Annotated in this window: 93 protein-coding genes, 1 tRNA gene and 1 pseudogene (2 of these 95 running past the window's edge); 57 read left to right on the top strand and 38 right to left on the bottom strand. The window is 63.8% G+C overall.

Annotated features, from left to right (window positions below; all coding sequences use genetic code 11):
- The 32 genes and pseudogenes from mltG to gyrA all read left to right on the top strand — a co-directional run.
- On the top strand, window positions 1-19 hold the final stretch of the coding sequence (gene mltG / locus EAH75_RS05755; RefSeq protein WP_140804727.1) for an endolytic transglycosylase MltG. Its footprint begins 1016 nt before the window's first position; 19 of the gene's 1035 nt are visible here — the last part of the coding sequence; its start codon lies beyond the left edge, outside the window; the stop codon is at window positions 17-19.
- A complete protein-coding gene (gene tmk, locus EAH75_RS05750; protein ID WP_140650912.1) occupies window positions 16-657 on the top strand; it encodes a dTMP kinase in 642 nt (213 codons plus the stop codon). Before mltG ends, tmk begins: the two co-directional genes overlap by 4 nt.
- Window positions 654-1589: a DNA polymerase III subunit delta' gene (holB, locus tag EAH75_RS05745; RefSeq protein WP_140804725.1), complete on the top strand. Its 936-nt coding sequence runs from the start codon at window positions 654-656 to the stop codon at window positions 1587-1589. The genes tmk and holB overlap by 4 nt, the downstream gene beginning before the upstream one ends.
- Window positions 1580-2548 (top strand): PIG-L deacetylase family protein, encoded by a 969-nt coding sequence (locus tag EAH75_RS05740; protein WP_428993492.1) that lies wholly within the window; start codon window positions 1580-1582, stop codon window positions 2546-2548. Before holB ends, EAH75_RS05740 begins: the two co-directional genes overlap by 10 nt.
- 206 nt (window positions 2549-2754) lie before the next feature.
- Window positions 2755-5616 (top strand): bifunctional diguanylate cyclase/phosphodiesterase, encoded by a 2862-nt coding sequence (locus tag EAH75_RS05735; RefSeq protein ID WP_241668895.1) that lies wholly within the window; start codon window positions 2755-2757, stop codon window positions 5614-5616.
- Between the two features lie 85 nt (window positions 5617-5701).
- Window positions 5702-6058 (top strand): annotated as a pseudogene (locus tag EAH75_RS05730) (PilZ domain-containing protein); the annotation flags it as partial.
- Between the two features lie 273 nt (window positions 6059-6331).
- Window positions 6332-6688 (top strand): NADH-quinone oxidoreductase subunit A, encoded by a 357-nt coding sequence (locus EAH75_RS05725; protein ID WP_140650924.1) that lies wholly within the window; start codon window positions 6332-6334, stop codon window positions 6686-6688.
- Window positions 6679-7236: a NuoB/complex I 20 kDa subunit family protein gene (locus tag EAH75_RS05720; protein ID WP_140650928.1), complete on the top strand. Its 558-nt coding sequence runs from the start codon at window positions 6679-6681 to the stop codon at window positions 7234-7236. Before EAH75_RS05725 ends, EAH75_RS05720 begins: the two co-directional genes overlap by 10 nt.
- A 25-nt stretch (window positions 7237-7261) precedes the next feature.
- Window positions 7262-7990 carry an NADH-quinone oxidoreductase subunit C gene (locus EAH75_RS05715; RefSeq protein WP_140650931.1) on the top strand — a complete coding sequence of 243 codons (729 nt, stop codon included), beginning with the start codon at window positions 7262-7264 and terminating at the stop codon, window positions 7988-7990.
- Between the two features lie 2 nt (window positions 7991-7992).
- Window positions 7993-9246 (top strand): NADH-quinone oxidoreductase subunit D, encoded by a 1254-nt coding sequence (locus EAH75_RS05710; RefSeq protein WP_140650934.1) that lies wholly within the window; start codon window positions 7993-7995, stop codon window positions 9244-9246.
- 18 nt (window positions 9247-9264) lie between these two features.
- Window positions 9265-9837: an NADH-quinone oxidoreductase subunit NuoE gene (gene nuoE, locus EAH75_RS05705; protein WP_140650937.1), complete on the top strand. Its 573-nt coding sequence runs from the start codon at window positions 9265-9267 to the stop codon at window positions 9835-9837.
- Window positions 9837-11177 (top strand): NADH-quinone oxidoreductase subunit NuoF, encoded by a 1341-nt coding sequence (gene nuoF, locus EAH75_RS05700; protein ID WP_140804721.1) that lies wholly within the window; start codon window positions 9837-9839, stop codon window positions 11175-11177. Before nuoE ends, nuoF begins: the two co-directional genes overlap by 1 nt.
- A complete protein-coding gene (nuoG, locus tag EAH75_RS05695) occupies window positions 11174-13501 on the top strand; it encodes an NADH-quinone oxidoreductase subunit NuoG (protein WP_140650943.1) in 2328 nt (775 codons plus the stop codon). Before nuoF ends, nuoG begins: the two co-directional genes overlap by 4 nt.
- A gap of 5 nt (window positions 13502-13506) precedes the next feature.
- Complete coding sequence (gene nuoH, locus EAH75_RS05690) at window positions 13507-14559, top strand: NADH-quinone oxidoreductase subunit NuoH (protein ID WP_140650946.1); 1053 nt, start codon at window positions 13507-13509, stop codon at window positions 14557-14559.
- Between the two features lie 3 nt (window positions 14560-14562).
- Complete coding sequence (nuoI, locus tag EAH75_RS05685; protein WP_140650949.1) at window positions 14563-15054, top strand: NADH-quinone oxidoreductase subunit NuoI; 492 nt, start codon at window positions 14563-14565, stop codon at window positions 15052-15054.
- A gap of 8 nt (window positions 15055-15062) precedes the next feature.
- Window positions 15063-15713 carry an NADH-quinone oxidoreductase subunit J gene (locus tag EAH75_RS05680; RefSeq protein WP_140650952.1) on the top strand — a complete coding sequence of 217 codons (651 nt, stop codon included), beginning with the start codon at window positions 15063-15065 and terminating at the stop codon, window positions 15711-15713.
- On the top strand, window positions 15710-16015 hold the full coding sequence (nuoK, locus tag EAH75_RS05675; RefSeq protein WP_072760924.1) for an NADH-quinone oxidoreductase subunit NuoK: 306 nt from the start codon (window positions 15710-15712) through the stop codon (window positions 16013-16015). The genes EAH75_RS05680 and nuoK overlap by 4 nt, the downstream gene beginning before the upstream one ends.
- Before the next feature lie 4 nt (window positions 16016-16019).
- Complete coding sequence (gene nuoL / locus EAH75_RS05670; protein ID WP_140650955.1) at window positions 16020-18080, top strand: NADH-quinone oxidoreductase subunit L; 2061 nt, start codon at window positions 16020-16022, stop codon at window positions 18078-18080.
- Window positions 18081-18095: 15 nt separating this feature from the next.
- Window positions 18096-19604, top strand: a complete 1509-nt coding sequence (locus EAH75_RS05665) for an NADH-quinone oxidoreductase subunit M (RefSeq protein WP_140650958.1) — start codon at window positions 18096-18098, stop codon at window positions 19602-19604.
- 12 nt (window positions 19605-19616) lie between these two features.
- Entirely contained in the window at window positions 19617-21071 is a 1455-nt protein-coding gene (gene nuoN / locus EAH75_RS05660) for an NADH-quinone oxidoreductase subunit NuoN (protein WP_140650961.1), read from the top strand.
- 112 nt (window positions 21072-21183) lie between these two features.
- Window positions 21184-21260 (top strand) — tRNA-Met (locus EAH75_RS05655).
- 195 nt (window positions 21261-21455) lie between these two features.
- Window positions 21456-21998 (top strand): ribosome maturation factor RimP, encoded by a 543-nt coding sequence (gene rimP, locus EAH75_RS05650; RefSeq protein ID WP_140650964.1) that lies wholly within the window; start codon window positions 21456-21458, stop codon window positions 21996-21998.
- A 61-nt stretch (window positions 21999-22059) separates the two neighbouring features.
- A complete protein-coding gene (gene nusA / locus EAH75_RS05645; RefSeq protein WP_140650967.1) occupies window positions 22060-23565 on the top strand; it encodes a transcription termination factor NusA in 1506 nt (501 codons plus the stop codon).
- 130 nt (window positions 23566-23695) lie between these two features.
- Complete coding sequence (gene infB, locus EAH75_RS05640; RefSeq protein ID WP_140650970.1) at window positions 23696-26536, top strand: translation initiation factor IF-2; 2841 nt, start codon at window positions 23696-23698, stop codon at window positions 26534-26536.
- A 145-nt stretch (window positions 26537-26681) separates the two neighbouring features.
- Window positions 26682-27065: a 30S ribosome-binding factor RbfA gene (rbfA, locus tag EAH75_RS05635; RefSeq protein ID WP_140650973.1), complete on the top strand. Its 384-nt coding sequence runs from the start codon at window positions 26682-26684 to the stop codon at window positions 27063-27065.
- 27 nt (window positions 27066-27092) lie between these two features.
- Complete coding sequence (gene truB, locus EAH75_RS05630) at window positions 27093-28019, top strand: tRNA pseudouridine(55) synthase TruB (RefSeq protein WP_140650976.1); 927 nt, start codon at window positions 27093-27095, stop codon at window positions 28017-28019.
- Between the two features lie 168 nt (window positions 28020-28187).
- Complete coding sequence (gene rpsO / locus EAH75_RS05625; protein ID WP_140650979.1) at window positions 28188-28457, top strand: 30S ribosomal protein S15; 270 nt, start codon at window positions 28188-28190, stop codon at window positions 28455-28457.
- A gap of 25 nt (window positions 28458-28482) precedes the next feature.
- On the top strand, window positions 28483-30597 hold the full coding sequence (gene pnp / locus EAH75_RS05620; protein ID WP_140650982.1) for a polyribonucleotide nucleotidyltransferase: 2115 nt from the start codon (window positions 28483-28485) through the stop codon (window positions 30595-30597).
- A gap of 123 nt (window positions 30598-30720) precedes the next feature.
- A complete protein-coding gene (locus tag EAH75_RS05615; RefSeq protein WP_140650985.1) occupies window positions 30721-31794 on the top strand; it encodes a poly(R)-hydroxyalkanoic acid synthase subunit PhaE in 1074 nt (357 codons plus the stop codon).
- Window positions 31795-31806: 12 nt separating this feature from the next.
- Window positions 31807-32874, top strand: a complete 1068-nt coding sequence (locus tag EAH75_RS05610) for a class III poly(R)-hydroxyalkanoic acid synthase subunit PhaC (protein ID WP_140804719.1) — start codon at window positions 31807-31809, stop codon at window positions 32872-32874.
- Window positions 32875-32937: 63 nt separating this feature from the next.
- Complete coding sequence (gene mtnA, locus EAH75_RS05605; protein ID WP_140804717.1) at window positions 32938-33957, top strand: S-methyl-5-thioribose-1-phosphate isomerase; 1020 nt, start codon at window positions 32938-32940, stop codon at window positions 33955-33957.
- 393 nt (window positions 33958-34350) lie between these two features.
- The gene (gyrA, locus tag EAH75_RS05600) at window positions 34351-36966 is read left to right on the top strand and encodes a DNA gyrase subunit A (RefSeq protein WP_140804715.1); all 2616 of its coding nucleotides are present in this window, start codon (window positions 34351-34353) and stop codon (window positions 36964-36966) included.
- 80 nt (window positions 36967-37046) lie between these two features.
- Here the strand turns inward: gyrA and EAH75_RS20145 are convergent, their stop codons facing one another.
- Window positions 37047-37274, bottom strand: coding sequence for an ATP-binding cassette domain-containing protein (locus tag EAH75_RS20145; RefSeq protein ID WP_275669865.1), 228 nt, complete (start codon window positions 37272-37274; stop codon window positions 37047-37049).
- A gap of 55 nt (window positions 37275-37329) precedes the next feature.
- Window positions 37330-37818, bottom strand: a complete 489-nt coding sequence (locus EAH75_RS05590) for a peroxiredoxin (RefSeq protein WP_140651001.1) — start codon at window positions 37816-37818, stop codon at window positions 37330-37332.
- A 135-nt stretch (window positions 37819-37953) separates the two neighbouring features.
- On the opposite strand from EAH75_RS05590, the gene EAH75_RS05585 reads away from it, so the two are divergent.
- Together EAH75_RS05585 and EAH75_RS05580 are read left to right on the top strand one after the other, a co-directional pair.
- Entirely contained in the window at window positions 37954-38406 is a 453-nt protein-coding gene (locus EAH75_RS05585; RefSeq protein ID WP_140651004.1) for an Hsp20/alpha crystallin family protein, read from the top strand.
- A gap of 74 nt (window positions 38407-38480) precedes the next feature.
- Window positions 38481-39374, top strand: a complete 894-nt coding sequence (locus EAH75_RS05580; RefSeq protein ID WP_140651007.1) for a DnaJ C-terminal domain-containing protein — start codon at window positions 38481-38483, stop codon at window positions 39372-39374.
- Window positions 39375-39449: 75 nt separating this feature from the next.
- Here EAH75_RS05580 and EAH75_RS05575 read toward each other — a convergent pair whose 3' ends face one another.
- The 8 genes from EAH75_RS05575 to EAH75_RS05540 all read right to left on the bottom strand — a co-directional run bounded on the left by EAH75_RS05575 (window position 39450) and on the right by EAH75_RS05540 (window position 49805).
- Entirely contained in the window at window positions 39450-39815 is a 366-nt protein-coding gene (locus tag EAH75_RS05575) for a response regulator (protein WP_140651010.1), read from the bottom strand.
- A gap of 69 nt (window positions 39816-39884) precedes the next feature.
- Window positions 39885-40883 (bottom strand): YhdH/YhfP family quinone oxidoreductase, encoded by a 999-nt coding sequence (locus tag EAH75_RS05570; protein WP_140651013.1) that lies wholly within the window; start codon window positions 40881-40883, stop codon window positions 39885-39887.
- A 23-nt stretch (window positions 40884-40906) separates the two neighbouring features.
- Window positions 40907-41503 (bottom strand): TIGR00730 family Rossman fold protein, encoded by a 597-nt coding sequence (locus EAH75_RS05565; RefSeq protein ID WP_140651017.1) that lies wholly within the window; start codon window positions 41501-41503, stop codon window positions 40907-40909.
- A 144-nt stretch (window positions 41504-41647) separates the two neighbouring features.
- Window positions 41648-43072, bottom strand: a complete 1425-nt coding sequence (gene lpdA / locus EAH75_RS05560) for a dihydrolipoyl dehydrogenase (RefSeq protein WP_140651020.1) — start codon at window positions 43070-43072, stop codon at window positions 41648-41650.
- A 163-nt stretch (window positions 43073-43235) separates the two neighbouring features.
- Window positions 43236-44438 (bottom strand): 2-oxoglutarate dehydrogenase complex dihydrolipoyllysine-residue succinyltransferase, encoded by a 1203-nt coding sequence (odhB, locus tag EAH75_RS05555; protein ID WP_140651023.1) that lies wholly within the window; start codon window positions 44436-44438, stop codon window positions 43236-43238.
- Window positions 44439-44511: 73 nt separating this feature from the next.
- Window positions 44512-47352, bottom strand: coding sequence for a 2-oxoglutarate dehydrogenase E1 component (locus EAH75_RS05550; RefSeq protein ID WP_140651026.1), 2841 nt, complete (start codon window positions 47350-47352; stop codon window positions 44512-44514).
- A gap of 312 nt (window positions 47353-47664) precedes the next feature.
- Window positions 47665-48615 (bottom strand): GNAT family N-acetyltransferase, encoded by a 951-nt coding sequence (locus tag EAH75_RS05545; RefSeq protein WP_140651029.1) that lies wholly within the window; start codon window positions 48613-48615, stop codon window positions 47665-47667.
- Window positions 48612-49805 carry a cupin domain-containing protein gene (locus tag EAH75_RS05540; RefSeq protein WP_140651032.1) on the bottom strand — a complete coding sequence of 398 codons (1194 nt, stop codon included), beginning with the start codon at window positions 49803-49805 and terminating at the stop codon, window positions 48612-48614. Before EAH75_RS05540 ends, EAH75_RS05545 begins: the two co-directional genes overlap by 4 nt.
- A gap of 227 nt (window positions 49806-50032) precedes the next feature.
- Between EAH75_RS05540 and EAH75_RS05535 the strand changes: the two genes are divergently transcribed.
- From EAH75_RS05535 to EAH75_RS05520, 4 genes are read left to right on the top strand one after another with little or no spacing between them, the layout of a single operon-like run.
- Window positions 50033-51838: an assimilatory sulfite reductase (NADPH) flavoprotein subunit gene (locus tag EAH75_RS05535; RefSeq protein ID WP_140651035.1), complete on the top strand. Its 1806-nt coding sequence runs from the start codon at window positions 50033-50035 to the stop codon at window positions 51836-51838.
- Window position 51839: 1 nt separating this feature from the next.
- Window positions 51840-53546, top strand: a complete 1707-nt coding sequence (gene cysI / locus EAH75_RS05530) for an assimilatory sulfite reductase (NADPH) hemoprotein subunit (RefSeq protein WP_140804713.1) — start codon at window positions 51840-51842, stop codon at window positions 53544-53546.
- Complete coding sequence (locus tag EAH75_RS05525; protein ID WP_140804710.1) at window positions 53543-54265, top strand: phosphoadenylyl-sulfate reductase; 723 nt, start codon at window positions 53543-53545, stop codon at window positions 54263-54265. Before cysI ends, EAH75_RS05525 begins: the two co-directional genes overlap by 4 nt.
- 55 nt (window positions 54266-54320) lie before the next feature.
- On the top strand, window positions 54321-56078 hold the full coding sequence (locus tag EAH75_RS05520) for a bifunctional sulfate adenylyltransferase/adenylylsulfate kinase (RefSeq protein ID WP_140804708.1): 1758 nt from the start codon (window positions 54321-54323) through the stop codon (window positions 56076-56078).
- Between the two features lie 256 nt (window positions 56079-56334).
- Here the strand turns inward: EAH75_RS05520 and EAH75_RS05515 are convergent, their stop codons facing one another.
- Entirely contained in the window at window positions 56335-57330 is a 996-nt protein-coding gene (locus tag EAH75_RS05515; RefSeq protein WP_140651047.1) for a LysR substrate-binding domain-containing protein, read from the bottom strand.
- 322 nt (window positions 57331-57652) lie between these two features.
- Between EAH75_RS05515 and cysG the strand changes: the two genes are divergently transcribed.
- Together cysG and cysK are read left to right on the top strand one after the other, a co-directional pair.
- Complete coding sequence (gene cysG, locus EAH75_RS05510) at window positions 57653-59122, top strand: siroheme synthase CysG (RefSeq protein WP_140651050.1); 1470 nt, start codon at window positions 57653-57655, stop codon at window positions 59120-59122.
- Between the two features lie 66 nt (window positions 59123-59188).
- Window positions 59189-60127 (top strand): cysteine synthase A, encoded by a 939-nt coding sequence (gene cysK / locus EAH75_RS05505; protein WP_140804706.1) that lies wholly within the window; start codon window positions 59189-59191, stop codon window positions 60125-60127.
- Between the two features lie 6 nt (window positions 60128-60133).
- Here the strand turns inward: cysK and EAH75_RS05500 are convergent, their stop codons facing one another.
- On the bottom strand, window positions 60134-60532 hold the full coding sequence (locus EAH75_RS05500) for a winged helix-turn-helix transcriptional regulator (RefSeq protein WP_140804704.1): 399 nt from the start codon (window positions 60530-60532) through the stop codon (window positions 60134-60136).
- 186 nt (window positions 60533-60718) lie between these two features.
- Between EAH75_RS05500 and gstA the strand changes: the two genes are divergently transcribed.
- Window positions 60719-61336 (top strand): glutathione transferase GstA, encoded by a 618-nt coding sequence (gstA, locus tag EAH75_RS05495; RefSeq protein WP_140804702.1) that lies wholly within the window; start codon window positions 60719-60721, stop codon window positions 61334-61336.
- Between the two features lie 186 nt (window positions 61337-61522).
- Here the strand turns inward: gstA and EAH75_RS05490 are convergent, their stop codons facing one another.
- The 3 genes from EAH75_RS05490 to purB all read right to left on the bottom strand — a co-directional run bounded on the left by EAH75_RS05490 (window position 61523) and on the right by purB (window position 66743).
- Window positions 61523-63838 carry an HAD-IC family P-type ATPase gene (locus tag EAH75_RS05490; protein WP_140804700.1) on the bottom strand — a complete coding sequence of 772 codons (2316 nt, stop codon included), beginning with the start codon at window positions 63836-63838 and terminating at the stop codon, window positions 61523-61525.
- 175 nt (window positions 63839-64013) lie between these two features.
- Window positions 64014-64430: a universal stress protein gene (locus EAH75_RS05485; protein WP_140804698.1), complete on the bottom strand. Its 417-nt coding sequence runs from the start codon at window positions 64428-64430 to the stop codon at window positions 64014-64016.
- 945 nt (window positions 64431-65375) lie between these two features.
- Window positions 65376-66743 (bottom strand): adenylosuccinate lyase, encoded by a 1368-nt coding sequence (gene purB, locus EAH75_RS05475; RefSeq protein WP_140804696.1) that lies wholly within the window; start codon window positions 66741-66743, stop codon window positions 65376-65378.
- Between the two features lie 130 nt (window positions 66744-66873).
- On the opposite strand from purB, the gene EAH75_RS05470 reads away from it, so the two are divergent.
- Window positions 66874-68259, top strand: a complete 1386-nt coding sequence (locus tag EAH75_RS05470; protein ID WP_140804694.1) for a class II fumarate hydratase — start codon at window positions 66874-66876, stop codon at window positions 68257-68259.
- Window positions 68260-68398: 139 nt separating this feature from the next.
- Here the strand turns inward: EAH75_RS05470 and EAH75_RS05465 are convergent, their stop codons facing one another.
- The 8 genes from EAH75_RS05465 to EAH75_RS05430 form a co-directional block, all read right to left on the bottom strand.
- Window positions 68399-69631 (bottom strand): serine hydrolase domain-containing protein, encoded by a 1233-nt coding sequence (locus EAH75_RS05465; RefSeq protein ID WP_140804692.1) that lies wholly within the window; start codon window positions 69629-69631, stop codon window positions 68399-68401.
- Window positions 69632-69673: 42 nt separating this feature from the next.
- Window positions 69674-70369: a hypothetical protein gene (locus EAH75_RS05460; protein ID WP_140651074.1), complete on the bottom strand. Its 696-nt coding sequence runs from the start codon at window positions 70367-70369 to the stop codon at window positions 69674-69676.
- Between the two features lie 34 nt (window positions 70370-70403).
- Window positions 70404-71372: a hypothetical protein gene (locus tag EAH75_RS05455; protein WP_140651077.1), complete on the bottom strand. Its 969-nt coding sequence runs from the start codon at window positions 71370-71372 to the stop codon at window positions 70404-70406.
- Window positions 71369-72226 carry an ABC transporter ATP-binding protein gene (locus EAH75_RS05450; protein ID WP_140651080.1) on the bottom strand — a complete coding sequence of 286 codons (858 nt, stop codon included), beginning with the start codon at window positions 72224-72226 and terminating at the stop codon, window positions 71369-71371. The genes EAH75_RS05455 and EAH75_RS05450 overlap by 4 nt, the downstream gene beginning before the upstream one ends.
- Window positions 72223-72597 (bottom strand): GntR family transcriptional regulator, encoded by a 375-nt coding sequence (locus EAH75_RS05445; protein WP_140651084.1) that lies wholly within the window; start codon window positions 72595-72597, stop codon window positions 72223-72225. Before EAH75_RS05445 ends, EAH75_RS05450 begins: the two co-directional genes overlap by 4 nt.
- 3 nt (window positions 72598-72600) lie before the next feature.
- The gene (locus tag EAH75_RS05440) at window positions 72601-72942 is read right to left on the bottom strand and encodes a hypothetical protein (protein ID WP_140651087.1); all 342 of its coding nucleotides are present in this window, start codon (window positions 72940-72942) and stop codon (window positions 72601-72603) included.
- 474 nt (window positions 72943-73416) lie between these two features.
- Complete coding sequence (locus EAH75_RS05435; RefSeq protein ID WP_140651091.1) at window positions 73417-75084, bottom strand: amidohydrolase; 1668 nt, start codon at window positions 75082-75084, stop codon at window positions 73417-73419.
- A gap of 163 nt (window positions 75085-75247) precedes the next feature.
- Window positions 75248-75832, bottom strand: a complete 585-nt coding sequence (locus EAH75_RS05430; protein WP_140651094.1) for an FMN-dependent NADH-azoreductase — start codon at window positions 75830-75832, stop codon at window positions 75248-75250.
- A 112-nt stretch (window positions 75833-75944) separates the two neighbouring features.
- Here EAH75_RS05430 and EAH75_RS05425 point away from each other — a divergent pair, with 112 nt between their 5' ends.
- The 3 genes from EAH75_RS05425 to EAH75_RS05415 all read left to right on the top strand — a co-directional run bounded on the left by EAH75_RS05425 (window position 75945) and on the right by EAH75_RS05415 (window position 78943).
- Entirely contained in the window at window positions 75945-76919 is a 975-nt protein-coding gene (locus EAH75_RS05425; RefSeq protein ID WP_140651097.1) for a LysR substrate-binding domain-containing protein, read from the top strand.
- Between the two features lie 78 nt (window positions 76920-76997).
- On the top strand, window positions 76998-78140 hold the full coding sequence (locus EAH75_RS05420) for a pyridoxal phosphate-dependent aminotransferase (protein WP_140805054.1): 1143 nt from the start codon (window positions 76998-77000) through the stop codon (window positions 78138-78140).
- 2 nt (window positions 78141-78142) lie between these two features.
- Complete coding sequence (locus tag EAH75_RS05415; RefSeq protein ID WP_140804690.1) at window positions 78143-78943, top strand: amidohydrolase; 801 nt, start codon at window positions 78143-78145, stop codon at window positions 78941-78943.
- A gap of 67 nt (window positions 78944-79010) precedes the next feature.
- On the opposite strand, the gene arsC is transcribed toward EAH75_RS05415, so the two are convergent.
- The 4 genes from arsC to EAH75_RS05395 are packed head-to-tail and all read right to left on the bottom strand — an operon-like array spanning window position 79011 to window position 82819.
- A complete protein-coding gene (gene arsC / locus EAH75_RS05410) occupies window positions 79011-79355 on the bottom strand; it encodes an arsenate reductase (glutaredoxin) (protein ID WP_140804688.1) in 345 nt (114 codons plus the stop codon).
- A gap of 37 nt (window positions 79356-79392) precedes the next feature.
- Window positions 79393-80979, bottom strand: a complete 1587-nt coding sequence (locus tag EAH75_RS05405; protein WP_140804686.1) for a pseudouridine synthase — start codon at window positions 80977-80979, stop codon at window positions 79393-79395.
- Window positions 80976-81851 (bottom strand): SMC-Scp complex subunit ScpB, encoded by an 876-nt coding sequence (scpB, locus tag EAH75_RS05400; protein WP_140804684.1) that lies wholly within the window; start codon window positions 81849-81851, stop codon window positions 80976-80978. The genes EAH75_RS05405 and scpB overlap by 4 nt, the downstream gene beginning before the upstream one ends.
- 35 nt (window positions 81852-81886) lie before the next feature.
- Window positions 81887-82819 carry a segregation and condensation protein A gene (locus EAH75_RS05395; protein WP_140651113.1) on the bottom strand — a complete coding sequence of 311 codons (933 nt, stop codon included), beginning with the start codon at window positions 82817-82819 and terminating at the stop codon, window positions 81887-81889.
- Window positions 82820-83748: 929 nt separating this feature from the next.
- On the opposite strand from EAH75_RS05395, the gene EAH75_RS05390 reads away from it, so the two are divergent.
- Window positions 83749-84117: a PilZ domain-containing protein gene (locus EAH75_RS05390; protein ID WP_140651116.1), complete on the top strand. Its 369-nt coding sequence runs from the start codon at window positions 83749-83751 to the stop codon at window positions 84115-84117.
- Between the two features lie 67 nt (window positions 84118-84184).
- Here EAH75_RS05390 and EAH75_RS05385 read toward each other — a convergent pair whose 3' ends face one another.
- On the bottom strand, window positions 84185-85867 hold the full coding sequence (locus EAH75_RS05385) for an AMP-binding protein (RefSeq protein WP_140651119.1): 1683 nt from the start codon (window positions 85865-85867) through the stop codon (window positions 84185-84187).
- Between the two features lie 142 nt (window positions 85868-86009).
- Here EAH75_RS05385 and EAH75_RS05380 point away from each other — a divergent pair, with 142 nt between their 5' ends.
- Window positions 86010-86456, top strand: a complete 447-nt coding sequence (locus EAH75_RS05380) for a hypothetical protein (protein WP_140651122.1) — start codon at window positions 86010-86012, stop codon at window positions 86454-86456.
- Window positions 86457-86534: 78 nt separating this feature from the next.
- Here EAH75_RS05380 and acnA read toward each other — a convergent pair whose 3' ends face one another.
- Window positions 86535-89276: an aconitate hydratase AcnA gene (acnA, locus tag EAH75_RS05375; RefSeq protein ID WP_140651125.1), complete on the bottom strand. Its 2742-nt coding sequence runs from the start codon at window positions 89274-89276 to the stop codon at window positions 86535-86537.
- A 267-nt stretch (window positions 89277-89543) separates the two neighbouring features.
- On the opposite strand from acnA, the gene EAH75_RS05370 reads away from it, so the two are divergent.
- Window positions 89544-90494: a LysR family transcriptional regulator gene (locus EAH75_RS05370; protein WP_140651129.1), complete on the top strand. Its 951-nt coding sequence runs from the start codon at window positions 89544-89546 to the stop codon at window positions 90492-90494.
- 60 nt (window positions 90495-90554) lie between these two features.
- On the opposite strand, the gene typA is transcribed toward EAH75_RS05370, so the two are convergent.
- The 3 genes from typA to EAH75_RS05355 form a co-directional block, all read right to left on the bottom strand.
- Window positions 90555-92381, bottom strand: coding sequence for a translational GTPase TypA (gene typA, locus EAH75_RS05365; protein WP_140651132.1), 1827 nt, complete (start codon window positions 92379-92381; stop codon window positions 90555-90557).
- Between the two features lie 280 nt (window positions 92382-92661).
- Window positions 92662-93360: a lipase gene (locus tag EAH75_RS05360; RefSeq protein WP_140651135.1), complete on the bottom strand. Its 699-nt coding sequence runs from the start codon at window positions 93358-93360 to the stop codon at window positions 92662-92664.
- Between the two features lie 298 nt (window positions 93361-93658).
- The gene (locus EAH75_RS05355) at window positions 93659-95056 is read right to left on the bottom strand and encodes a GntP family permease (RefSeq protein WP_140651138.1); all 1398 of its coding nucleotides are present in this window, start codon (window positions 95054-95056) and stop codon (window positions 93659-93661) included.
- Between the two features lie 172 nt (window positions 95057-95228).
- Here EAH75_RS05355 and EAH75_RS05350 point away from each other — a divergent pair, with 172 nt between their 5' ends.
- The 3 genes from EAH75_RS05350 (at window position 95229) to EAH75_RS05340 (ending at window position 102007) form a co-directional block, all read left to right on the top strand.
- Complete coding sequence (locus tag EAH75_RS05350) at window positions 95229-97457, top strand: TonB-dependent receptor (protein ID WP_140651141.1); 2229 nt, start codon at window positions 95229-95231, stop codon at window positions 97455-97457.
- Between the two features lie 181 nt (window positions 97458-97638).
- Complete coding sequence (locus EAH75_RS05345; RefSeq protein WP_140651144.1) at window positions 97639-98676, top strand: extracellular catalytic domain type 2 short-chain-length polyhydroxyalkanoate depolymerase; 1038 nt, start codon at window positions 97639-97641, stop codon at window positions 98674-98676.
- A gap of 22 nt (window positions 98677-98698) precedes the next feature.
- Window positions 98699-102007: a PAS-domain containing protein gene (locus EAH75_RS05340; protein ID WP_140651146.1), complete on the top strand. Its 3309-nt coding sequence runs from the start codon at window positions 98699-98701 to the stop codon at window positions 102005-102007.
- A gap of 239 nt (window positions 102008-102246) precedes the next feature.
- Here the strand turns inward: EAH75_RS05340 and EAH75_RS05335 are convergent, their stop codons facing one another.
- The gene (locus tag EAH75_RS05335) at window positions 102247-102906 is read right to left on the bottom strand and encodes a response regulator transcription factor (protein WP_140651149.1); all 660 of its coding nucleotides are present in this window, start codon (window positions 102904-102906) and stop codon (window positions 102247-102249) included.
- A 218-nt stretch (window positions 102907-103124) separates the two neighbouring features.
- Between EAH75_RS05335 and EAH75_RS05330 the strand changes: the two genes are divergently transcribed.
- The 3 genes from EAH75_RS05330 (at window position 103125) to EAH75_RS05320 (ending at window position 106145) form a co-directional block, all read left to right on the top strand.
- Window positions 103125-104873: a 3-hydroxybutyrate oligomer hydrolase family protein gene (locus EAH75_RS05330; RefSeq protein WP_140804681.1), complete on the top strand. Its 1749-nt coding sequence runs from the start codon at window positions 103125-103127 to the stop codon at window positions 104871-104873.
- 187 nt (window positions 104874-105060) lie between these two features.
- Complete coding sequence (locus tag EAH75_RS05325) at window positions 105061-105570, top strand: peptidylprolyl isomerase (RefSeq protein WP_140651154.1); 510 nt, start codon at window positions 105061-105063, stop codon at window positions 105568-105570.
- Window positions 105571-105710: 140 nt separating this feature from the next.
- Complete coding sequence (locus EAH75_RS05320) at window positions 105711-106145, top strand: YidB family protein (protein ID WP_140651156.1); 435 nt, start codon at window positions 105711-105713, stop codon at window positions 106143-106145.
- 52 nt (window positions 106146-106197) lie between these two features.
- Here EAH75_RS05320 and EAH75_RS20140 read toward each other — a convergent pair whose 3' ends face one another.
- The gene (locus EAH75_RS20140; protein WP_428993491.1) at window positions 106198-106614 is read right to left on the bottom strand and encodes a GlsB/YeaQ/YmgE family stress response membrane protein; all 417 of its coding nucleotides are present in this window, start codon (window positions 106612-106614) and stop codon (window positions 106198-106200) included.
- Here EAH75_RS20140 and EAH75_RS05310 point away from each other — a divergent pair.
- Together EAH75_RS05310 and EAH75_RS05305 are read left to right on the top strand one after the other, a co-directional pair.
- Window positions 106613-107812, top strand: coding sequence for a pyridoxal phosphate-dependent aminotransferase (locus EAH75_RS05310; RefSeq protein ID WP_140651158.1), 1200 nt, complete (start codon window positions 106613-106615; stop codon window positions 107810-107812). The genes EAH75_RS20140 and EAH75_RS05310 overlap by 2 nt on opposite strands.
- A 117-nt stretch (window positions 107813-107929) precedes the next feature.
- Window positions 107930-108916, top strand: coding sequence for a malate dehydrogenase (locus tag EAH75_RS05305; RefSeq protein WP_140651160.1), 987 nt, complete (start codon window positions 107930-107932; stop codon window positions 108914-108916).
- Between the two features lie 81 nt (window positions 108917-108997).
- Here EAH75_RS05305 and EAH75_RS05300 read toward each other — a convergent pair whose 3' ends face one another.
- Window positions 108998-110026: a MerR family transcriptional regulator gene (locus EAH75_RS05300; protein ID WP_140651163.1), complete on the bottom strand. Its 1029-nt coding sequence runs from the start codon at window positions 110024-110026 to the stop codon at window positions 108998-109000.
- Window positions 110027-110193: 167 nt separating this feature from the next.
- On the opposite strand from EAH75_RS05300, the gene prpE reads away from it, so the two are divergent.
- Window positions 110194-112089, top strand: coding sequence for a propionate--CoA ligase (gene prpE, locus EAH75_RS05295; protein WP_140651166.1), 1896 nt, complete (start codon window positions 110194-110196; stop codon window positions 112087-112089).
- Between the two features lie 57 nt (window positions 112090-112146).
- Here the strand turns inward: prpE and ahpF are convergent, their stop codons facing one another.
- From ahpF to EAH75_RS20035, 3 genes are all read right to left on the bottom strand, one after another.
- Window positions 112147-113757, bottom strand: a complete 1611-nt coding sequence (gene ahpF, locus EAH75_RS05290) for an alkyl hydroperoxide reductase subunit F (RefSeq protein WP_140651168.1) — start codon at window positions 113755-113757, stop codon at window positions 112147-112149.
- A 134-nt stretch (window positions 113758-113891) separates the two neighbouring features.
- Window positions 113892-114455 carry an alkyl hydroperoxide reductase subunit C gene (ahpC, locus tag EAH75_RS05285; RefSeq protein WP_161596197.1) on the bottom strand — a complete coding sequence of 188 codons (564 nt, stop codon included), beginning with the start codon at window positions 114453-114455 and terminating at the stop codon, window positions 113892-113894.
- 162 nt (window positions 114456-114617) lie between these two features.
- Window positions 114618-115343 carry the 3' portion of a dicarboxylate/amino acid:cation symporter gene (locus EAH75_RS20035; protein WP_277752528.1) on the bottom strand. Its footprint extends 99 nt past the window's final position, so 726 of the gene's 825 nt are visible here — the last part of the coding sequence; its start codon lies beyond the right edge, outside the window; the stop codon is at window positions 114618-114620.

The following is a 115343-nucleotide window of genomic DNA, read 5'->3' as shown; positions in this document are numbered from 1 at the left end:
GCGGAAACATTGCCAATGAGTGCGGCCCGCGGAAAGTTCATCAGCCTCGAAGGTGGCGAAGGTGCCGGCAAGAGCACCTTGCTGGCCGGCCTGCGCGAGTGCATCGAGCAGCGCGGCATCGCACTGGTGCAGACGCGCGAACCTGGCGGCACCAGTGTCGGTGAAGCCGTGCGTGCCATCGTGCTCGATCCGGGCCAGCGTGGGCTGGCGGCCGAGACGGAATTGCTGCTGATGTTCGCCTCGCGTGCGCAACTGGTGCGTGAGGTGATCGAGCCGGCACTGCGCGCCGGGCAATGGGTGCTGTGCGATCGTTATGCCGATGCCAGCTACGCCTATCAGGGCGGTGGCCGCGGTCAGCCGGTATCGCGCATAGCCGAACTGGAACGCTGGGCGTGTGCCGGTGTGACGCCCGACCTGACGTTGCTGCTTGATCTGCCGGTAGCGATCGGACGCGCTCGCGCAGCAGGCCGCAGCGACGCCGACCGGATCGAGGTCGAAGCCGATGCATTCTTCGAGCGTGTGCGTGTGGCGTATCGCGAACGCGCCGCGACGGAGCCGGACCGCTTCCGGGTCATCGATGCCAGCCAGTCGCCGACCGCGGTGCTGCAGGCGGCCACACTGGCGCTGGGCGCGTTGATCGGGAAATCGAAACCATGAACCAGTTGCCCTGGCATGCCGAACACTGGGCGCGGCTGCAGGCACGTCGCCAGCGCGATGCGCTGCCACACGCCTTGTTGCTGTGCGGGGCAGCAGGTCTGGGCAAACGCGCATTTGCCGAGCGCTTCATGCAGGGACTGTTGTGCAAGGCCCCTGCAGGGGGCGATCCCTGTGGCCATTGCCGCAGTTGCCTGCTGGTTGCCGCAGGCACACATCCCGACGTGATTTCGCTGAGCTTCGGCTTGCGCAAGGATGGCGTGCAGCGCAGCGAGATCGTGGTCGATCAGATTCGCGAGCTGTCGGCACGACTGGCCATGAGCAGCCAGTTTGGCGGTTGGCAGGTGGCCACCATCGATCCGGCCGACGCGATGAATCCGGCCGCCGCCAACGCCTTGCTGAAAACGCTGGAAGAGCCGTCTGCACAGACCATGCTGCTCCTGCTGGCCGATGCACCCTGGCGCCTGCCGCAGACCATCCGCAGCCGCTGCCAGCGAATCGAGTTTCATTTGCCCGCTGCCGTCGACGCACTCGCGTGGCTGCAGGCCGAAGGCGTGCGCGATGCGGCAGCCGCGCTCACTGCCGCCGGCGGCAATCCCGGGCTGGCTCGCGCGTGGGCGCTGGAAGGGGCGCTCGACCGGCGGCTGGAGGTACGCAAGGATCTGGCCGCGTTGGCGGCGGGCCGAGGTCAGCCGGTGGACGTGGTCAAGCGCTGGCTGGACAACGAACCGGCACAGCGGCTGTGGTTTGCCGCCCAGGCCGTTGCCGACGAGGTCAAGGCGCGCTCGGGGGAAAGCACCGGGCCGCTGGCCAGTGCGATGGATGTCGAGGGGCTCGGACATTGGTACAGCGCGGTCAATCGCACTCGTGAGAGTCTGCGTGGACCGTTGCGCGGAGACCTGCTGCTGCTGGAACTATTGGCGCAGTGGCGTTGAACGGGAACGCCGCGAGCCTGCTGTCGACAGCGCCGCCAGGCGAATTGCCGGGGCTTTCCGCGCAGACCCGTCTGATGGTCGTGGCGCCGCATCCAGACGACGAAACCATCGCTACGGGCATGCTGATCCAGCAGGTTCGGGCGGTCGGCGGGGAGGTACGAGTCCTGCTGCTGACAGCCGGCGACAACAATCCATGGCCCCAACGCTGGCTGGAGCGACGCGCGTGGATCAAGACCGCCGATCGGCAGCGCTGGGGTCGTCGCCGGCACGCGGAAATGCTGCAGGCGCTGCAATGCCTCGGGGTGCCGACACAAGCCCTGCAGTCTCTGGGCTGGCCGGACATGGGCGTCACCGATGGCCTGTTGCAGTCGAGTGATACGGCAGTGGCCGAGCTGGCCGCGGCGGTCGCTCAGTTTCGCCCCAGCCTGATCGCGATGCCTGCGTTGGGGGATCGTCACCCCGACCATGGCTCGGCGCACGTACTTGTGCGGCTGGCTCTGGCCGAACAGCTGGATCCGCCGCACCAACTGGCTTATCTGGTGCACGGGCATGCGCCGGACAGCGGGGTCATCGAGATCGCGGGCACCGCCGCGCAGGCGACGAACAAGCGCGCGGCACTAGCGGCACACCGCAGCCAGATGGCCTTGAGCGGCCCCCGCATGCGTCGCCTGGCGGAAAGACCCGAGCGTTATGTCGACGTGGCAGTCACACCGGCTGGGTCGCCATCGCCCCTGCCATGGCAACCGCCCGCATGGTTGTGGCCATGGCTGCGACTGAGTGTGGTCAGCTCGACAGGAACGCAGAGCTGGCGCTGGCGGGACGCCCCGCTTCAACGCGACAGCCAGGGCGCCTACCAGCTGTCTTTGCCGGCTGTGGCGGCGGGCCCGCGGTTTGCCAGACTGGCGTCGAATCTGCCTTCGCTGTGGATATTCGATCACTGGGGCTGGTGCGAACTCTGAACCGGGTTTCGCCGATGCTGCTGCTCTTGCATAGATCGGTTGACAGGGCTAGCTTCTGACTGGGGGAAAGATGATGTGGTCGCGGCCGCGGGGTTATGCCATCCGTGTAACACCATCGAAGCCGGTTGCCGATCCAGTCTCGTGTTATCGAAGCAAGCTGCCGACACCGGTTGGTCAACTGAATGCAAAATCCGGATCTGAACTCGTTGGATGTCAATGCGGCGCCGGCGCCGGCGCCGGCGTCCAGCGAGCATTTCTACGCCGCACTTTTCGACATCGGCCAATTGCTGGTTCGCTCGCTCGACCCGCCCGCTCTCTACGAAGCGGTGATCGAGGTTCTTGAGCGCCGCATCGGGGCGTTGAGGGTGATGATCGGCGAGGTGGATCACACCACCGGATGGTTTCGCCGAATTGCTCCGGCCCGTGTCGCCGCAGGCATGGAGGATATCTTTCCGGACCGGCTGCCGTTTTCAGTCGCGCGCCTGCCGTTCTGGGAGGGCACGCCGCAGCTGGAAAGTGATATCCGCCATGCGCCGGGTTTCGAGATGTTCCACCAGGCCTATGTGCGCCATGGCATAGCTTCCGCCGTTGCGGTGCCAGTGATGAAGTTTGGCGAAGTGCGAGCAGGGCTGGTTGTACGGTCATCGCACATCAGTTTCTTTTCTCCCCGGATGATCGAGTTGCTGCAACAGGCCGCGGCAAGCATCGGGCTGGGACTGGAAGCGCACGAGCAGCGCATGCTTCTGCTGCAATCGGTGCGCGAGGAAGCTTGCCAGCGACGTGCACTGCGTCTGCTCAGCGAGATGGTCAAGGTCGTCACGCACAGCCCCGATGAGCAGACGTTGTTGGCCGATGCCTGCCGTGTGGCGCGGCGAATGGGTGGCTATCTGGTGACCTGGCTCGCGCTGCTGGACGGCTGCGACGGGCAGACACTGCGCTTGTGCGCACACGATGGCCTTGCCGACGGATTCGAAACCAGCCCCAGGCTCAGCCTGGGCGATGCCGCGCATCGCCACAATCCAGCCGTCATCGCCATGCTGACCGGCCAACCCCAGGTCAGACATCCACCGTCACCCGGTCACCCCGACTGGCCGCTTGCCGGCGATCTGCCGCACCCACGTGCCTTGTTGGCTCTTCCTTTGTTGGTCGAAGGAGCCATGGTGGGTGTCTTTGTCATGGCGGCACCCGATGCCGAGGCCTTCGCGCTGAGCGAGGTTCAGGTCTTTTCGGAAATGGCGGTCGAGTTGGGGCTGGGTATCCAGATGCAGCGGGCACAAGCCGCACGTGTTGCCGCCGAGCAGAATCTGCGGTTCAACCTGCAGCATTTCCGCACGGTTCTGTCGAACCAGTACTCCGGCATCCTGGTGATGTCCGAAGACAACCGGGTGAAGTTCGTCAACGAGGCTTTCTGCACGCTGTACGGGCTACCCGAGGCACCCTCCGAACTGGAGAATCTGGCCTCGTCGGCGATTTACGAACGCTTGAAAAAAGCACTCGAGGATCCGGAACGCGAGTGGCAGCGGGTGCAGGACATTCTGGCCAGAAACGAAACAGTCAAGGGCGACGAAGTCTCCATCAAGGGTGGCCGCACCTTCCTGCGCGATTTCACGCCGATCACCATCGATGGTGTGTCGCGAGGCCAGCTGTGGCACCAGCGCGACATCACCGAACAGAAAATGCACGAAGCGCGGGTCGAACGGCTGGCCTTCTACGATGTGGTCACCGGCCTGCCGAATCGTCGCCTGCTGTTCCAGTTGCTGGAAAAGACGCGGACGCGGGCCATGGAACAGCGCTCTTTGATGGCCGTTGGCGTGCTCGACCTCGACCGCTTCAAAAGCGTCAATGACACGATCGGCCACGGTGGCGGCGACCACGTGTTGCTGGAAGCCTCGACACGGATTCTCGGCATATTGCGCGAGGAGGACGTTTTGGCTCGTTTTGGCGGCGATGAGTTCGCCCTGGTGATCTCCGGTTTCGATAGCCGGGAGCAGCTCGATGTCATCAGTCGCTGCATCCTGCAGGCATTGCGGGCGCCGTTCCATGTGATGGGCGAACAGTTATATCTGTCTGCCAGCATTGGCTGGACCTTGTTTCCGCTGGACGAGTCCGATGCTGAAGGTCTGATCCGGCATGCCGATCTGGCGATGTATGCAGCCAAGGAGGAGGGCAAGGATCGGGGGGCTCTGTATGAGCCGGCGATGGAGCTGGAGCAACTGCGCCTGCAGGCCATGCGCGAGCGAATCGCGCAGGCACTGCAGCAATCCCGTCTGCAGCTGTTGTTCCAGCCGATCGTGTACATCGACGGTTTGCCCGGCCTGCATGGAGTGGCTGGCATGGAGGCGCTGTTGCGCCTGGATGACACCGGACAGGGACTGATCGAGCCGGCGCGGTTCATGCACGTGCTGGACGATCCCCAGCTGGCACGGCCGATCGGCCGCTATGTGCTGGATGAGGCGTTGAAGCGATGCCAGTCCTGGATGCAGGAGGGCATATCGATTCCGGTCTCGATCAACATCAGTACCCGCCATCTGCTGCATCCGGCGTTTTTCACCGACATCGACGCCGCGCTGGAAATGTATCCGGGCGTGATGGACGTGGGCTTCGGCATCGAGGTGACCGAAACCGGCCCGTCGATGGATCACGCCCGCGCGAAGGTGGTCATCGAGGAGTGTCGCCGGCGCGGCATCCGGGTCGGGCTGGACGACTTCGGTACCGGCAGTGCCTCGCTGAGCCACATCCAGCAGCTGGATATCGAACACATCAAGCTCGATCAGAGTTTCGTGCGCGACATCCTCAACGACGAACGTAACATGGCGATCGCGGCGGGCGTCATCACCACCGCACGCATGCTGGCCAAGACGGTGATCGCCGAAGGTGTCGAGACATCGGCGCAAGGCGACCTGCTGGCCTCGCTGGGATGTCACCAATTGCAGGGTTTCTCGATCTCGCGGCCGATGCCCGCCGAGGCGGTGGCGGGCTGGGTCGCCGGATGGGTGCCCCCCTCGACATGGGGAACCCTCGTCAACGAACGCCAGTCCCTCCTGGCCGGACAGCCCGACGGCGGATGAGGATGCCGCCAGAGTGGTGCTGTTGCGACACAGCAACTAAGATCAGCGTCAACGATCGGGCGCTTCGGGCGCTCGGCAGGAGCCCCGCATGAAACCCACGGTTGCCCGTCAAGGCATCATTTCACTGAAAATCAAGGACGCGGCCTCCCTGTACAACGCGTACATGCCGTTCCTGAAGCACGGCGGCCTGTTTGCAGCGACCGCGCAGACGTACTCGCTCGGTGACGAAGTGGTGCTGCTGGTGACCCTGGCCGAGGAAACCGAACGATTGTCCGTGGTCGGCAAGGTGGTCTGGATCAGCCCGGTCGGCGCGCAGGGCAATCGCACTGCCGGCATCGGCATCCATTTCAACGAATCGGGTGACGCGGAGGCCGCCCGTAGCCGGATCGAGAACATCCTCGCCGGCACGCTGACCTCGGAACGGGCCACTCACACCATGTGAACCTGTTCGCTGTGGCGTCACGGTGATGGCGGGTGTCGCTATTGCGCATCGTATCGGCCGTCAAGGCTTGTTGTACCCACATGCACTGATACAATGCCGCGATTCGCGAACTCATCTCGCGAAACATCGGGCGCTTGCGGTTTCAGACTTGCGAGCGTGGGCGAGCAGCCCATGGCCATATCGGCCTGCCGAATCGAAGTCGCCGGACCGTGAGTTACTGGATCATTCCCCGCGGTCACTGATGCGCCTGATGGCGCGGAGGTATGTTGCATCGTGCTTGCCGAATACTGGCCTGTTCTGTTGTTCATCGGCGTTGCCACCGGCCTCGGCCTGGTGTTGCTGGCCGTCGGCCTGCTGGCCGGCCCGCGCCGTCCCGAGGCGGAAAAACTTGCGCCCTACGAGTGCGGTTTCGAGGCGTTCGAAGATGCCCGCATGCGCTTCGATGTGCGCTACTACCTGCTTGCCATCCTGTTCATCATTTTCGATCTGGAAATCGCCTTCCTGTTTCCGTGGGCGGTGGTATTCCAGCAGATCGGCATGATCGCGCTGATCGAGATGGCGCTGTTCCTGTTGCTGCTGGTCATCGGTTTTGCCTACGTGTGGAAAAAGGGAGCGCTCGAATGGGAGTGATGACCAGCATCGACAAGGTGATGCATAACCCGCAGCCCTTGAACCTTGTCGACGATATCCTGCGTCCGGCCGGCGACAACCCGGTGGTGCAGCGCGGTTTCGCCACCACCAGCGTCGATGCGCTGATGAACTGGGCGCGCACCGGCTCGATGTGGCCGATGACGTTCGGTCTGGCCTGCTGCGCGGTCGAGATGATGCATGCCGGCGCGGCGCGGCTGGATCTGGATCGCTACGGCGTGATCTTCCGTCCCAGCCCGCGCCAGTCCGACGTGATGATCGTGGCCGGCACCCTGGTCAACAAGATGGCCCCGGCGCTGCGCAAGGTCTATGACCAGATGCCCGAGCCGAAATGGGTGATCTCGATGGGCAGTTGCGCCAACGGCGGTGGTTATTACCACTACTCCTATTCGGTGGTGCGCGGTTGCGATCGCATCGTGCCGGTGGACATCTACGTGCCGGGCTGTCCGCCCACGGCCGAGGCGTTGATCCACGGCATCCTGCAGTTGCAGAAGAAAATCCGCCGCACCAGCACCATCGCGCGCTCTTGAACGGCACACTCTGAAGGCGCAGCCCATGACTGACACGCAAAAGACCTCGCTGGCCGGGCAGCTCGCCGCGCGATTCGGCGACATGCTGACCATCAGCACGGTGCGCAACGAGACCACCGCCGAGCTGGCTGCTGCCGATCTGATCGCGGTGGCTACGGCGTTGCGCGACGAACCGGCGTTCCGCTTCAGTGAGCTGATCGATCTGTGTGGCATCGATTACCTCGGCTACGGCCAGACCGAGTGGGATACCGAGACCATTTCCGGTACCGGGTTCTCGCGTGGTGTGGAAGGTGAGGCGATGGGTCGCTTCGACTGGGCCGGACGCCCACGTGGGGCGAATGAGCCGCGCCGGTTCGCTGCGGTGATCCAGCTGCTGTCGATCGAGCACAACCGTCGCCTGCGCTTGCGTGTGTTCTGCGCCGACGACAGCATGCCGGTGGTGCCGTCGCTGACCCTGGTGTGGCCGGGCGTGAACTGGTTCGAGCGCGAGGCGTTCGATCTGTACGGAATCATCTTCGATGGTCATCCCGATCTGCGCCGCATCCTCACCGATTACGGTTTCGTCGGCCATCCGTTCCGCAAGGATTTTCCGCTGATCGGCAACGTCGAGGTGCGCTACGACCCCGAGCAGAAGCGTGTGATCTATGAACCGGTGTCGATCGAGCCGCGCGTGCTGGTACCGCGCACCATCCGCGACGACGCCGACCTGATGCAGGCCAAGGCCGAGGCCGCCGACCACTGGCGGGAGAATTGAGCATGCAGGAAATCCGCAATTACACGATGAACTTCGGCCCGCAGCATCCGGCTGCGCACGGCGTGCTGCGCCTGATCATGGAGATGGACGGCGAGACCATCGTGCGCGCCGATCCGCACATCGGCCTGCTGCACCGTGGCACCGAGAAGCTGGCCGAGTCCAAGCCGTTCAACCAGTCGATCGGCTACATGGACCGGCTCGATTACGTCTCGATGATGTGCAACGAGCACGCCTACGTGAAAGCGATCGAGACCCTGCTGGGCATCGAGGCGCCGGAGCGCGCGCAGTACATCCGCACCATGTTCGACGAGATCACCCGCATTCTGAACCACCTGATGTGGATCGGCTCGAACGCACTCGATCTCGGTGCGATGGCAGTGTTCCTGTACGCGTTCCGCGAGCGCGAAGAGCTGATGGACGTCTACGAGGCAGTGTCGGGTGCGCGCATGCACGCGACCTATTACCGTCCCGGCGGCGTCTACCGCGATCTGCCGGCGCAGATGTCGCAGTACCGCGAGTCGCCGTGGCACAAGGGCAAGGACCTGAAGCGCATCAACAGCTGGCGCGAAGGTTCGATGCTGGATTACCTCGAAGCGTTCGCCGCCGATTTTCCGTCGAAGGTGGACGAGTACGAGGATCTGCTCACCACCAACCGCATCTGGAAACAGCGTACCGTCGGCATCGGCGTGATCTCGCCGGAAATGGCCCAGCAGTGGGGCATGACCGGTGTGATGCTGCGCGGCTCGGGCATCGCCTGGGATCTGCGCAAGAAGCAGCCGTACGCTAAGTACGCCGAGATGGATTTCGACATCCCGGTCGGTGTTGGCGGCGACTGCTACGACCGTTACCTGGTGCGCGTGGAAGAAATGCGCCAGTCAAACCGGATCATCCAGCAGTGCGTGAAGTGGCTGAAGGCCAATCCCGGCCCGGTGATGGTGCAGAACTTCAAGGTCGCGCCACCATCGCGGGTCGAGATGAAGGAGGACATGGAAGCCATGATCCATCACTTCAAGTTGTTCACCGAAGGCTACTGCGTGCCGGCCGGCGAGACCTATTGTGCGGTCGAGGCGCCGAAGGGCGAGTTCGGCTGCTACCTGGTTTCCGACGGCGCCAACAAGCCGTTCCGCGTGCATCTGCGCGCACCGGGCTTTGCCCACCTGTCATCCATGGACACCATCGTGCGCGGCCACATGCTCGCCGACGTGGTGGCCATGATCGGTACTTATGACCTCGTGTTCGGCGAAGTCGATCGCTGAGCCCGGAGCAAAAACACCATGAAAGCCACCGGACATTTCGAGCAGGTCAGGCACGTCGATCCGCTCACCGTACTCACCGACCATACCCGCCATCACATCGATGAGTGGGTGGCCAAGTTTCCCCCTGATCGCAAGCGCTCGGCGCTGATCCAGGCGCTGTTCGGCGCGCAGGAGCAGAACCGGGGTTTCCTCACCGACGAGCTGATCACGGCGGTGGCGAAGTATCTCGACCTGCCTTCGGTATGGGCGTACGAGGTGGCCAGCTTCTATTCGATGCTGGAAACCAAGCCGGTCGGGCGCAACAACGTGGCGATCTGCACCAACATCTCGTGCTGGCTCAACGGCGCCGAAGGCCTGGTGCGCCACTGCGAGAAGAAGCTCGGCATCAAGCTCGGCGAAAGCACGCCGGATGGCCGCATCTATCTGAAGCAGGAAGAGGAGTGCATCGCCGCCTGCGTATATGCGCCGGCGATGACGGTGAATGGGCATTATCACGAGCATCTCACCACCGAGAAACTCGATGCGATCCTCGACGGACTGACCCTCGACGGTCCAGTCGCGCACGACCATGATGCCGGGGAGAGCCACTGATGGCCGTCGGACCCGCCCCGCTGGAACACCAGGTCGTCTACACCACGCTGCATTTCGACAAGCCGTGGGCGATGGACAGCTATGTGCAAATGGACGGCTACAAGGCATGGAGAAAAATCCTCGCCGAGAAGCCCGATCCAGCCTCGTTGATCGAGGAAATCAAGAAGAGCAGTCTGCGCGGTCGTGGCGGCGCGGGCTTCCCGACCGGCCTGAAGTGGTCGTTCATGCCGAAAGGCAACATGCAGAAATACATCCTGTGCAACTCGGACGAGTCCGAGCCGGGTACGGCGAAGGACCGCGACATCCTGCGCTACAACCCGCATGCGGTGATCGAAGGCCTGGCCATAGCGTGCTATTGCACCGGCTCCACCGTGGCCTACAACTACCTGCGCGGCGAGTTTCACCACGAGCCGTTCGAGCACCTGGAAGAGGCGCTGAAGGAAGCCTACGCGGCTGGCCTGCTGGGCAAGAACGTGCAGGGCAGCGGTATCGATGTGGACATCTACAATGCGCTGGGCGCCGGTGCCTACATCTGCGGTGAGGAAACCGCGCTGATGGAATCGCTGGAAGGCAAGAAGGGCCAGCCGCGCTTCAAGCCGCCGTTCCCGGCCGGTTTCGGCCTGTATGGCAAGCCGACCACGATCAACAACACCGAAACCTATGCTTCGGTACCGGCGATCCTGCGCAACGGCGCGGACTGGTTCCTCAGCCTGGGCAAGCCGAACAACGGTGGCCCGAAGATCTTCTCAGTTTCCGGTCACGTCAACAAACCGGGCAACTTCGAGATCCGCCTGGGTACTCCGTTCAAGGACCTGCTGGAGATGGCCGGTGGCGTGCGCAACGGCCACAAGCTGAAGGCAGTGATCCCGGGCGGCTCTTCGATGAAGGTGCTGCCGGCTGACATCATGCTCGACAGCACGATGGACTACGACTGCCTGCAGAAGGCCGGCTCGGGCCTGGGCTCCGGCGCGGTCATCGTGATGGACGAGACCACCTGCATGGTCAAGGTCTGCCATCGCATCTCGCGCTTCTACATGGCCGAGTCCTGCGGTCAGTGCACGCCGTGCCGCGAAGGCACCGGCTGGATGTATCGCGTGCTGTCGCGCATCGTCGAGGGCAAGGGCACCGAGGAAGACCTGCACCGCCTGAAGGCGATTGCCGGCCAGATCGAGGGTCACACCATCTGCGCGTTCGGCGAAGCCGCGGCGTGGCCGGTGCAGGGTTTCCTCGCGCGTTTCTGGAACGAGTTCGAATACTTCGTGCAGCACGGCCGTTCGATGGTCGATGACCAGCTGGCCGAATCCCATCCCGATTCAAATCAGCGGGGAGTTGCCGCATGAGTGCGCAGCCCAGCAACAACGCCGCGCCGGACCTGATCAACATCGAGGTCGACGGCAAGCCTACGCAGATCCGCAAGGGCGCGATGATCATCGAAGCGGCTGACGCAATCGGCGTCGCGATCCCGCGTTTCTGCTACCACCGCAAGTTGCCGATCGCCGCGAACTGTCGCATGTGCCTGGTCGACGTGGAGATGGGCGGCAAGCTGATGCCCAAGCCGCAGCCGGCCTGTGCCACGCCGGTGGCCGAGGGCATGAAGGTGATGACGCGTTCGGACAAGGCGCTGAAATTCCAGAAAGACGTGATGGAGTTTTTGCTGATCAACCACCCACTGGACTGCCCGATCTGCGATCAGGGCGGCGAGTGCGAACTGCAGGATGTGGCGTTGGGCTATGGCCGCAGCGTGTCACGCTTTACCGAGCGCAAGCGCACCGTGGCTGACGAGAACATCGGCCCGCTGGTCGCCACCGAGATGACCCGCTGCATCCAGTGCACGCGCTGCGTGCGTTTCACCAGCGAGATCGCCGGCACCCACGAACTGGGTGGCATGAACCGTGGTGAGAACCTGCAGATCGGCACCTACATCGGCAAGACGGTCGAGACCGAACTGTCCGGCAACATCATCGATGTCTGCCCGGTCGGCGCACTGACCAACAAGCCGTTCCAGTTCAAGGCCCGTGCATGGGAACTGATCGCCAAGCCGTCGATCGGTTATCACGATGCGCTCGGCTCCAATCTGTGGCTGCATACGCGCCGCGGTGAGGTGCTGCGCACGGTGCCGCGCGACAACGAAACGATCAACGAGTGCTGGCTGTCCGATCGTGATCGCTACAGCCACCAGGGCCTGTACGCGGCCGATCGCATCGGCACGCCGGAAGTGAAGCGCAACGGCCAGTGGCAGGTGACCACCTGGGAAGATGCGCTGCAGTTTGCCGGTGAGGCATTGAAGAAGGCGCCGGGCAGCGAGCTGGGCATCCTGGTGCATCCGGCCAGCTCGAACGAGGAGGGCGACCTGCTTATGCGTCTGGCCCGCGGTCTGGGCAGCGCACATGTCGATCATCGTTTGCGTCAGCTCGATTTTGCCGACAACGCTGCGGCCGCCAGTTTCGCGCTGCCGGTAGCCGACGTGGATCAGGTCAAGGCCGCGTTGCTGGTCGGCTCCGACCTGCGCCATGAGATGCCGTTGCTCAACCACCGTTTGCATCAGGCGGTGAAGAAGGGCGCGAAGGTGTACACGGTCAATCCGGCCAGCTTCGATTTCAATTACGGCCTCGCCGGAGAATCGATTGCCGCACCGCAGGCGCTGGTCGATGCGCTGCTGGCACTGGCCAGGGCTGCGGTCGCGGCTGGGACAAGTGCGCCGGCTGCGCTGGCCGATGCGATCAACGGCGTACACAGTGATCAGGGTGACAGCGATGCGATCGCTGCATTGAAGTCGGGTAGCGCAGTGGTGATTCTCGGCGAAGCCGCGGTCACTCACCCGCAAGCCTCGTGGCTGCGCGCGATTGCGCGTTTCATCGCCGATGCCACCGGCGCCAGCTACAACGAGCTGCCGGTGGGTGCGAATGCCGTCGGCCTGGCCAGGCTTGGCGTGCTGCCCGGCAATGGTGGACTGGATGCGCAGGCGATGCTGGCGCAGCCGCGCAAGAGCTACGTGTTGTATGGCGTGGAGCCGCCGCATGATTTCGCCGATGGCAGCGCGGCGCTGGAAGCGTTGCGCGGTGCGGAGCAGGTGGTGGCATTCAGCGCCTACGCCAGCGCCGCGTTGCGCGAAGTTGCCGATGTGATTCTGCCAATCGGATTGCTGCCGGAGATCGACGCCACCCTGGTCAATGTTGATGGTCTGGCGCAGGGCGTTTCTGCCGGCGCCAAGGCACCCGGTCAGACACGTCCTGGCTGGAAGGTGTTGCGTGCGCTGGGCGGTGCCATCCAGCTGGCCGGCTTCGAGTTCGACGACCTTGCCGGCTTGCGCGATGGGATCAGCGAACGCGCCGCGGCACCGCGCAGCGGTCTGGCCACGCGTGCGGCTGTCAGTGACCTGACCCGCCTCGCCACCTGGCCGATCTATCGGGGCGATGCCGTGCTGCGGCGCGCTACCGCGCTGAATGCGCATCCGCTCAATCGTGCGCCGGCGGTACGCCTGAATGCGACTGAGGCCCGGCGGCTCGGTCTCGCTGATATTGCGCAAGTGCACCTGGGCGACGTGGTTCTGCCGCTGGTGATCGATGTGGCTGTGCCCGATGGCTCGGCATGGATCGAGGCTGCCCAGGATCTCACTGCCACGCTGCCGCCGTATGGCGCGGCCATCACCTTGAGCAAGGCATAAGCATCATGGCTGATCAACTTATCAACCAGCTCGTGTGGCCGATCATCTTCATCCTGTGCATCACGGTGCCGCTGATCATCGCGGTGGCGATGTTCGTGTACTGGGAGCGCAAGGTCATCGGCTGGATGCACGTGCGCCTGGGGCCGAGCAAGATCGGCCCGTTCGGCCTGCTGCAGGCATTCGCCGACGTGGTCAAGCTGCTGATCAAGGAAGTGATCCTGCCGACCAAGGCGAACCGCTTCCTGTATTTCATGGCGCCGTTGCTGGCGCTGATCCCAGCGCTGGCGGCGTGGGCGGTGATTCCGTTCAGCAGCAAGATGGTGCTGTCGAACGCGAATGCCGGTGTTCTCTACCTGCTGGCGATGACCTCGCTCGGTGTGTACGGCATCATCATCGCCGGCTGGGCGTCCAACTCGCGTTACGCGTTGCTTGGTGCGATGCGTTCGGCCGCGCAGGTGATCTCCTACGAGCTGGCGATGGGCCTGTGCCTGGTCTGCGTGCTGGTACTGGCGGGCAGTCTCAATCTCACCGACATCGTCAATGCGCAGGCCGGCGGCAAGGGCTTGTTCGACTGGTTCTGGCTGCCGCTGCTGCCGGTGTTCGTGATCTATTTCATCTCCGGTGTGGCCGAGACCAACCGCGCACCGTTCGACGTGGCGGAGGGTGAATCGGAAATCGTCGCCGGTTTTCACGTGGAATATTCGGGCTCGGCCTTCGCGATCTTCTTCCTGGCCGAATACGCCAACATGATCCTGGTCAGCTTCCTGGCCTCGATCCTGTTCCTGGGTGGCTGGCTCAGTCCGCTGCAGGGCTGGATCCATGCCGATGCACCAGGCTGGATCAACTGGATCTGGACCGGCAGCTGGGTCTGGCTGTTCATCAAGGCGTTCGTGATGAGCTTCCTGTTCCTGTGGTTCCGCGCCACGTTCCCGCGCTATCGCTATGACCAGATCATGCGGCTGGGCTGGAAGGTGCTTATCCCGATCGCCATCGTCTGGGTGATGGTTGCCGGCTGCATGAAATTTTTCGGCTGGGTCAGCATCGGCGTGGGGGCCTGACCAATGAAACGCATTACCGGTTATTTCAAGAGTCTGTTGCTGATCGAGCTGTTCCAGGGCATGGGGTTGACCATGCGCTACATGTTCAAGCCGAAGTACACCGTGCGCTACCCGATGGAGCACATTCCGAAGTCGAACCGCTTCCGTGGTCTGCATGCGCTGCGTCGCTACGCGAACGGCGAAGAGCGCTGCATCGCGTGCAAGCTGTGCGAGGCGGTGTGCCCGGCGCTGGCGATCACGATCGACTCCGCACCGCGCGAGAGCGACGGTCAGCGTCGTACCACGCGCTACGACATCGACCTGTTCAAGTGCATCTTCTGCGGCTTCTGCGAGGAGAGCTGCCCGGTCGATTCGATCGTCGAGACGTCGATCCACGAATATCACTTCGAACACCGTGGCGAAAACGTGGTGACCAAGCAGCAACTGCTGGCCATCGGTGATCGCTTCGAGCAGCAGATTGCCGCCGATCGCGCCCAAGACGCGGCGTACCGCTGAGGCCAACGATGAATCCCCAACTGTTCCAACTCATCTGTTTCTACGCCTTCGGCTTCGTCACCGTAGCCGCTGCGCTGTCGGTGATCACTTTGAAGAACACGGTGCATGCGGTGCTGGCGTTGGTGCTGACGTTCTTCAGTGCCGCCTGCCTGTGGATGCTCATCGATGCCGAGTTCCTGGCGCTGGCGCTGATCGTGGTCTATGTCGGTGCGGTGATGGTGCTGTTCCTGTTCGTGGTGATGATGCTCGACATCGATCAGGAAAAGATGCGCGAGGGCTTCGTGAAATTCCTGCCGGTCGGCCTGATCGTGGCGGCGGCGATGCTGGTGGAGATGCTGGGCCTGATCGGCGTGCGCGCGATGCATGCGCAGGTCATGGGCGCCAACCCGGCCACCGCCGCCGGCCTGTCCAACACGGCGTGGCTGGGGCAGGCGTTGTACACGAAATTCCTGCTGCCGTTCGAGATCGCCGCGCTGATTCTTACCGTAGGTGTGGTCGCAGCGGTGGCGCTGACCCTGCGCGAGCGCGGCGATGCGCGCTACGAGTCGGCCAGCCAGCAGGTCAAGGTCAACCCGCGTGACCGCGTCCGCATCGTGAAGATGGCGGCCGAGCGCCCCGTCGACGAAACGCCGGCACCACCGCAGGAGTCCACCCCATGATCACGCTGTCGCATTACATCGTGCTCGGCGCGGTGCTGTTCTGCATCGCCGTCGCCGGTCTGTTCATCAACCGCAAGAACGTGATCGTGCTGCTGATGTCGATCGAGTTGATGCTGCTCGCGGTGAACATGAACTTCGTGGCGTTCTCGCGTTTTCTCGGCGATGTGTCGGGGCAGGTATTCGTGTTCTTCATCCTCACCGTGGCCGCGGCAGAAGCTGCCATCGGCCTGGCGATCCTGGTGCTGCTGTTCCGCAATCGCAGCACGATCAATATCGCCGACATCGACAGCATGAAGGGTTGACCCGATGCAGCTTTCGACATCCATTCTGCTGACGATCGCGCTGGCGCCCCTGGTTGGTTGCCTGCTGGCCGGTTTCCTCGGCAAGTTCCTCGGCCGCGCCGGTTCGCATACCGTCACCATCCTCGGCGTGGCGATCTCCTGCGCACTGTCGTTCCATGTGCTCTACCAGCTCACCCTGGGTGGCGCCGAAACGTACAACCAGAACATCTACACCTGGTTCCAGATCGGCCATTTCAACGCCAGCGTCGGGTTCCTGGTCGACCGCCTGACCGCGATGATGCTGGTGGTGGTGAGCTTCGTGTCGCTGCTGGTGCACGTCTACACCATCGGCTACATGGCCGACGACGAGGGTTACAAGCGCTTCTTCAGCTACATCTCGCTGTTCACCTTCTCGATGTTCATGCTGGTGATGAGCAACAACTTCATGCAGCTGTTCTTCGGCTGGGAAGCGGTGGGCCTGGTGTCGTACCTGCTGATCGGCTTCTGGTACAAGCGGCCGACCGCGATCTTCGCGAACCTGAAGGCATTCCTGGTCAACCGCGTGGGTGATTTCGGCTTCCTGCTCGGCATCGCGGCGGTGCTTTATTTCCTCGGTACGCTGGATTACGCCACCGCGTTCGGTTCGGCGCCGTCGCTGATCGGCAAGACCCTGCAGATCACCGCGGGCACACAGTGGGATGCCGCCACGGTGATCTGCATCTGCCTGTTCATCGGCGCGATGGGCAAGTCGGCGCAGGTGCCGCTGCACGTGTGGCTCCCCGACTCGATGGAAGGCCCGACCCCGATCTCCGCGCTGATCCATGCGGCGACGATGGTGACCGCCGGCATCTTCATGGTGGCGCGCATGTCACCGCTGTTCGAGCTGTCCTCGACCGCGCTCAGCTTCGTGCTGGTGATCGGTGCCACCACGGCGCTGTTCACCGGCTTGATCGGTATCGTGCAGAACGACATCAAGCGGGTGATCGCGTACTCGACGCTGTCGCAGCTGGGCTACATGACGGTGGCGCTGGGTGTGTCGATGTACAGCGGCGCGGTGTTCCACCTGATGACGCATGCGTTCTTCAAGGCGCTGCTGTTCCTCGGCGCCGGCTCGGTGATCATCGCGATGCATCATGAGCAGGACATGCGTTACATGGGTGGCCTGCGCAAGTACATGCCGATCACCTGGATCACCATGTGGATCGGTTCGCTGGCGCTGGTGGCGGTGCCGTTCACCTCGGGCTTTTACTCGAAGGACGCGATCATCGAGGCGGTCGGCGAATCGCATCGCTGGGGCGCGCACTACGCCTACTTCTGCGTGATGGTCGGTGCACTGGTGACCGGGCTGTACACGTTCCGCCAGATGTATCTGACCTTCCATGGCAAGGAGCGCTTCACCATCGTCGCGCATCATGGACACGGCCATCACGATGACCACCACGATCATGGTCACCATGAGCCAGGCGTGCTGGAACATGCGCCGAAGGAATCGCCGTGGGTGGTGACGCTCCCGCTGGTGCTGCTGGCGATCCCATCGCTGCTGGTCGGTTTCTTCACGGTCGGGCCGGTGCTGTTCGGCAACTGGTTCGGCAGTGCGATCCATGTGGACGAGGCGAACAACGTGCTGGCCGAACTGGGCCAGGAGTTCCACGGCTCGCTGGCGATGGCGCTGCATGGGTTCACCCAGCTGCCGTTCTTCCTGGTGCTGACGGCATTCGTGATCACCACCTACATCTATCTGTTCAACCCGGCCATGGCCGGCAAGATCAAGTCGGCGTTGAAGCCGTTGTGGACCGTGCTCGACCGCAAATACTGGGTCGACGACGTCTACTTCGCCGTGTTTGCCCGCGGCGGCGTCAAGCTCGGCCGCCTGTTCTGGAAGGCCGGTGACACGGCGGTGATCGACGACGCGATGGTCAACGGCTCGGTGAGCATGATTCACCGTATCGCTGCCACGATGCGCCGCTTGCAGTCGGGTTATCTCTATCACTACGCCTTCGCGATGATTCTTGGCCTGATCCTGCTGCTAGGCGGGTACTGGTTCTTTGGTTCTGGGCTGATCGGTCCCGGACTGGCCGGGCAATAAGGGAAGCAAGCACACATGTTCAATCACTTGCTCAGCCTGCTGATCTGGCTCCCCGTCGCCGGTGCGATTCCGGTGCTGCTTGCCGGCTCCGCCCGACCCAACCTGGCCCGCTGGCTGTCGCTGCTGGTGGCGGTGCTCACCTTCGTGGTCAGCCTGTTCCTGTTGGTGCAATACCACCCCGATGCGGGTGGCATGCAGTTGACCGAAAGCTATTTGTGGATCGCCTCGTGGGGTGTCCATTACGGCTTGGCCGTCGATGGCATCTCGGTGGCACTGATCCTGATGACCAGCTTCGTCGGCATCCTGGTGATCGCCGGCGCGTGGGAAGTCATCCAGGACAAGCCGCACCAGTACATGGCCGCGATGCTGATGCTGGAAGGCCTGCTGATCGGCGTGTTCTGTGCCACCGACGCGCTGCTGTTCTACGCGCTGTTCGAGGCGATCCTGATTCCGATGTTCATCCTGATCGGCATCTGGGGTGGACCACGGCGGGTGTATGCGACGCTGAAGTTCTTCATCTACACGTTCTTCGGCTCGGTCTTCATGCTGATCGCGCTGTTGTACCTGTACCAGAAGGCGCACACGTTCGATCTCGCCACGCTGGCCGCGCTGCCGCTGACGATGAAGGAGCAGAGCTGGATCTTCTTCGCGTTCCTGATCGCATTTGCGATCAAGGTGCCGATGGTGCCGGTGCACACCTGGCTGCCGGACGCCCACGTCGAGGCGCCGACCGGCGGCTCGGTGGTGCTGGCGGCGGTGATGCTGAAGGTCGGTACTTACGGAATGCTGCGCTTCATCCTGCCGATCGTGCCGGACGCGGGTGCGCATTACGCCTGGCTGATCATCGTGATGAGCCTGATCGCGATCGTCTACATCGGCTATGTCGCGCTGGTGCAGGAGGACATGAAGAAGCTGGTGGCATATTCGTCCGTGGCGCACATGGGCTTCGTCACGCTGGGTATCTTCATCGCGTTCCTGCTGGTGCGCGAGTCGGGCAATACCGACATGGCGCTGCTCGGCATGCAGGGCGCGATGGTGCAGATGATCTCGCACGGCTTTGTGTCCGGCGCGATGTTTACCTGCATCGGCGTGATGTACGACCGCACGCATACGCGCCAGATCAAGGATTATGGCGGCGTCATCAACGTGATGCCGTGGTTCGGTTTCTTCTACGTGCTGTTCGCGATGGCCAACTGCGGTCTGCCGGGCACCAGCGGATTCGTGGGCGAGTTCATGGTGATCCTGGCCAGCTTCGCGGCCAATCCGTGGATCGCGTTGTTTGCCGCGTTCACCCTGATCATCGGTGCGGCCTACACGCTGTGGCTCGTCAAGCGCGTGCTGTGGGGTGAGATCACCAATCCCCATGTGGCCGAGATGAAGGAGATCAATGGTCGCGAGACGTTCGTGCTGGTCGCCTTCGCCGCCTCGGTGCTGGCGCTGGGCATCTGGCCGCAGCCGTTGGTCCACTTGATGGACAGCTCGGTATCGCAGCTGGTGCAGCAGCTCGCCATTCACAAGATTTGAGCAGGATCGACCATGCCGACTTTCAATGACATCCTGATCCTGCTACCGGAATTCTATCTGGTGGCGGCAGCGTGCCTGCTGTTGCTGCTGGACGCCTTCATGAAGCCAGCGCAGCGCCCGCTGTTGCACTGGATCTCCATCGTTGTGCTGCTGGTGGCCATCTATCTGGTGGTTGCTGGCCAGCCGGAGCAGGCGGTCACCGCGTTCGGCGGCATGTTCGTGCGCGACGACGTGGCGGAGATCCTCAAGGTCTTCGCGCTGGGTACCACTGCGATGGTGTTCGTCTATGCACGGCCCTATCTGATCGACCGCAAGCTGCTCAGCGGCGAGTTCTACACGCTGATGATCTTCGCGGTGATCGGCATCATGCTGCTGGTCTCGGCCGGCAACCTGATCACCGTGTACCTGGGACTGGAGTTGCTGTCGCTGTCGTCGTACGCGCTGGTCGCGCTGAACCGGGACGCCAAGCTGCCACCGGAAGCGGCAATCAAGTATTTTGTGTTGGGTGCGCTGGCCTCGGGCATGCTGCTGTACGGCATGTCGATGGTCTACGGTGCCTCCGGCATGGGCGGCACGCCAAGCCTGGATCTGGCGCAACTGCACAACGTGATGAGCTACACCACGGCGCCGACCCTGCTGCTGTTCGGTCTGATCTTCATGATCGTCGGCATCGGCTTCAAGCTGGGTGCCGCGCCGTTCCACATGTGGATCCCCGACGTCTACCAGGGTGCACCGACTCCGGTCACCACCTTTATCGCGTCGGGTTCCAAGCTCGCTGCATTCGGTATGGCCTACCGCCTGCTCGATGCGGGCATGGGCGACTTGTCGCATCATTGGCAGCTGATGCTGGCGGTACTGGCGGTGCTGTCGCTGGCGATCGGCAACCTGGTCGCGATCGTACAGACCAATCTCAAGCGCATGCTGGCGTATTCCACCATCTCGCACATGGGTTACCTGTTGCTGGGCCTTGCCGCCGCCGGCCCGGAAGGCTATGCCGCCGCGATGTTCTACGCGATCTGCTATGCGTTGATGGGCGTGGCCGCGTTCGGCGTGATGCTGGCGCTGACCCGCGCCGGCTTCGAGTGCGAGGAAATCGCCGATCTGAAGGGGCTCAACCAGAAGTCGCCGTGGATGGCATTCCTCATGCTGTTGGCGATGTTCTCGCTGGCTGGCGTGCCGCCGCTGTTCGGATTCTGGGCCAAGGTGCTGGTGCTGGAGGCGGCGATCCACGCGAACATGCTGTGGCTGGCCATCGTCGGTATCGTGTTCGCCATCATCGGCCTGTACTACTACTTGTACGTGATCAAGGTGATGTATTTCGACAAGCCGGCCGAGGGCAGCACGCTGCAGGTGCAGTCGGACAAGCCGTTGCGCGTGGTGTTGTCGTTGAATGCATTGTCATTGCTGGTGCTGGGCCTGTACTGGGGCCCGCTGCTTGGCTGGTGCCGTCGCGCGTTCGGGCTTTGATCTTTGTGCCGACGCACGGGTTCTGATGCGGGCGTCGATCAACTTTATGCGGGATTGTGAATGTTGATGCTTGCAAGAAACCGGCCACCCCGCTAAACTCTTCGGACTCTGATGCGGGGTGGAGCAGTCTGGCAGCTCGTCGGGCTCATAACCCGAAGGTCGCAGGTTCGAATCCTGCCCCCGCTACCAGATCTTTCTTGGTGCAAGAAAGCCTCCTCGTGAGGCTTTTTTGTTGGGCGCAAGGATGCGTCACGCCAGATCGCGGTTTGGTTCTGGCGGCAGAAGGATCTGTACGGAGAGGTACATCGGCGAGATAAGGAAATGGGCCGTTGGAGCCCTTTTTTTGTTTCCGCTGTTCTGAAAACGATCCGGGAAGGCGAACCCATGGATACACAGGTACTGGCGCAACGCTTCACCGAGGTACTGGCCGATCTGGGTCTGGAATGCCTTGGCGTGGAGTTCAACCCTTCGCAAGGGCAGAGTACCCTGCGTATTTACCTGGACTTGCTGGACAAGACCGGACCTGACGGCGAGCGTCGTGAGGTCGGCATCGAGGATTGCGAGACTGCCAGTCGCGAGTTGTCCGCATTGCTGGATGTCGAGGATCCGATCCCCGGCAATTATGTGCTGGAGGTTTCTTCGCCGGGCATCGATCGACCGCTGTTCACTGCCGCACAGTTTGCGAAGGTCAGCGGACAGGAAGTGAAGTTGCTGCTGAAGGCGCCGCTGGAAGGGCGTCGTCGCCTGCGCGGCAAGCTGGTTTCGGTGGAAGGCGAGCAGATCGTGCTGGAAGCTGAAGGCAAGACATTCGAATTCGATCATGCGTTGGTGGAAAGTGCGCGTGTGGTGCCGGATTGGGAGGCACTCGGTTATGCGCCGCAGCCCAAGCGCGGTGGCAAGACAGCGGCTCCCAAGGCCCCGAAGTAATCAGTACGGATAATTCATCAAGATCGATTGGCCGCCGATGGGCGCCTATGGAGTTGCTGCAATGAGCAAAGAACTTTTGCTGGTCGTCGACGCGGTTGCCAATGAAAAAGGCGTGCCGCTGGAAGTGATTTTCGAAGCGATGGAGGCTGCACTGGCCTCGGCCGCCAAGAAGCGCTACCCGGAAGAGGAACCCGACATCCGCGTGTCGATCGATCAGGATACCGGCGAATACCAGACGTTCCGCCGCTGGGAAGTCATTGCCGACGATGGCGAGATGGAATCGCCGTCCTACCAGTTGCGCCTGATGGACGCGCTGGACGAGCGCGCCGACGCCGAAGTGGGCCAGTACATCGAGCAGCAGGTCGAGAATGCCGAATTCGGCCGCATCGCGGCGCAGGCCGCCAAGCAGGTGATCGTGCAGCGCGTACGCGAAGCCGAGCGCCAGCAGGTGGTGGATGCGTTCGCCGATCGCATCGGCGAACTTGTCACCGGTATCGTCAAGCGCGTCGAACGCGGCAACATCTATCTGGATCTGGGCAGCAATGCCGAGGCGTTCATTCCGCGCGACAAGACGATTCCGCGTGAATCGGCCCGCGTCGGCGACCGCGTGCGTGGGTACCTTTATGAAGTGCGCTCCGAGGCCCGTGGCCCGCAGTTGTTCGTGTCGCGTGCCGCGCCGGAATTCATGATCGAGCTGTTCAAGCTGGAAGTGCCGGAAGTCGGCCAGGGCCTGGTCGAGATCAAGGGCTGTGCCCGCGATCCGGGTGATCGCGCCAAGATCGCCGTGCTGGCGCATGACAGCCGCACCGATCCGATCGGTGCCTGCATCGGCATGCGCGGTTCGCGCGTGCAGGCGGTCTCCAACGATCTCAACGGCGAGCGCGTCGACATCATCCTGTGGCACGAGAACCAGGCACAGTTCGTCATCAACGCGATGGCGCCGGCCGAAGTGCAGTCGATCATCATGGACGAGGAAAAGCACTCGATGGACATCGCGGTGGCCGAGGACAAGTTGTCCCAGGCGATCGGTCGCGGTGGCCAGAACGTGCGTCTGGCCAGCAAGCTGACCGGCTGGCAGCTCAACGTGATGACCCAGGACCAGGTCACCGCCAAAAGCGAGTCCGAGCAGGAGGCCGCGCGCCAGCTGTTCATGGACAAGCTCGAAGTGGATCAGGAGATCGCGGTCATCCTGGTGCAGGAGGGCTTTTCCAGCGTCGAGGAAATTGCCTACGTGCCCAGCGCCGAGCTACTCGCGGTGGAGGGTTTCGACGAGGATATCGTCGAGGAACTGCGCGCCCGCGCCCGCGATGCGCTGCTGACCGAGGCACTGGCGGTGGAGGAGGGCGTCGACGAACATCAGCCGTCCGGCGAACTGCTGGCGCTGGAAGGCATGGATGAGACGACGGCCTTCGCATTGGCCGCTCGTGAAGTGAACACGGTCGACGATCTGGCGGATCTTGCGGTGGATGACCTGATCGATATCGAAGGGATGAACGAGGAACGCGCTGCAGCACTGATCATGGCGGCACGTGCGCCGATGATCGCGCGGCTGGAGAAAGGCGGCTAACCGCGGACGGCGGCACCCTGGACGGGTGTGCCGAGAAAGGCTTTAAGAAGCCTTTCACCATGGATGGAGGTGGCGGCATGGATAATGTCGCACTGACGATAAGCGCGGGAACGGCGGAGCAAAGAACACGATGTCGGACGTCACGATCAAACAACTCGCCCAGGTACTGGGCATGCCGGTCGACCGGCTGCTTACGCAGCTGGGCGAGGCAGGCATGAAATTCTCCGATCAGGAGCAAGTCATCAGCAGCACCGAAAAGGTGAAGTTGCTGGGCTTCCTGCGGCGCACGCACGGCAAGAGCGAAGCCGCCGCGGAGGTCGACGACAGTGCGCCACGCCAGATCACCCTCAAGCGCCGCACGGTCGGCGAGCTGAAGGTGGCCACGCCAGGCGCGCGCGGTGCTGCAGGTACGGCCAAGACGGTCAACGTCGAGGTTCGTGCCAAGCGCACTTACGTCAAGCGCAGCGTGATCGCCGAGGAAGCCAGCGTCGAGCCCGAGCGCGAGGACGCCGTGCGCAAGCTGCATGAATCGCAGCAGCAGCGCGAGCAGGAAGAACAGGATCGTCTCGACGCTGAGCATCGCCGTCAGGAGGAAGCGCAGCAACGCGCCCTTGACGAGAAACAGCGGCAGGACGAAAAAGAACAGCGTCAGACCGAGGCAGTCAGTGCAGCCGAGCCGATGGCCGGCAGTCACGTCGAGGTGGCGCCGGTGCCGGCAGCCGAGACGGCGTCCCCGGACGTCGGCGAAGACGCAGCGGGATCCGTCCAGCGCATGGATCAGCGTGACCTGGGCATGATCCTGCCGCGGATCCATGAGCCGCGCAAACGCGAGAAACTGGTCAAGCCGGTGCCCGCACCTGCGCCCGCGCCGGTGGTGGCTGCGGCAAAGCCTGCCGTTCGCGCCGCCGCGACCGATGCTGCCGCATCGCCGACGGCTGCCGGCGATGCCAGCCGCAACAAACCCAAGCATCCCCGCGAGCGTAACGACAATGCGGGTAGTGGGGCGGGCAGCAAGGAAGGTCGGGACAGCACCGGCAAGCGTTTCGCCGGTGGCCAGATGCACCTGAGCGAAGCCGATCGTGCCCGCCGCTCCTCCTCAAGCAACAAGCGCGGCAAGCCGGGTCGCAGCAGCGGTCGCGAAATGATGTCCCGCGGCAACAGCAATCCGCCCAGTGGCCCGCATGGTTTCTCGCGACCCACTGCCCCGGTGGTGCGCGAAGTGGTCGTTGGCGACACCAATGTCGTCGCCGAGCTGGCGCAGAAGATGGCGGTCAAGGGTTCCGAGGTGGTCAAGGCGCTGTTCAAGATGGGCGTGATGGCGACCATCAACCAGACCATCGATCACGACACCGCGGTGTTGGTGGTGGAGGAACTCGGCCATGTACCGGTTGCCGACAACCAGAACAACGCCGAGGACACGCTGGCGGCGCACACCCAGAACGTCGAACTGGAAGGCGAGAAGATCACGCGCCCGCCGGTGGTGACGATCATGGGCCATGTCGATCACGGCAAGACCTCGCTGCTGGATTACATCCGCCGCACCAAGGTCGCTTCCGGCGAAGCCGGCGGCATCACCCAGCACATCGGCGCGTATCACGTGGAAACGTCCAAGGGCGTGATCACGTTCCTGGATACGCCCGGCCATGCCGCGTTCACCTCGATGCGTGCCCGTGGCGCGCAGTCGACCGACATCGTGATCCTGGTGGTGGCAGCCGATGACGGCGTGATGCCGCAGACGGTGGAAGCGGTGAAGCATGCGCGCGCCGCCAAGGTGCCGCTGATCGTCGCGGTCAACAAGATGGACAAGGATGGCGCCAACCCGGACAACGTCAAGCAGGGTCTGGTGCAGTACGAAGTGGTGCCGGAAGACTGGGGCGGCGACGTCCAGTTCATACCGGTGTCGGCCAAGACCGGCGCTGGCATCGAGGATCTGCTCGACGCCATCTCGGTGCAGGCCGAAGTGATGGAGCTGAAGGCGGTGGCCGATGGTCGTGCCTCTGGCGTGGTGATCGAATCCAGCCTGGATCGTGGTCGTGGCCCTGTGGCGACGGTGCTGGTGCAGCAGGGCACGTTGCGCAAGGGCGATTTCATCGTCTGCGGCATCGAATACGGTCGCATGCGTGCACTGATCGATGAAAACGGCAAGCAGGTGCAGGAAGCCGGTCCATCGATTCCGGTGCAGGTGCTTGGTCTGTCCGGCGTGCCGGAAACCGGCGACGATTTCGTCTGCGTCGAGGACGAGCGCCTGGCCCGCGAGGTTGCGCAGGAACGTGAGCTCAAGCGCCGCGAAACGCGCATGGTCAGCAAGAGCAACCGGCTTGAGGACATCATTGCCAAGATGGGTCAGGGCGTGGAGCAGCAGACGCTCAACATCCTGGTCAAGGGTGACGTGCAGGGTTCGGTCGAAGCATTGCGTGAATCGCTGACCCAGATCGGCAACGAGCGGGTTCGGGTCAACGTGGTCTCGTCCGGCGTCGGTGGCATCAACGAATCCGATGCCACCCTGGCGGCGGCCTCGAAGGCGCTGGTCATCGGCTTCAACGTGCGTGCCGATGCATCGGCACGCAAGGTGATCGAGACTGCGGGTCTGGACGTGCGCTACTTCTCGATCATCTATGACGTGATCGATCAGGTCACCCAGGCGGCCACCGGCCTGCTCGGCATGGAAGTGCGCGAGGACATCATCGGCACCGCCGAGGTCCGCGACGTGTTCCGCAGCTCCAAGTTCGGCGCCGTGGCCGGCTGCATGGTCACCGAAGGTACGGTCAAGCGCAGCAAGCCGATCCGCGTGCTGCGCGACAACGTGGTGATCTTCGAAGGCGAGCTGGAATCGCTGCGTCGCTTCAAGGAGCTGGTCGACGAAGTGCGCAACGGCATGGAGTGCGGCATCGCCGTGAAGCAGTACAACGACGTCAAGCCGGGCGACCAGATCGAGTGCTTCGAACGCACCGAAGTGGCGCGCACGCTTTGACCTTGAGCCCCTCTCCCCTTTGGGAGAGGGTTGGGGTGAGGATTCACGACTTGCGTGAGATTCATGCAGAGTCGCGAACCCTCATCCGCCCCTTGCAGGGCACCGTCTCCCGTGGGGAGAAGGGAAATTGTCCTCGGAGTTCTTTATGCCATCCCGTGACTTCAAACGTACCGACCGCATCGGTGCCGAACTGCGCCGCGAGCTTGGCTTGCTGGTGCATGCGGCTGTGCGCGATCACGGTTTGCCGTCGGTCAGTGTGTCGGATGTGGAAATTACCCGCGATCTGGATTGGGCCACGGTATGGGTTACCGCACTGATGCCCGAGCAGGGGCTGCCTGCGGTGAAGGCACTGAACGAGATCGGTCACGAGATCCGCCATTCACTGGCGCACAGCGGCATGCGCATGCGTCGGGTGCCGGAACTGAAGTTCAAGTACGACGACTCGGTCGACAAGGGCGAGCGCATTGAATCGCTGCTGCGTGAGCAGGCGCGTGACCTCGCTCCACCACCTGGCGACAAGCAGGATTGAACCGCAACATTGGGCATTGCTGAACCGATGAGCCGCCTGCCGCGTATCCAGCACCGTGACCTGCATGGCATCGTATTGCTGGACAAGCCGTTGGGCCTGAGTTCCAACCAGGCGCTGCAATCCGTGCGACGCCTGCTGCGCGCGGCCAAGGGCGGCCATACCGGCGCGCTCGATCCCCTGGCTACTGGCCTGCTGCCGCTGTGTTTCGGCGAGGCGACCAAGCTCGCGGGCAGCTTGCTCGGTGCGCGCAAGGCGTATCTCGCCGAGTGCCGGCTCGGCATCACCACCGATACTGCCGACAGCGAAGGCGAGATCGTGCAGCAACGCGTGGTACCAGAACTGGATGAAGTCACCATCGAAACGGCGCTGGCCAGACTGCGCGGCCATATCCTGCAGGTACCACCGATGTACTCGGCGCTGAAACAGGACGGCGAGCGGTTGTACGCGAAGGCGCGTCGCGGCGAAATCGTCGAGGTGGCGCCGCGCGAAGTGGACGTGTACCGACTCGACTTGCTGGCGCGCAACAGCGATACGCTGAAGTTGCTGGTGGAGTGCGGCTCCGGTACTTACGTGCGCTCGCTGGCGGTGGACCTGGGCGAGGATCTGGGTTGCGGCGCGCATCTGACCGCGCTGCGCCGGATCTGGGTCGAGCCGTTCCGTGAGCCGCGTATGGTGACGCTTGAGCAGTTGGAGCAGGCCGCGGAACAGGGCGACGAGGCGCTGCTGGCATGGTTGCTGCCGGTGGCGGCGGGTTTGTCCGATCTGCCGGAAGTACAACTCGACGAGTCGCAGAGCATGGCCATTTCGCGTGGCCAGCCGATCCAGTTGGATCCGCCACCGCCGGCGGGCCGCTGCGCGGCTTTTGCCAGCGACGGCGCGCTGCTGGCACTGCTGGAACTCGATGCAGAAGGGCGTACGCGCATCCTGCGCGGCTTCAACCTGCCGCCGGACTGAAGAAAATGTGCCTGATAACCCGCTTCGCACTTGTTGTAACACCACTCCCATCAGTAGAATAGACAAGTTATTTCAACGCTTTCATTCATCTAGGCGAAGCTTGCGCTTGCGTCATCGCGATGATGCAAGCGCAAGCTTCGCATCGCCTTTCCAAGGAAACGTATACCCATGTCTCTTAACGCAGAACAGACCGGCAAGATCATTGCTGATTTCGGCCGCGTGCCGAACGACACCGGTTCGACCGAAGTCCAGGTGGCCCTGTTGTCCGCCCGCATCGACCACCTCACCGGCCACTTCAAGGAACACAAGCAGGATCATCATTCCCGCCGTGGTCTGTTGAAGCTGGTCAACCAGCGCAAGCGCCTGCTCAGCTATCTGAAGGATCGCGATCTTGCGCGCTACCAGACCCTGATTGAACGCCTCGGCCTGCGCCGTTAATCCACCGGACGAGGAGTAGAACAAAGTGGCAAAAGTAACCAAGTCATTCCAGTACGGTAGTCACGAAGTCACGCTGGAGACGGGCGAAATTGCCCGCCAGGCGTCCGGCGCGGTCATGGCCAGCATGGGCGGCACCGTGGTGCTGGTCACCGCGGTAGCTGCGACCAAGCAGAAGGAAGGGCAGGATTTCTTCCCGCTCACCGTCGATTACGTCGAAAAGTTCTACTCCGCCGGCCGCATCCCGGGCGGCTTCTTCAAGCGTGAAGGCCGTCCGACCGAGAAGGAAACGCTGACCTCGCGTCTGATCGATCGTCCGGTGCGCCCGCTGTTCCCGGAAGACTTCAAGAACGAAGTGCAGGTCATCGCGCAGGTCGTCTCGCTGAACCCGGAAGTTGACGGCGATATCGTCGCGCTGCTTGGCGCCTCCGCTGCATTGTCGCTGGCCGGTATCCCGTTCAAGGGCCCGATCGGCGCTGCCCGTGTCGGTTACGCGAACGGCAAGTACCTGCTGAACCCGTCGGCCACCGAGTTGAAGACCTCCGAGCTGGATCTGGTCGTCGCCGGTACCGCTGGCGCGGTGCTGATGGTGGAATCCGAAGCGAAGCTGCTGTCCGAAGATGTGATGCTCGGTGCGGTGATGTTCGGTCACCAGCAGATGCAGGTCGCGATCCGTGCGATCGCCGAACTGGCTACCGAAGCCGGCAAGCCGTCGTGGGACTGGCAGGCACCGACCCGCAGCGAATCGCTGGTTGCTGCCCTCAAGGGCGCCGTCGGCAGCAAGCTGGACGAAGCGTTCCAGGTGCGCGACAAACTGCAGCGTCGCGACGCGATTTCCGCGATCAAGGCTGACGTGCTGGCTGAGCTGAAGGCGCAGGCCGAAGCGAACGGCTGGGCGTCTGCCGAGCTGTCGAAGGAATTCGGCGAGCTCGAATACCACACCATGCGCGACAGCGTATTGAAGACCAAGGTGCGCATCGACGGCCGTCAGCTCGACGATGTGCGCGCGATCACCGCCCGCGTCGGCGTGCTGCCGCGGACTCACGGCTCGGCCCTGTTCACCCGTGGCGAGACGCAGGCCCTCGTCGTCATCACGCTGGGCACCACGCGCGACGCGCAGATCATCGATGCGCCGGGTGGCGAGTCGAAGGATCCGTTCCTGTTCCATTACAACTTTCCTCCGTTCTCGGTGGGTGAGGCCGGTCGTTTCGGCGCGCCGAAGCGTCGCGAGATCGGCCACGGCCGTCTCGCCAAGCGTGGCGTGCAGGCGGTCAAGCCGACGATCGAGGAATTCCCGTACGTGGTGCGCGTGGTCTCGGAAATCACCGAGTCCAACGGTTCCTCGTCGATGGCCTCGGTGTGCGGTTCCTCGCTGGCGATGATGGACGCGGGCGTGCCGCTGAAGGCGCCGGTGGCCGGTATCGCGATGGGTCTGGTCAAGGAAGGCAGCGACTTCGTGGTGCTGTCCGACATCCTTGGCGACGAGGATCACCTCGGCGACATGGATTTCAAGGTGGCCGGTAGCGCCGACGGCATCTCCGCTCTGCAGATGGACATCAAGATCGACGGCATCACCGAAGAGATCATGAAGGTGGCGCTGGAGCAGGCCAAGCGTGGTCGTCTGCACATCCTCGGCGAGATGGCCAAGGCGCTCACCACCGCCCGCTCGGAAATGAGCGAGTACGCGCCGCGCCTGATCACCATCAAGATCCACCCGGACAAGATCCGCGAAGTGATCGGCAAGGGCGGCGCCACGATCCGTTCGATCACCGAAGAGACCGGCACCACGATCGACATCAGTGACGACGGCACCATCATCGTTGGCTCCGTCAATCGCGAGGCAGGTGAAGCGGCACGCAAGCGTATCGAGCAGATCGTCTCTGACGTCGAGCCGGGCCGCATCTACGAGGGCAAGGTCGCCAAGCTGATGGACTTCGGTGCATTCGTGACGATCATGCCGGGCAAGGATGGTCTGGTGCACGTGTCGCAGATCTCCGATGAGCGGGTCGAGAAGGTCTCCGACAAGCTCAAGGAAGGCGACATCGTCAAGGTCAAGGTGCTGGAAGTGGACAAGCAGGGCCGCATCCGCCTGTCGATGAAGGCAGTCACCGAAGACGAGCGCGCCGGCGGCGCCACCGCCTGAGTTTCAAGATAAGGTAATCCCGCAAGGCCCGGCTCATGTCGGGCCTTGCGCGTTTTGGTGTTGATGATTTTGTGCAACAGGCTTTTGCTAGGATGCTCAGGAACCTTGGGCGAGGATGCATCGATGGCTGATCCGGCAAATGATTTCATCAGGGATTATCAGGCTCTGGCACAGCAGTCCTGGGACGCCTGGACGCGCCAGCTGCAACAGCAGCAACAGCCGGCCACCAATTCGTTCTTCACGCCACCACCGACAGCTGTTTCCGGCAACGACACGCTTGAGCGCACGCTGTCCGGCCTGAAGGGATATTTCGACTGGATACAGGCAGCAGCTGCGGGTGGTGCGGCGCCCCAGTCCGGCGACTGGCGCCAGCAGTTGCAGCAGATGTTCGGCGGAGCCAGCCAGCCGTTTGCGCAGGCATTTGGCGGTATCGACAGCGCCGGCGCGGAAGGCTTTACGCGGCAATGGCAATCCTGGATGCAGGCGGCGCAGCACAGCGGCTTCGGCGATCTGCCGGGTGCGCATGGGCCGATGCCGGCCTTTGGCCAGAATCGCGAGCAGCAGATGCAGCAGCAGGCCATAACTGCTGCCGTGCTGGAATCGTTGCAGGCTTCGGCTCGCTATCAGGGCTTGATCCAGCGTGCCAATGCTCAGGGCATGCAACGTTTGCAGGACAAGCTGGCCGAGCATGCCGAGCCGGGTCGCCAGATCGATTCGCTCAAGGCGTTGTACGACCTGTGGGTGGACGCCGCCGAAGAGGCTTATGCCGAGATCGCATTGTCCGACGAGTTCCGCGAGGTCTACGGCGAGATGGTCAATACCCAGATGCGCGTGCGCCAGATGCAGCAGCAGCAAACCGAGCAGATGTGCCAGCAGCTTGGTATGCCCACGCGCAGCGAGGTATCGAGTCTGGGCGAACGGCTGCAGGCCTTGCGTCGCGAGTTTCGTGCCAGCCAGACGTCATCGTCCGAAGGCCATGCCGATGAGATCATGGCGTTGCGCCGTGAGCTGGTCGCATTGAAACGTCAAGTTGCCGGTGGCGCGGCACCGGTTTCTTCAACGAGAAAGGTTGCTGCCGCCAGAACGGCCGTCGCGGAGAAGGCTCCGGCAAAGCCGACGCGCAAGGCGGCTGTCGGCAAGGCCAAGGTCACCGCTGCATCCAGATCCCGCCCCAGTCCGCCGCGCAAGCGCAAGTAAGGAGACGTCGCCATGTACACGCCATTGCGCATCGACCCGACCAAAGCCCTGGGCGATATCGCCACGTTCCAGCGCAAGCTCGCCGCCGGCATGGGCCACTTGCGCGGCATGCGTGAACCCGAGTACGCGAATACCCCGCGCGAGCTGGTCTACAGCGAAGACAAACTGAAGGTGTGGCATTTCACCGGCCACGGCAAGGCCACCTCGAAGACGCCATTGCTGATCGTCTACGCGCTGGTCAACACGGTGTGGATGACCGACCTGCAGGCCGACCGTTCGATGGTGCGCAACCTGCTAGAGCAGGGCGAGGACGTCTACCTGATCGACTGGGGTTATCCCGATGGTGCCGATCGCTGGTTGACCCTGGACGATTACATCAACGGCTATCTCGACCGCTGCGTCGACGCGGTTCGAAAACGGCACGATCTCGATGCGATCAACCTGCTCGGCATCTGCCAGGGCGGCGCGTTCTCGCTGTGCTACACCGCACTGCACGCGGACAAGGTGAAGAACCTGATCACCATGGTCACGCCGGTGGATTTCCACACGCCGGACAACATGCTGTCGAGCTGGTGCCGCAGCATGGACGTGGACCTGTTCGTCGACACCATGGGCAACATCCCCGCCGGGCTGATGAACTACGTCTACCTCACGCTGAAGCCGGTACGGCTGAACCAGCAGAAATACATCGGCATGGTCGACATCCTCGACAACCCGACCGAGCTGGAAAATTTCCTGCGCATGGAGCGCTGGATCTTCGATTCGCCGGATCAGGCTGGCGAGGCATTCCGCCAGTTCATCAAGGATTTCTACCAGGGCAACAAGCTGGTCAAGGGTACGCTGGAGATCGGCGGCAAACCGGTGGATCTGGGCATGGTGACCCAGCCGGTGCTGAACATCTTCGCCGAGCAGGATCACCTCGTGCCGCCGGATGCATCGCGCGCGCTGGGCAAGCATGTCGGCACCACCGACTACACCCAGCTCGCGTTCAAGGGTGGCCATATCGGTATCTATGTGTCCGGCCGCGCGCAGCGCGAGGTGCCACCGGCGATCCATCAATGGTTGCAGCAGCGCGCGTGATTGGCGGCTCGTGCAGCATCGCCAGTCGTGCGCAATCCGCGTGCGGCAGGCGATAATGCACCGATGATCACGCCCAACGAAACCCACGATTCCATTCGCGCCGTGCAGTGGCAAGGCGACCATCTCCGCCTGCTCGATCAGCGCCGGCTGCCGGGCGAAGAGTGCTGGATCGATTGCCGCGATGCCGCGCAAGTGACGCAGGCCATCCGCGATCTGGCCGTCCGCGGTGCGCCGGCGATCGGCATCGCCGCAGCATGGGGTGTGGCGATGGCGGCACAGCAGCACGTGCCGCTCGAACCGGTGCTGGCATCGCTGCGTGCCACCCGGCCCACCGCAGTCAACCTGATGTGGGCGCTGGACCGTATGAAGAAACGCATCGCGGCCGGCGCTGATGCCACTGCGCTGGTACGCGAAGCGCAGGCGATCCAGGATGAGGATCTGGCTGCCAACCGGCACATGGGCCAGTTCGGTGCCTCGCTGATCACGCCAGGGTCGGGCGTGCTGACCCATTGCAACACCGGTTCACTGGCTACCGCCGGTTACGGCACCGCGCTGGGCGTGATCCGCGCTGGCGTGGCCGCGGGCCGGATTGCGCGGGTATACGCTGGCGAAACCCGGCCCTGGCAGCAGGGCGCACGGCTGACCATGTGGGAGCTGGTGCGTGATGGCATCTCCGCACAATTGATTGCTGACTCGGCCGCGGCGCATTTGATGAAGTCCGGCGCGGTGCAATGGGTGATCGTGGGCGCCGACCGCATCGCCGCGAATGGCGATACGGCGAACAAGATCGGCACCTACCAGTTGGCCATCGCGGCGAAATACCACGGCGTGAAATTCATGGTGGTGGCACCGTCCTCGACAGTCGACATGGCCACTGGTACGGGCGAGGAGATCGAGATCGAGCTGCGCGACCCTGCCGAATTGCTGTGCACCGCCGGGAGGCGCACCGTGATCGAGGGTGCGCAGGCATGGAATCCGGTATTCGACGTGGCACCGGCGGAACTGATCGACGCCATCGTGACCGAGCGCGGCGTGATCGAACGGCCCAACAGTATCGCGATGCAGGCGATGTTCGGGTGGTGACGCGTTTGCGTGGTATCGCCCCCTAGCCTTCATCGTGGGCCCGTTTGCGCGGCTGACCGGTGAGGCAGCAGGACATTGCCTCGAGGCTCCGTTGCCGCAGTCCGGTTCGCGTGCTATCGCGCTACTTCTGATGGATTCCGGAGGCCTGCACCGGCCTCCGATCCAGGCTGTTGCCGACTGTTCGACGCAGCTATGTCGGTCAATTTTTCGACAACGTGCGGGATGCTTTTCACATACTCCCGGGCGGCGCTGTAAGTTATTGATTATCAATAGATAAATACTGTAGTTTTGAGGCCGTTCGTGCTACACTCCGCGGGTTGATTTCGGGTCGCTCGCGCATGCGCTGGAGGCGCGGCGCCAGCGTCCTTTTTTTGTTATCAAGGAAGCCGATTCATGGCAGAACTCGCCAAAGAAATCATTCGCGTCAACATCGAAGACGAGATGCGCCAGAGCTACCTCGATTACGCCATGAGCGTGATCGTGGGTCGCGCGCTCCCGGATGTCCGCGATGGTCTGAAACCCGTGCATCGCCGCGTGCTGTTCGCGATGAATGAACTGGGCAACGTCTGGAACAAACCGTACAAAAAGTCGGCCCGCGTGGTCGGCGACGTGATCGGTAAATACCATCCACATGGCGACCAATCGGTCTACGATGCCATCGTGCGCATGGCGCAGCCATTTTCGCTGCGCTACATGCTGGTCGACGGCCAGGGCAACTTCGGCTCGGTTGACGGCGATAACGCCGCGGCCATGCGATACACCGAAGTGCGCATGTCGCGGCTCACGCATGAATTGCTCGCGGACATCGACAAGGATACCGTCGATTTCGGCTTCAACTATGACGAGAGCGAGCGCGAACCGCTGGTGCTGCCGGCGCGCGTACCGAGCCTGCTGATCAATGGCTCGGCCGGCATCGCCGTCGGCATGGCGACCAATATTCCGCCGCACAACCTCAACGAGGTGATCGCGGCAACGATGGCGCTGATCGACGATCCGTCGCTCGGCATCGACGAGTTGATGCACCATATCCCGGGGCCGGATTTCCCGACCTACGGCATCATCAACGGTTCGTCAGGCATCATCGAAGCGTATCGCACCGGTCGCGGCCGCATCCTGGTGCGTTCCAGGGCCGAAGTGGAAACCGAGGCGAACGGTCGCGAGACGATCATCGTCCACGAACTGCCCTATCAGGTGAACAAGGCGCGGCTGATCGAGAAGATCGCCGAGCTGGTCAAGGAAAAGAAACTCGAAGGCATCAGCGAACTGCGCGATGAGTCCGACAAGGACGGCATGCGCATCGTGATCGAGATCCGTCGCGATGCGATGGGCGATGTGGTTCTGAATAACCTGTTCCAGCAGACCCAGATGCAGGTGACGTTTGGCATCAACATGGTTGCGCTGCTGGATGGTCAGCCGAAACTGCTGAACCTCAAGGACATCCTCGAGGCGTTCATCCGCCATCGCCGTGAGGTGGTCACCCGCCGCACGATCTTCGAGTTGCGCAAGGCCCGTGCCCGCGCGCACATCCTCGAAGGCCTGACCGTTGCGCTGGCCAACATCGACGACATGATCGAGCTGATCAAGACCTCGGCTTCGCCGGCAGAAGCGCGCGAGCGCATGGTCTCGCGGCGTTGGGAAGCCGGCCTGGTACGTGCACTGCTTTCGGCCACGGGCGCCGAGGCGTCGCGGCCCGAAGAGATGGATCCGCGCGATGGCCTGAAGGACGACGGCTACCAGTTGTCCGAGGCGCAGGCGCTGGAAATCCTGGCGATGCGCCTGCATCGCCTGACTGGCCTGGAGCAGGAAAAGCTTTCCGACGAATACAGGCAGATTCTGGAAACCATCCGCGGCCTGATCGAGATCCTCGAAAATCCCGAGCGTCTGCTCGAGGTGATTCGCGGCGAACTCGAAGCGGTCAAGGAAGAATTCGGCGACGCCCGTCGCACCGAGATCCAGCATTCGCAGGAAGACCTCAACGTACTCGATCTGATTGCGTCGGAAGACATGGTGGTGACCTTGTCGCATACCGGTTATATCAAGCGTCAGCCGGCCAGCACCTATCGCGCGCAGAAGCGCGGCGGCAAGGGGCGTTCGGCATCGGCACTGAAGGACGAGGATGTCGTCGAGCAGTTGTGGGTGGTCAACACGCACGACACCTTGCTGACCTTCACCAGCACAGGTCGTGTGTACTGGCTCAAGGTCTACCAGATACCCGAGGCAGGTCCGGGTGCACGTGGCAAGCCGATCATCAACCTGCTGCCGCTGGGCGAGGGCGAGAAAGTCCAGGCGGTGTTGCCGATCCGCGAGTACAGCGAGGACAGCTTTGTGTTCTTCGCGACGAAACACGGCACGGTGAAGAAGACTCCGCTGACCGAGTTCGCGTTCCAGCTGCAGAAGGGCAAGCTGGCGATCAAGCTGCATGACGGCGATGCGCTGGTCAATGTCGAAATGACTGACGGCAACAGCGACATCCTGTTGTTCGCTTCCAACGGCAAGGTGAACCGTTTCGACGAGAACACCGTGCGTTCGATGGGCCGCACTGCGGCGGGCGTGCGCGGCATGAAACTGGCCAAGGACGCACATGTTGTTTCTCTGATCGTGGCAGCAGAGGGCGACATCCTCACTGCAACGGAACGCGGCTACGGCAAACGTACCCAACTGGTCGAGTTCACCAAGAAAGGTCGCGGCACCCAGGGCGTGATCGGTATCCAGTGCTCCGAGCGCAATGGCGCGTTGGTCGGTGCGGTACAGGTCACCGAGGCGCACGAGCTGATGCTGATCTCCAACCAGGGCACGCTAGTGCGTACCCGTGTGGCGGAAGTCTCGCAGCTCGGCCGCAACACCCAGGGCGTCACCCTGATCCGCCTGCCTGCCGATGAAACGCTGGTCAGCGTAATGCGGCTGGAAGCGGAAGAGGACAACGGCGAGGACGCAGAGAACGTCGATGCCAATGCGCCGACAGGCGACGCCGGTTCTGCTGCTACCGAGTCGGCAGCTGGCGAGGAATGAACCCGGCCTGAGGATGGTTGAATGAAAAACCCCGGTCATGCCGGGGTTTTTTCTTGCTGCCTTGAAGGCGTTTCGACCAGTCAGTGATGCTCACGACGGGTGAAGTTCCATATGTCCAGCGTGGCAATCACACCGAAGCACTCGATGCTGATCGTGACCGCAGGTATCAGCTTCACTTGACCGAGCAGTTCGATACAGCCGTGCTGTGGGCGCAACAGTCCCAGCAGAAGCCTGATCGTGGTGGTCTTGCCAGCGCCGTTGGAGCCGAGGAAACCGTAGACGCTGCCACGCGGCACCTGCAGCGACACATTCTGGATGCCTATGTCTGTGTTTTTGTCGAAACGTCGCGTGCCGTGACAGCGGCTAATGCTGACGGCTGATGGCAGCCAGCATCGCCTCGGCGGTGGAGACGCGCAGTTCGCCGGGCGCTTCGACCTGCACCAGGCGCGCCATCCCATTTTCCGCATACAGCGCGAAGCGGCGCGTGCGCAGACCCATGCCGAACGCGCTGCCGTCCAGTTCCAGTCCGAGCGCGCGGGTGAAACTGGCATTGCCGTCGGCCAACATCAGCAACCCCGCTGGCACTTCCTGCGACGCGGCCCAGGCTTGCATCACATAACCATCGTTGACCGCCAGGCACATCACGCTGATGCCTAGCCGCTGGAATTCGGCGAAGTGCGCCGAGTAGCCGGGCAGGTGTTTGTTCGAACAGGTTGGAGTGAATGCACCGGGTACGCCGAACAGCAGCGCCTTTCGTCCGGCGAACAACGTGGCGGTCTGGCATGGTTGCAGGTCGCCATCGATGAGTTGAATGGTGGCGTCGGGAATCGTGTCGCCGGGCTGAATGGACATGCGGATCTCGGGCTGGGAAAGGGGCTGCGTCATGCTAAATCGCCCGGTGCAGGTCTGTCGCCTTGAATCGCTCCTGACAGCACCTATTTTCCTGGTCAGGCGGTAATTCACCGCAAACCTCTGAGGAGACACACGATGAATCTGGGTCGTCATGGCATCTGGAACGCAGGCAACGGGCTGCCCGAGGGAATCCGGCAGGCGTTCGACCGCTTTCTGCAACCGGAGGACAGCGATGCCTCCAACGTCGTCACCAGCCAGTGGGCGCCGCGGGTCGACATACGCGAGGACGAGCAGCGCTTCGTGATCCTGGCCGATATTCCAGGCATGGATCCAGCGCAGATCGACGTGAGCATGGACAAAGGCATCCTCACCATCAAGGGTGAGCGCGACGCCGGCAGCAGCGCGCAGGGTGGCAAGTTCACCCGGGTCGAGCGCGCGCGCGGAGCCTTCCACCGCCGCTTTGCGTTGCCGGACAGCGCCGATGCCGAGGGCATTACCGCGAACGGCAAGTTCGGCGTGCTGGAAATCGTGATACCGAAGAAGGCGCAGGCAACGCCGCGACGCATTACCATCAACGCCAGCCACTGAGGCAAGGCAGGTTGTGGAATATCCCGTGGCGGAGTCGATCCGCCGCGGGTTTTGTGTGAGTCGGGGAGTGGCGAGTGGAATTCAAAGACTATTACGAGATCCTGGGTGTGAAGCCCGACGCGAGCGAGGCCGAGATCAAGGCGGCATATCGCAAGCTGGCGCGCAAATTCCATCCGGACAAGAACAAGGAAGCTGGCGCCGAGGAGAAGTTCAAGGCGGTCAACGAGGCCAATGAGGTGCTCAAGGACGCCGAGAAACGGCGCTCCTACGATCAGCTGCGCGCCGGCGGTTATCGGCAGGGCGAGCAGTTCCGTCCACCGCCAGGTTGGCATGGCCAAGGCCAGGGTGATGGCGGCGACGGCGACTTCAGTGACTTCTTCGAGAGCCTGTTCGGCCGGGGCGCGGCGGGTGGTCAGCGCGGCCAGCCACGTCCACGGCGCGGGCGCGATGTGCAGGCGTCCGTGCAGATCGAACTGCAGACAGCGTTCGACGGAGGTCGCACACGACTGGCGATGCAGGACCCGGCTGGCGGCGAGCGCGTGCTGGAAGTGAAGATTCCTGCCGGCATCCAGCCGGGGCAGGTGATCCGGCTGTCCGGTCAGGGTCAGGCCGGCATGGCCGGCGGACCGAACGGGGATCTGCTGCTGGAAGTGGGCATACGCGATGACGCACGTTTCCGACTGGACGGCCGCAATGTCGTGCACGTGCTGCCGATCACCCCGTGGGAAGCCGCGCTCGGCGCCACCGTACCGGTGCCGACCCTGGCTGGCACGGTCGATCTGCGCATACCGGCCGGTTCGCAATCGGGCCGCAAGCTGCGCCTGAAGGGGCGTGGCATGCCTGGTGCGCATCCGGGCGACCAATTGGTGGAATTGTCGATCCGCGTACCAGTGCTAGACGATGACGAGCAGCGCGCGGCCTTCAAGGCGCTGCAGGAGCAATTCGCCGACTATGATCCGCGCCGTTGAGGGGCGAAGGCGGTTCACGAATGAAAACGGCGCCCGAAGGCGCCGTTTTCATTCGTGAACCCGGAAAGAAACGGTTCAGCTCGGCAGGAACTCGTTCAATGCCTTGACCAGTTCCTCTTCCTTGATCGGCTTGGTCACATAGGCCTTGGCACCCTGGCGCATGCCCCACACCTTGTCGGTTTCCTGATCCTTGGTGGTCACCAGAATGATCGGGATGTGTGCCGTTTCGGCATTCTTGCTGATCGTGCGGGTGGCCTGGAAACCGTTGAGATTAGGCATCACCACGTCCATCAGGATCAGGTCGGGCAGTTCCTGCTTGGCCACCTCTACGCCGGCGGCACCGTCTTCCGCAGTAAGGGTTTCATGCCCGAGTTTTTCGACGATCCGCTTGATGCCCAGTAACTGTGACGGGGAGTCGTCGACGATCAGGATGCGTGCCATAAAGTAAAAGTCCCCTGCGAGTTTCGTTGATTCTAAGCCGTGGTGATCGTACTTCCAAGCGCGGTTTCGTCAAACCGTGTTGTCGATGCGCACCAGCGTACGCCCGAACGAGTCGCCTGCGAGCATGCGTGTGAATATTCCGGACAGCCCGTCGAGGCCGATTTCGCGAGTGGCGATGCGATCCAGGTGCCGCGGTTTCCAATCATTCGCCAGATGTCGCCAGATGCGGTCACGCAGGTCGCGCGCGGTACCGGCCGAGGCGATCCCGAGCAGGCTGGCGCCGCGGATGATGAAGGGCATCACGGTGCTGTCGAAGGCGACACCGCCGGCGTTGCCGCAGAGCGCCACGTTGCCGTATGGATGAATCAGCGGCAGCAGGCCACTCAGCATGGCGCCGCCGACGTTGTCCAGCGCGCCGCCGAAACGGGCCGTATCCATCGGCTTGCCGCTGAAGACGAGCTGGTGGCGGTCGATGCACTCACTGGCGCCGAGGCCGCGCAGGAAATCGAAGTGATCGGCCTTGCCGCTGATCGCATGCACCTCGTAGCCGGCGCGGCTGAAAATGTCGATCGCCAGCATGCCGACGCCGCCGCTGGCGCCGTTTACCGCGATCGGCCCCAGTGCCGGCCTCTGTCGGTTGTCCTGCATGCGCAGCAGGGCCAACGCGGCGGTGAATCCGGCGGTGCCGATGATCATGCTCTCACGCAGGCTCAGGCCTGCCGGCAGCGGGATCGTCCAGCGCGCGTCGAGGCGCGCGTATTCGCCGTAGCCGCCGTCACGCGTTTCGGACAGGCCGCTGCCAGTGCACAGCACTGCATCGCCTTCCCTGAATGCGGGATCGGTCGAGGCGACCACGTGACCGGCCACGTCGATGCCGCCGTTGAGCGGGTAGGTGCGCAGGATCCGGCCCTTGCCGGTGCCGGCCAGCGCGTCCTTGTAGTTGACCGAGGAATACGCAACCTTGACCAGCACTTCGCCGGACGACAGCGCACCGGTTTCCATGCTTTCGATGCCAGCGCGGTGGCCGGCGTCGTCATGGTGGATGCGGAAGGCACGAAAGGCGGTCATCTCGGTGTCCTTTGGCAAGTGTTTCAGGCGCTGACGCTGCTGGTGTCGATCCACTTGGGAATGTAGCTTCCCTGGTAGACCTCCATCCAGTCGAACAGGGCAGTCATGTCCTCGCCGAACCAGATATTGTCGCGCTGCTCGGGACGCACGAAGCTCTCATCGACCATGTGCTCCATCATCGTGCGCAGGTCGCGGTAATAGCCGCGTACGTCGAGGAAGGCGCAGGGATAGCGGTGCAGGCCCAGTTGCGCCCAAGTCAGCATCTCGAACATCTCGTCCATCGTGCCGAAGCCACCGGGCAGGGCGACGAAGGCGTCGGACAGTTCGTACATGCGCGTCTTGCGCTGGTGCATGGTATCCACCACCACCAGTTCGCTCAGGCCGGGGTGGGCCACCTCAAGCTCCACCAGCTGACGTGGAATCACGCCGATGACTTTGCCGTCGCCTGCCAGCACGGCATCCGCCACGGTACCCATCAGGCCAACTTTGCCGCCGCCGTAGACCAGCGCGATGCCTCGTTTGGCCATTTCGGTGCCAAAGGCACGCGCCTGTTCGGCGTATTCGGGATGCCTGCCGCTGCTGGAACCGCAGTAGACACAAAGGGCGCTGGGTTGGGGCATGGGCTTACCTGAGTGGAGAGTGGATAGGGGTGAGAATCCAGAGCGCGCTGTGGTCCACTCTTTATCACTATTCTCCACTCGTTTTTGAACGGAAAGGCCCGCCCATGTCGCCACGAGCGGGCCATTGTGGATCGGTCTGATCGATCAATTGCCCTTGTGGATGGCGCGCTTGTCGACTGCCAGCGCAGCCTCGTGCACGGCCTCGGAGAGGGTCGGGTGAGCGTGGACGATCCGCGCGAGATCCTCGGATGAGCCCTTGAATTCCATCGCCACCACGCACTCGGCGATCAGCTCGGATACGCCCGGGCCGACCATGTGCACGCCGAGGATGCGGTCGGTTTCGGCGTGGGCAATCATCTTCACCTGGCCGATGGCTTCGTTCATCGCGACGGCGCGACCGATCGCGGCGAACGGAAAGCTGCCGGTCTTGTATGGCACGCCTTCGTCCTTCAGCTGCTTTTCGGTCTTGCCGGCCCAGGCGATTTCCGGTTCGGTATAGATCACCCACGGAATCGTGTCGTAGTTGACGTGGCCTGCCTTGCCGGCAATCCACTCGGCTACCGCCATGCCTTCCTCGAAGCCCTTGTGGGCGAGCATCGGGCCACGTACGGCATCACCGACGGCCCAGACGCCGTCCACGCCGGTATGGCAATGCTCGTCGACGATGATGCGGCCGCGGTCGTCCAGCTTCACGCCAGTGTCGTCGGCCAGCAGGCCATCGGTGTAGGCACGACGACCCACCGCGACCAGCAGCTTGTCGACCACCAGCTTCTGCTCGCCGTCCTTGTCGGTGTAGACCAGGTGCACGCCGTCCTTCTTCACCTCGGCCTTGCCGAGCTTGGCGCCGAGCTTGATGTCCAGGCCCTGCTTCTTGAACTCACGCTGGGCGACCTTGGCGATGTCGGCGTCGGCGGTGCCGAGGAAATCGGGCAGCGCTTCGAGGATCGTCACCTGGGCGCCGAGCCGGTTCCAGACGCTGCCCAGTTCGAGGCCGATCACACCGGCGCCGATCACGCCCAGCGTTTTCGGTACCTTGTCGATGTCCAGCGCGCCGGCGTTGTCGATGATGTTCTTGCCGTCGAACTTGGCGAACGGCAACTCGATCGGTACGGAACCGGAAGCCAGGATCACGTTGGTGGCGGAAATGGTCTGTTTCTTTCCATCGTTGCCGGTGATCTCGACCTCATTGCCCTTGAGGAGTTTGCCCTTGCCGAAGAAGCTGACGATCTTGTTGACCTTGAACAACTGATCGACGCCGCCGGTGAACTGCTTGACGATCTTGTCCTTGCGGCCGATGAAGGTCGTCATGTCGACCTTGGCATTCTCCACACTGATGCCGTGTGCCGGCAGGTTGTGCGACAGGTTGAAGAACTGCTTGGACGAATCGAGCAGCGCCTTGGACGGGATGCAACCCACGTTGAGGCAGGTGCCACCCAGCGCGGCCTTGCCATCCTTGCCGATGAACGCGTCGACCACGGCACTCTTCAGGCCCAGCTGCGCGGCGCGAATCGCGGCGTGATAACCGGCCGGGCCGCCGCCGATGACGATGACATCGAATTTGTCGCTCATGAAAGTCTTCCTTTTCGGCGAGTCAGTTCACTCGCGGATGTAGCGGAGATGGGCATCAAGATTGAAGACGCAACACTTGAAAACGGCGCGTAGCAAGATTCAGATACCAGAACTTCGTTATCGATTTGCTTTGATCGCCGAGGCGATCAAAGCGGGACGGCGATCAAAGACCAAGAAGCATGCGCTGCGGATTTTCCAGCTGGTTCTTGATGTCGACCAGGAACAGCACCGCATCCTTGCCGTCGATGATGCGGTGGTCGTAGGAGATCGCGATGTACATCATCGGCGCGGCGATGATCTGGCCGTTCTCGACGATGGCGCGGTCCTTGATCGTGTGCATGCCGAGGATCGCGCTCTGCGGCGGGTTGACGATCGGCGTGGACAGCAGCGAGCCGAACGTGCCGCCATTGGTGATGGTGAAGGTTCCACCTTGCAGGTCGTCCAGCGACAGCTTGTTCGCGCGCGCCTTGGTGGCGTAGTCAGCGATGCCCTTCTCGACGTCGGCGAAGCTCATGTCCTGCACGTCGCGCAGCACCGGCGTGACCAGGCCCTTGTCGGTGGACACCGCGATCGAGATGTCCTGGTAGCCGTGGTAGATCACGTCGTTGCCGTCGACTGACGCGTTGACGTACGGGTAGCGCTTCAGCGCCTCGGCGGCGGCCTTGACGAAGAAGCTCATGAAGCCGAGCTTGACGCCGTGTTCCTTCTGGAACGCGTCGCCAAGCGCCTTGCGCATCTTTACCACTTCGCTCAGGTTCACTTCGTTGAACGAGGTGAGCATGGCGATCGAGTTCTTCGACTGCATCAGGCGCTCGGCAATGCGCGCACGCATGCGCGTCATCGGCACGCGTTCTTCCGGACGCGCGCCCGGGGTCGGCTTCGCGGCCGGTGCGGCGGCGGCCGGGGTGCTGCCACCCTTGCCGTAGTTGACCAGGTCTTCCTTGGTCACGCGGCCGTCGCGGCCGGTGCCGGCGACCTTGGACGGGTCGATCTTCTCCTCGGTGGCGACGCGCAGGCCGGCCGGGGACAGCTCTTCAGTACTTTTGGCGGATGCCGTCGGCGCGACCGGTGCCGGAGCGGCGACAGGCGCAGGCGCGGCAGCAGCAGGTGCCGGCACAGCCGCCGCGGCGCCTTCCTCGATGATCGCGATGATCTGCTCGCTGTTCACCGTGTCACCGACCTGGTGGCGGATTTCCTTCAGCACGCCATCGACCGGCGCGGGCACTTCCAGTACCACCTTGTCGGTTTCGAGATCGACCAGGTTCTCGTCACGCTTCACTGCGTCACCGGCTTTCTTGTGCCAGGTGGCGATGGTGGCGTCGGAGACGGACTCGGGCAGGACGGGGACTTTGAGTTCGATGGACATGCTGTTTCCTTCGGTGAGGCGCTCATCCATGAGCGCGAAGATCGAGCGGTCATCCTGACCGCACTCATCAATATTATTCCGCGGATTGGTCGGTGCCGACCGGTGCAGCCAGCGCCTGTTCGACCAGTGCTGCCTGTTCGGCGACATGCGTATTGTGATGACCTGCTGCCGGCGCCGGCGAGCGCGCGCGCCCGGCATACGAGAGGCTGTGGCTGGTTCCCGCGCAGGCCTGCAGGTGGTGACGGATCTGGAACCAGGCACCCTGGTTCATGGGCTCTTCCTGGCACCAGATCACTTCCTTCGCGGAAGGGTACTTGTCCAGTTCGGCGGTGACTTCGGCGCGCGGGAAGGGATACAGCTGCTCGACACGCACGATCGCCACATCCTTCAGCCCGCGCTTGTCGGCTTCCTCCAGCAGGTCGTAATAGACCTTGCCCGAGCACAGCACGACGCGCTTGACCTTCTTCGGCGGCAGCGCGCGATGCTCGCCAATCACCAGCTGGAAGCTGCCGCTGGCCAGCTCGTCCAACGTGGACACGGCCAGCTTGTGGCGCAGCAGCGACTTCGGCGTCATCACGATCAGTGGCTTGCGTGCGGCACGCAGCATCTGCCGGCGGATCATGTGGAAATCCTGCGCCGGTGTGGTTGGCACGCAGACCTGCATGTTGTCGAACGCGCACAGCTGCAGAAAGCGCTCGAGGCGCGCGGAGGAATGCTCCGGGCCCTGGCCTTCGTAGCCGTGCGGCAGCAGCAGCACCAAGCCGCACAGACGATTCCACTTTGCTTCACCGGAGCTGATGAACTGGTCGATCACCACCTGCGCGCCGTTGGCGAAATCGCCGAACTGGGCCTCCCAGATGTTGAGCGTGTCCGGATCGGTGGTGGAGTGGCCGTACTCGAATGCCATCACTGCTTCCTCGCTGAGCAACGAGTCGATCACTTCGACATCGGCGCCCGCGCGGACGGTCGCCAGCGGCAGATAGGTGTGGCCGTCCTTCTGGTCATGCAGCACGGCATGGCGATGGAAGAACGTACCGCGCCCGGAATCCTGGCCAACCAGGCGCATGTCGTAACCGGCGTCGATCACCGTGGCGTAGGCCAGGTTCTCGGCGAAGCCCCAGTCGGCCGGCAGTTCGCCGGAGGCCATCTTGCGCCGATCGTCGTAGATCTTCGCCACGCGCGCCTGCAGTGTGATATCGGCGGGCAGGGTGAGGAGGTTGCTGGCCAGTTCCTGCAGCTTCTGTTTCGGCACGCTGGTGTCGGTGGGCGTCGACAGCTTGCCGCCGATGAAGCGTGCCCAGTCGACATGGCCATCGCGTACGGGCGAAGCATCCAGCTCGGTCATCGGTGCACCGGCTTCGAGCCGGTCGCGGTACGCCTCGAACTGCTTCTGCGCGTCGCCCTCGGCCAGCACGCCTTCCTTGACCAGCTGCTGCTGGTACAGGTCGCGGGCGGTCGGGCGCTTGCGGATGATCTGGTACATCACCGGCTGCGTGGCGGCGGGCTCGTCGGCTTCGTTGTGGCCGTGGCGGCGGTAGCAGACCAGGTCGATCACCACGTCACGGCGGAACTGCTTGCGGAAATCGTAGGCAAGCCGGGTCACCGCGATCACCGCTTCCGGGTCATCACCATTCACGTGCAGCACCGGCGCGTTGACCATCTTGGCCAGGTCGGTGCAGTACATCGTGGAACGGGCGTCCTGCGGATTGGAGGTGGTAAAGCCGACCTGGTTGTTGATGACGATGTGCAGGCTGCCGCCGATCTTGAAGCCGCGGGCCTGCGACATGTTCAGCAGTTCCATGTTCACGCCCTGGCCGGCGAACGCGGCGTCGCCATGGATCAGCACGGCCATCGACTGCGTGTGCATGGTGTCGCGGCGACGGGTCTGGCGAGCATGCACCGAACCGCACACCACCGGGTTGACGATCTCCAGATGCGACGGGTTGAACGCCAGCGCCACGTGCACGCCGCCCTTGGGCGTCCTGACGTCGGCAGAGAAACCCATGTGGTACTTCACATCACCCGAATGCGCCGGGTCGTCCGGATGCTCGAACTTGCCCTCGAACTCGTCGAACAGGGTCTTCGGCGGCTTGCCCAGGATATTGACCAGCACGTTGAGGCGGCCGCGATGGGCCATGCCGATCACCAGCTCCTTGATGCCGTTGTCGCCGGCTTCGCGCACGACATCGTCGAGCATCGGGATCAGGCTGTCGCCGCCCTCCAGCGAGAAGCGCTTCTGGCCCACGTATTTCGTGTGCAGGTAGCGCTCCAGTCCCTCGGCGGCGGTGAGGCCATCCAGCACGCGCTGCTTGCCGGTCTTGTCCAGGCCGCTCTGGCCGGCCTGCTGTTCGAGGCGGCTGTAGAGCCAGTTGCGCTGCTCGTGGTTGCTGATATGCATGAACTCGGCGCCGATCGTGCTGGCGTAGGTCTTCTGCAATCGGGCCAGCAGTTCGCGCAGCTTCAGGCGCTGGCCGCCGCCGGCGTAGTTGCCGGTGTCGAATTCGGTGTCGAGATCGGCATCGTTCAAGCCGTGGAACACGAGGCCCAGATCCGGTGCGGCCATCTTCTCGGTCAGGCCGAGCGGGTCGAGATCGGCGGCGAGGTGGCCGCGCGAGCGGTAGGCAGTCAACAGGCGCAGCACACCCGCCTGCTTGCGCGCGTGCTCGTCGCTCATCGGAACGGTCGCGACACCGGCGTGACGCTGCTTTTGTGCGGCCTCGATACGAGCGATGGCCGGAACATGGGAGACATCCCCCGATTCGCGGCCCTTGAAGGTTTCGAAATAGCTGGCCCATTCGGCGGACACTGACGAAGTGTCGGCCAACCAGGCATCGTAGAGCGATTCGACGTAGTCGGCGTTGCCGCCAGCGAGTTGGGAAGATTCGGAGAACTCGCGGATCAGGTTTGTAGTCACGTCACCACCGGCAGGGAAAGGATGCTTGCAGCCATCCGTGTGACCAAGGAAGTCGCGGTTTTCCATCGGTTTTCAAGCCCGACAGGCCGCATGAACGGATGACTGGGGAGAATCCCGACAATTATAGCCTTTGGCTGCTGCAACGCGGCAACCCGCACGCTGCCGGAAACGGGCCGTCGGTACGCATTTGCGACGATGGTCTAACGGGTCTCCCGCCACGGGCAGCGGTTTCATGCGATTTGTCGTGGCCGTCGGCGAATCGTCATGGCCGGTCACAGGCCAGCCGGTGTTCAGCCGTGGCCGACGCAGTGCTCAGATATCCAGCTTCTGCAACACGCTGGCGCGCTCGGCACGTTCCCACACCGCGTCGAAATGCTGTTGCAAGGGTGCCTGCGATGCGCGGTCGTGCAGAGCTGCACGGCCCTGCGGTTGGTCCGCTTCGGGCAGGAACAGGTAGCCGCCGGCGTCGTTGAGCAGATAGGCCGAGATATAGGCCAGGTCGGCCTCTTCCACCGGCATGCGGATCTGGATAGCGCTTGGCAGGCGCTGCGCCAGCGCGATCAGCCGATGGTCGTTGCGCAAGGCTGCGGCCGGGTCGTGCAGCAGGATGCGGATCTGTGCACCGCGACCGGAGATCGCGATGCGTCGCAACTGGGCGAGCTCTTCCGCGCTGGCATAGGCGTCGTTGCCCAGCAGCGGCATGTGGATGGATAGCCGATGGCGCGTATCGGCCAGTAGCTGCAGGCGCGCATCGGTGGTCTCGGCGCGCGTACCTGTAGGCAGCACACCGGTGTCACGCAGCGGAGGCTGTTCCTCAGTGTTCGCGGGCAGGGCCAGGCGCATGGCCCGGTGCGCCAGGCCGGCGTCCTCGAACTCCTCGCCGTACGCGACGAAGCCCTCGCGCTCGTAAAAGCCTATGGCGCTGACCTGGGCGTCCAGCGCCACTTCCGGCCAGCCCTGTGCATGGGCGCGGGCGACCAGCTCACGCAACAGCGCCAAACCGACACCGTGGCCGCGCCACTCCTGCAGCACCGCCATGCGGCCGATCTTGTGTGCCGGCGTGAGTCGGCCGCAACCGATCGGCTGGCCGGCGTCGTCGCGTGCCAGCACATGCCAGCAATCGACATCCAGGCCGTCGCGTTCGCGTTGTTCGGGTATGCCCTGTTCCTGAATGAATACGACGTCGCGCAGGTCGAGCAGGGCCGCGCGTTGATCTTCGCGCGACCATTCGGCGATCTCGACGTGGAAGTTCTGCAGCTTCATCGGCGACGGGATTTTCTCGGTAACAGGTGACCGTCGTTGACCAGCGCCAGCAGCAACGCGCGCTCGGAGGCGGTCGGTTTGCGGGAAAGGCTGAGCGCGCGCTGTTCGCACAACTGCTGCGCCAGTGCAGGCGTGGCCGGGTAGGCTTGACCGCTGACATATAGCGTACAACTGGATTTGCCGCGACTCCAGGCCAGCCGCGACCAGGGGTGGCGCAGCAGTTGCGCGCCGGCATCGAGCTGCTTCGCCAACGCGGCGTCGGTCAGCGGCTTTTCCAGCGGTGCCGGCACCTGCGCGTTGCGGTAGCGGGTGATGAAGCAGCCAAACCAGTCGCGCAGCATGTCATCGCTCAATGCGGCGGCAAATGGCAACGCGGTCTTCAGGCGATCGATCGCGGCACGGTCGATCTCGCCGGCAGCCTTGGCCGGCTTCAGGTCCGGGTCGGCGTAGCGCAGTTCTTCCGGCAGGTGCTCGGCGATATGGTCGGCCAGATCGCCGGTCAGTTCGGCCTGCGACGGTGCGCGCATGCCGATCGAGAACGTCATGCATGGGCCGCCGAATGCGACGCCATCGTGCGGCACGCCCGGCGGCAGGTACAGCATGTCGCCCGCTTCCAGCAGCCACTCGTGGGTCGGCTCGAAACGGGTGAGTTGCTTCAGTTCGACATCGTGACGAAATTCCTTCGGTGCCATCAGGTCATCGCTGATCGCCCAATGGCGCTGGCCCAGGCCCTGCAGCAGGAAGACGTCGTACTGGTCGACATGTGCGCCGACGCCGCCGCCCGGCTCGGCGTAGGAGACCATCACGTCATCCACGCGCCAGCTCGGCAGGAAATCGAAATGCTGCAGCAGTGCGGCGACGTCCGCATCCCACTTGTCCACATCCTGCACCAACAGGGTCCAGTTGGTGCTGGGCGTTCTCGCGAAATCGGCCTCGCTCAACGGGCCGGGATTGACGTTCCAGCGGTCGCGCTTCTCGTCATGCACGATCAGCCGGGCCAGGACTCCTTCCTCGCAGGCCAGCCCGGCCAGGTCGTCCGGTTGCAGCGGGGGCTGGAAATCGGCGAACGCATGGCGGATCAGCAATGGTCGCTTCTGCCAGTAGTCGCGCAGGAATCGGGCGGGCGACATGCCCAGCGGCTGGACGGCAGAGCCGCGGACTTCGATCGGAAAGGAGGCAGATTTGGTCATTCGCGCATTGTAGCGGCGACTATGGCGGGAAGGTGAGGGATTCGGAGGATGACGGCAGGGGTGGGAGGGGTGCGTCTGCGGCGCGGAAGGTGTTCCAGGTGTCGAAGGCCATTCTGCACCTGGAAATAAGGCCTCGGCATAAGCACATGCCGACACATCCTTTCCCCTTCGCAGCGTTAAAAAATAATTTGGACGTCGAGAAGTATAGACGTCCAAATGGAGTAGCCGTGAATTCTGTCGTAGTGCCGAACCTTTCCGCGGCCAGCCTGGATGCGGAAAAACTTGCCCTGCTGGCACGGGGCATGGAAGGCCTTTCTGCAGCGCAGCTGTACTGGGTGGCCGCATGGAGCGCTGAACAGGCAGTGCAGGCGCAGCGCAGTGGTTCGGCCGTTGTCGCCGTGGCGGGCAAGACGCCCGATCGAATGACCATTGTCTACGGCAGCCAGACCGGTAACGCGAAGCGCATCGCCGAGCAGCTGGCCAGGCGCAGCGAGGCTGCCGGTTTGCCGGTGCGGTTGCTGCGTGCCGATGCCTATCCGCAGCGCGAGCTGGCGCTGGAGCGTCATCTGGTCATCGTAATCAGCACCCAGGGCGACGGCGAGCCACCGGACGATGCCCGCGGCCTGTTCGAGTTCATCGCCGGCAAGCGCGCGCCGAAGCTGCCGGCCTTGCGGTTTGCCGTGCTGGGGCTGGGCGATTCGAGCTACCCGCAGTTCTGCGTGATCGGTCGCCAGCTCGATGCGCGGCTGGCCGAGCTGGGCGGCAGCCGTTTCGCCGCACTGGGCGAAGCGGACGTGGAGGTCGAGGCGGTGGCCACGCCCTGGGCGGAACAGACGCTAGAACAGGTGCGCGAATTGCTGAAGCAGGCCGGCACGCCCGCGCGGGTCACTCCGCTGCACGCGGTGCCAAGCCGCAGCAGTCAATCGCGCGAGCAGCCGTTCATGGCCACAGTGCTGGCCAACCAGCGCATCGTGGCACGCGACAGCGAACGCGACGTGCGCCATATCGAGTTGTCGCTGGAAGGTTCCGGGCTGCGTTACGAGCCCGGTGACGCGCTGGGCGTGTGGCCGCGCAATCCGCCGGCGCTGGTGGAGCAATGGCTGGATGCGTTGCGATTCGATGGCGCGCTTAAGGTCACACACCAGGACCGCACGCTGGCGTTGCGGCAATGGCTGGGACAGGAACGCGAGATCACCCGGCTCAATCGCCCCTTCATCGCGGCGCTGGCCGCCGCAAGCGGCGACGGCGGCCTGACGCGCGTGCTGCAACCGGAACACGCCGCAGAGTTCGCGGCGCTGCTGGCTGTCGACCAGCCGATCGACCTGCTGCATCGCCACCCGGCGACGTGGCAGCCGGAAATGCTGGTGGCAGCATTGCGACCGTTGGCGCCGCGGCTGTACTCGATCGCCTCCAGTCCGAAGGCGGTGGGCGAGGAAGTGCACCTCACGGTCGCGGTGGTCGATTACGAAGCGCACGGCAGCGCACATTGGGGAGCGGCATCCGACCTGCTCGCCGCGACCGACGAGGACGGCAGGTTGCCTGTCTTCATCGAGCCGAACGAACGCTTCCGCCTGCCCGCCGATGGCTCGCGCGACATCATCATGATCGGCCCGGGCACCGGCGTGGCGCCGTTCCGCGCCTTCGTGCAGGAACGCCGGGAGAGCGGCGCCAGCGGCCGCAACTGGCTGTTCTTCGGCAACCGCCATTTCACCAGTGACTTCCTCTATCAGGTCGAGTGGCAGCAGGCGCTGAAGGACGGTTCGCTGCACCGGCTGGATCTGGCGTTCTCGCGCGATTCCACCGATAAGACTTATGTCCAGCAACGCCTGCGCGAACAGGGCGCCGAGTTGCATGCGTGGCTGAAAGCCGGCGCGAATATCTACGTCTGCGGTGATTCCAGCCACATGGCTCGCGATGTCCATGCGGCGCTGATCGACGTGATCGCCACCTACGGCAGCCAATCGCCCGACGTGGCGAAGGCCTGGCTCGGCGAACTCCTGCAACAGGGCCGCTACGCTCGCGACGTGTACTGACATGACCACGAAACTTTCCGATCTGGAACATATCAAGGCCGCCAGTCGTTTCCTGCGTGGCGGCATCGTCGAAGGCTTGGCCGACCCGGTCACCGGTGCGATCGGCGAGGACGACAACAAGCTGCTGAAATTTCACGGCAGCTACCTGCAGGACGACCGCGACCTGCGCGAGGAGCGCCGCCGGCAGAAGCTTGAACCGGCCTACGCCTTCATGCTGCGCGCGCGGCTGCCCAGCGGCGTGGTGACGCCGGCGCAATGGCTGGTGTTCGACCGCATCGCGCGCGACTACGCCAACGGTTCGCTGCGCATCACCACGCGGCAGACGTTCCAGTGGCACGGCATCATCAAGCACAAGCTCAAGCCGACCATCGCGGCGATCCATGATGCGCTGGCGACCACCATCGCCGCCTGCGGCGACGTGGTGCGCAACGTGGTGAGCACGGCCAATCCTATCGAATCGTCTGCGCATGCCGAGGCCTATGCCTGGGCCACGCGGTTGTCCACCGAACTGGCACCGAAGACGCGGGCGTACCATGAGATCTGGCTGGATGGTGAGCAGCTCGTGGGCGAAGACCATCCCGTTGAGGAGCGGGAGCCGCTGTACGGGGCCACCTATCTGCCGCGCAAGTTCAAGATCGGACTGGCGATTCCGCCGCTCAACGACATCGACGTGTTCGCGCAGGACCTGGGTCTGATCGCCATCGTCGAGCAGGGCGTGCTGTGCGGCTTCAATATCGCCATTGGCGGCGGCATGGGGGCCAGCCATGGCGATGCCGACACCTATCCGCGGCTGGCCAGCGTGATCGGCTTCGTCACGCCGGAGCAGCTGTTCGGCGTGGCCGAGGCGGTGATCGGCGTGCAGCGCGACTGGGGCGACCGCGTCGAGCGCAAGCATGCGCGATTGAAATACACGCTCGACCATCGCGGCCTGGATGTGTTCAAGGTGGAGCTGGAGTCGCGCCTCGGCTACACGCTGGCGCCCGCGCGCGACTACCGCTTCGAACACAATGGCGACCGCTACGGCTGGGTCGAGGGTCACGACGGCCACTGGCATCTTACCTTGCATATCGAGTCCGGCCGGCTGGCCGACGTGGGCGAGCGACGCTGGCTCAGCGGCTTGCGCGAGCTGGCGCAAGTGCACACTGGCGACTTCCGGCTGACCTGCAACCAGAACGTGATCGCGGCGAACGTCGCTGCACACGAGCGCGCCCGCATCGACGCCATCGTTCGCGCGCACGGTCTGGACGTCTATGAGAAGCAGAGTGGCATCCGCCGTCACGCGATCGCCTGCGTCGCGCTGCCGACCTGCGGCCTGGCCATGGCCGAGAGCGAACGCTACCTGCCGACGCTGCTGCCGAAGCTGGAGGCGCTGCTCGCACGCCACGGACTCGCCCACGCGCCGATCCTGCTGCGCCTGTCCGGCTGCCCCAACGGTTGCTCGCGGCCTTACCTGGGCGAGATCGCGCTGGTCGGGCGCGGGCCTGGCCGCTACGACCTGCGCCTCGGCGCCGATTTCACAGGCCAGCGGCTGAACCAGGTGCATCGCGAGAATGTGGACGAGGCGGCGATCCTCGACACGCTCGATCCGCTGTTGGCGCGTTATGCCGCCGAACGCGGCGAGGGCGAAGGCTTCGGCGATTTCCTGTTGCGCGCCGGCATCCTCACGCCGATCCCCTCGCGACGCATTCCAGCCGAGGTGGTCGCATGAGCGCCACGCTGGTCGAGCAAACGCTGCACGAACCGCAGGCCTTGGCCGAGCTGAATGTCGCGCTGGCCCGACTCACCGCCGAACAACGTGTGGCCTGGGCATTGGAACATGTCCGCGGCGAGCATGTGCTGTCGTCGAGCTTCGGTGCGCAGGCGGCGGTGTCGCTGCACATGGTGACGCGGCAGCGGTCGCAGATGCCGGTGGTGCTGATCGATACCGGTTACCTGTTTCCGGAGACCTATCGTTTCGTCGACGAGTTGACCGAACGGCTCGGGCTGAACCTCAAGATCTATCGCCCGCTCATCGGCATCAGCTGGATGGAAGCGCGTCATGGTCGGCTGTGGGAGCAGGGCATCGAGGGGCTGGATCGCTACAACCAGCTGCGCAAGGTCGAGCCGATGCAGCGCGCCTTGCGCGAACTCGACGCCGCTGGCTGGTTCGCCGGGTTGCGTCGGAGCCAGGCACGCAGTCGCGCCGAGATCGACTTCGTCGAACGCAGAAACGGTCGCTGGAAATTCCACCCGCTGGCCGACTGGAGCGATCGCGACGTCGGCAACTACCTCGCGCGCCACAGCCTGCCGTACCACCCGTTGTGGCAACAGGGCTATGTATCGATCGGCGACATCCACACCAGCCATCGCTGGGAGCCGGGCATGGACGCCGAGGACACCCGCTTCTTCGGACTCAAACGCGAATGCGGACTGCACAGCATCGCATGACCCGCCAGCCATCGCGCAGCGACGGCCTTCTTACCCCGACTGGAATCTCGCCACCATGAGTCACACCGCGCTTGCCCCGAACCCCGAGCTTGTTCCCGAGGAAACCCTGATCGCTCCGCACGGCGGCGTGCTGAAGGAGCTGTATCTGTCGCCCGCCGAAGCGGAGGCGCTGAAGCAGCGCAGTGCCCAATTGCCTTGGGTCGATCTCAACACTCGCCAGCTGTGCGATCTGGAGTTGCTGTTAAGCGGCGCGTTCTCGCCGTTGGAAGGTTTCCTCGGCCGGCGCGACTACGACCGCGTGGTGGAAGAACTGCGCCTCGCCGACGGTACGCTGTGGCCGATCCCGATCACCCTGGACGTGAGCGAAGATTTTGCCGCGCAATTGTCCACCGGCAGCGAGGTCGCGCTGCGCGACAGCCAGGGCGTGCCGTTGGCGGTGCTGGAAGTGCACGACGTCTACTGGCCCGATCGCCTGCACGAGGCGAAACGCGTATTCGGCACGACTGATCGCCTGCATCCCGGCGTGGCCGAATTGCTCGATCGCACCAAGCCGGTGGCATTGGGCGGCCGCGTGCGCGGCATCCAGCAACCCGCGCACTACGATTTCGGCGAGCTGCGCGACACCCCGCGCAGCCTGCGCGACTGGTTCGTGGCGAATGACTGGAGCCGCATCGTGGCGTTCCAGACACGCAACCCGATGCATCGCGCGCATCGCGAGCTGACCCAGCGCGCCGCGCAGCTGGTCGGTGCCAAGCTGCTGATCCAGCCCTCGGTGGGGCGCACCAAGCCGGGCGATGTCGATCATTACACCCGTGTGCGCTGCATCCGCGCGCTGCTGCCGCACTATCCGGCGGACAGCGTAAAACTGTCGCTGCTGCCGCTGGCGATGCGCATGGGTGGCCCGCGCGAGGCGCTGTGGCACGCAATCATCCGCAAGAACTACGGCGCCAGCCATTTCATCGTGGGGCGCGACCATGCCGGCCCCGGCAAGGATTCGAACGGCCAGCCGTTCTATGGGCCGTTCGATGCGCAGACGCTGCTGGAGCAGCATCAGAACGAACTCGGCATCCAGATCGTGCCGTTCCCGGCGATGGTCTATGCGGCCAATCGCGACAGCTATCTGCCATCGACCGAGGTCGCGGCCGACGACGAAGTGCGCGACATTTCCGGCACACAGTTGCGCCAGCACTTGCATGAGGGTAGCGAGATCCCGTCGTGGTTCAGCTTCCCGGACGTGGTGAAGATCCTGCGCGAGCGCCACCCGGTTCACGCGCCACGCGGCTTCGCGCTGTTCTTCACCGGTCTGTCCGGCGCCGGCAAGTCGACCATCGCGCAGGCGGTGATCGCGCAGCTGCTGGAGCACACCAGCCGGCCGGTGACCGTGCTCGACGGCGACGAGGTGCGCAAGCACCTGTCGCGCGGGCTGGGTTTCTCGCGCGAGGATCGCGCCGCCAACGTCACTCGCATCGGTTACGTCGCCAGCGAGATCGTGCGTCACGGCGGCATCGTGGTGTGCGCGCCGATCGCCCCGTATGCCGACGCCCGCGCGGAATCCCGCGCGCTGGTCGAGGCGCACGGTGATTTCATCGAAATCCATGTCGCCACCACGCTGGAGGTATGCGAGGCACGCGACCGCAAAGGTCTCTATGCACAGGCGCGCGCCGGCAAGATCACCCAGTTCACCGGCATCAGCGATCCCTACGAAGCACCCGAACAACCGGAACTGCGCATCGATGGCAATGCCGCCGAGCCGACGGCGCTGGCCCGCCAGGTACTGGCGCTGTTGCGCAACAAGGGACTGATAGAGGGTTGAGCATTGAAGCGTCGCCGGGATCTCTAAAGCTCCCGGCGACGCGATTTTCACGAGGCGCTTTCAACTGCGAAGCCGGCCAAGCGGGAATCCCCCATATCGTCATTCCGGCGCAGGCCGGAATCGCATTGGCTTGGCACGTTGGCGGCGGCACCGGTCACGCGACTTGAAGTCGCGATAACCGCCTTCGCTGCTGAAAAGCGATTCCGGCCTGCGACGGAATGACGATGCGGGGGAGTGTGTGCGGCGGTAGGGTCGGTCAGGCCGCGTCGGGCAGCGAAACCGTTGGCCGTTCCCGCCAATGCGGCACGGTCGACCACTCGGCCGGCACTGTGTCGGCAGCCAGTGCGCGCACCACGTCGCGGCGGTCCAGATGTGGTGCGAACTGGGCGATGAACTCCAGCACGTACTCGCGCAGCACGCTTTCCCGGCGCAGCACGATCCAGGTCGTGCACTGGGGAAACAGGTGGTCGGCCGGCAGCGTGTCCAGGTCGGTGTCGCTGTCGAGCATGGCCATCTCGGCCAGTACGCCGATGCCCAGGCCGGCGCGTACATAGGTCTTGATCAGGTCGGCATCGCCGGCGGTCATCGCGATGTGCGGACGCAGATCGACGGCTTCGAACGCCCGGCGCAGCGACGAGTCGGCCTTCAGCGAGGATTCGTAGCTGACCAGCGGCAGCGCCGCCAGTTCATCGAGCGACGGTGGCTGGCCGCTGCTCGTCAGCGGGTGGCCTTGCGGCGCGACGATGACCCGATGCCAGCGATAGGCCGGCAGCGCGATGCCCGTGTTCGGCGGGGCGCCGGCACTGCTGATCACCGCGAGGTCGACGCGGCCAGCCTCCAGTTGCGCCAGCACTTCCGCGTCGCGGCTCGGTTGCAGATGCACGCTGACTTGCGGATAGCGCAGGCTCAGCGCGCCGATCGCGGCGGGCAGGGCGAAACGGGCCTGGGTATGCGTGGTGGCGATGCGCAGTTCGCCGCGCGCCTCGTTGCGCAGATTGGCGGCGATGGAACGGATATTGGCGGCCTCAGCGAGGATCGTGCGGGCGCGTTCGAGCACGTGCCGGCCGGCGTGGGTCACCGAGTCGAGGCTCTTGCCCTTGCGCACGAACAGCTGGAAGCCCAGCTCGTCCTCAAGCTGCCTGAGCTGCTTGCTCAGGCCGGGCTGGGTGGCGTGGACGCGCTCGGCCGCCAGCGTGATGTTGAGGCCGGAGTCGGCGATGGCAATCAGGTAGCGCAACTGGATCAGCGTCATGGCGATGGGCTCGTGAGCGGTCGGGATCGTTGGATTGAGGCGCGAGCGGAACACGATTACATCGCATCGAACGAACCGTAATCATGTCTGACGCATGCGTGTGGACGGCTGAATGGATGCCGTCATGGAGCTCGCCGAAACGAATGATGTCAATCATGATCAGACGTCTATACGTCCATTTGTTCGCAAGGTCAAGACCTGTGTTGTTTTGGCCGTCCATAACGTGACGGCATATGCGCGATGACGCAAATCATTTGCCGGGGTGGAATGCGTTGCGTAGCGTGGCTTCGTCTCCACTGCCTGCGAAGCCGGACCCGCCCGAATGAAGCTCTATCCGCTGTTCGCCGATCTGTCCCGTCGCGCCGTGCTGGTTGTAGGTGGCGGGCCGGTGGCCGAGCGCAAGATCGCTGCCTTGCTCGGCGCGCAGGCGCAGGTCACGGTGAACGCGCCCACGCTGACGCCGCAACTGCAGCGATGGACGACGGAGGGCCGCATCGCCCATCGCCCGGATGCATTCCAGGAAAGTTGGCTGGATCGGGTCTGGCTGGTGGTGGCGGCCACGTCCGACATCGAACTGAACCGGCTGATCGCCACCTTCGCCGAGCTGCGGCGGATCTTCGTCAACGTGGTCGACGATGCGGTGCTGTCGAGTTTCCACGTACCGGCGGTGGTGGACCGGTCGCCGCTGATCATCGCGATCTCCAGCGGTGGCGAGGCGCCGATGCTGGCGCGGCTGCTGCGCGAGCGGCTGGAGACGCTGCTAGATCATTCGCTGGGCGCGCTGGCCACGCTGGCGGCGCGCCTGCGCAAGCGCATCCGCGTGCGGCATCCGGACATGGCGGCACGGCGACGCTTCTACGAGAGCCTGTTCGCCGGCCCGGTCGCCTCACTGCTGCGCCAGGGCCGGCCGGATGCGGCGCGGCAGACGGCAGAACAGGCGCTGGCGTCGTCGCCGGTCGCATCGGCCGGATCGGTCGTGCTGGTCGGCGCCGGCCCCGGCGATCCGGGCCTGCTTACCTTGCGCGCCTTGCGCGCGCTGAACGAGGCCGACGTGATCCTGCACGACCGGCTGGTCAGCGCCGAGGTGCTTGACCTGGCGCGCCGCGACGCCGAGCGCATCGAGGTCGGCAAGCAGGCTGGCTATCACCACACTACCCAGGACGGCATCCACGCATTGCTGCTGCGACACGCGCAGGCCGGGCGGCGGGTGGTACGACTGAAGGGAGGCGATCCATTCGTGTTCGGCCGCGGCGGTGAGGAGCTCGAGTTTCTGCGCGAGCAGGGGATTCCGTACGAGGTGGTGCCCGGCATCACCGCCGCCGTGGCCTGCGCGGCCTATGCCGGTGTGCCGCTGACCCATCGCGATCACGCGCAGTCGGTGCGTTTCGTCACCGCCCACTGCCAGTCCTCGCGCGATACCCTGGACTGGACCGCACTGGCGCAGGAACGGCAGACGCTGGCGGTGTACATGGGCGTGGCCGAACTGGGCGGGCTGCGGGCACGGCTGATCGAACATGGCCGTGCGCCATCGACCCCGTTCGCGCTGATCGAGAACGGCTCACGCCCGGACCAGCGCGTCATCACCGGCACCCTGGCCAACCTGGCCGAGCGGGCGGCTTTCCATGCGGTGCACTCACCAGCCCTGCTGATCCTGGGCGAAGTGGCCGCGCTGGCGACGTCGCTGGCCTGGTTCGGGCAGCCGCCACTGGGGGCTACGGTGCACGCCATCCGCACCCTGCCGGCGGGGCATCCGATCGCTTCCGATGTGCTGGCGGCGGTCCACCGTGCCTGACGAAAATATTTACCTGCGCGGGAGCATGATCGCGCGACGATTTCCCCAGTCTGCCGGAGCACGCACATGATTTACGACAGCATCCTCGACACCATCGGCAATACACCGATCGTCAAACTGCACCGCCTTGCGCCGAAACACGTCGAACTCTACGTAAAGGTGGAGGCGTTCAATCCGGCCGGCTCAGTGAAGGACCGGCTCGCCCTGGCGATCATTCTCGATGCCGAACAGCGCGGCACGCTGAAACCCGGCCAGACCGTGATCGAAGCCACCTCTGGCAACACCGGTGTGGCGCTGGCCGCGATCTGCGCCGCTCGCGGCTATCCGTTCGTGGCCGTGATGGCCGAGACCTTCTCGATCGAGCGGCGCAAGCTGATCCGCGCCTACGGCGGCAAGGTGGTGTTGACGCCAGCCGCCGCGCGCGGCACCGGCATGGTGGAGAAGGCGGTGGAACTGGCGAAGAAACATGGCTGGTTCTTCACCAACCAGTTCGAGAACCCGGCCAACCCGGCGTATCACCGGCAGACCACCGCACCGGAAATCCTGCGCGACTTCGCCGGCCGCCGACTGGATTACTTCGTCACCGGCTGGGGCACCGGTGGCACGTTGACCGGTGTCGGCGAGGTGCTGAAAGTGGCGCGCCCGGAAGTGCAGATCATCGCCACCGAACCGGCCGGCGCGGCGCTGCTCTCCGGCAAGGAATGGCAGCCACACAAGATCCAGGGCTGGACGCCGGACTTTGTGCCGGCAGTGCTCAATCGCAAGGTGGTCGACCAAATCGTGCTGATCGACGACGTGCTGGCGCGCGACACCTCACGCCAGCTGGCACAGCAGGAAGGCATCTTCACCGGCATCTCGTCCGGCGCCACCCTGGCCGCCGCGTTGCAGGTGGCGGCAGATGCGCCGCAAGGCTCGGTGCTGCTGGCGATGTTGCCGGACACCGGCGAGCGCTACCTGTCGACGTTCCTGTTCGAGGGTGTCAACGAGGGTTCGGACGAGGTCTGAGCGTGGTCACGAGCCGGTGGTGGCCGGTTGCGACCGTTTCGCGCGCACGGCTCCGGACGCGCGTTTCGACGCGCCCGCTTCCCATTCCGCGATCAGCTTCCGGCCCACGCTGGCGAGTGCCTGGATCGCCGGCAGCAGTTCGTGGCCGAGCGGCGTGAGCGCGTACTCGGCCGATGGCGGCGAGGTGTCCAGCACGCGCCGCGTCACCAGCCCGCGCAGCCGCGCGCTCAGCACGCGCGCGGAGATGCGAGGGATGTCGTGGCGCAGTTCGCCGAAACGGCGCGGTTCGGCGCTCAGGTACCAGACCACGTTCGGCGCCCACGCGCCGCGCAGCAGCGCCAGGCTTTCGGTGAGCGGGCAGGCCGGTGGTGCAGCGACCTTGCTCTTGCGTACGGGCAGGCCCATCGGAATTCCATCGGGAGAGTTCGGTAACCGGGCGGATACTACATTTTTCCGCTAACCGATGGTTAGGTGGTATCCATCAGTAACCATGATGGCTAGCATGCCACCATCGTTGCGGCACGCGCAGGCAGTCACCTTGCGTGGCCGCGGTGGTAGTTCTTCCCCACATACCCATCACGGAGAAAACGCATGAAGCTCTATTACTCGCCGGGTGCCTGCTCGCTGTCGCCGCACATCGTGGCGCTGGAAGCCGGCATCGCGCTGGCGCTGGAAAAGGTCGACGGCAAGGCCAAGCGCACCGAGGGCGGCGCGGATTTCTGGCAGATCAATCCGAAGGGCTACGTGCCGGCGCTGGCACTGGACAACGGCGAACTACTGACCGAGGGCCCGGCGATCGTGCAGTACCTGGCCGACCTCAAACCCGAAAGCGGCCTGGCGCCCGCCAACGGCACGCTGGCGCGCTACCGCCTGCAGGAAATGCTGGGCTACATCAACTCCGAGATCCACAAGACCTACAGCCCGCTGTTCAAGCCGGATACGCCGGAGCCCGCCCGCAGCGAGCGCAAGGCATACCTGCTCAAGCGCTACCAATTGATCGAGGACGCGCTGGCGAAGCAGCCGTGGCTGCTGGGCGACCATTTCAGCGCGGCCGACGCCTACCTGTTCACCGTCACCAACTGGGCGAAGCACGTCGACCTGGACCTGTCCGGCTTCCCCGCGTTGCTGACCTTCCAGAAGCGCGTGGCGGAGCGGCCGGCGGTGCAGAAGGCGATGGAGGAAGAGGGGCTGATCAAGACGGTCGCCTGATCGGTAGTTGCTCGAATGCAAGCGGCCGGCATCGCGAGGTGCCGGCCATTTGTGCTTGATGGGGTGGGGCAGGTTGTGCGGGTGAGCTTTTCGCGAATAGGGTTCGTTTCACTTCCGGTGCAAGCCTTCCGTTACGCAGTAGCAGTAAGTGAACCTGACTCCGTTTTGGCCTCGGCTACGAGGACATCAGACCATTTCGAAGGCGGCTAACACCGGTCGCTTGACCTGGTCCAGGAGCAGAGCAAAAACCATGGCTGCCGCGAGTACGACGGCCAGCAGCCGCCATGGCATGGGTGCCATCAAGGTGCCTGTCAATGACAATGCCGATGCAATGCCGATGTCTACGACGGACGACGCCAGAATCCAGATGCTCGGTCTGGATGACCAGAGGCGGCGCCGCTCCCGCACCACATACATGCAGGCCTGGGCGCCGATGACCAGTGTGACGAAAGCCAGCGTCTGAAGCTGTGCGCTCCCCAGACCGAAGCCGTACTTGCCCAGCATCAGCATCGCCGTCGAGAAAGCCAGCTTGCATAAGCCGAAAACGAATGCGATGGCCATGATGTTTCGCATATGCCAACGGATCGGGACGGGTGACAGGCTGGCGTGATCCGTCGTGAGCGACATGGCCAGGAAATCATTGGTCATCAGCATCAACACCATGAGCACCGGCGTCATGATCACCTCACCGGTCAGGACCAGCCCCACGGCCAGGAACAGAATGATCTCGATCTTCTTGAGCAGCATGTTGAGGCTGTAGGTCAGCAATCGTCCGAAGGCGACTCGACCTTCGCGCACGGCAAACACGATGCCGCCGAGGCCAGGCTCGGTCAGCACCATGCCGGCTGCCGCCTTGGCGACATCCGTAGCGGTAGAGACGGCAATGCCGATCTGCGCCTGTCGAAGTGCCGGCGCGTCGTTGGTGCCGTCACCGCACATGCCCACGACATGGCCTCCACGCTGCAACGCCTGGACCAGTTGGTACTTCTGCTCGGGAACGACGCGCGCAAAGACGCCAAAGCGATCGGCGCTGTCGGCATCGGCGAGGTGATCAGTCGGACAAAGGCCGGCGGTGATGCCCACCTTGCGGGCGATGGCCTCGGCGGTTGTGGCGGAGTCGCCCGTCATCATGAGGGTGCGCACGCCCAGTCGATCGAGTGTGGCGATCAGCCCCCTGGACTCTTTCCGCGGTGGATCACTGAGGGCGAGCAACCCGGCCAGCATCAGCGTGCCGCCTGATCCGGTCGCGACGGCAAGCACACGGTGACCCGCACCGGCCAGCTTGTCCACCTGCGCGCGGGTATCTCCCGGTGCCTGCACCATGCCGGCGATCTCCTGGAACGCGCCTTTGACGATGCGTCGTTCAACCCCCTCTGCGTCTCGTATCCATGCCTCGGCGATCCGGGTAGCCGGGTCGAACGGAACAAAGCGCACGAGCGATGCCGATGAAACGGGATAGTCGCTTGCGGACGCCGCTTTACGCACGGCAGCGTCAATCGGGTCCTGATCCGCCTCGGAGCTGGCCCATGCCGCCATGGTCAGCACCTGGTCCCGGTCGAAGCCATGCATCGCGCACACCTCGGCTACTTCCAGCCGGTTCTGCGTCAATGTTCCTGTCTTGTCCGCGCACAGCACGTCCATGGCTGCGGCCTCGTGGGCGGCGGACAACCTCGTCAACAGCACACCGCGCGCGGCGAGCGTGCGGGCGCTGAGTGCGGCAGAGAGCGTGAAGGTGGCTGGCAGCGCGGCCGGAATCGAAGCCAGCACCGCCGTGATCGCCAGCCGAATCACATCAATGGGCGGAAGATCCGACGCATAGGCGTAGATGAGAAGAAATGCCGCGATCGTGCCGTTGACGAGCATCAGGTTGCGCGTTACGCCAAAGATGGCCTTCTGCTCGGTGCTGACCGAGTGGGCAATGCGCACCAGTTCGGCCGCCTTGCCGAATGCGGTGCGCGCGCCCGTGGCGGTCACTTCGGCAACGGCCTGGCCACGTCGCACCAGTGCACCCGCGTAGATCATGGCCCCGGCATCGGCATCGACCGGCACCGACTCGCCGGTGAGCATGGATTGGTCGACCTGCAACGTCCCGGACAGGATGCGTGCGTCGGCGGGCACGAGCGCTCCAAGGGCAAGTCGGACGACATCCCCGGGCACGACTTCCACGGCCGCAAGCCGAACCCACTCGCCGTCGCGCAAAACCAACGCCATCGGTGCAAGGCGCGTCTTCAGCGCGGCGAGTGCTGCACTGGCGCGCCCCTCCTGGACGAAGCCGAGCACGGCGTTGAACAGGAGCAGGGCACCAATCATGGCCGCATCGCCATAGGCGCCGCGCACAATCCGAAACGCCATCGCCAATTCGAGCATCCAGGCAATAGGCGAGCCGAACTCGGTCAGAAAAAGTCGCCAGCGCGATGGTGTTTTCTCATCGATCGCATTGGCCCCATATTCGGCCAGACGACGATGCGCTTCGGCGCTGCTCAGACCGCTAGTGGTGGGCATGAAGGCCTCACGAGACAAGATGAAAGTCGATCTTGCTGCTCGAATGATGACTATTCCGTGTGGCGAACTCTCGTCGGATCCCGCGGACGTCCAGGCAAATTGAAGCAATTGGGGAAGTCAGGTCGGTGGCTGCCTGCCCGGGCCATGCAGCAGTGTATCTTGGACATGCGTGGGTCTATCGGCAGACCAGCACCGGAACATGGCTATGAACCAGGACTTTCTGTGTCTCGCTTCCAATGAACAGCGCTTTTAGGCTCTTTCGACTATGCGAGGCCATGACAATCAGATCGCAACGGAGCTCCCCGGCGACCCTCATGATTTCCTCAGACGGAGAATCCCCACGCGTCAGCATAGCGTCGCAGTCGACGCCATTGCCGCTTGCAACGAGCTTGACGAAAAGAAGATGGCTATTGAGACTCGTCGGAGTGCCCGACTCCCCTTCCAATTCTTCCTCACCGGAATGATGGTGCTTGGGAATGACCGTCAAACCGGTGACTTTGGCTCCAAGCGCCTTGGCGAGATGGACGCCTGTCTTAATCGCCGACTCCGACAACTCGGACCCATCGGTAGGTAAGAGAATGTGCTTGAACATGAGCTACTCCTCGATGGTGAGCGTAGAGAGGGGCAAACCGGGTCTCCCAATGAAATGAGTCCAGAACGGGTCACCATTTCGCCGCCGGGGTCAATAGGCAAGCAAAGCCCGTCTCCGATTCGTATCGGAGATCATGATGTCCCGTCTTGCCGCTGACCACCAGCCGCTGTGTTTCATGCGGCGCCAAGATCGCGCCAGTCACCATTCTGGTCAGGGCCGCGCTAGCGGCCCTTGCTGCTTGCCAAACACTCATCGGTCAACACGGATGCCGTCCAAGTGCGCGTCATGCGTCGCACAGAGTCTCGGACTGGAAGCCCACCCCTTGATGGCTCGGTCCGCATGCGGTCCTGCGTCCAACACGGGTGCCGACGATCGCGATCTTTCAGAATGACTGGCTCAAAGCCAAAGCCCGTTTCCGGCCTGCGACCGTCAGCGTGATCAGCGGAAGGCGTGCCTGAGATCGAACGTCGTGCCCTCGTGCAGCATGTGGCAGCAGGCACGTGCCAGCTCGTGCGCGACGGCCTTGATGGCCACCACGCGAGATGCTTGCGTGCCCGTTTGCGCTCGTACCAGCGCCGGATCAGCGGATCGAAGCGCACCGCGTAGCTGGCCGCTTCGACGCACGCCCAGCACAGATGGCGGTTGCCACACTTGCCCTCGCCATCCATGACGGCCAACACGCTGTTGCTGGAGTGCAGATCGATGGCTGCGTAAAGCGACATGGCTGCCTCCTGTCGCGGGGCGACGTCCGACGTTGTGGTGACATCGAACGTACCGCCACGCGCGGGAGGCGGCGACATGGGTTTTCAGGGTTCACTTACCGCTATTGGGAACCTCGAACAACCTTCAAAGGTCCATCATTCCAGCTTTCACTGCGATGACGAGCTTGAAGCGTGGATATTCGATGGCCCCATGGAGGGCCGGGCGCCAGACAGACAATCGCGCTCAGATGTCCTTCGCCAGCGTCTCGGCCAGCCCGATGTAGCCGCCCGGCGTCAGCTCAAACAGGCGCTGCTTCGCCTCCGCCGGCAGGTCGAGGCCAGCGATGAACTCGCGCATCGAATCCTTGGTGATGCCGTGGCCGCGGGTCAGGGCCTTGAGCTGCTCGTACGGCTCGGGCAGGCCGTAGCGGCGCATCACGGTCTGCACGGCTTCGGCCAGCACTTCCCAGCTGTTGTCGAGGTCGGCGGCGATGCGTTCGGCATTGACGTTGAGTTTGCCCAGGCCTTTCTTCAGCGACTCCAGCGCGACCAGGCCATGGCCGAACGCGGTGCCGAGCGCGCGCAGCACGGTGGAGTCGGTGAGGTCGCGCTGCCAGCGGCTGATCGGCAGCTTCTCGGCGAAGTGGCCGAGCAAGGCATTGGCGAGGCCGAAGTTGCCTTCGGCGTTCTCGAAGTCGATCGGGTTGACCTTGTGCGGCATGGTCGATGAACCGACTTCGCCAGCCTTCAGCGTCTGCTTGAAGTAGCCCAGCGAAATGTAGCCCCAGATGTCGCGGGCCAGGTCGATCAGGATGATGTTGGCGCGGCGCACCGCGTCGCAGTATTCGGCAACGCCGTCGTGCGGTTCGATCTGGGTGGTGTAGGCGTTGTAGTCGAGCCCGAGGCCTTCCACGAAGCGCTGCGAGAACGCGCGCCAGTCCACTTCCGGATAAGTGATGGCGTGGGCGTTGTAGTTGCCGACGGCGCCATTGATCTTGCCGGAAATCTCCACTGCGGCGAGTTGCTGGCGCTGGCGTTGCAGGCGCGCCACCACGTTGGCGACTTCTTTTCCGAGGGTGCTGGGCGAGGCGGTCTGGCCGTGGGTGCGCGAGAGCAGCGGCAACGCAGCGTTGGCGTGTGCCAGTTCACGCAGTTGGGCAATCACCGCGTCGAACTGCGGCAGCAGCACCTGTTTGCGCGCGTCGCGCAGCATCAGTGCATAGGAAAGGTTGTTGATGTCCTCGCTGGTGCAGGCGAAGTGCACGAATTCCTTCGCCTGCGCCAGGGTGGCGTCGGCGCCGATTTTTTCCTTGATGAAATACTCGACTGCCTTCACGTCGTGATTGGTGGTCGCCTCGATCGCCTTGATCCGCTCGCCGTCGACCACGCTGAAGTTTTGCGCGATGGCTTTCAGCGTATTGATCTGGCCTGCGCTGAAGGCTGGCAGTTCGGCGATCTTTGGATCGGCGGCCAGCGCCAGCAGCCATTCGATTTCCACGTGCACGCGACGGTGCATCAGGCCGTACTCGCTGAAGATCGGGCGCAGCGCTTCGATCTTGCCGGCATAACGGCCGTCCAGTGGCGACAGGGCGGTCAGGGCATGAGAGGACATCGGGGCATTCCGGCGGGGTCAAACGGCTATTTTACATGCGCAAGGCCTTTCCCTGTTTTTGACCGGCTTGTCGCGCCACCGACGGGCGGCGGCCTATAGTTGGACATTGGTCAACTTCAGGAATCCAGTCATGAGTGGTTTTCGCATCGAGCGCGACAGCATGGGGGAATTGCAGGTGCCTGCCGACGCGCTGTATGGCGCGCAGACTCAGCGCGCCATAGACAATTTCCCGATCTCCGGCCTGCACCTGCCGCGCCAGTTCATCCGCGCGCTGGGATTGATCAAGGCCGCGGCGGCCGAGGTCAATCTGTCGATGGGGCATCTGAAAAAAAATCAGGCCGCGGCGATCTGCAAGGCGGCGCTGGCGGTGGCGAATGGTCAGCACGATGCGCAGTTCCCGATCGACATCTTCCAGACCGGCTCGGGCACCAGCACCAACATGAATGCGAACGAGGTGATCGCGCATCTGGCAGTGGAAGGCGGTACCAAGGTGCATCCGAACGATCACGTCAACTACGGACAGAGTTCGAACGACGTGATTCCCACCGCGATCCACGTCAGCGCCACGCTCACCGCCAGCGAACAGTTGTTGCCGGCGTTGAAGCACTTGAAAAAGGCGATCGACAAGCGCGCGAGCGAGTTGAAGAACACGCCCAAGACCGGCCGCACCCATCTGATGGACGCGATGCCGATCACGTTCGGTCAGGAGCTGTCCGGCTGGGCGGCGCAGATCGGTTCGGCGATCGAACGCATCGAAGACTCATTGAAGCGCATGCGCCGGTTGCCGCAGGGTGGCACGGCGGTCGGCACCGGCATCAATGCCGATCCTAAGTTCGGCCCGGCGATGGCGGCACAGTTGAAGAAACTGACCGGCGTGAAGTTCGAGTCGGCGGAAAATTATTTCGAGGGGATGGCGTCGCAGGATGCCGCGGTGGAACTGTCCGGTCAGCTGAAGACGTTGGCGGTGGCGCTGATGAAGATCGCCAACGACCTGCGCTGGATGAACTCCGGCCCGTTGGCGGGTCTGGGCGAAATCGAACTGCCAGCGCTGCAGCCGGGCTCGTCGATCATGCCGGGGAAGGTCAACCCGGTGATTCCCGAGGCCACCGCGATGGTCGCCGCGCAGGTGATCGGCAACGACGCCTCGATCACCATCGCCGGCCAGTCCGGCAACTTCCAGCTCAACGTGATGCTGCCGCTGATCGCGCACAACCTGCTGCAGTCGATCGGGATTCTGAGCAACGTCAGCGTGCTGCTGGCCGACAAGTCGATCGCCGGTTTCAAGGTCAACACCGCGCGGGTCAATCAGGCGCTGGCGATGAACCCGATCCTGGTCACTGCGCTGAATCCGGTGATCGGCTATGAGAAGGGTGCAGCTGCCGCCAAGCAGGCTTACAAGGAACATCGCCCGATCATGGATGTGGCGCTGGAGACCACCGGGTTGTCGAAGGATGAGCTGAAGAAGCTGCTCGATCCGATGGCGTTGACCAGGGGTGGCATTCACGGCGATGGCTGAGTGTGCGATGGAGCGGGATGGCATGGTGAATTTGTAACTTCGTTGCCAAGGCCGTTGCGAAGTCCGATTGCTCGGCGGCGAGTCCAGTTCTGCACCGGAACAACGGCGCTGGACTGATCGTGTTGGCCGACGACAGTAGTCAGTGGTTTTGGGGCGAACACGCGGGATGTTCGTTCACAACGGCTTTTGCCGTACGCCATTCCGGATGGTCATAGGGAATGTAGTTTTCCCAGTACCAGGGGAAGCATGTCTTGCCGAGGACATCGTCGATCAGGTACGCGAAGATGGATTCCGCGTTGGAGCTGTTGCTCATCAACAGCACGCAGTTCCTTGACGACTCGATGCAGACCGCCACGTTGTTCGTTCCATCGTCGTGGCCTCCCTTGAAGAAGGCTGGACCCTGCGGGGAAGTGAACGTGCCAACGCCGAGTGCATAGCCAAGCGAGATGCCGTCGTTGTCGTTTGAGTCGGGCAGACCGATGGTGGGGAACTGTTGCACGGAGCGAATGCGTACGACAGGCGTCAGCCAGCGTTTGTGCGTTGCGGCGCTCAGGCCATCGCCGCGCACCATGGCCGCCAGCAGATTCGCATAATCGCCGATGGTGGTGTCCATCGATCCGGCGGCGCGTGCCGACTGGCGTTGCTTGTGTCCGAGCGGCTTGCCGTTCTCGTCGTAGCCGATGGCCAGATCGTCGGCAAAGTCATCGCGCCATGTCATGGCGGTTCGCGGCATACGGAAGGGCGTGAAGAGGCGCTCGCGCATCAGCGTCTCCACGTCGATGCCCTTGCCGTGCTCGAGGACGAACTGTGCCAGGTTGATGCCTTCGCCTGAATAGGCATAACGGGTCCCCGGGGCGAAATAGAACGCAAGCTTGCCTTCGGGATCGTAGTCTTTGCCCGGCTGCCAGAAGCGGAAGTTCGCGAAGCCCGAGCGGTGGCTGAGCAGGATGCCGGGAGTAAGTGCCTTCCATCGGGTGTCGCCCGCGAGATCCGCGTATTTCTCATACTCCGGAAGCGGCTTGGGCAAGTCGCTGGCGATGCTGGCATCCAGGTCGAGGCGGCCGTCATCCACCAGCGTCATCGTCGCGTACGAAAACGCAGCCTTGGTCAGCGACGCAGCGTACATGACCGTGTCGGTTGTCAGGGGCAGCTGCTTTGCCGTGTCGCGCATCCCGTATGCCTTGACGCTGACGACGTGACCGTTTTCGATGATGGCGACGGCGAGCCCTGGAACTTTCGCCGCGCTCATCAAACTGGTCACGCGTCGATCGAGGTTTGCGCCGCCCAGGTGTGTGTTGTGGCGTGTGGCGGGTAAGGTTGTGCAACCAGCTGTGATGATGCAGGCAAGGACGGAGAGGGGACGAGAAAACATGGCGCACTCCTTACATGATTGTGCGAAATCATGTAGCCGGATTTAAGGACGACTTCCGAAGGAGCCGTCCTTGTCCTTCATGTCCTTGCCGCAATCATCGACGTCCTTTTGCTGCATGGTTGCGTAGGGCCTGAACTCGGGCATCGCCGCAGCGAGTTTCTGCTGGGTGGACAGCAGGTCGGGCATCCGCAGGCACAACCTGGCAGCGGCGGCCTCGATCTTGTCGGTTTGGGGCTTGATGGCCGCTTCGATGTCCTTGTCGCTTTTGCCGGTGAGTGCGCCCCATACCCCTTCCTTGGCGGCATTGAGGCCCAGGTCGGCACCTTGTGCGCCGATGTCCATGCCGGTTTCGGCGATACCGACGATCTGCTGGCGGTAGTCCATCAGCAGCGTCTGCTGCGCCGGCGTGGCCGCCACCTTCTTGCCTGCGATCAGCAAGTCGCCCTGCGGGGTGATCTCGGCCTTGGGGCGTGAATCCTTGTCGTTGTGGTGGTTATCGTTGATGTGAACGCTGTTCACCTCGATGTTCTTGGTGGCCAACTCCTGCTTGGCATCCTGCATCGCCTTGTGGATTTCTCCGGAAATCCCCGACGGGGAGGTTTTCTCGCCAGCGTCCTTTATCGCCTGTGCCATGTTGTCGGAGGCACCCGGCTGGGAGTCGGCCTGCTTGGATTGGCCGCAAGCGGCCAGCGGCAGCAGAAGGACCAGTGCGAGCACACTGAAAGTGATGGGCTTCATGGGTGTTCTCCTTAATCTAGAATTCGATCGGAAGTCAGCTGTCGTCACGCCAGCGGCGGAACCAGATGGCGGTGGCAATCAGACCTACGCCGATTAGCGCGCCGATCCATAAGTTGGTGGAGCCCAGTGTCTGGTAAGTCTGATTCAAGTCCATGAAGCCTAGCCAATTGTCGTGTGCGCCATTTTCAAAGAAGGTCATATTCCCTCTGCCCAGAATAATCCCTGTCCCAAAAAACACACTAAGCAGACCGCGCAGGACGACTTCCATCCAGAACCATGAAGCAGGCAGGTTGAATAGCCCCATGATGCCGAACCAGGTGATCAACAGGCCGGTCGCTATTGGTAATGCAACGGCCCACAGGAAGGGCTTGTTGCGAGCCCAGGCCGAGCAGAGCAGTAGCCAGCCCACCGAGGGCAAGGCCCAGAGCACGTACAGAGGGATATAGCCGATCAGGTTGAACATCACCCGGAACGGATGGGCCAGCACGAGCAACTGCCACACATTCACGCCGTGGAAGGACAGTGTGATCGCGAGGATCAGCAACTGCGCTATGCCCACGATGATACCGACGATTACCGCAATGACCGGAGCGAGCACGGTGGCGCTGACGACCTTGGACAGCACCGTACTACTATCGGAAATCGGCAGGGATTTCCAGAACAGGATGCTGCGATCTCGTCGGTCATCGAACAGTGCGCCGACGCAGTAAAAAAACACTACGAAAGTAAGAACCACCACAAGCAGTGCAGTCATTCCGTACATTCCAAGATCAAGAAACGTACCGACATTGTGAAGATTGCCCGCATCCATTTCGGCAATGATTTGCTGCAGCTTGCCGCTCATGCCGATTTGAATACCGTGCTGGGCACCCAGCACCTCAGCAGCGATGATGCCCATGATGTTCAGCAGCAAAAATACGCCGCCGGTGATGATCGGGGCCCAGAAAAAGCCGCCCCGGTGTTCCCAGAATTCGCGCTTTACAAGCCAGTAGAAGGTTTTCATGCGTAGGTTCCCTTCATGGTGGCGACGAACAGGTCGCTGATGGACGGCCGGCGGGTTTCGCCCAGCTGCTCCAGCACCGCGCGGTTCGCGCCGTCAAACAGAAAAATGCTCTTGCCGAAGACCTGGCGTTCGTCCAGCGGTTTCAGCTGGCGGGCGGCGTCGGCCTGATCGGCGTTGACCATCACTTCGATGAAACGCTCGCCGACCGCGTCCATGTCGGCATCCAGCACGATCTTGCCGTCGCGGATGAACATCAGGTCGGTGAGGATGTGTTCGACTTCCTCGACTTGATGGGTTGTCACGATGATCGTCTTGTTCTCGTCGAAGTAGTCTTCCAGCAGGTTCTGGTAGAACTGCTTGCGATAGAGGATGTCCAGGCCCAGCGTAGGCTCGTCCAGGATCAGCAGCTTGGCGTCGATCGCCATCACCAAGGCCAGGTGCAGTTGCACGATCATGCCCTTGGACATCTGTTTCACGCGCTGGCCGGGCGTGAGCTTGGTGCGGGCCAGAAACGCCTCGCACTTCTTGCGATCGAAACGCGGATGCACATTGGCGACGAAGTCGACCGCTTCACGTACGCGGATCCAGCGTGGCAGCACCGCGACATCGGCGATGAAGCAGACCTCGCCCATCAACTTGTCGCGTTGCTTGCGCGGATCGAAGCCAAGTACGTTGAGCGTGCCGGTGAAATCGGTGAGTCCGAGTATCGCCTTCAGCGCGGTGGTCTTGCCGGCACCGTTGGGGCCGATCAGGCCGACGATGCGACCGGGCGCGATCTGGAAACTGACGTTGTCCAGCGCCAGCGACGACTTGTACCGCTTGCTCAGGCCGCTGGCCGTGATCACCGCGCTCATGATTGCTCTCCCTTTGCAGACTCGGCCTCACGCAGCAACGTCTTGAGATCCAGCCCCAGCCGTTGCAGCCGTGCGAACAGCACCGGCCACTCTTCGCGCAGAAACCGCTCGCGTTCGGATTTCAGCAGCGCCTCACGAGCGCCTTCGATGACGAACATGCCCAGACCCCTCCGTTTTTCAACCAGTTGTTCGTCGACCAGTTCCTGATACGCCTTCGATACGGTCAGTGGATTGATCTGATAATCCGCTGCCACCTGGCGTACCGACGGCAGCGGGTCGCCCTCGTTCAAGGCGCCGTCCAGGATCATCGCCACCACGCGTTGCTGCAGTTGGCGATAGATCGGGACGCTGTCGTTCCAGGTAATGGTCATGTTTTATTCCTTGGTGATGCGGCCGAACTTGTTGCCAAATGAATAGTAGGGCATGGCCAATTGCGAACCGAGCAAGCTGAACTGCCCTGCGCTGCCAGCGTTATCCATGCGGCCCATGGCCGGAATCAGGGTGATGCCCGTGGTGCCGGCGTCGGCCAGCAGTACAGCGGCACGCAATTCAGCGGCGCTGGGATGTACATGGACAGGTGCCAGGTCGGTGACCTTGACGGCGCGGGTCTGGTTGGCCGCTGCTGGCTGGGTGTCGACGTTGTAGTTGACGGCGCTCAGGCTGGCAAAGGTGAGCAGGACGGCGGCGAAGCTGGCGATCAGGTTCTGCGCTTTCATGACGGGCCTCCTTGGTGACCTCGTTGGGTGGTGTTGTAGTGAACTATAACACTGAGTTTCGAGGCGTCAATAGGCAAAGCGCCATTTCACAACATGACTGATGACCTATACGGGGCGCAGGCCCTCAACGGCGGCGACGGCACCGCGCCATTGCCGCTTTGGGGCACGCCAAGGGCCGGCCGTGGAGGTGTTCGATATGTCGACATCGGTCGACCTGAGGCCTGATTCGATTTGCCTGGCCGGGTAGGGCAGGCGGTGTGTCGTATGGGCCGCCTTCGACTTCGCCGCGCTCAGGCCGAATGGATCAGACGGCCCCAGGCTTTCAGTCCACTCAGCCCGTTTGCCCCGGGTCGAGTTCGGGCCGATCTCTGGGCGTAGCCGCCCGGCGATGAAGTCGAAGGGCTCACACCGCAACTTCCATCAACACAAAGGCCGGCTTCGCAGCCGGCCTCGATTTTGTTTTGCACTGTCCAGTCAATCCTTGGCGGCATACACCTGCTTGCCGCCGACCCAAGTCTGCAACACCTTGGTGCTCCAGATCTTGCTCGCGGAATCCTTGAAAATGTCGTGATCGATCAGGATGAAGTCGGCCCACTTCCCGGGCTCGAGTGTGCCCAGCGTCTTTTCCGCATGCTCGGCGTAGGCCGCATCGAGGGTGAATGCGCGCAGCGCCTCGGCCGGCGTCATGTCCTGGTCGGGGTACCAGCCGCCGGGTGGCTGGCCGTCATGGTCCTCGCGGGTTATCGCTGAGTACAGGCCATAGAACGGGTTCGGCGACTCCACCGGGAAATCCGAGCCGCCGGCGACGACCGTACCCTGCTTCAGGAGCCGCTGCCAGGCATAAGCGCCCTTGATGCGCTGGGGACCGATGCGGTCCTCAGCCATGTTCATGTCGGAGGTGGCGTGGGTCGGCTGCATCGAGGCGATCAGCTGCAGTGGCACAAAGCGCGGGATGTCTTCCAGCGAGATGATCTGCGCATGCTCGACACGATTGCGCAGTGCGACGCCGTCGGGATGTGTCTTGTAGGCCGCCGTGTAACTGTCGAGCACCTCGCGGTTGGCGCGGTCGCCGATCGCGTGGATGGCAACCTGATAGCCCTTGCCCAGCGCCTTGCCGATATCCGCGGTCAGCTCGTCGGGCTTCAGGAACAGCAGGCCATGGTTATGCGGGTCATCGGAGTAGGGCGCGAGCATCGCCGCGCCGCGGCTGCCTAGCGCACCGTCGGCAAATAGCTTGACCGTGCGCACGGTGAGGAAGTCGTTGCCGTAGCCGATCAGCGGGCCATTCTTGCTGATGACGTCGAAGTCGTCGCCGGTGCCCAGGATCATCGCGTAGATGCGTGCGGTGAGCTTGCTCGCGTCGGCGTATTGCCGGTACAGCTGGTAGTTGGCCAGGTCGATGCCCGCGTCAGCAACACCGGTGAGGCCAACACTCGCCATCTCGGCCAGCGCGGTATCCAGCGCCGCGACTTTCTGTTGCGCTGTCGGCGCAGGAATCTTGCTGCCGATCAGCACCGTGGCACCATCGACGAAGACGCCGGTGGGGTTGCCATGGCTGTCGCGCTCGATGCGCCCACCGCTGGGATCTTTCGTGGCCTTGCTGACCCTGGCCAGTTTGATGGCTGCGCTGTTGGCCCAGCCGGCATGTCCGTCAACGCGGCTCAGCCATACCGGACGATCGGGAACCGCTGCGTCGAGCTCCTTCGCGGTGGGAAAGCGGCCGAGCTTCCAGATTTCCTGATTCCAGCCGCCACCGGTGATCCACTTCGCCTCGGGATGCGCCGCGGCGTACGCCTTCACCTTTGCCAGCGCCTCGTCCAGCGACTTCGTGCCGGTGAGGTCGGCCTGGTTGCGCGCATAGCCCAGTTCAAGCACGTGGCCGTGGGCATCGATCAGACCCGGCAGCAAGGTCTGGCCGTGGCCATCGACGACTCGGGCGCTACCGGCACGCGCAATCAGATCGGCATGGCTTCCAGTGGCGACCACCTTGCCATGGTCGATCAACAGGGCCTGGAAATGTTGCAGCTTGCCGTGGCTGTCCAGCGTGTAGCCGTTGACGTTGTTCATCAGCAGATCGGCAGCCTGGACGGCCGGCGCCAATGCCAGCAGTGCAAGCAGCGACAGACGTAACGAGCGATTCATGCGCGGGGCCCCGTGACAAGAGTGAACCTGCAGTGTGTCGGCCCGCGCCCGATTTTTCCACTGCTCCCGCCGCGTGCGTCGTGTGGAGCGGACGCGGTGCCGCTCGCACAACGGCAAACGCCCCCGTCGCCAGGACGAGGGCGTTTGCAGGGCGTCGGGTGAATCAGGCTGCCTTGGCGACCAGTGTTCCAATGGTGGCTTGCGCCGATTTGAGCGCATGGGCTTTTTGCTCGTCACTGACTGCGACGCCCTCGGCACGCACAAATTCGACGTCGTTGATGCCGATGAAGGCGAGTGCGGCACGCAGGTAGGGCTCCTGGAAATCCATCGCCGCGGCGGCAGAATCCTTGCTGTAGATGCCGCCGCGACTGGAGGCGATGATCACCCGTTTGCCACCGGCCAGGCCTTCGGGCCCATTCGCGGTGTAGTGAAAGGTCTTGCCCGCGACGAGGATACGATCGAGCCACGCCTTGAGCTGGCTGGAGATCGCGAAGTTGTACATCGGCGCGCCGATCACCACGACGTCGGCGGCCAGGAATTCTTCCAGCATCCGGGTACCCAGCACGGCGGCGGGGTCGCTGGCATCGGCTACCGGCGTCCAGTGCGGCAACGGCTGTGCTGCGAGATCGTGGTAATGGATGGCGAGGTTGGGCGTAGCGCGCGTCAGCTCCGCTACGATGTCGGCGGTCAGCTGGCGCGATACGGAATAACCACCCAAGGCGCTGGAGTCGATGTGCAACAGTTTCATGATGAGAGTCCTGGTTGAGCCGGTCTATCGGCGACGCAATCAGGATATATTTGGAACAATGTTGCGATAAGATAGGCATTATCGGACTTATCGTTCTTTATTGGAAACGATCATGACAGTATTGGGCGGCGCCCTGCAGGATCTCAACGATTTGTACTTTTTTGCCGCCGTGGTCGACCACGGTGGCTTTTCTGCCGCGGGTCGGGCACTGGGCGTGCCGAAATCGCGGCTGAGCAAACGCGTGGCCCAGCTGGAGGAGCGTCTCGGCGTGCGCCTCTTGCAGCGGACCACACGGCGTTTCGTGGTCACCGAAGTGGGCGAGCGTTTCTATGCGCACTGTCGCGCCGTGCTGGAAGAGGCGCAGGCGGCGCAGGATGCAGTCGATGAACTGCGTGCCGAACCCCGTGGCGTGGTGCGCCTGAGTTGTCCGGTCTCGCTGGCGCAGACCGTGCTGGCCTATCTGTTGCCCGACTTTTTGCTGCTCTACCCGAAAATGCAGGTACGGCTGTTGTCCGGCGATCGCCGCGTCGATGTGATCGGCGAGGGCTACGATCTGGCGATCCGGGTGCGCAACAAGCTCGATACCGATGCGAACCTCGTGATCCGCAGTTTCGGCCAGTCACGCACCAAGCTGGTGGCCAGTCCGGCGCTGCTCGATGCGCAAGGCCGACCGAGCGAGCCGGATGAACTGGCGAAGCTGCCGGCGCTGTCGATGCGCGAGCACGAAGGTGCGCAGGTGTGGGAGCTGATCGATGCGGCTGGCAAGCAGGTCAACGTGGAAGTGCAGGCGCGTCTGATTACCGGTGATTTCGCCGTGCTGCTCGAATCTGCCCGCCGCGGCATGGGCGTGGCTTTGCTGCCTGAATTCGTCTGTGCCCCCGCGATCACCCGCGGAGAGCTCGAAGTGGTTCTGCCGGAATGGAGCGTGCCCGAAGGCACCATGCATTTCGTCTATCCCAGCCGGCGCGGCATGCTGCCAGGCGTGCGCGCGCTGGTCGATTTCCTGGCCGAACGGCTGCCAGCCACCACCTTGCTGAAGCACGAGCAATGCAAGCAGCGTCCGCTGGACGATCTGCCCCGACCATGATCGGCGCGTGGTGATGCGCGCAATGCAGGCGATGCGTTACGCTTGAACCTTTATGGACATCCAGACGGCTGAATGATGATGATCGAAACCAAGCTTCCGAAAGTAGGCACCACCATCTTCAGCGTGATGAGCCAACTGGCGCTGGAACACAAGGCAGTCAACCTGGGTCAGGGTTTTCCCGATTTCGAGCCACCGCAGGGGCTGCGCGACGCGCTGACCCGTGCCATGAACGATGGCCGCAACCAGTACGCGCCGATGCACGGCACGGCGGCTTTGCGCGGGCAGATCGTGTTGAAGGTCGCGCAGCTGTACGGTCGTAAGCTCAATGTCGATACCGACATCACGGTCACCTCCGGCGCCACCGAAGCGATCTTCGCAGCGATTGCCGCGGTGGTGCGGACGGGCGAGGAGGTGATCGTGTTCGATCCAGCCTACGACTGCTACGAGCCGGCGATCGAACTGCAGGGCGCACGCGCGGTGCACATCCCGCTGACCTTGCCGACATTCGCCATCGACTGGCAGCGCGTACGTGACGCGGTGACGCCGAAGACACGGATGATCATGATCAACAGCCCGCACAATCCGTCCGGCGCCGTGCTGTCGGCGGCCGATCTGGAGGAGCTGGCCGCGATCGTGCGCCATACCGATATCGTGGTGCTGTCCGACGAGGTGTACGAACACATCGTGTACGACGGCGCACAGCACGAGAGTGTGCTGCGCCATCCGGAGCTGGCCGAGCGCAGCATCGTGGTTTCCTCGTTCGGCAAGACCTATCACTGCACCGGCTGGAAGGTCGGCTATGCGGTGGCACCGGCCGCGTTGTCGGCCGAGTTCCGCAAGGTGCATCAGTACCTCACGTTCTGCACGTTTCACCCGGCACAGGTGGCGTTCGGCGAATTCATGGCCAGCAACCCCGAACACTATCTGGAGCTGCCGGCGTTCTACCAGGCCAAACGCGATCGTTTCCGGGCACTGCTGGCACCTTCGCGATTGAAGCTGCTCGATGTGCCGGGTGGCTATTTCCAGTTGGTCGACTACACGGCGATCCGCGACGAGGATGATCTCGCCTTCAGCAGGTGGCTGGTGCAGCACGGCGGTGTGGCGGCCATTCCCTTGACGCCATTCTACGAGCGCGCGCCGGCCACGCGTCTGCTGCGCCTTTGCTTTGCCAAGAGCGACGCCACGATGGAAGCCGCCGCGGAGCGGCTGTGCGGGCTATGAACATGCATGCCCTGAGAATTTCGCTGGTGCAGGGGGCCACCCGTTGGCACGACGCGCCAGCCAATCGCGACTACTACGGCGCGTTGGTGCGCCAGGCGGTCGGCAGCGACCTGATCGTGTTGCCGGAGACGTTCCTGTCCGGCTTCAGCAACGACACGCGCGCCAGCGCCGACACGATGGACGGCGAGGGCGTGGCGTGGCTGCGTGCACTGGCGATCGAGCTGGGCGCGGTGATCTGCGGCAGCCTGGCGATCCGTGAAAACGATGTCGTCTACAACCGCCTGCTCTGGGTGCAACCGGACGGCAGCTTCGCCCAGTACGACAAACGGCACCTGTTCCGCATGGCCGGCGAGCACACCCGCTATGGTGGTGGCAACGAGCGACTGATCGTGGAGTTGAAAGGTTGGCGAATCCTGCCGCAGGTCTGCTACGACCTGCGTTTCCCGGTATGGCTGCGCAATCGCCGGCTGGCCTCCGCCAATGGCGGCATGGATTACGACCTCGCGTTGTTTGTAGCGAACTGGCCGGCACCGCGCCGTGGTCCGTGGCGCACGTTGCTGCGCGCACGCGCGATCGAGAACCTCAGCTATGTGGCCGGGGTGAATCGGATCGGTGTAGACGGCAACGAGATTCCGTATGCCGGCGACAGCGCCGTGATCGATCCGGTCGGCGAGCCACTGGTCGAGTTGGGCGCACAGGAGCAGGTGGTGACGGTCACGCTTGATCCGGCGCCGTTGCTGGCGCACCGCGAACGATTCCCGGCGTGGATGGACGCCGACGCGTTCTCGCTCGATCCGGGTTGATTCCCATGAGCTCTCGAAAACAAAAAGCCGCCTGTCAGGCGGCTTTTTGTTTTCGATTCGCAACAGCTCAGAGTATCGCCAGCACCGCTTCCGGTGGCCGTCCGAGTGCAGCCTTGCCGTTGGCGACAACGATCGGGCGCTCGATCAGTTTCGGGTGCGCCACCATCGCAGCGATCAAGGTCGCATCATCGAGCGCGGGGTCGCCCAGGCCGAGTGATTGATAGTCCGCTTCATCGCTGCGCAACAGTTCGCGCGGCGTCATGCCAAGCTGCTTCAGCAGCACGGCCAGCTCGCTTGCGTTTGGCGGCGTGTCGAGATAATTGATCACCTCGACCTTGCTGCCGTGCTCCTCCAGCAACGCCAGCGTGGCGCGCGATTTGGAGCAGCGGTTGTTGTGATAGATGCGCACCATGGCTCAACGGCCTTGATTGATCGTGCTGGCCAAAGGCTCAGCGATTGCCCGATCGATTGCCGCCGCGACCCGGCGGGCGCCCACCCGCAGGGCCACCGTGACCCTGTGGTCTGGAGTTGCCGTGTGGGCGATTACCACCCTGGCCCTGCGGCCGGCCGGCACTCTGCGGACGATTGCCGCCTTGGCCTTGCGGTCGCGCACCACCCTGACCTTGCGGGCGCGCGTTGCCGTGCGCGGGACTGCCCGCTGCACGATTACCCTGGCCCTGGCCTTGCGGGCGACCGCCATGCGCGGGGCGCGCACCCGGCGCACGGTTGCCGTTGCCGCCGGCAGCACCGCGTGATTCGCCGCCGAAACCGCTGTAAGGGTTGCCGACAGCACGACCTTCGCCACCCGTGCGTGCACCGAATGGCTTGCCGCCAGCCGGGCGACGATTGCCCGCGGCACCGCCGGCAGCATTGCCGCGCGGCGCGCCGGGACGGCTGCTGCCATCGCGGTTTTCGCCGGCAAACCAGGTACGCACCGACGGCAGTTCCTGACCCGGCGCCACGCGCCGACTCTTGCCGCCACGATTGGCACCACCGGCACCGCGTTCGGGACGGACGACGTTGCCGTTGACTTCCTTGCCGTCGCGACGCGGCGGCTTGCGGCCACGGATTGGCTCCTCACGGATGCGGTCATACGCACGCAGCTCGCGCGCCTCGTCCTGACCACCGGTCCATGCGGTGCCGGCACCGCGTTCGGGGCGGTATTCGGTAACGCTGCGGTTCGCGCGGCGCTGATGCAGCACCGGGCTCAGGGTCAGTACCGGTTGCGGTACGCCCAGGCCGGTGGTCTGGCGCAGCTGCTTGATGCTTTCCGCGTCGAGCGCTTCGCATTCGCCGCGGCGCAGGTTGCGCGGCAACTCGATGTTGCCGTAGCGGATGCGCTTGAGGCGGCTGACCAGGAAACCCTGCGAGTCCCACAGGCGCCGCACTTCGCGATTTCGGCCCTCGCGGATCACCACACGGAACCAGCTGTGGCTGCCGCCGCGGCTGATCACCGCAATCTCGTCGAAGCGGGCGGGGCCGTCATCCAGCTCCACGCCGGCTTTCAGCCGTTCGATGATCTCGTCCGGCACTTCGCCATGCACGCGGCACAGGTATTCGCGCTCCAGGCCGCTCTTCGGGTGCATCAGGCCGTTGGCCAGTTCACCGTCGGTGGTCAGCAGCAGCAGACCGGTGGTGTTGATGTCGAGCCGGCCCACGGCGACCCAGCGCGCGCCTTTCAGTCGCGGCAGCTGTTCGAACACGGTGGGACGGCCATCGGGGTCGTCGCGGGTGGTCAGCACGCCCTCGGGCTTGTGGTAGATCAGCACCTCGGTGTCGTCGCGGCTGTCGGTGGCGACGACGAACTGCTTGCCGTCGATCACCACGCGGTCGCCGGCATGCACGCTCATGCCGATTTCGGCGGGGCTGCCATTCAATTCGACTTCGCCGGACTGGATGCGCACTTCAAGCATGCGGCGCGAACCGAGGCCCGCGTTGGCCAGCACCTTGTGCAGGCGCTCTTCCAGTGCGGGGGCGTCGGTGTCGATGCGCGGTTCGCGCTTCAGGGATAGAACGGATTTTTGCGGCGCAGTCATGCGCGGTACTCCTCGGTATCTTGCTCGGCGGCGTCGGGTTCGACGTCTGCGGCGGGGTTCGCTGCCTCATCGGCAGTGGCTATCGGGTTCTCGGCGGATGAGCTCGTGTCGGAGCCAGGTTCGTCGGACTCGGATGAAGCGGCAGACGCGTGGGCGTCGGCCGTGATGTCGGTGTCTTCTGCATCCGCGGTATTTACGGGTGCATGGATTTCGGTATTGCTGTCGGCTGCGGATTCCGCGTCGACCTGGCCACTCTCGCCCAGCACTTCCTCATCCGGATCGACCGGCAGGTCGCGCACGATGCGGGCAGGGAAGGGCTCGGGTTCGAAGCGCAACTGCGGATCTTCCATGTCGCGGATTTCAGACAGCGGCGGCAACTGGTCGAGCGATTTCAGGTTGAAGTAGTCGAGGAAGGCGCGGGTGGTGCCGAACAGCGCCGGCTTGCCGGGCACGTCGCGATAGCCGACCACGCGGATCCACTCGCGCTCCTCCATTGTCTTGATGATGTTGGAGGACACCACCACGCCGCGGATCTGCTCGATCTCGGGGCGAGTGATCGGCTGGCGATAGGCGATCAGCGCCAGCGTTTCCAGCAGCGCTCGCGAATAACGGCTGGGCCGTTCCGTCCACATCCGCGAAATCCAAGGATGCACGTCCTGGCGCACCTGGTAGCGGAAGCCGGAAGCGACTTCCTTCAGCTCGATGCCGCGGCCGTCGCAATCGCCAGCCAGCGCCTCCAGCGACCTGGCGATCTGTTCGTGGCCGATGTCGTCGGCTTCGTTGAACAGGTCGCCCAGTTGATGGACAGTCATCGGCTGGCTGGAGGCCAGCAGGGCGGCCTCGATGATGGGTTTGAGTTGCTCGATCTGCATAACCTTGGTTCGGATGCCGATTCAGTGGATGTCGTTCATTTGCCGGACGATTCGATCAATGCCGGTTCGCCCGACTGCGCATCGTCCGCCGGGATGTCGGCGATTTCTTCGGAGTGGCTGATCTTTGCCTTTATGTAGATCGGCGCCAGCGGCTCTTCCTGAACGATCTCGACCAGCATTTCCTTGGCCAGCTCCAGCATCGCCAGAAAAGTCACCACGATGCCCGGACGTCCTTCGCTGATGTCGAACAGGCTCTCGAAGCGGTGAAAACTGCTGTCGTCGAGCCGGCTCAGCAGTTCGCCCATGCGTTGGCGAACGCTCAGTGCCTCGCGCTTGATCGCGTGATGGCCGAACAATTCGGCCCGGTGCATCACGTCCTTGAGCGCCAGCAGCAGCTCGGTCAGTTCCAGTGGCGGCGGCAACTTGATCACGTTGCGTTCGCCCACTTCGGCATGCACCACCACGCTGTCGCGTTCGATTCGCGGCAGGGCCTCGATATCCTCGGCCGCCCGCTTGAACCGTTCGTACTCCTGCAATCGCCGCACCAGCTCGGCGCGGGGATCCTCTTCCAGCCCTTCCTCGACCGGTGGTCGCGGCAACAGCAACCGCGACTTGATCTCGGCCAGGATCGCGGCCATCAGCAGATATTCGGCAGCCAGCTCCAGCCGCATCACATCCCGCATCAGCTCGATGTAGGTCATGTACTGCCGGGTGATCTCGGCCACCGGGATATCCAGGATGTCCAGGTTCTGCCGGCGAATCAGGTATAGCAGCAGATCCAGCGGACCCTCGAACGACTCCAGGATGACCTCGAGCGCATCCGGCGGGATGTACAGATCCTGCGGCATCTGCAGCATCGGCTGGCCGCGCACGATGGCCAACGGCATTTCCTGCTGTTGCGGTACCGACGCAAACGCATCCTGCGGTGCGGCGGCCAGGCTCTGTGGCTCGACTGGCTCAGTGCTCATCAATGCATGTCATGGGGCCGCCTTCAGCGGCTGGCAGTGCGTTCAACGTGATCGGAATCATTCATACATCGGCACAACTTGTGGAATGTCCGTGCTCGGAATACGGCGGCGAGGCGGTATTCCCCGGGTACTGCGATCTTTCACATCTTCAGCCGCGGCGCGGCAGGCGCCATGGTCGCGACGGGCAAGATGAAGCCACGCGATGGTGGTTCGGTCAGGCAGGTCGCAATCGGCCGTTGCACGCCAACCCCGGGTTGTCAGCCACGGCAAGGGCGCAAGTCAAAGGTGGCGAAGAGTGACGCCACTGACTGTTTACTGGTCGGTTCGAGAGCATCGGGTGGAAGCCAGGGTCGCCGGAGGTGATCGGCAAACGTATTCCATGGAGCCACGCGTTGGTCACAGAGTAGCCGCTAGGCGAGCGCAAGTCCAGCAAGGTGCACGTCAGTCTCGATGGGTGCCCCGGGGTCACTCCGCTCGGGCTTCCGGCTCTGCAGTGACGGGCTTCATCGAGGCGGTCGTGACAGGCACAATATCGGATGCTGGCGTTGCCTGCTGCCGATGAAAGGACCTGTCGGCGATGCAGGGCCGCATGTGACCCAATGTGACGATAAGCGGCAGGGCCGCGGGTTACGCCGATGAAGCGGCGAGTAGCGGCAAACCCTGTGTTGCGGTCGGTCCTGGCCATGACGCGCGGGATATCGATTCAATACGGCATGGTCCGGGCGAGGCATCGCCGGTTGTGGGTGAGTGGCATGACGATTGCTTAGATACGCTTGACCATCGCAGCCAACCAATGCACCGGCGTCATGCAGGCAATGCGAGGTCAGGCTGCGGCGTCAGTAAATGATGCGGCAGAAAGATTTCAGGATGATGTTGTACACCGCGTCACTCCGGCGGCAGACGCCAGCGCAAAATGGACGGTATAACTGATGGCGATCGACAAGAATGTACAAGGTGGCGGCGAACCGGAACAGCTGCGTCCGGCGCGCATGCAGATCGAGACGACGGTGCTGATGAGTCGCCACGGTGAATCTCATCCGACCGAACTGGTCGATATATCGGCTACTGGCGCATTGTTGCGCCGCCCGTTGGGCTGGGCTGGAGAGACGGGACAAAGCTGGGTGCTCGACATGATCTTCGGGCACAACCTGCACATTCATCTCGAAGCCGTCGTCGCACGCATCTCCGATCACCACATCGGTTTTTCGTACAGCCGCATTCCCGAAGACAAACAAGTCCCGTTGTGGAATCTGCTGGGCGGCTACGCCGACATTCTCGAATACTGGAAAGACGGCTGAACGAAACGCTGTCGCCGCAACCGAAACGCCCGCCTCGCGCGGGCGTTTCCGATTCTGCAAGCCTGGGTCAGGCGGGGACTTTGCTTTCGTCGCGCAGTTCGCGGCGAAGGATCTTGCCGACGTTGCTCTTTGGCAGACTGTCGCGGAACTCGATCAGCTTGGGGCGCTTGTAACCGGTGAGATTCTCGCGGCAGAACTGCCTGAGCGCCTCTTCGGTGAGGTTCGGATCCCTGCGTACCACGAACAGCTTCACCACTTCGCCGGAATGCTCGTCAGGCACACCGACCGCAGCCACTTCGAGCACGCCGGGATGTTCCATCACTGCGTCCTCGACCTCGTTCGGATACACATTGAAGCCGGACACCAGGATCATGTCCTTCTTGCGGTCGACGATGTAGAAGTAGCCATTCTCGTCCATCCGGGCGATGTCGCCGGTGTGCAGCCAGCCATCGGCGCCGAGCACTTTGGCGGTTTCGTCCTGGCGCTGCCAGTAACCCTTCATCACCTGCGGGCCTTGCACCATCAGTTCGCCGACTTCACCGAGCGGCAGCGGCTGGCCGTCTTCCGACCAGATCGCCACGTTGGTTGATGGCACCGGCAGGCCGATCGAACCATTGTAGGCAGTCAGGTTCAGCGGATTGATGCATACCGCGGGCGAGGTTTCGGTCAGTCCGTACGCTTCGGCGAGAGTGCATCCGGTGATTTTCTTCCAGCGTTCGGCGACCGCGCGCTGCACTGCCATGCCGCCGCCAAGGGTGAGGTGCAGGCGTGAGAAATCCAGCTCGGCAAAACCGGGCGTATTGAGCAGGCCGTTGAACAGCGTGTTGACGCCGGTCAGCGCGGTGAAGCCGGACTTGGCCAGTTCCTTGACGAAGCCAGGCATGTCGCGCGGGTTGGTGATCAGCCAGTTCAAGCCACCCAGGCGCATGAACACCAGGCCGTTCGCGGTCAGCGAAAAGATGTGATACAGCGGCAGCGCAGTGATGATCACCTCTTCGCCCGGCTTGGCATTGTTGCCGATCCAGGCGCCGGCCTGCAGCATGTTCGCGATCATGTTGCCATGGCTCAGCATGGCGCCCTTGGCCACGCCGGTGGTTCCACCGGTGTATTGCAGGAAGGCGATGTCGTCGTGGTTCAGCGTGACCGGCTGCAGCGGGTGTGCCGCACCACGCGCCAGCGCATCGCGGAAGCGCACCGCGTGCGGCATGCTGAACGCCGGCACCATCTTCTTGACGTGCTTGAGCGCGAAGTTGATCAGCGCACCCTTCGGAAAACCCAGCAGGTCGCCGAGACCGGTGGTGATGACGTGCTGCACCTGGGTTTCGGCCACCACGTGTTGCAGGGTCGCGGCAAAATTGTCCAGCACCACGATAGCCTTGGCGCCGGAATCCTCCAACTGGTGCCTGAGTTCGCGTGCGGTGTACATCGGGTTGGTGTTGACCATCACCAGCCCGGCGCGCAGCGCGCCGAACAAGGCGATCGGGTACTGCAACACGTTCGGCATCATGATCGCGATGCGGTCGCCCTTGCCGAGCTTGAGCACGCCGGTGAGATAGCCGGCAAACTGGCGGCTCATCTCGTCGATCTGGCCGTAGCTGAGTTGACGTCCGAAACTGGCAAACGCCGGGCGCCCGCTGAAACGTCCAAAAGCCTCTTCCAACATCGCCGGCACCGAGGCGTACTCGTTGACGTCAATCTGTTCGGGCACGCCTGCCGGATAGTGATCCAGCCATGGACGTTCATTGCTCATGCTTGGGTTCCCTGTGTTGTCGATGATCACGGATCAGATGATGGAATCAGGATGGCGGTAGCATCCATCATGGACCATGCGCCAGTTGATTGGAGCATACGCACGCGTATAGCGGCAAGCCGCACTGCAGCGAGTTCCGTCGATGATTGCACCGAGAAAAACTGCCTGTCTGTTGATCGTTTTCGCGCTGTTCGCGCTGACTCTGTCGAGCTGCCGACGCACGCCCAATGAAGCGCAGGTACGCGCGGCGATTGCATCGGTCGCGCAGGCGGCCGAAGCGGGTTCGGCCAGCGATGTGGGGGCCCGGCTGAGCGAGGACTTCGACGGCAATGCCGGCCAGCTGGACCGACGTGGACTGACCAGCATGATCAGGCTCCTCGCGCTGCGTGGCGAGCATGTCGGCGTGACGATGGGGCCGGTGTCGATCGAGCATCGCAGCGAACGGATGGTGGCGACATTCACGGTCACGCTGACCAGCGGCGGTCGCCTGCTGCCCGACCAGTTGGGCATTTACCAGGTTGAATCGGCGTGGCGCAAGGAGGATGGCGAATGGCACTGCTATACGGCCAGTTGGAAGCATTCGCTGTAACGAGCCGCTGGGACCGTCATGGAAAACCGCCCCGAAGTCCGGGGCGGTTTTTTTTACCGCATGGAATCACGCTGAAACTCAGGCAGCCTTCTTGCCGGCCAGTTGACGCAGCACGTACTGCAGGATGCCGCCGTGGCGGAAGAACTCGCGCTCCTTCGGGGTCAGCAGCATCACGTTCACGCTGAACTGTTTCCTGCTGCCGTCTGTGGCGATGGCGATGACCGTGGCCTCCTTCGAGTTGCCGTCGTTCAGACCGGTAATGTCGAAGGTTTCCTTGCCGGTCAGGCCCAGCGTCTGCGCGTTCTGGCCGTCCTTGAAGGTGCACGGCAGCACGCCCATGCCGACCAGGTTGGAGCGGTGGATGCGCTCGAAGCTTTCGGCGATCACTGCCTTCACGCCCAGCAGCAAGGTGCCTTTGGCCGCCCAGTCACGCGATGAGCCCGTGCCGTATTCCTTGCCCGCCAACACCACCAGCGGAGTCTTCGCCGCCTTGTACTTCATTGCCGCGTCGTAGATCGCCAGCTGTTCACCGCTGGGCACGTGCATCGTGTAGCCGCCTTCCACGCCATCCAGCATCAGGTTCTTGATGCGGATATTGGCGAAGGTGCCACGTACCATCACGTCATCGTTGCCGCGGCGCGAACCGTAGGAGTTGAAGTCGATCGGCTGCACGCCGCGCTCGATCAGGAAGCGTCCGGCCGGTGAGTCTTTCTTGATCGCGCCGGCGGGCGAGATGTGGTCGGTGGTGATCGAGTCGCCGAACAGGCCCAGGCAGCGCGCAGCGTGGATGTCCTCGACCGCGGTCAGCGCCATGGTCATGCCGTCGAAGTAGGGTGGGTTCTTGATGTAGGTGGATGCTTCGTCCCACGCGTACAGGTCGCCATCCGGCGAGTCGATCGAACTCCAGCGCTCGTCGCCCTTGAATACGTCGGCGTAGTTCTTGCGGAACATGTCCGAGGTGACTGCACCAGCCATCAGGTCGCTGATTTCCTGGTTGGTCGGCCAGATGTCCTTGAGGAAAACATCCTTGCCGTCGGCGCCCTGGCCCAGTGGATCGGTGCTCAGGTTCACGTCGAGCGAACCGGCCAGCGCATAGGCCACCACCAGCGGCGGCGAGGCGAGGTAGTTCATCTTCACTTCGGCGTGCACGCGGCCTTCGAAGTTGCGGTTGCCGGAGATCACCGCGCCGACGGTGAGGTCACCATCGCTGATCGCCTTGCTGATCTCCTGCGGTAGCGGGCCGGAGTTGCCGATGCAGGTGGTGCAGCCGTAGCCGACCAGGTAGAAGCCGAGCTTGTCCAGTTCGGTGAGCAGGCCGGTCTTTTCCAGATAGTCGGTGACCACCTTGGAGCCTGGCGCCAGCGAGGTCTTCACCCACGGCTTGGTTTTCAGGCCCTTGGCGGCGGCTTTCTTCGCCACCAGACCGGCGGCCAGCATCACCGCCGGGTTGGAGGTGTTGGTGCACGAGGTGATCGCGGCGATCACCACGGAGCCATCGTTGACGTGAAAGTTCTGACCATTCATCGACACATGCTGACCGAGTGCAGCCTCGCTCTTGTCATGACCCACGGCGGTGCCACCACCCTCGTTGGCGAAGCGTGCTTCGGCGCCGTTGCGCTTGGCGGTGGTGCTGCCGAGATTGTCGCGGTAGTTCTGCTTGACGTCGGTCAGCAGCACGCGATCCTGCGGGCGCTTCGGGCCGGCCATCGATGGCTTGACGTCGGCCAGGTCCAGTTCCAGCGTGATGGTGAATTCGGCGTGCGCGCTGTTTTCGTCGTGCCACAGGCCCTGCGCCTTGGCATACGCCTCGACCAGCGCGACCTGCTCATCGCTGCGGCCGGACAGGCGCAGGTACTTCAGCGACTCGGCATCGATCGGGAAGATGCCGCAGGTGGCGCCATACTCCGGCGCCATGTTGCCGATGGTGGCGCGATCGGCCAGCGGCAGATGCTGCAGGCCCGGGCCGAAGAACTCGACGAACTTGCCGACCACACCCTGCTTGCGCAGCATCTGGGTGACCGTGAGCACGAGGTCGGTAGCGGTGGCGCCTTCCGGCAGACGGCCGGACAGCTTGAAGCCGACCACCTGCGGAATCAGCATGGAGGAGGGCTGGCCGAGCATGGCCGCCTCGGCCTCGATGCCGCCCACGCCCCAGCCCAGCACGCCGAGGCCGTTGATCATGGTGGTATGCGAATCGGTGCCGAAGACGGTGTCCGGGTATGCCCACAGCTGACCGTCGACTTCGCTGCCCATGACCACGCGGGCCAGATGCTCCAGGTTCACCTGGTGCACGATGCCGGTGCGTGGCGGCACCACCTTGAAGTCGGCCAGCGCTTTCTGGCCCCAGCGCAGGAAGCTGTAGCGCGCCTGGTTGCGCTTGAATTCGATATCGACGTTGCGCTCCAGCGCGTCGGCGGTGCCGAACACATCCACCTGCACCGAGTGGTCGATCACCAACTCCGCCGGCGACAGCGGGTTGATCAGGGTGGGATCGCCGCCCAGTGCCTTCATCGCGTCGCGCATCGCGGCCAGGTCGACCACGCACGGTACACCGGTGAAATCCTGCAGCAGCACGCGCGCCGGCATGAAGGAGATTTCGGTATCCGGTTCCTTCTTCGAATTCCAGGTGGCGACGGCCTCGATTTCCTTCGCGGTGACGTCGACGCCATCTTCGTGGCGCAGCAGGTTTTCCAGCAGGATCTTCATCGAGTACGGCAGCCGCTTCAGGTCGAAGCGCTGGCCCAGTTTGGTCAGGCTGGCATAGGCGTAGCTCTTGCCGTTGACCTCGAGGGTGTCGCGTACGGAAAAGGTGTCTTTCATGGGGACGTGCTCCTGGCTGAATCCTGCGGCTGGGATAATTGAACGATGGCGAGGGGTGCTCGCCGGCCCGGCAAAACGCAATTATCGCCCAAACACCGTGCGGCGGCGAACCGGGCTACCCCGCCGACGGTGCCATGGCGAGGTCGCGAAGGGTGCGCGGGATGCGTGTTCCGGTCGGCGCGGCGAGTAAACTGCGCCAACGCTTGTGGCTGACAACGCCGCACAGGATGAGCCCGATGCCCCCCGCACACAAACGCCTTTGATGACATGCAGCGTTCGATGATTTCGACCACCCTTGCGGCTGTCTCCCTGCGCGACCTTGCGTTGGTGCAGGCGGTGCATCGCCATGGCAGTTTCAACAGCGCGGCGCGCGCCATGCACATCAGTCCGTCCGGTCTGTCCCATCAGGTGCAGAAGGTGGAGCAGGCGCTGGGTGCGCCGCTGTTCGAACGTGGCGGGCGCAGTATCGTGCCTACTGCCGGTGGCCAGCGACTGCTGCAGCAGATCGATGCGGTGCTGGCAGCCGCCGAGCACCTGCAACAGCTTGCGCGCGCCGGTGAGGTGGCCTTCGGTGGCGAGTTGCGCCTGGGTGTTCCAGCCTCGTTGGGGCCATACCTGTTGCCGCACCTGATCGCACCGTTCCCACAGCATTTTCCGGGCGCGCGATTGGGCATCTCGGAAGGCAAACCGCGTGGCCTGCTGCGCCGATTGCACGAAGGCGAGCTCGACGCGGTGCTGGCCCCGCCGACGCCAGCCGTCAGCGGCATCGCGATGCGGCCGCTGTTCGCCGAGCCGTGGGAACTGATGTTGCGCGCAGATCATCCGCTGGCCGGGCAGCACAGCATCGCGCTGGACCAGCTGGATCCGGCCGAAGCCACGCTGATGGCCGAAAGCCATGCTGACGGTCTCGATGGCGATGGCAGCGAGCACGGCCACGTGCAGGACGTCAGCCTCGAAAGTCTCGCCGCCCTGGTCAGCCTGCGCGGTGGCTACTCGCTGGTGCCGGCGCTGGCGCACGAGCGGCTGGCGTCGATGCCGAACATCGTGCTGGCGAAACTCAAGGGGCAGGCGTCAGGTCGCGAGATCGCGTTGTACTGGCGCGATGCCTCGCCCTGGCACGACGACCTGCAGGGCTTCGCCGAGCTGCTGCGCAAGCTGGCACGGCAGCGGCCCGGCCTGCGCGTGGTGGGCGCGAGGGCGAAGGCGACTTCGTCCTGACCCTGCACAGCAGAAGGCCGCCTTGCGGCGGCCTTCTGCTCGATCACATGTGGCGACAACTCAACCGCGCGAAGAACGCTTGCGGTCGCTCTCGGTGAGGTGACGCTTGCGCAGGCGGATCTCCTTCGGGGTGACTTCGACCAGCTCGTCGTCCTCGATGAATTCCAGCGCCTGTTCCAGCGAGAACTTGATCGCCGGGGTCAGCTGGATCGCGTCGTCCTTGCCCGAGGCGCGCATGTTGGTCAGCGGCTTGGGCTTGATCGCGTTGACCGTCAGGTCATTGTCCTTGGAGTGGATGCCGACCAGTTGGCCCTCATACACTTCGTCGCCTTCGGCGGCCAGCAGCTTGCCGCGCTCCTGCAGCGGCCCGAGCGAATAGGCAGGCGTGGAGCCGGCGGCATTGGCGATCATCACGCCGTTCTGGCGCTTGGCGATCGCGCCCTCGGCCTTCGGACCGTAATGGTCGAACACGTGGAACAGCAGGCCCGAGCCCTGGGTGAGGGTGCGGAACTCGGTCTGGAAGCCGATCAGGCCACGCGCCGGAATTTCATAGTCCAGACGCACGCGACCGCGGCCGTCCGATTCCATGTTCTTCAGCTGCCCCTTGCGCATGCCCAGGCGTTCCATCACGCCGCCCTGGTGGATCTCCTCGACGTCGACCACCAGCTGCTCGATCGGCTCCATCGGCTTGCCGTCGATTTCCTTGATGATGACTTCCGGGCGCGATACGGCCAGCTCGTAGCCCTCGCGGCGCATGTTCTCGATCAGCACCGACAGGTGCAGCTCGCCGCGGCCGGAGACCAGGAACTTGTCCGGATCGGAACCTTCCTCGACCTTCAGCGCCACGTTGTGCAGCGTCTCGCGCTCGAGGCGCTCGCGCAGCTGGCGGCTGGTGATGAACTTGCCGCCGCTCTTGTCCTTGTTGCCGGCGAACGGCGAGTTGTTGACCTGGAAGGTCATGCTGATGGTCGGCTCGTCGACGGTCAGCGCTTCCAGCGCTTCGGGCGTATCGAGCGCGCACACGGTGTCGGAGATGGAAAGATCCTGAATGCCCGAGATGGCGACGATGTCGCCGGCCTCGGCTTCTTCCACTTCGCGCCGCTCCAGACCCATGAAGCCGAGCACCTGCAGCACCTTGCCGGTGCGCTTCTTGCCGTGGCGATCGACGATGGAGACCTGCTGGTTGGTCTTGACCTTGCCGCGCTGGATGCGGCCGATGCCGATCAGGCCGACATAGCTGTTGTAGTCGAGCTGGCTGATGCGCATCTGGAACGGACCATCCGGATCGACGTCGGGCGCGCTCACGTGCTGCATGATCGCTTCGTACAGCGGCGTCATGTCGCCTTCGCGCACGGTGCTGTCGAGGCTGGCGTAGCCGTGCAGTGCGGAGGCGTAGACCACCGGGAAGTCGAGCTGTTCATTGGTCGCGCCGATGCGGTCGAACAGGTCGAAGGTCTGGTCCAGCACCCAGTCCGGGCGCGCGCCCGGACGGTCGACCTTGTTGATCACCACGATCGGCTTGAAGCCCATGTCGAACGCCTTCTGCGTCACGAAGCGGGTCTGCGGCATCGGGCCGTCCATCGCGTCGACCAGGATCAGCACCGAGTCGACCATCGACAGCACGCGCTCCACTTCGCCGCCGAAGTCAGCATGTCCCGGCGTGTCGACGATGTTGATGCGGTTGCCGTTCCACTCGATCGCGGTGTTCTTGGCCAGGATGGTAATGCCGCGTTCCTTCTCCTGGTCGTTCGAGTCCATCACGCGCTCGGCCAGCACGGTACGTTCGGAGAACGTGCCGGACTGCTTGAGCAGGCAATCGACCAGGGTGGTCTTGCCGTGATCGACGTGGGCGACGATGGCGATGTTGCGCAGTTTTTCGATGGACATAGAAAGCACTCGGGTGGCGCTAGTAGCCACCACGTGGGTTATCAGAAGGATTAACCCGTCAATTATACGGATTTATGTGACAACTTGCTGCGCTGCCGCGTCGGCCGTTCACGGTGGCTGATACGGGGCTCCGGCCCGGAGGCCCTGGTTGCCGTGGCCGGCTGCAAGGAATGGGCATCGGTGGACGCTGGGCCGCCCATCGTTGCGGCGGGTCGAAGCCGCGTCCAGCTGATCAGAGACAAGCAGGTGCGCGGACTTCGCCGCGCACCTGGCAGAAGCCTTATTGCAGCAGGCTCACCTGGTCGGCGGCGGTAAGCCACAGCAACTGGTAATGGCCATAGGGATAGTCGAAGCTGTAATCCTCGCCGGGTATCGTCGAGGTATGCACGCCGTAAACGAAGCAGCTGGCGTAGCAGTTGATCTCGTCGTTCCACGATTTCATCGAGTACATGTGCGTGCCGAAACGATGCCCGGCGATGCCCAGCAGGAACGGGTTGCTTACCGACAGGCCGTACGAGCCGCAGGTGGCGGTCGCGACGTTGAACGGATACATCCCGCACGACCACAGCCCGTGCACGGCACCGGCGATGCCGATGAACACGTCGACCTTGCCGGCTACGCCGAGCCTGTCGATCTCGCGCATCGCAAGGGTGACGCCCATCGAATGGCCGATCACGTCGATGTGCCCGCTGCACGAGCTGGTGATCGCGCTGCTGATCGCGTTCTTCAACGGCGTTTCCTCGCTGCCGTTGTGGTCGTTGCAGGCAGCGCAGAGTGAATTGCCCCAGGCGGGTGCGACGATCTGTGCATCGCTCCAGCCCCGCTGGCGCAGCAGGTTGTAGGTGTTCTGGAAATCAGCGGGACTGCCGGTGTTACCATGCACCAGCACCACGGTGTCATGACAGGTGGCCCGCGCCGATAGCGCCGGCATGAACAGCAGCAGGGCCAGCAGCCCCAGCATGTACGTCTTGATCGACATCGCTCATATCTCCCTTCGCTTCACGACAGTTCCGCTTGCGCGGAACAGGAGGATCCGCGCGCCATCGCGCGGATCCGGATCGGTCGGGCGTCGGCAACCGGCAGGCGGCCGGTCGGGGGAGCGACGTCGTTGTGGTGGCCCGCATTAACAGGGTGTTGAAAAACACCCTGTTAATGCGGGCCACGAATGGCTCGCCGCGAATCAGGCATGCCAAATGCCTGATTCAGCGTAGCCAGATACGGACATGTGCCGGATCTGGCGCGTTGTAGAGGGCAGGAAAGCCCTCTACAACAATCTGTTAGACCACGCCGGTGAAGTAGTACGCGGCGATCACCACCAGCACCGCCAGCGTCTTGATCACGGTGATCGCGAAGATGTCCTTGTACGCCTGCCGATGGGTCAGCCCGGTCACCGCGAGCAGTGTGATCACGGCGCCGTTGTGCGGCAGCGTGTCCATGCCACCGGAGGCCATCGCGGCGATCCGGTGCAGCACTTCCATCGGAATGCCGGCGGCCTGCGCGTTGGCGATGAAGGTCTCGGCCATCGCGCCCAGCGCGATGCTCATGCCGCCGGATGCCGAGCCGGTGATGCCGGCCAGCGCGGTGACGGTGACGGCCTCGTTGACCAACGGGTTGGGAATCGTGTGCAGCGCATCGGCGACCAGCTTGAAGCCGGGCAGCGCAGCGATCACCGCGCCAAAACCATATTCCGAGGCGGTGTTCATCGAAGCCAGCAGCGCACCGCCGACCGCGGCCTGGCTGCCCACGGCGAGGCGCGTGGTCACCGCGCGCCGGGCGAACACCAGCACGCACAGGATGCCGACCAGCAGCGCGCCCTCAACCGCCCAGATCGCGGCGACCTTGGACACTTCCTGCACCACCGGCTTGGCGTCGCCCACGACGCTGGGCAGGAACGACTGCGTCTCCCCATAGACGCGCGGGATCAGGTCGGTGAACAGCTTGTTGCATGCGCCGACCAGCACCAATGGCAACAAGGCGACCAACGGATGCGCCAGCTTGCCGCCTTCGAACGGGGCTGGCTCGTTGACCAGGTTGTCGCCATAGCCTTCGCCGGCCGCGGCGGCCTTGCGCCGGCGCCAGTCCAGGTAAGTCAGGCCGATAACCAGGATGAATACCGCGCCGATCGTGCCCAGCCACGGCGCCGCCCAGGTGTTGGTGCCGAAAAACGCGGTGGGAATGATGTTCTGGATCTGCGGCGTGCCCGGCAGCGAGTCCATGGTGAAGGTGAACGCGCCCAGTGCGATGGTGCCGGGGATCAAGCGTTTCGGAATATCCGATTGGCGGAACAGTTCGGCGGCGAACGGATACACCGCAAACACCACCACGAACAGCGACACGCCACCGTAGGTCAGCAGCGCGCACACCAGCACGATGGAGAGAATCGCGCGGCTGCGTCCGACCAGGCCGATGGTGGCGGCGACGATCGCCTTGGAGAAGCCGGACAGTTCGATCAGCTTGCCGAACACCGCGCCAAGCATGAACACCGGAAAATACAGCTTGAGGAAACCGACCATCCTGTCCATGAACAGGCCGGTGAACATCGGCGCCACCAGCGCCGGCTCGGTCAGCAGCACCGCGCCCAGCGCGGCGATCGGCGCGAACAGGATCACGCTGTAACCGCGATACGCCGCGAACATCAGGAAACACAGCGCGGCCAACACGATGAAGAATGCCATTCCGCCAGGCTCCCGGACGCTCGGCGCCCATACGATGGACTGCGAGTATCCATAGCTTCCATCGATGCGTGCACTGTACGAAGGTACAAGTGTCCGGGGTCGCTCGGCCTGTCTATGCTCGCTTGCATCAGCATCCATCACCGATGGCTGCGTCACCTGCGAGGGGAAGGTCATGAAGCGCACGCATCTGAGTCTGGCGATGGGTCTTACGTTCGGTCTGTTCTGTGTTGCGCCACTGAGTGCGCAACAGCAGGCTGCGGGCGAGACGGATACCGGCGCCACCAAACCGGCCAATGCCAAGCAACTGGGGCAGGTGACGGTGACTGCCCGCAAGCGCGAGGAGACCCTGCAGGATGTCCCGATCGCGGTCAGCGCATTCACCGCCGCCTCGCTGTTCAAGCAGAATGTGCAGAACCTGGCCGACCTGCAGGGCAAGGTGCCGTCGCTGCAGATATATGCCGCCCGCGGCTCCAACACCACGCTCACCGCCTACATCCGCGGCGTCGGCCAGGCCGACCCGACCTGGGGCTTCGATCCGGGCGTCGGCATCTATCTCGACGATGTGTATCTGGCGCGTCCGCAAGGCGCAGTACTCGACGTGTTCGACGTCAACCGGATCGAAGTGCTGCGCGGGCCGCAAGGCACGCTGTACGGCAAGAACACCATCGGCGGCGCGATCAAGTACGTCTCCAATCCGCTGCCGGTGAAGAGCGAAGGCTCGGTCGACGTGACGGTCGGCACGCGCGGCGAGAAGGACGTCAAGGCCAGCCTCGGCGGCGCCAGCGCCGACCACGTGTGGCGCGCGCGGGCGGCGGTGGCCAGCGAGCACAACGATGGCTTCGGCAAGAACCAGCTCACCGGCAGCCGCAATGGCAACAAGAACACGAACGCGGCACGCGCCACGCTCGGGTTCTTCCCGACCAGCAGCTTCAACGCGCAACTGTCGGTCGATGGCGTGCGCGACAACTCCAACCCGCGCGGCGCCAAGATGCTGATCGCCAACAAGCTCGACCCGGCCTACGCGCCGCTGTCGAGCGACTTCGACACCCGCGGCGGCATGGCACAGGTCAACCACACCAAGCTCTATGGCACGGCGTTGACCCTGAACTGGATCGCCAGCCAGGACTGGTCGTTCAAATCGGTCACCGCGCTGCGTGGATCGTCGACCCTGACCAACATCGACTTCGACACGCTCCCGCAAAAGATCGCCGACGTCAGCGCGATCTACAAGGACCACCAGTTCAGCCAGGAATTGCAGGCCAACTACGACGCCGGCGGCAGCGTGCATGGCGTTGCCGGCCTGTATTACTTCGACGGTTCAGCCACCGGGCAGATCCACAACATCTTCCTCGGCTCGCCGCCGTACAGCACGCTGGGCCTGTCGCAATACGGCAGCACCGGCGGGCGCATGGGCACCAAGAGCTACGCCGGCTACGGCGATTTCACCTGGGACCTCAGCCCGGCCTGGAGCCTGGACGTCGGCCTGCGCTACACGCACGAGACCAAGACCGCGCTGATCCAGAACTTCGGTTTCTCCGATGCAACCTTCAGCACGAGGGTCTCCACCGTCGCGAACTTCAGCGGATCGCACGCGACCAACAATGTCTCGCCGAAGGTTTCGCTCGACTGGAGCGCCAACGCGCAGATCAAGCTCTACGCCAGCTACAGCGAGGGCTTCCATTCGGGCGGCTACAACATCCGCGCCAACTGCGTCGCCGTGCCGGATTCGTGCCGCCCGATCGACGACGAGAAAGTGCAGTCGTTCGAGCTGGGCAGCAAGATGACCTTCCTCGACGACCGCCTGATGATGAATACCGCGGCGTTTCACAATGTCTACTCGAACATCCAGTTGTCGGTATTCAGTTCGTACACCTTGCCGAACGGCAGCCAGGGTTTCTTCGGCGATTTCACCAATGCCGGCAAGGGGCACATCGACGGACTGGAAGAGGAGTTCGCCTGGAAGCCGACCGAGGAGTGGACCTTCAGCGGCAACTTTGCGTACCTGCATACCAAGTACACCCAGTACCTGACCAAGGGCGTGAACGTCGCCGACCAGCAGAAGTTCACCAACGCACCGAAATGGTCGGGCGGGCTCTCGCTGGAAAACACCCACGCTCTGGCCAACGGTGGCAGCCTCACCGCGCGAGTCAATTACACCTATCAGAGCCTGGTGTATCCGGAGACCACGCTGTCGCCGCTGATCGCGCAGCCGGCCTACGGCCTGTGGAATGCGGGCGTGATCTGGCAGGTCAGCCAGCCGTGGACGCTGAGCCTGCAGGGCACCAACCTGGCCAACAAGTCGTACCGCACCACCGGCTACAACATCGGTTCGCTGGGCATTTTCACCGGCTTCTATGGCGCCCCGCGGATGGTCACCCTCAGTGCGCGCTATACGTTCTGATCGCGGCTGTTCGCGCCTGCGTTCGGCCTCATGCATGGGCGTTCCGAGCAGCTTTGCCGCATACATTTCGCGAAGCCTGACGGCCTGCGTTTTGCCAACGTCCCGCCCTAGTTGCAGGCGTGTGTCACGACGACTTGCAGCCGTCCCTGTCAAAGCCAGTACCTCTTCAGGAGTAGGACACATGGGCAATCGATGGATCCGGCAAGTCTTCGGTACGGTGCTGGCAGTCGGCGTCGGCATCGCCAGTGCGAAAGATGCCGGTGGGCCATTGCCGAGATTCAAGATCGATCGCGCGCGCGTGGCGGTGGTCGGTTTGTCCTCCGGTGCCTACATGGCCACCCAGGCGCAGCTGGCGTATCCGGAGCTGTTTCCGAATGCGGCACTGGTGGCTGGTGGCCCGTTCGGTTGCGCCGGCGGCAAGCTGGACGTCGCGCTCGGCAGCTGCATGAAGGGCGTGCCGGCACCGGATGTTGCCACGCTGCTGGCGAGCGCCGCGAAGCGTTCCGCCGCTGGCGAGATCGGAGCGCTGAAGGATCTCGCGCACGCGCATGTCTACCTGCTGCACGGCAGCGCCGACGCACTTGTGGCTCCGGCGGTGGCGGAGGCTGGTGCACATTTCTACGAGCAGTTGCGCGATGGCACGCCGGGGCTGAAGGGCATGCAGGTGCATGACGATGGCCAACGTGCATTCGCGCACAACTTGCCGGTGGCTGCCGCTGGCGACGATTGCGACAAATCGGTCGCGCCGTATCTCGGCCACTGCGGTTTCGATGCGGCGGGCGAGATTTTCGCGCAGATGTTCGGCAAGCCGGCGCATGCGGCGACCGCAGCGCACGGCCAGCTGCGCACGTTCGACCAGGACGCGCTGCGCCCCGATGGCGCCGATGCCTTCATGGCCAGCACCGGCTACGTCTACCTGCCACCGGCCTGCCTCGCCGGTAAACCGTGCGGCGTGGTGGTCGCGTACCACGGCTGCAAGCAGAACGCAGAAGCCGTGGGCGAGTCGTTCGTCAAGGACGCCGGCTTCAACCGCTGGGCCGACGTCTACAACGTGGCCGTGCTATATCCTCAAACCCGCGCAAGTTTCGCGCCCTTGAATCCGCAAGCATGCTGGGACTGGTGGGGATATTCCGGAGCCGACTACGACAGCCGCCACGGCGTGCAGTTGCGCTGGCTGGTGAACGCGGTACGCGCGCTGGGGTTGCCACCTACGTACTGATCGACGGCATGCGAAGCCGATCATGCTGAGCGCCGGCGTCATCGCCTTCGCCGCGCTGTGCTGGCTCGGTCTGCTGTTCGGTGTCGCTTTGCTCGGTGAGCGGCGTCCGCACATCTTCGAAAAACGCTGGGCGATCGTCTACGCGCTGTCGCTGGCGATCCACTGCACCTCGTGGACGTTCTACGGCACCGTCACCCAGGCCAGCCGCTCGGGCTGGTGGTTGCCGCCGACGTTTGTCGGGGCGATCCTGGTCTACCTGTTCGCGCTGAAATTCCTTGGCCGGCTGGTGCAGCTGGTGCGCGAGTACAACGCCGGTTCGCTGGCCGATCTGATCGCGGTGCGGCTGGGGCGACACTCGGGACTGGCGGCGCTGGTCACCGCGGTGGTGGTGATCGGTATCGTGCCGTACATCGCGTTGCAACTGAAGGCTGTGGCGATGAGCTACGGCATTCTCAGCCACGGCCAGTTGTCCGAATCCGATCCATGGCAGGACAGTGCGTTGTACGTGGCGCTGCTGATGGCGCTGTTCGCGATGCTGTTCGGCACGCGGCGCGCGTCGACCATGGCGCACAACCGCGGGCTGGTGCTGGCGATGGCGTTCGAGTCGCTGTTCAAACTCGGCGCGATGCTGGCGCTGGGCACCCTGCTGTTCACCGCGCTGCCGCCGGGCCTGCCGGTAAACGTGCCGCCGCCACCGGACAGCGGCGGCTTCCCGGCGTTGATCCTGCTCGGTGCACTGGCGATGTTCACCATGCCGCACCAGTTCTATGCGGGCATCGTGGAGTGCCGCAGCGACGGCAATCTGCGCACGGCGCGCTGGCTGTTTCCGCTGTACCTGTTGCTGATCTCGCTGCCGATCCTGCCGCTGGCGCGGATGGGCGACGCGTGGCTGGGATCGAGCGGCGTGTCGTCGGACATGTATGTGCTGGCGCTGCCGCTGGCGCGCGGCGAACACGGGCTGGCGCTGATCGCGTTTCTCGGCGGCCTCAGTGCCGCCACCAGCATGGTGGTGATCGCCACACTGACGTTGAGCCTGATGGTGGTCAACCACTTCATCGCTCCATTGCGCGTGCGCGCCGGCTGGGGCCGCGACGAACATGGCGACCTGCGCGGCGAGCTGCTGAACCATCGGCGCGTGGCGATCCTGGTGGTGATCCTGCTGGCGTGGGCGTACAGCCGCGCACTGGCGCGCAACGAAGCGCTCGCCGATATCGGCGCGATCTCGTTTTCCGCGCTGGCAGGATTGACGCCGGCGCTGCTGGCCGCGGTGTATCGCCCGCAACTGGGTTCGCGCGCAGTGATGGCCGGACTCGCCATGGGCACGCTGGTATGGATGTATGCGGTGCTGCCCGCCTTGCTGCCATCCGCGCCGTCGTGGCTGCATGCCGGCCCGTTCGGCCTGCACTGGCTGGCGCCGGATGGCCTGCTCGGGCTGGCCGACTGGAACCGGCTCGGTCGTGCGGTGGTGGTGAGCCTGCTGGTCAACATCGTGGTGATGCTCGCGGTGGCCGGATCGCGTTATGGCCGTGCTGCGCGCGCGGTCAGCGTGGGCGATGTCGGCCTGGTCGAACTGCGCGCGCTGGCGGCGCGCTTCCTGCCGCCCGAGCGGGTCGAGCATCTGTTCGACAGCGCACCCACGACCGGCCCCTCCGGCAGTGTGCGAGTCGCCCAGGTCGAGCATGAACTGGCCGCCGTGATTGGCGCCGCCTCGGCGCGCCTGCTGCTGGAAGTGGTGCACCGGCAGGGTCGCGACGATCTGGACACAGTGGTCGCCATCGTCGGCGAAGCGGCGCAGGACCTGCGCTTCAACCAGCGCGTGCAGGAAGCGGCGCTGGAGAACATGAGCCAGGGCATCTGCGTGGTCGATGCCGAGCTGCACCTGGTGGCATGGAACACGCCATACGCACGCCTGTTCAATTATCCGCCGGAGCTGCTGCAAGTCGGTCGTCCGGTCGCCGAGCTGACCCGTTACAACATCGACGCCGGCATGCTCGGCCCCGGGGAGGCGGAGCAGCGCGTGCAGCGCCGGCTAACCCACATGCGCGCCGGCACGCGACACTTGTCCGAGCGACGCTTTCCCGACGGCACCATCGTCGAGATCCGCGGCAACCCGATGCCCGGCGGCGGCTTCGTCGCCACCTTCACCGACGTTACCGCGTTTCGTCAGGCCGAGGACTCGCTCAAGCGCGTCAACGAAACGCTGGAACTGCGCGTGGAGGAGCGCACTCGTGCACTCGCCGCGGCCTCGGCCGAGGCGCAGGCCGCGAACGATGCGAAGAGCCGCTTCCTCGCCGCCGTCACCCACGACTTGATGCAGCCGCTGCACGCAGCGCAATTGTTTGCCCATTCGCTGACCGAGCACGGCAACGACGCCGCCACTGCGCAACATCTCAACGGCGCGCTTGCGGCCACCGAAGGCCTGCTCACCGGTCTGCTCGACGTGGCCCGGCTCGAAGGCGGCCGCCTGCATCCACAGCCGCGAGCATTTCCACTGGCCGAGGTACTCGATCCACTCGCCGCCGAATTCCGCGCCATCGCACTCGATCGCGGCGTGCAACTGGACGTGGTCGGCACGCGTGCATGGGTACGCTCCGATCCGCAGCTGCTGCGCCGCGTACTGCAGAACTTTCTGTCGAACGCGTTGCGTTATGCGGAACACGGACGCGTGCTGCTGGGCGTGCGCCGATCAGGCCAGCAATTGCGCGTGGAAGTGTGGGATACCGGGCCGGGCATCGCCCCGGGCGAGCAGCAGCTGATCTTCCAGGAATTCCGTCGCGGCAATGCTGCAGGCGGGCAGGGACTCGGCTTGGGTCTGTCCATCGCACAACGCATGGCCGGATTGCTCGGACATCCGCTCGGGTTGCGCTCATGGCTTGGCCGCGGCAGCGTGTTTGATCTCAGCATGCCGATGGCGCGTGCCGCGATACGGCTGCCGCCCATCGCCGATGCGCAGCAGTCATTGCCGGCAGGCCGTGCTCTGGTGCTCGACAACGAACCGGCTGCACTCGCCGCACTGAGCAGTCTGCTGACCAGCTGGGGTTGGCATGTGCATGCCGCGCGCAATGCCGAGCAGGCGCTGGCGGCGCCGTGGCGGCCGGATCTGCATATTCTCGATTTCCACCTCGACGGCGGCGACACCGGTTTCGATGTGTGGCATCAGCTGCGCGAGTTACACGCCGATGTGCCGACCGTGATGCTCACAGCGGATCGCGATGGGGAGTTGCGCCAGCGTTTGCTCGATGCAGGGCTGGGGGTGTTGTACAAGCCGTTGAAGCCGCTGGCGTTGCGGCAGGTGTTGCAGAGGGTGGTGGTGGGAGCGATACGGGCGTGATGCGGGGTTTTCACTACAACGGCAATTAGATTGGAGTAATGCGACGTTCGCTATCGGCCGATACGATAGTGTTGAAAAACTCGCTTCGAAACACCGGCTGAGCGGTTTCACCAAGCTGTTGCATCGACCGGTTGAGACCGCCGTCGAAAGCGGACATTACTAATCACAGCCGATACCCATCATCGGGTAGTACTCGAAAGTACAAGCGTTTGGGTATCGACACGGTCCATGTGATCCGCTCAACCAACTCGAGCTGGCTCACCCAAATCCAGCGACCGCAACAACATCCCCGCTTGCGTCCGGTTCCTTACCCTCAGCTTCTCGAAGATCGCCGTGACATGCGCCTTTACCGTGCGCTCCTGGATCGTCAGCCGATCGGCGATCTGCTTGTTGAGCAGGCCTTCGGCGAGCAATGCGAGCACGCGGGATTGCTGTTCGGTGAGGCGGGCGAGGCGACTGGCGAGATCGGTGTCGGCGGGATCGGCAGGCAATGCCGCGACGGCGTCGGCGAGGCCGGGTGGCAGCCAGTTGCCGCAGTCGAGCACGCTGCGGATCGCTTCGCCGATCTCGGTCGTGCTGGCGCTCTTGGGGATGAAGCCGGCGGCGCCGTGATCGATTACGCGGCGCACGATGCGCGGTTCGTCGTGGGCGGAGACCACCAGCACGGCGACACCGGGATGTTGGCCGCGCAGCGCGGCAAGTCCGGACAAGCCCTGGCTGCCGGGCATGTGCAGGTCGAGCAGCACGAGGTCGATGTCCGGTTCGGCGGCCAGCGCGGCGAGTACGCCGGGCAGGTCCGCAGCCTCGCGCACTACGCAATCGGGCAGGCTTTCGCTGGCAGCGAGGCGTAGTGCGGCGCGGAACAGCGGATGGTCGTCGGCGATCAGCAGGTTGGGCATGCCGTTGAAGTTAGCCGGCGGCGGCAGTCACGTCGAGTTCGGGGCGCGATATGGCATGGTCCCGGACTGGACTTTCGTACGATGGCGGGCGGCGATCGGCTTGTTATGGTGGCGGGATGAAGAAATCCGCCTGCCTTTCGACGCTGCTGTTCTTGCCGGTGCTGGCATCAGTCATGCTGTCGGCTTGTGTCCGCAGCCCGGTAACCAAGGAACCTGCCATGCGTGAGGTGGATTACGGCGAAGTACGGGTGACCGATCATCGCGGTCGCGACGACTTGCTGAGTGCAGGGCTGGGGCTGGCCGGCCTGGCCGGTTTGCCGCTGCCGTTTGTGAACCCGCTGGATCCCACCGCTGAAGAGCTGCGCCAACGGGCGATCCAGACCAACTGGAAAGGCATCGCCGATCTCGGCCCGCTGGGCGGCTATGGCACGGTGTATGGCGGCGTACCCGATGTGCCGGGTCGCGAATACCAGGCGTTTGCGCGCATCCCGGGCGCACGTGCACCGCATCGCGTGCTGCTGCAGTTGCCCGACCACTTCGACAAGCAGAAGCGTTGCCTTGTTGTCGCGCCGTCGTCGGGTTCGCGCGGCATCTACGGCGCGATCGCGCTGGCCGGTGCGTGGGGTCTGCCGCGCGGCTGCGCGGTGGCTTACACCGACAAGGGCACCGGTACCGGTTATTTCGACTACGCCGACAACAGCGGCGTGGCGCTGGACGGTCGCCATGCGAAACGCGGCGAGGCGGAGCTGGAGTTCCAGCCATCGCCGGCACCGCCGAGCGCGGGTATCGCGGTGAAACACATGCACTCGGGCGACAACCCGGAGGCCGACTGGGGCCGCCATGTGATCCAGGCGGCGCAGTTCGGGCTGGCCATGCTCGATCGCGCGTTTCCGGATCAGGCGCCGTTTACGCCGCAGAACACGAAGATCATCGCGACCGGCCTGTCCAATGGTGGTGGTGCCGTGCTGCAGGCGGCTGGTCTGGACAACGAGCATTTCTTCGCGGGCGTGGTGGCGCTGGAACCGAACGTCTACGCGACCGGGCACGGACGTGCGATGTACGACTACGCCACCGAGGCAGCGATCTGGTTGCCATGTGCATTGAGCAGCGCGCGCTTCGCCGGCGTACCGTTTGCCCGCATGCCGAACGGCATGCCGCCGCCGGCGTGGCTGCTGCGCTGTGCCAGCCTGCGCGCGCAGGGCAAATTGCGGGGTGACACGGTCGCCGAACAGGCGGAACAGGGCTACCAGTATCTGCAGGCCAGGGGCTGGACGGATGAGGCGATCAGCACGGCGGCCAGTACCACCGCGTTCGACCTGTGGCGGGTGATTGCTGCGGGTTACGCCTCGTCCTATCTGCGCCGGGGTGCCACCGACATGCCATGCGGCTTCCGCTATGCCGCGCTCGGCGTCGGCGGCCTGCCAGGCGCGACCGACCCTTTCGCCCGTGCCGGATGGTGGGCGGATGGCGCGGGCATTCCACCCGACAAGAGCATCGGCCTGTTCGGCGGCACCCAGGTCTCGACCGATCCCACCCTGATCGGCATGGAGTGCCTGCGTGCATTGTGGACTGGCGGCGATCACGAAGCGCAGGCGTTGCATGCTTCGATAGCCGCCGCTGCGGCCAGGTTGCCGCGCAGCGACCTGCCGCTGTGGATCGTGCATGGCGCCGGCGACGGGCTGCTGCCCACCGCATTCAGTTCCGAGCCGTATGTGGCGTGGCTGCGTGGGGAAGGACGCGAGCCGAATTATTGGCGAGTGCCGTACGCGCAACACTTCGATGCGTTCCTGGCCCTGCCCGGTTTCGGTGAACACCACGTGCCGCTGCTGCCGTTTGGCTATGCGGCACTGGATCGGTTGTGGTCATACCTGTACGAGGGCGCGACGTGGCCGACCGACGTGCCGACGCCGGCGGCACAGCCGCGTGGCGCGGGTGCGCTGGCGCGCAGCATGCTGGGCTTGCCGTAGGGAGCGGTGCTGCAAAAGTTCAGTGGGAGCGGCTTCAGCCGCGATGCCTTTGACATCAGTTCGGTAGCGCCGCGGCTGAAGCCGCTCCCACCACGGTGCATGCCTTGGGTGCTGCCGCTGGGGTATTCTTGGCAACCCTCGTGTCCGTGTCGTGGCACGGCGCAGCTTTTGAACCCAAGGATTTGCGATGACCATCAATGTCACCTTCACCACCAACCGCGGCCCGATCCACCTGCGCCTGCATGAAGACAAGGCGCCGGTCACGGTCGCCAACTTCGTCAACCTGGCCAAGCGCGGCTACTACGACGGGCTGTCGTTCCATCGCGTGATCGCCGACTTCATGGTCCAGGGCGGTTGCCCCGAGGGCAGTGGCCGCGGCGGCCCGGGCTACAAGTTCGAAGACGAGTTCAACGCCTCGCTGCGTCACGACAAGCCCGGCGTTCTGTCGATGGCCAACGCCGGCCCGCGTACAAACGGCAGCCAGTTCTTCATCACCCATGGCGCCACGCCGTGGCTGGACGGCAAGCACAGCGTGTTCGGCGAAGTGGTCGATGCGGCTGACATGGCCGTGGTCAACACGATCCAGCAGGGCGACACGATCGAGAAGGTCACCGTCGAAGGTGACGTCGATGCGCTGCTGAATGCGCAGTCCGATCGCGTGAAAGAGTGGAATGCGGTGCTCGACGAGCGCGGCTGAGTTTCCAGCCCTGGATTCGCAAGAAACCGCCGGTTTGCAGCCGGCGGTTTTTTTGTGCGCCGATGTCACGACAGGGCTGCTGGCGCAGGCCTATGATCGACGGGCGATACCTTCATTCACATCTTCCAGGGAGAACGATCATGTCATTCCTCAATGATTTGCTCGGTGATCAGGGACAGCAGGCGGGTAGTGGCTCGCTGATTGGCGTTGCTGGTCAGTTGATCGAGAAGGCTGGCGGTGTCCAGGGCCTGATCAGCATGCTGCAGCAGCACGGGCTCGGTGGCGCGGTGCAGTCGTGGGTCGGTACCGGCGCGAACCAGCCGGTATCGGGCGACCAACTGGGTCAGGCGCTGCAGAGCGGCGGTATGGGGTCGCTGGTGCAGGAGGCAGCCGGCAAGCTCGGCGTCGACCCGAACGAGTTGCTCGGCAAGCTTTCGCAGGTGTTGCCGCATGCGGTTGATCACCTGACGCCGGATGGCCAGGTGCCGGCTGACGGGCAGGGCGGCGGCGGTTTCAATCTGGGCATGCTCGAAGGCCTGGCCGGCGAGTTGCTCGGTGGCACGTCGCGAAGCTGATCCAGCCTGCAATGAAAACCCCGGCGAAGTTTCGCTTCGCCGGAATAGCTGCTCAAGCCGATTTGCGCCTGAGCAGGTGATAGATAAGCAGCAACACGATCGCGCCAACCACCGACGCGATGAACCCGGCCGATTGTCCTTCCTGATACCAGCCAAACACGTTCTGGCCTATCCAGGTCGCCAGCAGCGAGCCGGCGATGCCGATGATGGCGGTGATGATGAAGCCGCCCGGGTCCTTGCCCGGCATCAGCAGTTTGGCCACCAGGCCGACAATCAATCCAATCACGAATACCCAAAGCCAATGCATGCGGATCTCCTTCGGTCGTGAAGTTGCGATGTCCGCTGTGCAGACGTGGGCATCATGCCGTGATCGCCGCGGCATTGCAGCGAGCTGCCACAGCCAGCGCGAGGGTCTTGCTGGCGTGATAAAATCACCGCCTTTGCTTCCTCCCCCGCGTGAGATACCCATGCCCCAGCTCGCCCAGCGCGTCGGCCGCGCCAAACCCAGCGCGATCATGGTGATTGCCGAAAAGGCCCGGCAGCTCAAGGCTGCCGGCCGCGACATCATCAGTTTCTCGATCGGTGTGCCGAACTTCCTGCCGGGCGAGCATGTGTACGCCGCCGCGCGCGAAGCCTTGTCGCACGACTCGGGTCAGTACGGCAGCAACCGTGGCGCCGATGCGCTGCTGGACGCGTTCCTGAAGCACATCGAGGCACTCGGCTTCGACGGCTACACGCGGATGAACCTGTCGATCGGCATTGGCGCCAAGCAGGTGTTGTACAACCTGGCCGAGGCACTGCTCGACGAGGGCGACGAGATCTGCTTCGCGGCGCCGTACTGGACCAGCTACCGCGACATCGCCGATATCGTCGGCGCGAAGATCAATGTGATGCATTGCGGTGCGGAGCAGAACTACAAGCTCACCCCGGCGCAGCTTGATGCCGCGTTGGCGCGCAAGCCGAAGGTGTTCCTGTTCAACAACCCGTCCAATCCGACCGGCATGGTCTACACGGGCGAGGAGATTGCCGCGCTGGCCGAAGTGTTGGTGAAGCATCCGGATACCTGGGTGATCACCGACGACATCTACAACTCGATGGTGTTCGATGGCCTTGGCTACCATAACTTCGTGTTCGCGAAGCCCGAGTTGCGCGAGCGGGTGATCTTCGTCGATTCGGTGTCCAAGACCTATGGCATGCCGGGCTGGCGCGTTGGCCTGATCGCCGGACCGGAGTCGGTGGCGAAAGCGATCACCACGCTCAACTCCAATCACATCACCAGCCTGCCTGAAGTGATCACGGCAGCAGCGGTGGCGGCGCTCAGCGGTCCGCAGGATATTCCCAAGGCCAAGTGCGCCGAGTTCGCCGGCAAGCGCGACACCGTGTTCGCTGCGCTCAGCGCGATTCCCGGCGTCGTCTGCCCGCGGCCGCAGGGCGCGTTCTATGCGTTTCCGGATATTTCGGTGGCGTTTGGCAAGAGCCACAACGGCATCAAGATCGGCAATGACGTGGAGTTCTGCGCCGCGCTGCTGGAAGCCAAGGGCGTGGCCTGCGTGCCGGGCTCGGCGTTCGGCGAGCCGCGTGCGTTGCGCATTTCCTACACCTGCCCGACCGCACAGCTGGAGCCGGGACTCGCACGCATCGCCGAGTTCTTCGCCGAATTGAGCTGACTGCATTGACTGTGGGAACGGCTTCAGCCGCGATGGCTCTTTCGTGCAACATCAAATGCATCGCGGCTGAAGCCGCGCCCACGAAGAACTGAACATTCAACTGAGGAGTCACCGTCCATGAAAGCCCCCGTTCGAGTTGCCGTTACCGGCGCCGCCGGCCAGATCGGTTATGCCTTGCTGTTCCGCATTGCCGCTGGCGACATGCTGGGTCCGGATCAGCCGGTGATCCTGCACCTGCTGGAAATCACCCCGGCGCTGCCATCGCTGCAGGGCGTGGTGATGGAACTCAATGACTGCGCGTTCCCGACGCTGGCCGGCGTGGTCGCCACCGATGATGTCAACGTCGCGTTCAAGGACGTCGACTACGCACTGCTGGTCGGCGCGCGTCCGCGCGGTCCGGGCATGGAGCGCAAGGATCTGCTGGAAGCGAACGGCGCGATCTTCGGCCCGCAGGGCAAGGCGCTGAACGCGCACGCCAAGCGTGACGTAAAGGTGCTGGTGGTCGGCAACCCGGCCAACACCAATGCGCTGATCGCGCAGCAGAACGCGCCGGATCTGGATCCGAACTGCTTCACCGCGATGGTCCGCCTCGACCACAACCGCGCGCTGAGCCAGCTGGCCGAGAAGGCCGGCGCGCATACCACCGACATCCGCAAGATGACGATCTGGGGCAACCACAGCTCGACCCAGTACCCGGACATCCACCACGCCACCGTCAACGGCAAGGCCGCGATGTCGCTGATCGACCAGGCTTGGTACGAGAACGACTTCATCCCGACCGTGCAGCAGCGCGGCGCGGCGATCATCAAGGCGCGCGGCGCCTCGTCAGCAGCTTCCGCGGCATCGGCGGCGATCGACCACATGCGCTACTGGGCACAGGGCACCGCCGAGGGCGACTGGGTCTCGATGGGCATCCCGTCCGATGGTTCCTACGGTATCGCGCCGGGTGTGATCTACGGCTACCCGGTGACCGTGAAGGACGGCAAGTACACGATCGTGCAGGGTCTGGCGATCAACGACTTCTCGCGCGGCCGCATGGATGCCACCGACAAGGAACTGCGCGAAGAGCGTGCGGGTGTCGAGCACCTGTTCGCGAAGAAGTAAGCGAGTCTCTCAGCAGTCAAGTAGGGAAGGGCGGCTCCGGCCGTCCTTCCTTTTATGGGTTGGTCTGTCGTCCACAGCACTTCAGTGTGCCGTCGGCGCCAGACTGGCGAGCGCGTCTCGCACATAGCCCAGCAGCGCATCGTCCACCGAACTGCCACTGCGCAGGTCGGGTTCTTTCGCATACGCCTCACGGATGCGTGCGTGGGTGGCAGGGGCGTCGCCAGCGTAGGCGCGGAACAATTCCATCCAGCGCCGGGCCATCTGCTGCACCTTCGGGTCATCTGCGGGCGTGTTTTCATCCATGGCCTTGCGCAGATCGGCGATCAGCATCGGCCAGGCGTACATCTGCTTGCCGTAGTTGGCGCGCATGCGCTCCATGTCGTGCGCGTCCAGGTAGCGCGCGAAGATCGCCAGCCGCGCGGCGACGACCGATGCTTCCACGAAGGCCTGCAGTGCTTGCGTGATGCCGCTCTGCGCGCGGGCAGCGGGTTCGTTCTCGTTCATGGCGTGCAAGCGCATGAGGAACTCGGGGTTGTTCCCGGTGCCGCGTTCGATCATCGTCATCCAGCGCAGCGCGAGCATCTGCACGTCCGCGTATTCCGGGGTTGCGCCACGGTCCATCGCTGATTGCACGGCGCCGATCAGCGCACTCCATTCCACCTGCACATCCGGGTTGGTGTGCAGTGGCAGGGCCTTCAGTTCCTCGGGGGAAAAATACTTCTCGTACATCGTCATCAACTCCAGCGTGTCCAGCCAGTCGGCCAGGTCAGGGGACTGTCCGTTCGCCAGTTGCGTGCGCAGGTACACCAGCCGCTCACGCAGGTTTGCGGCCTCGGTCAGTTCGCGGTCGATCTGCGCGATCTGGCGGTCGACCACGTCAGCCAGTGGCTGTTGTGGTCCGGACAGGGCAGTGCCGATGTCGGTCAGCGACAGGCCAAGTTGGCGCAGGGCCTGGATGCGATGCAGACGTTCAATGTCCGCTCGCGCATAAAGCCGGTAGCCGGCACCGGACCGCGATGCGGGCTGGAGCAGGCCGATGGCGTCGTAGTGATGCAATGCGCGCACGGTCATTCCGCAGCGCCTGGCCAGTTCGCCCACAGTCAGCAACATCGTCCTCACTCCTTCCGCATCGCGTGCCGCATAGGCTGAGGGCTCACGTTACGTGAGGGTCAAGCGTTGCGGAAGCCGTCCCCGGCATTGGGCTAAGACTATGGTCGCGCTGATGTCATGCGCTGGCTTGGTCTAGGCTGGAGTACAGCGATAACCCGGAGGCTGGCATGCGCTACGAGGAGTTCTATCGACAGTCGATCGACGAGCCGGAGCAATTCTGGGCCGAGCAGGCGCGGCGGATCCACTGGGAGTCGCCGCCACAGCAGATCCTCGACCAGTCGAATCCGCCGTTCCGCCGCTGGTTCGTCGGTGGCACCACTAGCCTCTGCTACAACGCGGTCGACCGACACCTGGCCGAGCGTGCCGAGCAGCTGGCACTGGTGGCGATTTCCAGCGAAACGGGTGTCACCCGCGAGTTCACCTATCGCGAGCTGTACTGGGAAGTGAATGCGTTCGCCGCCGTGCTGCGGTCGCTGGACGTGGGTAAGGGCGACCGGGTGGTGATCTACTTGCCGAACATGGCCGAGGCGGTGTTCGCGATGCTGGCGTGCGCACGGATCGGTGCGATCCACTCTGTGGTGTTCGGCGGTTTTGCCGCGCACAACCTGGCGCTGCGCATCGACGACGCGCAGCCGAAGCTGCTGATCGCTGCCGATGCGGGCATGCGTGGCGGCAAGGTGATTCCGTACAAGCCGCTGGTGGATGCGGCATTGAACGAGTCCTCGGCGCCGCCACCGCATGTGCTGATTGTCGATCGTGGACTCGATCCGCAGATGACCCGCATGGCCGGGCGCGATCTCGATTTCGCCGAACTGCGCAGGGCGCACGAAGGCGTCGAAGTGCCGGTAACCTGGCTGGAATCGAACGAGCCGAGCTACCTGCTGTACACCTCCGGCACCACCGGCAGGCCGAAAGGCGTGCAGCGCGACGTGGGCGGCTATGCGGTGGCGATGGCATTGTCGATCCGCACCGTGTTCGACATCGCACCAGGACAGGTGATGTTTTCCACGTCGGACGTGGGTTGGGCGGTGGGGCATTCGTACAACGTCTATGGCCCGCTGATCGGCGGCGCCACTTCGCTGCTGTACGAGGGTATGCCAACGCGGCCGGACCCGGGCATCTGGTGGCAGCTCTGCGAGCGTTACGGTGTGCACACGATGTTCTCCTCGCCCACGGCGATCCGTGTGCTGAAGAAGCAGGACGAGAGCTGGCTGAAGAAGTACGACCTGTCGAAACTGAAGTGGTTGTTTCTCGCCGGCGAACCGCTGGACGAGCCGACCGCGCAGTGGATCACCGAGGCACTTGGGGTGCCAGTGATCGACAACTACTGGCAGACCGAGACCGGCTGGCCGGCGATCACGCTGATGCCGGGGCTGGAGTTGAAACCGACCAGGTTCGGCTCACCCGGGCTGCCGGCGCCGGGCTACAAGATGAAGGTGATCGACGAGAACACCGGCAAGGAAGTCGCCGCCGGCGTGAAAGGGGTACTGGTGTTCAAGCCGCCTTTGCCGCCGGGTTGCCTGACCACGGTATGGCGCGACGACGACCGTTACGTGTACAGCTATTTCAGCCACTTCAAGGAACTGCTGTACAGCTCGCTCGACTGGGCGGTACGCGACGAGGACGGCTATACGTTCATCCTCGGTCGCACCGACGACGTGATCAACGTGGCCGGCCATCGGTTGGGCACGCGCGAGATCGAGGAGGCGGTGGCCAGCCATCCGGCGGTGGCCGAGGCGGCGGTGGTCGGCATCAAGGACGAGCTGAAGGGGCAGGTGCCCATCGTGTTTGTCACGCTGAAGCAGGACGCGGGCGACGGCACCGGTGCGGTGACGCAGGCGATGCAGCAGTGCGTGGTGGATCAACTGGGTGGCCTGGCGAAACCGTCACGGGTTTACCTGGTGAATGCCTTGCCGAAGACCCGATCCGGCAAGTTGCTGCGCCGCTCGCTGCAAGCGCTGGCGGAACATCGCGATCCAGGCGACTTGTCGACGCTGGACGATCCGGGTGCGCTTGACGATATTCGCCGCGCGCTGGAGCGTGGGCCCGATCAAGGCAGTTGAGGGCCATCGAAACGAAGGGGACGGCTTGTGCCGTCCCCTTCGTTCCAGCTCAGGTGATCAAGCAGCTACTGCTTCTTTTTCCGTCTCCGCGACTAGAAGCGGGCTGCGGATCAGGTGATCGAACGCACTGAGCGCGGCAGTCGAGCCGGCCCCCATCGCGATCACGATCTGCTTGTACGGCACCGTGGTGGCGTCGCCCGCGGCGAACACGCCGGGCAGCGAAGTCTGGCCGCGTTCGTCGATGACGATCTCGCCGCGTGGCGACAGTTCCAGCGTGCCCTTCAGCCACTCGGTATTCGGCAGCAGGCCGATCTGCACGAAGATGCCTTCCAGTTCGAGCGTGTGCATCACGCCGTCGACGCGGTCCTTGTAGACCAGGCCGCTGACCTTCTGGCCATCGCCCAGCACCTCGGTACTCAGCGCACTGACGATGATGTCGACGTTGGGCAGGCTGCGCAGCTTGCGTTGCAGAACATCGTCCGCACGCAGCTTGCTGTCGAACTCGACCAGGGTGACGTGGCTGGTGATGCCGGCCAGGTCGATCGCCGCCTCGACGCCGGAGTTGCCGCCGCCGATCACCGCCACGCGCTTGCCCTTGAACAGCGGGCCGTCGCAGTGCGGGCAGTAGGCCACGCCCTTGTTGCGGTATTCGTCTTCGCCGGGTACGCCCATTTGCCGCCAGCGCGCACCGGTGGAGAGGATCACGGTTTTCGACTTCAGCGTGGCGCCGTTGGCCAGCTGCAGTTCGATCAGGCCGCCAGCCTCGGTTGCCGGCAGCAGTTTCTCGGCGCGTTGCAGGTTCATGATGTCGACGTCATAATCCTTGACGTGCTGTTCCAGTGCCGTAGCCAGCTTCGGGCCTTCGGTATAGCCGACCGAGACGAAGTTCTCGATCGCCATGGTGTCCAGTACCTGGCCGCCGAAACGCTCGGCCGCCACGCCGGTACGGATGCCCTTGCGCGCGGCGTAGATCGCCGCGGCCGAGCCGGCCGGGCCACCGCCGACGACGAGTACGTCGAATGCATCCTTGGTCTTGATCTTCTCGGCTTCGCGCTGGGCGGCGCCGGTGTCGAGTCTGGCCAGGATCTGCTCCAGGCTCATGCGACCCTGATCGAACACTTCGCCGTTGAGGTAGACGGTCGGCACCGACATCACCTGGCGTGCGTCGACCTCATCCTGGTACAGCGCGCCATCAATGGCGACGTGCTGGATCTTCGGATTCAGCACGCTCATCAGGTTCAGTGCCTGCACCACGTCCGGGCAGTTCTGGCAGGACAGCGAGAAATAGGTTTCGAAGCGGAGCACTCCGTCGGGAGCGGGGCCATTGAGATTCTTCACTTGCTCGATCACGTCCGCCGCAGTCTTGGACGGATGGCCGCCGACCTGCAGCAGGGCGAGCACGAGTGACGTGAATTCATGGCCCATCGGAATACCGGCGAAGCGCACGCCGATGTCGCTGCCGACACGGTTGATCGCAAACGAGGGCTTGCGCTCGTTGTCGTCGCGGCGAACCAGGGTGATCTGATCGGACAGCGCGGTGATTTCCTCGAGCAGTTCGTTCAGCTCAGCGGATTTGGCGCTGTCATCCAGGGACGCAACGATCTCGATCGGCTGCGTGACCTTTTCGAGATAGGCCTTCAACTGGGCTTTGAGATGGGCATCCAACATGACGGACTCCGTGGGTTTCTTCGGGATGTGCGTGGCGAGCACCCGGGCGGACCCGGGCATCGTGGTTGCACTATGTTTCGGTGGTTCGGACCCGGAAGAACTCCGGGTCCGTGGCGCATAACGCGCAGTACTGCTTAGATCTTGCCGACCAGGTCCAGCGACGGTGCCAGGGTCTTCTCGCCTTCCTTCCACTTGGCCGGGCAGACTTCGCCCGGATGGGAGGCGACGTACTGCGCGGCCTTGACCTTGCGCAGCAGCTCGGTTGCGTCACGGCCAATGCCGCCGGCGGTGATCTCGACGATCTGGATCTTGCCCGACGGATCGATCACGAAGGTGCCGCGATCGGCGATGCCAGCGTTTTCGATCAGCACCTCGAAGTTCTTCGAGATCTGATGGGTCGGGTCGCCAACCATCGTGTAGTTGATCTTCTTCACCGCGTCGGAGGTGTCGTGCCAGGCCTTGTGGGCGAAATGGGTGTCGGTTGAGACCGAGTAAATCTCGACGCCCAGCTTCTGGAACTCGGCATAGTTGTCGGCCAGGTCCTCGAGCTCCGTCGGGCAGACGAAGGTGAAGTCGGCCGGGTAGAAAAACATGACGGACCACTTGCCCTTCAGATCGGCATCGGAAACTTCAATGAACTGACCATTCTTGAGAGCCTGTGCCTTGAACGGTTTGATTTCGGTATTGATCAGGGACATCGTTGGTTTTCCCGTGGTGGTTGAAAGTGAGTATGAGGATATGGCGTTCAATCCGATTAATCTAATTGATTGTCAGCATCGCCTCGATTGGCACTGGCTATGACAACGATCCGTTGCGAACACGCCCGGGCCAGCCTTCAACCACGCCGGGCGTGACTTGATCTAGCTGGTGGCTGCCAGTCGATTTCGCAACTGCCTGTCGACAACGGTGGCGGTGACGATGTCGCTGCCGACGTTCACCGTGGTACGCATCATGTCGAGGATGCGGTCCACGCCGATGATGATGCCGAGGCCTTCGGGCGGAATGCCGAAGGTCGCGAGCAAGCCGGCGATCATCGGCAACGAGCCACCGGGAATACCCGCGACCGCCACTGCGCTCAGCACTGACAGCAGCATCAGCACAGCCTGCTGGCCCAACGCCAGCTCCACGCCGAACGCTTGCGCCACGAACAGCACTACGCAGCCCTCGAACAGGGCCGTGCCGCTCATGTTCATGGTCGCACCCAGCGGCAGCACGAAGCCGGCGGTGCTGGGCGCGAGCTTCAGCTCGTCGCGCGCCACCGCCAGCGAGGCGGGCAGGCAGGCGTTGCTGGAGCTGGTCGAGAACGCGGTGATCAGCAGCGGCCGGATCTGCCGGAAGTAAGCCAGCGGCGAGCGTCCGGCCAGGAAGCGCAGCCACAGCGACATGGTGCCGAACAGGTGCAGGGCCAGCGCCACGGTGCAGCCGACCACGAACACCGACAGCGCCAGCAGTACGTCCAGACCCACCTTGACGATCACGCTGTAGATCATCGCCGGCACCGCGAACGGCGCCAGCTGCAGGGCGAAGCCGACAATCCGTGTCATCAGGTCGGTGACCGTGTCGAGCGCGACCTGTACCCGCTTGCG

It is taken from the genome of Rhodanobacter glycinis, assembly GCF_006438785.1.
Classification (GTDB): Bacteria; Pseudomonadota; Gammaproteobacteria; order Xanthomonadales; family Rhodanobacteraceae; genus Rhodanobacter; species Rhodanobacter glycinis_A.
Note: the sequence above shows the minus strand (reverse complement) of the source record. Positions and strands in the feature narration are given on the sequence as shown.

Excerpts from the sequence above, each read along its gene's own strand:
- tmk (WP_140650912.1), top strand. The coding sequence starts at position 16 with ATGAGTGCGGCCCGCGGAAAGTTCATCAGCCTCGAAGGTGGCGAAGGT.
- holB (WP_140804725.1), top strand. The coding sequence starts at position 654 with ATGAACCAGTTGCCCTGGCATGCCGAACACTGGGCGCGGCTGCAGGCA.
- EAH75_RS05720 (WP_140650928.1), top strand. The coding sequence starts at position 6,679 with ATGGGAGTGATGACCAGCATCGACAAGGTGATGCATAACCCGCAGCCC.
- EAH75_RS05715 (WP_140650931.1), top strand. The coding sequence starts at position 7,262 with ATGACTGACACGCAAAAGACCTCGCTGGCCGGGCAGCTCGCCGCGCGA.
- EAH75_RS05710 (WP_140650934.1), top strand. The coding sequence starts at position 7,993 with ATGCAGGAAATCCGCAATTACACGATGAACTTCGGCCCGCAGCATCCG.
- nuoE (WP_140650937.1), top strand. The coding sequence starts at position 9,265 with ATGAAAGCCACCGGACATTTCGAGCAGGTCAGGCACGTCGATCCGCTC.
- nuoF (WP_140804721.1), top strand. The coding sequence starts at position 9,837 with ATGGCCGTCGGACCCGCCCCGCTGGAACACCAGGTCGTCTACACCACG.
- nuoG (WP_140650943.1), top strand. The coding sequence starts at position 11,174 with ATGAGTGCGCAGCCCAGCAACAACGCCGCGCCGGACCTGATCAACATC.
- nuoH (WP_140650946.1), top strand. The coding sequence starts at position 13,507 with ATGGCTGATCAACTTATCAACCAGCTCGTGTGGCCGATCATCTTCATC.
- nuoI (WP_140650949.1), top strand. The coding sequence starts at position 14,563 with ATGAAACGCATTACCGGTTATTTCAAGAGTCTGTTGCTGATCGAGCTG.
- EAH75_RS05680 (WP_140650952.1), top strand. The coding sequence starts at position 15,063 with ATGAATCCCCAACTGTTCCAACTCATCTGTTTCTACGCCTTCGGCTTC.
- nuoK (WP_072760924.1), top strand. The coding sequence starts at position 15,710 with ATGATCACGCTGTCGCATTACATCGTGCTCGGCGCGGTGCTGTTCTGC.
- nuoL (WP_140650955.1), top strand. The coding sequence starts at position 16,020 with ATGCAGCTTTCGACATCCATTCTGCTGACGATCGCGCTGGCGCCCCTG.
- EAH75_RS05665 (WP_140650958.1), top strand. The coding sequence starts at position 18,096 with ATGTTCAATCACTTGCTCAGCCTGCTGATCTGGCTCCCCGTCGCCGGT.
- nuoN (WP_140650961.1), top strand. The coding sequence starts at position 19,617 with ATGCCGACTTTCAATGACATCCTGATCCTGCTACCGGAATTCTATCTG.
- rimP (WP_140650964.1), top strand. The coding sequence starts at position 21,456 with ATGGATACACAGGTACTGGCGCAACGCTTCACCGAGGTACTGGCCGAT.
- nusA (WP_140650967.1), top strand. The coding sequence starts at position 22,060 with ATGAGCAAAGAACTTTTGCTGGTCGTCGACGCGGTTGCCAATGAAAAA.
- infB (WP_140650970.1), top strand. The coding sequence starts at position 23,696 with ATGTCGGACGTCACGATCAAACAACTCGCCCAGGTACTGGGCATGCCG.
- rbfA (WP_140650973.1), top strand. The coding sequence starts at position 26,682 with ATGCCATCCCGTGACTTCAAACGTACCGACCGCATCGGTGCCGAACTG.
- truB (WP_140650976.1), top strand. The coding sequence starts at position 27,093 with ATGAGCCGCCTGCCGCGTATCCAGCACCGTGACCTGCATGGCATCGTA.
- rpsO (WP_140650979.1), top strand. The coding sequence starts at position 28,188 with ATGTCTCTTAACGCAGAACAGACCGGCAAGATCATTGCTGATTTCGGC.
- EAH75_RS05615 (WP_140650985.1), top strand. The coding sequence starts at position 30,721 with ATGGCTGATCCGGCAAATGATTTCATCAGGGATTATCAGGCTCTGGCA.
- EAH75_RS05610 (WP_140804719.1), top strand. The coding sequence starts at position 31,807 with ATGTACACGCCATTGCGCATCGACCCGACCAAAGCCCTGGGCGATATC.
- mtnA (WP_140804717.1), top strand. The coding sequence starts at position 32,938 with ATGATCACGCCCAACGAAACCCACGATTCCATTCGCGCCGTGCAGTGG.
- gyrA (WP_140804715.1), top strand. The coding sequence starts at position 34,351 with ATGGCAGAACTCGCCAAAGAAATCATTCGCGTCAACATCGAAGACGAG.
- EAH75_RS05590 (WP_140651001.1), bottom strand. The coding sequence starts at position 37,818 with ATGTCCATTCAGCCCGGCGACACGATTCCCGACGCCACCATTCAACTC.
- EAH75_RS05585 (WP_140651004.1), top strand. The coding sequence starts at position 37,954 with ATGAATCTGGGTCGTCATGGCATCTGGAACGCAGGCAACGGGCTGCCC.
- EAH75_RS05575 (WP_140651010.1), bottom strand. The coding sequence starts at position 39,815 with ATGGCACGCATCCTGATCGTCGACGACTCCCCGTCACAGTTACTGGGC.
- EAH75_RS05570 (WP_140651013.1), bottom strand. The coding sequence starts at position 40,883 with ATGACCGCCTTTCGTGCCTTCCGCATCCACCATGACGACGCCGGCCAC.
- EAH75_RS05565 (WP_140651017.1), bottom strand. The coding sequence starts at position 41,503 with ATGCCCCAACCCAGCGCCCTTTGTGTCTACTGCGGTTCCAGCAGCGGC.
- lpdA (WP_140651020.1), bottom strand. The coding sequence starts at position 43,072 with ATGAGCGACAAATTCGATGTCATCGTCATCGGCGGCGGCCCGGCCGGT.
- odhB (WP_140651023.1), bottom strand. The coding sequence starts at position 44,438 with ATGTCCATCGAACTCAAAGTCCCCGTCCTGCCCGAGTCCGTCTCCGAC.
- EAH75_RS05545 (WP_140651029.1), bottom strand. The coding sequence starts at position 48,615 with ATGAAGCTGCAGAACTTCCACGTCGAGATCGCCGAATGGTCGCGCGAA.
- EAH75_RS05540 (WP_140651032.1), bottom strand. The coding sequence starts at position 49,805 with ATGACCAAATCTGCCTCCTTTCCGATCGAAGTCCGCGGCTCTGCCGTC.
- cysI (WP_140804713.1), top strand. The coding sequence starts at position 51,840 with ATGACCACGAAACTTTCCGATCTGGAACATATCAAGGCCGCCAGTCGT.
- EAH75_RS05525 (WP_140804710.1), top strand. The coding sequence starts at position 53,543 with ATGAGCGCCACGCTGGTCGAGCAAACGCTGCACGAACCGCAGGCCTTG.
- EAH75_RS05520 (WP_140804708.1), top strand. The coding sequence starts at position 54,321 with ATGAGTCACACCGCGCTTGCCCCGAACCCCGAGCTTGTTCCCGAGGAA.
- EAH75_RS05515 (WP_140651047.1), bottom strand. The coding sequence starts at position 57,330 with ATGACGCTGATCCAGTTGCGCTACCTGATTGCCATCGCCGACTCCGGC.
- cysG (WP_140651050.1), top strand. The coding sequence starts at position 57,653 with ATGAAGCTCTATCCGCTGTTCGCCGATCTGTCCCGTCGCGCCGTGCTG.
- cysK (WP_140804706.1), top strand. The coding sequence starts at position 59,189 with ATGATTTACGACAGCATCCTCGACACCATCGGCAATACACCGATCGTC.
- EAH75_RS05500 (WP_140804704.1), bottom strand. The coding sequence starts at position 60,532 with ATGGGCCTGCCCGTACGCAAGAGCAAGGTCGCTGCACCACCGGCCTGC.
- gstA (WP_140804702.1), top strand. The coding sequence starts at position 60,719 with ATGAAGCTCTATTACTCGCCGGGTGCCTGCTCGCTGTCGCCGCACATC.
- EAH75_RS05490 (WP_140804700.1), bottom strand. The coding sequence starts at position 63,838 with ATGCCCACCACTAGCGGTCTGAGCAGCGCCGAAGCGCATCGTCGTCTG.
- EAH75_RS05485 (WP_140804698.1), bottom strand. The coding sequence starts at position 64,430 with ATGTTCAAGCACATTCTCTTACCTACCGATGGGTCCGAGTTGTCGGAG.
- purB (WP_140804696.1), bottom strand. The coding sequence starts at position 66,743 with ATGTCCTCTCATGCCCTGACCGCCCTGTCGCCACTGGACGGCCGTTAT.
- EAH75_RS05470 (WP_140804694.1), top strand. The coding sequence starts at position 66,874 with ATGAGTGGTTTTCGCATCGAGCGCGACAGCATGGGGGAATTGCAGGTG.
- EAH75_RS05465 (WP_140804692.1), bottom strand. The coding sequence starts at position 69,631 with ATGTTTTCTCGTCCCCTCTCCGTCCTTGCCTGCATCATCACAGCTGGT.
- EAH75_RS05460 (WP_140651074.1), bottom strand. The coding sequence starts at position 70,369 with ATGAAGCCCATCACTTTCAGTGTGCTCGCACTGGTCCTTCTGCTGCCG.
- EAH75_RS05455 (WP_140651077.1), bottom strand. The coding sequence starts at position 71,372 with ATGAAAACCTTCTACTGGCTTGTAAAGCGCGAATTCTGGGAACACCGG.
- EAH75_RS05450 (WP_140651080.1), bottom strand. The coding sequence starts at position 72,226 with ATGAGCGCGGTGATCACGGCCAGCGGCCTGAGCAAGCGGTACAAGTCG.
- EAH75_RS05445 (WP_140651084.1), bottom strand. The coding sequence starts at position 72,597 with ATGACCATTACCTGGAACGACAGCGTCCCGATCTATCGCCAACTGCAG.
- EAH75_RS05440 (WP_140651087.1), bottom strand. The coding sequence starts at position 72,942 with ATGAAAGCGCAGAACCTGATCGCCAGCTTCGCCGCCGTCCTGCTCACC.
- EAH75_RS05435 (WP_140651091.1), bottom strand. The coding sequence starts at position 75,084 with ATGAATCGCTCGTTACGTCTGTCGCTGCTTGCACTGCTGGCATTGGCG.
- EAH75_RS05430 (WP_140651094.1), bottom strand. The coding sequence starts at position 75,832 with ATGAAACTGTTGCACATCGACTCCAGCGCCTTGGGTGGTTATTCCGTA.
- EAH75_RS05425 (WP_140651097.1), top strand. The coding sequence starts at position 75,945 with ATGACAGTATTGGGCGGCGCCCTGCAGGATCTCAACGATTTGTACTTT.
- EAH75_RS05420 (WP_140805054.1), top strand. The coding sequence starts at position 76,998 with ATGATCGAAACCAAGCTTCCGAAAGTAGGCACCACCATCTTCAGCGTG.
- EAH75_RS05415 (WP_140804690.1), top strand. The coding sequence starts at position 78,143 with ATGCATGCCCTGAGAATTTCGCTGGTGCAGGGGGCCACCCGTTGGCAC.
- arsC (WP_140804688.1), bottom strand. The coding sequence starts at position 79,355 with ATGGTGCGCATCTATCACAACAACCGCTGCTCCAAATCGCGCGCCACG.
- EAH75_RS05405 (WP_140804686.1), bottom strand. The coding sequence starts at position 80,979 with ATGACTGCGCCGCAAAAATCCGTTCTATCCCTGAAGCGCGAACCGCGC.
- scpB (WP_140804684.1), bottom strand. The coding sequence starts at position 81,851 with ATGCAGATCGAGCAACTCAAACCCATCATCGAGGCCGCCCTGCTGGCC.
- EAH75_RS05395 (WP_140651113.1), bottom strand. The coding sequence starts at position 82,819 with ATGAGCACTGAGCCAGTCGAGCCACAGAGCCTGGCCGCCGCACCGCAG.
- EAH75_RS05390 (WP_140651116.1), top strand. The coding sequence starts at position 83,749 with ATGGCGATCGACAAGAATGTACAAGGTGGCGGCGAACCGGAACAGCTG.
- EAH75_RS05385 (WP_140651119.1), bottom strand. The coding sequence starts at position 85,867 with ATGAGCAATGAACGTCCATGGCTGGATCACTATCCGGCAGGCGTGCCC.
- EAH75_RS05380 (WP_140651122.1), top strand. The coding sequence starts at position 86,010 with ATGATTGCACCGAGAAAAACTGCCTGTCTGTTGATCGTTTTCGCGCTG.
- acnA (WP_140651125.1), bottom strand. The coding sequence starts at position 89,276 with ATGAAAGACACCTTTTCCGTACGCGACACCCTCGAGGTCAACGGCAAG.
- EAH75_RS05370 (WP_140651129.1), top strand. The coding sequence starts at position 89,544 with ATGCAGCGTTCGATGATTTCGACCACCCTTGCGGCTGTCTCCCTGCGC.
- typA (WP_140651132.1), bottom strand. The coding sequence starts at position 92,381 with ATGTCCATCGAAAAACTGCGCAACATCGCCATCGTCGCCCACGTCGAT.
- EAH75_RS05360 (WP_140651135.1), bottom strand. The coding sequence starts at position 93,360 with ATGTCGATCAAGACGTACATGCTGGGGCTGCTGGCCCTGCTGCTGTTC.
- EAH75_RS05355 (WP_140651138.1), bottom strand. The coding sequence starts at position 95,056 with ATGGCATTCTTCATCGTGTTGGCCGCGCTGTGTTTCCTGATGTTCGCG.
- EAH75_RS05350 (WP_140651141.1), top strand. The coding sequence starts at position 95,229 with ATGAAGCGCACGCATCTGAGTCTGGCGATGGGTCTTACGTTCGGTCTG.
- EAH75_RS05345 (WP_140651144.1), top strand. The coding sequence starts at position 97,639 with ATGGGCAATCGATGGATCCGGCAAGTCTTCGGTACGGTGCTGGCAGTC.
- EAH75_RS05340 (WP_140651146.1), top strand. The coding sequence starts at position 98,699 with ATGCTGAGCGCCGGCGTCATCGCCTTCGCCGCGCTGTGCTGGCTCGGT.
- EAH75_RS05335 (WP_140651149.1), bottom strand. The coding sequence starts at position 102,906 with ATGCCCAACCTGCTGATCGCCGACGACCATCCGCTGTTCCGCGCCGCA.
- EAH75_RS05330 (WP_140804681.1), top strand. The coding sequence starts at position 103,125 with ATGCGTGAGGTGGATTACGGCGAAGTACGGGTGACCGATCATCGCGGT.
- EAH75_RS05325 (WP_140651154.1), top strand. The coding sequence starts at position 105,061 with ATGACCATCAATGTCACCTTCACCACCAACCGCGGCCCGATCCACCTG.
- EAH75_RS05320 (WP_140651156.1), top strand. The coding sequence starts at position 105,711 with ATGTCATTCCTCAATGATTTGCTCGGTGATCAGGGACAGCAGGCGGGT.
- EAH75_RS05310 (WP_140651158.1), top strand. The coding sequence starts at position 106,613 with ATGCCCCAGCTCGCCCAGCGCGTCGGCCGCGCCAAACCCAGCGCGATC.
- EAH75_RS20140 (WP_428993491.1), bottom strand. The coding sequence starts at position 106,614 with ATGGGTATCTCACGCGGGGGAGGAAGCAAAGGCGGTGATTTTATCACG.
- EAH75_RS05305 (WP_140651160.1), top strand. The coding sequence starts at position 107,930 with ATGAAAGCCCCCGTTCGAGTTGCCGTTACCGGCGCCGCCGGCCAGATC.
- EAH75_RS05300 (WP_140651163.1), bottom strand. The coding sequence starts at position 110,026 with ATGTTGCTGACTGTGGGCGAACTGGCCAGGCGCTGCGGAATGACCGTG.
- prpE (WP_140651166.1), top strand. The coding sequence starts at position 110,194 with ATGCGCTACGAGGAGTTCTATCGACAGTCGATCGACGAGCCGGAGCAA.
- ahpF (WP_140651168.1), bottom strand. The coding sequence starts at position 113,757 with ATGTTGGATGCCCATCTCAAAGCCCAGTTGAAGGCCTATCTCGAAAAG.
- ahpC (WP_161596197.1), bottom strand. The coding sequence starts at position 114,455 with ATGTCCCTGATCAATACCGAAATCAAACCGTTCAAGGCACAGGCTCTC.